Below are 114,736 nucleotides of genomic sequence, written 5' to 3' on the forward strand. Positions count from 1 at the left end.
CCCGCAAGTTCGAGCTGCTGTTCCGCCTCTACGGGCCGGAGAAGGCGCTGTTCGACCACAGCTGGAAGCTGCCGGACGTCGAGCGCGTCGCAATGACGGTCGGGGGTGCGAGGTAGCCGCTTTGCGGTCTCTGTTTCAGTCTCAAGAGCAAAAAGGATCAGGACAATGAAGACGACGCTATTGCTGACGGCGGTCACACTGACGATCCTGTGTCACGAACCAGCTTACGCCGAAGGACAAGCCCCCTACAGTTTCGAACGCGGCTATCCAAGCGCCGACACGACCAAGCGGGCGCGGGACGATGCGGACATGCAGCGTGCGATCACGGCCTACCGCTTCTGGTATCCGACCGTCTCCGTGGAAGGCATCTTCAACGGCAACCGCGAACTTGGCTTAAAGGACGGCGAGAAGATGGGCATCGTCGCCGCAGGACCGCAGCAGGTCGGCTTCACGCTCAACTCGGATACGCCTTACGGCTCGGGCGTCATCGACGTCAGCAAGGGCCCCATCGTCATCGAACTGCCGGCCGGCCCCTATATTGGCCTGGTCAACGACCACAATCAGGGCTGGGTCCAGGACCTTGGCCTGCCCGGCCCAGATGCCGGCAAGGGCGGCAAGCATCTTGTCCTGCCTCCGGACTACAAGGGCAAGGTTCCCGCCGGCTATCATGTCGGCCAATCAAAATCCTACAAGAACCTGCTCGCCGTGCGCGCGTTGCCCGTCGGCGGTGACGTCAACAAGGCGATGGACGCGTTGCGGGCCATCAAGATCCATCCCCTTGGCGGCAACACCAATGTTGCCATCGTCGATATGACCGACCAGAAGCTGGACGCTTCATCGCTGCGCTGGGAGGACAACGGCAAGTTCTGGACGGTGCTGAAGCAGATCGTCGACGAGGAGCCGCTCGTCACATCGTTCCTGCCGATGTATGGCCTGCTTGCCGAGCTCGGCATCGAGAAGGGCAAGCCTTTCGCACCCGATGCGCGGATGACGGACATTCTCGATCGCGCTGCCAAGGCCGGACGCGACCAGATGCTGGTCTCGGCCTTCGACAGCGCGCGCCCTGACCGCATCAACTGGCCCGACCGCAAATGGGAATGGGTCGGCCTCACGCCAGGCAGCGCTCAGTTCGAAACCCCGACGGGTATGGACCTCGAAGCCCGCGACCGCTGGTTCGCACAGGCCATCGTGACATCGCCGGCGATGTTCCGTCGCTCGGCCGGTGCGGGCTCGCTGTACTGGATGAGCACGCGCGACGACACCGGCGCCTTCCTCGACGGCGCCAAAAACTACAAGCTCTCCATGCCGCAACCGGTGCCCGGAAGGCTGTTCTGGTCGGTCACGGTCTACGACACCCAGACCCGTTCGCAGGTGCAGACCGACCAGGCCAGGGGCGCGCTACGCTCGATGTTCGAGTTGAAGGACATCAAGGGCACCGCACCGGCGGACCTCTTCTTCGGTCCGGATGCGCCGCGAGGCAACGAAGCGCACTGGATCAAGACGCAGCCGGGACGCGGCTGGTTCGCCTACATCCGCATCTACGGTCCCGAGCAAGCCGCCTTCGACAAGAGCTGGAAGCCCGGTGACTTCACGGAGGTGAAGGCAGGCACGATCGGCAATGCGACGAGATGAGCGCGGGCCGCGAAACGCGACCTGTCGGGGTGGATGACATGATGGGACCAGGGAGACGTGATATGATGGGACATCTTCGCAAGGCTACGCTTGCAACCGCATTGACGATGGCGAGCTTCAGTGCTCAGCCCGCCCTCGCCGATTCAGGCGGGGTCAGCTTCTGGCTTCCCGGCATCTTCGGCAGCCTTGCCGCCGTGCCGGTGACGCCGGGATGGGCCTATTCGACGATCTACATCCATCTCAACGAGAAAGCCGGCGGCGGGCAGAACTTCGTCACCAGCGGCGGCATTCCCGGCTCGGTGACCGCCGGCCTCAACGCGCATGCCGACGTGCTCGTGCAAGGCATCACCTACACCTCGCCGATGCCGGTGCTCGGCGGCCAGGCCGCCTTCACGCTGCTCACCGCACCCGGCAATATCGGCATCGGCATCGATGCGACGCTGACCGGACCGCGCGGCAACGCCATCTCAGGCGGCGTCACGGACAACCGCACGACGCTGACGGACGTGTTCTATCAGGGCACGCTGAAATGGAACCAGGGCGTCCACAATGAGATGGTCTACATCACCGGCAACATCCCGAGCGGCACCTATGATTCCACGCGGCTCGCGAATTTGAGCTTTGGATTTCCCGCGGTCGACGCCGGGGCCGGCTACACCTATCTCGACCTCAAGACCGGCCACGAATTCTCGGTCGTCGGCGGCCTCACCTACAATTTCATGAACGGCGCACTGCAGTACCAGAACGGCATCGACTTCCATGTCGACTGGGCCGCTTCGCAGTTCGTGAGCAAGACCATCCATGTCGGCATCGCCGGCTATTTCTTCCAGCAGATCACCGACGACCGGGGCCCCGGCGCCAAGCTCGGCGGCTTCCGCGGCCAGGCGGTCGGCATCGGTCCGCAGATCGGCTTCATGATCCCGATGTCCGACGGCTACCAGGGCTATCTCAACGTCCGCGGCTACAAGGACCTCGAGACCGAGAACCGGCCGAACAGCTGGTCGACCTGGGTCACCTTCTCGGTCTCGCCGGCCGCACCCGAACCGGCCGCGAAAAAGCCCATCGTACGAAAGTTCTGACGGAGGCGTCGTGCAGCTCCGATGACCGGAGAGACGAAAAAACGGCAAGTCCGCATCGGCTTCCAGACATCGATCATCACGGTGTTCGTGGGCGTGGTGCTGCTCGTCGGCCTGACCCTGGTCTATCTCAGCTTCGAGCGCGTGACCGCTATCACGCGGACGGCGGCTTCCGGCTTCACCGAGAAGGTGGCGCAGCTCGGCGCCGACCATGTCGACGAGCAGTTCAAGAATGTCCGCGACAATCTCGACATCCTGGCCGGCCTGCCGGCGATCCAGGAAGCCGACATCGCGGACAATACGCGGCTGTATGGCCTGATGGCGGCGATGCTGCGCAACAACCCGCAGCTCTTCAACCTCTATGTCGGCTACGAGGACGGCTCGTTCATCGAGATGGACGTGATCGACCGCGCCAAGCCGGCGTTCAGGGCCGGCCTGAAGACCGATGAGGATGCCGCCTTTCGTCTTGTCGTGATCGCGCGCACGTCGGGCAGCGCGCCGGTGACGCAATATCTGTCGGAGAATCTCATCGCGGTCGCGGAGGTCCCCGGCCCCACCGGCTACGACCCGCGGCAGCGGCCCTGGTATGTCGAGGCGTTCAAGAACGACAAGACCCTGCTGACGGGCCCTTACGTGTTCTACGCCACGGGCGAGCCCGGCTACACGCTGCGGACGCCGCTGAAGGAAGGCCGCCGCGGCGTCGTCGCCGGCGACGTGCTGCTGAACCGGTTCGAGGACATGCTGGCGGAGCAGAAGCTCGGCCAATCGGGACAGGCCTTCCTGTTCAACGATGCCGAGCGCATCGTCGGCCATCCCTCGATGAGCCGCCTGATGGCGCAGATCCCGGAACGGCAGGACGACCTGCCGCAGCTCGGCGCGCTCGGCCTGCCCGCGGTGGTGCCGATCGTCCGTTCCTGGCGCAATGGCGGCCCGGCGCAGCAATTCTTCGACGACGACGCGGGCCGGACCTACATTGCGGCGGTGCATCGGCTCGAGACGACCGGGTCGGCCAATGTCCGGCTCGCGATCGTCGCGCCGCTCGACGAGTTCTACGCCCGGATCATCGGCGAGCGCCGCACGCTGTTCGCGCTGGCGCTGGCCTTCGTCGGCGCAACGCTGCCGTTCGCGTTCTGGCTGGGGTCGCGGATGGCGGAGCCGCTGCGCAGGCTGGCCGAAGAGACCGACGCGATCCAGCGCTTCGACATCGCCGAGCGCCCGCGCATCCGCTCTGTCATCGCCGAGATCGAGGAGCTCGGCCGCTCGGTCTTCACCATGCGCAGCGTCATCAGCAGCTTTGCGAGCTTCATCCCGCGCCCGATCGTGCGGCAGCTGATCGAGACCGGCTCCGCGCTGCGGCTTGGCGGCTCCCGGCGCGAGGTGACCGTGCTGTTCACGGATGTGGCCGACTTCACTGCCAAGACCGAACGCGCCGACCCGTCGCAGGTGATGATCTATACCTCGCGCTATTTCGCGGCGCTCTCGGATGTGATCATGCAGCACCACGGCACGGTCGACAAATATATCGGCGACGCCGTGATGGCGTTCTGGAATGCGCCCGCGGACGATCCCGACCATACCGCCAACGCCTGCCGCGCCGTGCTCGCATGCCTTGCCGCGAACCAGGCGCTCGACAAGGAATTTCGCCGCGAGGGCTGGCCGTCCTACGACACACGCTTCGGCCTGCATGTCGGCGATGCCGTGGTCGGCAATGTCGGCTCGAGCGACCGGATGAACTACACCGCGCTCGGCGCGACCGTGAACCTGGCTTCGCGCCTGGAGGGCCTCAACAAGAGCTACGGCACGAGCGTGCTGGTCAGCTCAGCCGTTCGTGCGCGCGTCGGCGATGCGTTCCTGTTTCGGAGCGTCGACAGCATCACGCCGAAGGGATTTGCCGAGCCGATCGAGGTCAGCGAGCTCCGCGGCGAAAAGGCCATGGCCAACGAGGCCGAGATTGCGATGTGCCGGCGCTGGGACCAGGTGTTTGCGTCGATCGCGCGGGACGGTACGGCCGAGGCCGCCCTGGTCCAGCTCTCCGGATTCCTGCACGACTATCCCAGCGACCCGATCGCGCTGTTTCATGCCCGGCGATTGCGGTCCTCGGCCGAGGGGGCCGCAGCATGAGCGTTCGCGCCATCGATCGCCGGCAATTGCTGCGCCGGGGCGTGGCGCTGGCGGCGACGTCAATGCTCGCGGCCCCGGCCATTGCGCAGGCCCGCACGAAACTCCGGCTCGGCTATCTCCATGTCGTCGCCGTGGATGGCCACATCTGGACCGGCCTCGACCGCGGCTCGTTCGACCGCGAGGGCATCGATTTCGAGCTGTACGAGTTCAGCACCGGCCCCGAAGTCTTCGAGGCCATGACGCGCGGGGAGCTCGACGTCGCCTCCGCGGGCGGCGTCATCTCCAATTACCTGGCGCTCGGCCGCGGCCGCGGTTTTCTCATCAACGACATCGAGGTCGCGACCGCGCAGCTCTGGGCCCGGCCGTCGCTCGGGGTGAGCAGGCTCGCCGATCTCCGGGGTAAGCGGATCGCGACGACCGCGAAGACCACGGCGCACATCTTCCTCGACCGCGCGCTGCGCGCCAACAACATCAGGCCATCCGAGGTGGAGATCGTCAGTTCGAGCATGCCCGATGCGGTCAAGGCGTTTATCGCCGGCGAGGTGGCGGCCGTCGCGCTCTGGGTGCCGTTCAACGTCGCCGTGCGCGAGGCGCTACCCGACGCGGTCAAGCTGGTGGATGCCTCAGCCTTCTATCCGCAATCCGCCGTGCTCGGCGGATGGGCGGCGCGGACGGATTACTATGCCGGAAACAAGGACGTGCTGAGCCGGATCATCCGCGGCTGGATCGAAGCGAACGATCATATGGTGCGCAACCCCGCCGCTGCGGCCGAAGCGCTCCAGGCCTATTACAAGCCGTCGCGTCCGGCCGATCTCACCGAGGCCTTCAGGGCGCAGAAGCTCTACTCCGCGCGCGAATGGCGTCGGCTCTATGCGGACGGAACCGTCGCGAAATGGCTGCAGCAGGTCAGCGATTTCTTCATGACCGACGCCGGCATCACTGACGCGCTGCGCGCGTCCGATTATTTCGATACCAAGCTTTACCTGGCAGCGGTCGGATAGCGATCGTCCGTGAACGCGACCGGCGTGCCCTTCGCAACGCGTGCGGCGACCCGCTCGGCGTCCCAATTGGTCAGGCGCACGCAGCCGTGGGATTCCGCCTTGGAGATCTTGTCGGGCGACGGCGTGCCGTGAATGCCGTAGCCGTCGGCGGAGAGGTTGATCCAGACCGTTCCAACCGGATTGTTTGGGCCGGGCTTGATGGTGAAGGGCTTCCGGGACTTGACGCCCTTGAAGCGATAAGCCGGGTTGTAGCGGTAGAACGGATTCTTGCTGATCTCGGTCACCTTGAGCGTGCCTGACGGTGACGGCTTCTCCGTGCTGCCGACGGTGGCCGGATAAAACCCGATCAGCGCGTTCGACTTGTCGAACAGCTTGACGGTCTGCCTGACCTTGTCGACCTCGACCCTGTCGGCCTTGGCTTGCGCCTCCTCGCCCGCGCTCGCGGTGTCGACGACGACGATGGTGTCGCCGGCGCGATCGAAACGCTGCCCGGGGTTCAGCGCGGCCAGAAGCCGCTCGCTCATGTGAAACTTCTCGGCCAAGGCCTCGCGCGGACTGGTGAAGCCGAGCTTCGGGATGTCCTTCATGTCCTCCATCTTCGCAGGCAGCTTGTTCAGGAACGGGCCCGCCACATCCTGTTCGGTGATGGTATAGGTCAGCGTCGCCGGCCGCCCGTCGGTCCGCAGCGCCTTCCAGACCTCCTCCGTCGGGGTGTCCGAACCCGGCAATTGCCGGGCTTCCGCATAGGCCCGCAGCGCCTTCCTGGCGTTCTCGCCGAACCTGCCGTCGATCTCGCCGGGCGAGAAATGGGCCCTGTCCAGCAGGACCTGCAGGCGCACGCCCGCCGGCGTCGGCTTGTCGTTCGAGAGGCTCTTCTTTGATACCTCCGCGGCATTGATGGCGTCCGCGGTCATCTCGGCAGCGAATGCCGGCGTTGCGGTCAGGGCAAGGACCAGGACGATGCAGATGTCCCGGGCACGGCCCGCCGACCACGCATTCATCACCGTTCGTCGGAACACGCCATCTTCCATGTGCCAGCTCCGGAATGGAGACATTCACTGGATTGGCAACTCGGCGCGACCGTGGAAGTTTCTTATCTTTCCCGGTCTGGTTGGCGAAGCGGCATCAATGTACCAACAAAAGATTGCGCGGAGCTCGGTAATCGCGCCGGGCCTGGGATAACGAATCTCCATCGATATTCGGCATCCGACCTCCGGAAGAATACGGTGGTCGTCGCCGAGCTTGCGTTCGATCAATTCCGTCTTGTCCGCCCCTGCCTAGTTTTCCTGAAAACCGGGAGGACGACCATGCTCATCCGGGTCAACACGGCGTCCCGACGTCCGATCGATGGACCCATGGCTGCCGTCGCCGGTCCGCGCGCGCTCTGCAGCGAGTTCAAATATCGCAGAGGCAGCGAGATCTTTGGCGAGGGCGAGCACGCGGAGTACATCTACCAGATCAGCTATGGAGCCGTGCGCACATACAAGTTGCTCGCAGACGGCCGACGCCAGATCAATTCGTTCCATCTGCCAGGTGACATGTTCGGATTTGAGAACAGCGAAACCCACCGCTTTACCGCAGAAGCCATCGTCGAAACACATGTTCGCATCATGAAGCGATGCAACCTTCTCGAGGCGATGCCGAGCGAGGCGGCCGGCTCGAAGAAGCTGATCGGCTTCGTCACCGAGAATCTTCAGCATGCCGAGAACCACATGTTGCTTCTGGGACGGAAGACTTCGCTGGAGAAAGTGGCGGCATTCCTGCTCGAAATGGACGGCAGGCTTGCGCATCCCGATGTCATGACCCTGCCGATGTCCCGCCGCGACATCGCAGACTACCTCGGGCTCACCCTGGAAACAGTCTCGCGCGCTCTCTCGATCCTGCGCGATGACAAAATCCTGCGATTTCACGGGACGACACAGCGGGAAGTCGAAATGCTCGACCGTGAGAAACTCGCGAAGCTCGACGCCTAAGTCGAGCAATCCACGTCAAGTCAACTCGGCCAGTCGGAGTTCATCGTCAAAAACAAGGGGAGGAATGGTGATGCTGATCAAAACGCTGACACTGTGTTCCCTCACCTATCTCGTTGGCATTGCCAGCGCGGTTGCGATTCACCAGAGCGATCCGTGGAGCTCAGCCGCAGGCCGGGGTGGCTCTCATCAGCGGCCGCCTCCCGCGGCGAAGGGCGACAGGCTGCCCCTCAAGCCGATCCGGGCTCCCGTCAGCGACAGCGCGCCCGTGCAACCGCCGGCAAGCAACGCTCCGAATCCGTGGACCGGAACGGCCTGCAACGCGCCTATCGACGTGCGCGGGCGGTGCTTTGCACGGATCGAGATGACCGATCAGGCGGCGTGAATCGTCTGCCGCGGGACCATCGGCAGCGAACACCGGCGACGTGTCACGGCGACGACGAGAAGCATGCAAACCTGTCCCGTTTTCGTCAGCGACATCGCCGCCTCCTCTCAAACGTTCAACCGTTGCGTCTCGAATTCTCCGGCGGCAGTGCCGACCAGTTCGCGGTACCTGTCCACATACTGCCGCGCCATTCGACGTGACGTGAAGCGATCCTCGAAGCGGGCACGCACCTTCCTTCGGTCCAGCTTGCCCAGTTCACCGACAGCCTCGACGGCCTGCGCCTCGTTCTCGACGATGAACCCGGTCAGGCCGTGCTCGATGACCTCGGGGACCGATCCGGAGCGATAGGCAATCACCGGGGTTCCGCATGCCATGGCCTCGATCATGACCAGCCCGAAAGGCTCCGGCCAATCGATCGGGAACAACAGGGCGGCGGCTCCAGCGAGGAAGGGTTGCTTCTTCACGTCGTCGACTTCGCCGACAAGCTGGATCGTCTCGCCGTCGATCTGCGGCTCCAGGTGTTTCTTGAAGTATGCGGTCTCGGCGCGCGGAATCTTCGCGGCGATGCGGAGCGGCATCCCGGCGGCGCGCGCAATGCGAATGGCGTCCTCCGGCCCCTTGTCCGCCGTGAGCCGGCCAAGAAAGGCGAGGTATGATCCCTCCCCTTGGACGGGGTGCAACAGGTTTGGCGGCAAACCGTGCTGGACCGTGCCGATCCACCTCGCATCAGGAAGCGGCAAGCGCTGGTGATCGGAAATCGACACGAAGCCGGCGTCAGCGAACTCTCGAACGACATCAGGCAGCCCAGGCAAGTCGAGCCGGCCGTGCATGGTCGTCAGGAACGGCACGCCAAGGCGACTGAGCAACGGCAGATGCAGCCAGTCGATGTGGGCGTGGATCACGTCGAAATCACCGGCCCGCTTCGCGATCGCCTCCATTAGCATCGCCAAGGCGGCGCTTGGATCCGCACCCTTCCGGCCAAGACGCAGTGCGCGGGGCCATACGGGATGGAGTTTCCCGGTGGTCCGCGAGTCGGCGCTCGCAAACAGCGTGACCTCGTGACCGAGTTCGACAAGCTCGTCCACCAGCCATGCCACCACCCGCTCGGTGCCGCCGTAGAGCTTCGGAGGAACACTTTCGGCGAGAGGGGCGAGCTGAGCGATGCGCATGGGAGCCTGCTACACCGCTGAACGGAGGATCAGCACGATGGCTGCGGACACGAGGTTCGAAATCGCCAGCAACGTCCAATCCGGCCTCGCGCTTGCGCTGGCCAGGCGGCACGCCAGGCTCTCAAGTATCCCTAGCATTCGTCATCGGAAAGCCGCTCGAGGTAGGCAAGCCCGAACGCTGCGAGTTCCTGGGCATCACCGTTACTCTCGCGCGCTTCCCGCCTTCCTTGCAGATGACGTTCGAGGAGGCAGCGACGGCCATCCGCGGCATCGACATCGCGATGCCGAGCGCGGTACACGCACCATGCGGTATCGACCGCTGTTCGTAGCGGACCCTCGTCGACCATGTTCCCAGCTCCGACGTGGAGATGTTCATGGGAGGCCAACTCGTCGCAGCGGCGGAAGTTTCCAGTATTTCCCGAAAGTCTAATCCTGCGCGCGAGGCGAGCGCGATCAGCACGCGCTCTCCTGGCGCGTGCAAATCAGACCGTGCGGCGCGCCGCCATCTCCGCCGCGAGCAGCAGTGCGGCGCGGCTGGCGCCGATCGAGGCGATGCCCTGGCCTGCGATGTCGTAGGCGGTGCCGTGCGCGGGCGTGCAGATCGGGAACGGGAAGCCGCCGAGCAAGGTCACGCCGCGATCGAAGCCCATCAGCTTCATCGCGATCTGGCCCTGATCGTGATACATAGTCAGCACCGCATCGAAGGCGCCGCTCTTGGCGCGCAGAAACACGGTGTCGGCGGGAAACGGCCCCTCCGCGGCCATGCCCTCGGCCTGCCCGGCCGCGACCACGGGCGCGATCACGTCGATCTCTTCGCGGCCGAAATTGCCGCCGTCGCCCGCATGCGGGTTCAATCCGGCGACCGCGATGCGCGGCCGCGCGAATCCGGCCTTGCGCATGCATTCATCGGTCAGCCTGAGCGCGCGATGGATGCGTTCGCCGGACAGTTTTGCCGCGACGTCCTTAAGCGGGATGTGCGAGGTGACCCGCGCGTTCCAGAGCCGGTCGAGCACGTTGAATTCGCTTGCGGGTGTCCTGAGCCCGACGACCTCCGCGGAAAACGCGATCTCGTCGTCATACTCGGCGCGGGCAAGCCGCATCGCCTGCTTGTTGAATGGCGTGAAGCAGACCGCATCGACGCGCCGGTCGCGGCCGAGCTCCAGCGCGTGCCGGTAGTTCGCCAGTGCGAATTTTCCGCCGGCAAGGGTTGCCGTCTTCGGAGTGACCTCTTTGGGATCGAGGTGACCGAGATCGACGAAGAGCGCTTCGTCCTTCGCCGCGCGCAGGTCGGCCCCCTGCTCCACCATGGTCAGCCCCGGCGTGACGCCCGCAACCCGCGCGCCTTGGTCGAAGATGCGGCGGTCGCCGATCACGACAAGGCGGCAGCCCGCGCGGATGTCGTCCTGCACCACCAGCTTCGCCGTCAGCTCCGGGCTGATGCCGGCGGGATCTCCCATCGCCAGTGCAACGAGCGGCTTTGCGGTCATATGATCACCTTCTCCTGAGCGGTCGTCTCATTGGCGGATGGCGCCGGCTTGCGCCCCAGGCGCGTGAGCTGCAACACGAGCGGCAACAGCAGCAGCGCGATGCCGCCCACGATCAGGCACGTCACCAGCTTGTTCGCGAAGAAGATGCCGAGGGAGCCCTTGGACAGCAGCATCGACTGCCGGAACGCATCCTCGGCCTTGTCGCCGATGACGATGGCGAGCACCAGCGGCGCCAGCGGATAGAACAGCTTCTTGAAGAGATAGCCGACGACGCCGAAGCCGAGCATCATGACGACGTCGAGATAGGAGTTCGAGACCGAATAGGCCCCGACGACGCAGATGATCACGATCAGCGGGGCGATGACGACGAAGGGGATCCGCATCAAGGCGGCAAAGACCGGAACGGTCAGCAGCACCAGGACGACGGCGACGATGTTGCCGACATACATCGAGGCGATCAGACCCCAGACGAAGTCCTTCTGGTCGACGAACAGCATCGGCCCGGGATTGAGACCCCAGATCATCAGGCCGCCCATCATGACTGCCGCGGTGGCCGAGCCGGGGATGCCGAGCGAGAGCATCGGCAGCAGTGCACTGGTGCCGGCGGCATGGTCGGCCGTCTCCGGCGAAATGATGCCTTCAACCTCGCCGGTGCCGAAATATCGGCCGCGGCGGGAGAAACGGCGGGCGATGCCGTAGCTCATGAAGGAGGCCGCGGTCGGGCCGCCCGGCGTGATCCCCATCCAGCAACCGATCGCCGCGCTGCGCAGCAGCGCAACGCTGTGGCGCGGCAGCCGGCCGACGGCACGGAACACTTCGCGCCAGTCGATCTTCGAGGAGACCGCGCGGGCATGAAACTCCTCCTCGACCGCAACCAGGAGCTCGCCGATGCCGAACAGGCCCATCACCGCCACGACAAAGTTCACGCCCTTCACCAGCTCGTCCACGCCCATGGTGAGGCGCACGCTGCCGGACACGGTGTCGATGCCGATGGCGGCGATGGCAAAGCCGATCGCGAGCGCCACGACCGTCTTGATCGGGGCCGCGCCTCCCATGCCGACGAAGCTCGCGAAGGCCAGGAAATAAACGGCAAAGTATTCCGGCGGGCCGAACGCCAGCGCGACCTGCGCCACCCAGGATGCGAGGAAGGTGATCAGGATGACGCCGATCAGCGCGCCGAATGCCGCCGAGCCGAAGGCGGTGGCGAGCGCCGTGGTCGGCCGGCCGTCGCGCGCCATGGGGTAGCCGTCGAAGGTGGTCGCGACGGAGGACGGCTCGCCCGGGATGTTGAACAGGATCGAGGTGACGGAGCCGCCGAACAGCGCGCCCCAATACATGCTGGAGAGCAGGATGATCGCCGACACCGGCTGCATGCCGAAGGTGAGCGGCAACAGCAGCGAGACCCCGTTCGGCGCGCCGAGGCCCGGCAACACGCCGACGAGGATGCCGAGCAACACGCCGATCGCCATCAGCAGCAGGTGCGGCACGGTCACCGCGATGGTGAAGCCGTGGAGGAGCTCCGAGAGATTGTCCATCGGCCTCCCCCTCAGAAGCCGAGCGCGGCGGCCAGCGCGCCGTGCGGCAGGCTGACCTGGAACATGCGCTCGAACACGACGTAAAGCGCCAGCGCCGTAGCCGCCGCCATGGCCAGCGCACGCGGCAGGGATTGATGCCTCGGGATCGCCAGCACGGCGAAGACGTACCCCGCCGAGGCCAGATACATGCCGAGCAGCGGGATCGCGGCGACGAAGATCGCGGCCGGCACGAACAGACCGGCCAGCCGGCGCAGCTCGAGCGGCGTGATCGCGATGGGCACGTTTGCCAGTGACGCCGCCGGCACAAGACCTCGCACCAGATTGTAGAGGCTGCCGAGCACGACGATGATCCCGGTCAGGAACGGAAACGTGCCGGCGTCCACGCCCGCGCTCGACCAGCCGATGCCGTTGTCGAGGCTCTGGACCACCACGGCCACGCCAAAACCGCCGGTGAGGATTGCGGTCGCAAGCTCGAGGGCGCGACGCGAGATCATCGAGGGCTCCGTTCGAGCTGCGGATCCAATATTAGCCGTCGTCCCGGCGAAGTTTGTGGCACGGCGGGCGCGATGCGGCTGGAAGCCGTGTCCAAATCTTCACGTTCGTTACACGAGCCCCTCACTTGACGAGCCAGCCCTGCTCGCCCGCGACCTGCCTGACGTGCTCGAGGTCCTCCTTGATGAACTTGTCGAACTCGGCACCGGTCAGGAACGTGTCCACCTGGGAGGTCTTCTCGATGTAGTCCTTCCACTCGGGCGTCGCCTGCACCTTCTTCATGAGGTCGACATAGAACGCGGCCTGCTCCGGCGTGACCTTGCCGGGCAGCCACACGGTGCGCGGCTGCTCGTATTGCTTGATGTCGAGCCCTTGCTCGACGCAGGTCGGAACATCGCTCCAGCCTTCGGTCGCGGTGACCTTCGGCCCCTGCGGCAACCGCTTCGGGCTGAACACGCAAAGCGGCCGCTGCGTGCCGCCGCGCCATTGCCCGATGCTTTCGCTGGGATTGTTGACGTGGGAGTCGAGATGGCCGCCGGCGAGCTGCACGGCGGTCTCGGCGCCGCTCTTGAAGGGGATGTAGGTCAGCTTGACCTTGCCGGCCTTCTCGATCATGCGGGTCAACACCTCGTCGGTGTCCTTGGACTGCGCGCCGCCCATCTTGAATTCGCCCGCTGCGGCCGCCTTCAGATAGTCGCCCGCATTCTTGTAGGGCGCGTCCTGCTTGACCCAGAGCAGGAACTCGTCCTGCGCCATCGCCGCGATCGGGGTGAGATCGGTGTAGTTGAAGGCGACCTTGGAGACGAGCGGCTGCTGCCAGGCGTTCGACGTGCCGAAGATCACCTTGTAGGGATCGCCGGCGGAGGCCTTGCCGTAGACATAGCCTTCGGCCCCGCTACCGCCGCCCTTGTTGACGACGACGATCGGCTGCTCCGTCAGCTTGTGTTTGGTGATGATGTTCTGCACCGCGCGCGCGAGATTGTCGGTGCCGCCGCCGGGACCGGCGGTGGCGACGAACTCGATCGGCTTTTGCGGCTGCCAGGCGGCGAGCGCCGGCATCGTGCCGGCGAGCACGGCTGCGGCCGCGGAGAACAGAAATATTGACGTCCGACCCATGATTTCCTCCAGCTGATTTTTGTCTTTGTTCTTGTCAGTCGTATCGGCATCCGGTCAGGCGACGCGCTCCTCGCGTATCCTGGCCGCCGAAACGATCGCGCCTTCTTTTTCGAGCGCTTCGATCTGCGTCTTGTCGAACCCGTACTCGGCCAGCACCTCGCGGGTATGCTCACCATAGACCGGCGCGCCTGCCGCCACTTTGCCTGGGGTCTCCGAAAACTTGACGGGAAGCCCTATCGTCTTCACCGGGCCGAGCGTGGAGTGCTCGACCTCGACCACCATCTCGCGCGCCAGCGTCTGGGGATCGCTGAGGGCCTCCAGCATGTCGTGCACGGGGCCGCAAGGCACGCCCTTCTCGTCCAGCGCCGCCAGCCAATGCGCCCGCGACCTGGTGCGGAAGCGCTCGCTGAGGACGGCCTCGAGCTCCTTCAAATTCGCCATGCGGTCGGACCCATTGACGAAGCGCGGATCGGCGGCGAGCTCGCTTGCGCCGAGTGCCTCCAGCATCAACAGCCAGTGCTTCTTGTTGGCGCCGCCGACCACGAGCCAGCCGTCCGAGGCTTCGAACGCCTGATACGGCGCGTTGAGCGGATGGGCCGAGCCCATCGCACGCGGCGCGGTGCCCGCGGCAAGCGCGATGGTCGACTGCCAATAGGTCTGCACCAGCGCGGCCTCGTAGAGCGAGGTCTCGACCCACTGCCCCTCGCCGGTCTTGAGGCGATGGGTGTAGGCGGCAAGGATGCCCATGCTCGCGAGCAGGCCGGCGGTGATGTCGGACAGCGGCGGGCCGCATTTGACCGGCGGGCCATCCGGGCGCTCGCCGGTGAAGCTCATGATGCCGCTCATGGCCTGCGCCACCAGGTCGAAGCCGCGTCGGTGCTTGTAGGGGCCGGTGCGGCCGAAGCCGGACAGCGAGCAGTAGATCAGTGATGGAAATTGCTTGTGCAGCTCCTCATAGCCGAACCCGAGGCGCTCCATGGCGCCCGGCGCGAAATTCTCGACCAGCACGTCGGCATCCGCGATCAGGCGTCGCAGCACCTGCTTGCCGCCCTCGGTCTTGAGGTCCAGCACGATGCCGCGCTTGTTGCGGTTCATCATCAGGAAGGACGCCGCCTCGTCGCCGATCTTCGGCGGCACCGAATGGCGGGTATCATCGCCGTTCGGCGATTTCTCGATCTTGATGACGTCGGCGCCCATGTCGGCGAGCATCAAGGTGCAGGTCGGCCCGGCCATCACATGGGTGAGATCGACGACCTTGAGGCCGGCCAGCGGTCCGGAACGGCGAGCAGCGGATTGCGAATGTTGCATCGGGGCGTCCTATTCGCCGCGCCATTGCGGCGCGCGCTTGTTGAGGAAAGCATCGAGCCCTTCGCGAAAATCCTGGCTCGTGTAGCACATCAGGATGAGGTCCTCGCCCTCGTCCTGCGTCAGCCGGCGTTGCAGGCGAGCCACCGCCTGCTTGGTCGCATTGAGCGTCAGCGGCGCGTGGCTGGCGAGCAGCCGGGCGACCTCGTCGGTACGCCGGTCGAGCGCTGCGAGGTCATCGACGACCTCGCCGAGCAGCCCGACGCTGACGGCCTCGGGGGCGTCGATCAGGCGCGCGGTGAAGATCAGGTCCTTGACGCGGGCGGCCCCGATCAGCGCGGTGAGACGGCTGACATTGGACATCGACAGGCAGTTGCCGAGCGTCCGGGCAATGGGAAACCCGATCTTCGCGCTTCTGGTGCCGATGCGGAGATCGCAGGCTGCGGCAATGCCCGCGCCACCGCCGGTGCAGAAACCGTTGATCGCAGCGATGGTCGGCACGCGGCACTGTTCGAGCATGGTGAGCACGCGATCGATCCGGTTCTCGTAATCGATCGCGTCCTGCGGCGTCTTGAATTCGCGGAACTGGTTGATGTCGGTGCCGGACGCAAAGGCCTTGTCGCCGGCCCCACGCAGCACCAGCACCTTGATCGAGGGATCGCGGTCCGCGTCCTCGCAGATCGCCGCGAGGCGCTCGTACATGGCGAAAGTGAAGGCGTTGCGGGCCTGCGGGCGGTTGAAAGTGATCCGCCCGATGCCGTCCTTGCATTCAAAAACGAGGTCGTCCGCCTCCGGAGCCAGATCCATTTCCTCATATCCTCTTGTTTTTTACATTTTTGAATGCAAAATTTGCGATTAGCAAGTCGGAACTTCCAGATTTCGACTGGTTACTTCGATTTTGCATTCAAACTGGAGCCTCAGCCCCATGCTTCATGAGGAGGTCGTCGGCCGTATCCGCGCCATCCTGCTCGACGGCGAGATCCCGCCGGGCGCGCGGATTCCCGAGCGCGAGCTGTGCGAGCGTCTCCAGATCTCGCGCACGCCTCTGCGCGAGGCGCTCAAGGTGCTCGCCGCCGAAGGCCTCGTGCAGCTCCTGCCCCATCGCGGCTCACGCGCGGCGAAGCTGACCGACAAGGACATGCGCGACCTGTTCGAGGTCTGCCAGGGACTCGAGGCCCTCGCCGGCGAGCTCGCCTGCGAGCGCATCAGCGACGCCGAGATCGGCGCCATCGCCACGGCACATGACGAGATGGTCCGGCATTATCGCGACGGCGATCTGATCCAGTACTATCGCGGCAACCGCGCCATTCACGAGGCCATCGTCAGTGCCGCCGGCAATCCCGCGCTGACCGGGGTCTACGCGTCCGTCACCGCGCGCATCCGTCGCGCGCGCTACGTCACGCCGATGACGCCGCAGCGCTGGGCGCTCGCCGTGAAGGAGCACGAGGCGATCCTCAACGCGCTGCAGCGGCGTGACGGCGCTGGTCTCTCCCACATCCTGCGTGCGCATCTGCGCCACAAGCGCGAGGAAGTCCTGCAGGCGGGTTTTGCCGAGACTGATGCAAGTGATCTCACGCTGCGGATCGCGTGAGATTTCCGTCGGGCGAATTTTGAGAACACAATCGCGACACAATCATTGATTGTTTCTTACCCGCGCAGCCATCAACGCAATCCGTTTCCTCTTGCGAGCTCGTCTGAACCAGCGCAGCATCGCGTCGGCTCATAGCCGCATGTCACGCACGAAAAATGGTGCGGATCAAAACACAAAATGGAGGAACGAATGCCACTCGATGTCTCGCGTCGATCCCTGCTCGCGCTTGGCGCAGGACTTGGTGCCAACGCCCTGCTCGGCAGCAGTGCGATGGCGCGCGCCCCCAAGCTCGGCACCCAGACTCCCTACTGGCATCGCTTCATTCTCGGCGATGCCGAAGTGACGGTCGTGTCCGACGGGCCGTTGCCGCTCGGCGATCCCTCCGGCACCTTCACCGGCGTCCCCAAGGAAGACGTGAAGAAGATGCTGTCGGACAACTTCCTGTCGCCCGACAACGTCGTGCTGGAGCAGAATTCCCCGATCGTGAACACCGGCGACAAATTGATCCTGTTCGACACCGGCATGGGCTCGTCCAAGCTGTTCGGCAACACCACGGGGCGGCAGCAGAAGAGCATGATGGAGGCCGGCATCAAGCCGGAGGACATCGATGCCGTGGTCTGCTCGCACGCGCATATCGACCATATCGGCGGCATCGTGGATGCCAACAACAAGCCGTTGTTCCCTAACGCGCAGATCTACATCTCCCAGACCGATTTCGATTTCTGGACCGACGAAGGCAAGCTGGGCAGCGCGGCCAAGGACTTCGTCGTGCATGCCCGCAAGAACCTGCTGCCGGTGCGCGATCGCATCGTCTTCTTCAAGGACGGCCAGGAATTCCTGCCCGGCGTGCAGGCGATCGCGGCGCCCGGCCATACCGTCGGCCACACCATCTTCATGGTCTCGTCGGCGGGCAAGTCGTTCGCCTTCCTCGGCGACCTCTCGCACCATTCGGTGCTGCTGCTGGAGCGGCCGCGGATGGAATTCTCCTACGACACCGACCCGAAACAGGCCGCGGAATCGCGCGTCAAACTGCTGACCATGCTCGCAGCCAACAAGACGCCGGTGATGTCCTATCACTTCGCCTGGCCGGGCTACGGCCATGTCGCCAAGGCCGGTGAAGGATTCCACTATTATCCCGAAGCGATGCAGATGACGCTGTAGGCGGCGACATCAAGCCCGGGTCGCACGCGTGCGGCCCGGGCCGATCCCCCGATCGCTTGCGCGAGCACAGGGACACGATCCCTGACCCACTCTCGCCGTGCGCGCGTCCGGAGCATTTTCCGGCAAGGCAGGCCCGTTCCAGGCAAGCGCCCGCCGCATTGCTCAGGTAAAACTCGCCTCGCATCATCGTCATCGACGCGAGAGCGCAACGTCCCATCGGCCTTGCCCCTCACGTTCGAAAAATGCGCAGGAGACTTGCCATGAAGATCGTCGTGATCGGCGGCAGCGGATTGATCGGGTCCAAGCTTGTGGCGAAGCTGAAGCAGCAGGGACACGAAGCGGTGGCGGCCTCGCCGAAGACAGGCGTGAACGCCGTCACCGGCGAAGGCCTCGCGGCCACGCTGGCGGGCGCGGACGTCGTGGTCGACGTTGCCAACGCGCCGTCCTGGGAGCCCGCCGCCGTGCTCGAATTCTTCCAGCAGTCGAGCAAGAACCTCGCGGCGACGGAGGCCGCAGCGGGCGTCAAGCATCACGTCGCGCTGTCGATCGTCGGCACCGATCGCTCACCCGACATCGCCTATTTCCGTGCCAAGCTCGCGCAGGAGATCATCGTCAAGGCATCGCCGGTGCCCTACTCGATCGTGCGCGCCACCCAGTTCTTCGAATTCCTCGGCGCCATTGCCGACATGGGCGTGGCCGACGGGCGGGTCGTGGTGCCATCGGCGGCGTTCCAGCCGATTGCGTCCGACGACGTGGCGACTTGCCTTGCGGAGGTCGCGACGGGACGGCCACTCAACGGCACCATCGATCTCGCCGGGCCTGAAAAGGCGCCCTTCAACGAGTTTGTTGCGCGCCGCCTGAAAGCGGCCGGCGACGGCCGCCAGGTCGTGGGCGACGCCAAGGCCGGATATTACGGTTCTCCGATCGTCGACACCTCGCTGGTCCCGCTCGGCGAGGCGCGGCTCGGGAAGACCCCGCTCGCGACATGGCTGGCGACGGTCTGAAGCCCCACAGCAATGAAGGACACATCATGCGCAGATTGTTGATCACGACGGCGGTCTACGCCGCATTCTTGCTGCCGGCCCAGGCCGCCGAGACGCCGCTGGCGGCGAAGTCGGCCAAGGTGACCGTGGTGTTCGACCAGGCGCTGCCGAACGTCCCGGGCAAGAGCATGAAGGGCGTGTTGGTCGAATATGGTCCCGGCGGCTTCACGCCGGCCCACACCCACGCGCACTCGGCATTCATCTATGCGACGGTGCTCGAGGGAGCGATCCGGAGCCAGGTCAATGACGGCCCCGCCAAGGTGTATCAGAAGGGCGAGAATTTCTCCGAGAAGCCCGGCGATCGCCATGCCGTCAGCTCCAATGCCAGCGACACCGAGCCCGCGAAGCTGCTTGCTGTATTCGTGGTGGACACGGCGGACACCGAGCTGACGACGCTGATCAAGTAGCGCGCGCTATTCCGCTAGCCGCGCCATGGCGATGTCAGGCGTCTGACGATCTTGCGATTGCGGATGCGTGCGCCGGACGATTGAGCCGGCGCAGCGCCGCGCCCGGGTCGAGCGCCCCTCAGCATCCCAGCCTGTCGGCGATACCGCCAAAGTCCTTGGCGACGATGTCCCAGTTGCCGGTCGCCTCGAAGTCCACCTTCTGCAGCGGGCCGTATTCGGTCGGACGCGCCACGAAGGCGGTCTTCAATCCGTTCTTCTGCGCGGCGGCGAGATCGCCGTTGTGGGCGGCGACCATCATCACCTCTTCCGGCTTGAGACACAGAAGACGCGCGGCGCCGAGATAGGTCTCGGCATCCGGTTTGTAGTGCTCGAACAGCTCGGCCGACATGATGAGGTCCCAGGGGAGCCCTGCGAACTTCGCCATGTTGGTGAGCAGCGCGACGTTGCCGTTCGACAGCGGCGAGATCACGAATTTGGTCTTGAGCCGGGTCAGGCCGGCGACGCTGTCGGGCCAAGGATTGAGGCGGTGCCAGCCCTTGGTGAGATGGTCGAGATCCGCGTCGGTCAGGCCCTTGATCGCGAACTTCTCGACCAGCTTCTCCAGCGAGCGGCGGTGCAGGTCGTCGAGCATGACATAGCCGCGCTCGGGGTGCTTGCGCACATCGTCCATGGAGGCGACATACATGCCGCGCCAACCGTCGACCAAAGCGGTCCAGTCGGCGCTGATGCCGCGGCCTTTCGCCCACCACATGAAGTCTGTGATCAGGCTGGTGCGCCAGTCCACGACCGTGCCGAACACGTCGAAGACGAGGGCTTTGACGGCGGAGAGATCGGACATGGGCGCTTCCTCTGTTGTTGTTTTGTCATTCCGGGGCCAAGGGACCGCGCAGGGCGCGGTCCGGAGAACCCGGAATCCAGAAGTTGTGGCGCGAGATTCCGGGTTCGCCGGACCGCGCCTTGCGCTGTCCCGCCGCCCCGGAATGACAGCGTGCGTCAGTCCAGATGGAACTTCGCGAGCTCGCGGTGCTCGGCCTTGATGTAACGCACGGTGCCGGTGACGGAGCGCATCACGACCGTCTCGGTCTCGATCACGCCGTCCTTGCGGAACTTCACGCCCGAGAGCAGCGAGCCCGTGGTGACGCCGGTGGCGGCGAACAGGCAGTCGCCGCGCGCCATGTCCTCGATGCCGTAGATCATCTTGGGATCGTTGACGCCCATCTTGGCGGCGCGCTCGACCTTCTCGCCGGAATCGAGGATCAGCCGGCACTGCATCTGGCCGCCGATGCAGCGCAGCGCCACGGCTGCGAGCACGCCTTCCGGCGCACCGCCGGTGCCGAGATACATGTCGACGCCGGTGTTGTCGGGGTCGGCGCAGTGGATCACGCCGGCGACGTCACCGTCGGTGATGAGACGCACGGCGGCGCCGGTCGAACGCACGCTCGAGATGATGTCGGCGTGGCGCGGACGGTCGAGCACGAGGACGGTGATGCCATCCGGCTTGACGCCCTTGGCCTTGGCGAGGCGGCGAACGTTGTCGGCCGGGCTCGCATCGAGCTCGACGACGCCCTTGTCGTAGCCGGGGCCGATCGCGAGCTTCTGCATGTAGACGTCGGGCGCGTGCAGCAGCGTGCCGCCATCGGCCATCGCCATGGTGGCGATCGAGCCCGGCATGTTCTTGGCGCACAGCGTGGTGCCTTCGAGCGGATCGACGGCGATGTCGACCTTGGGGCCGGCCTTGAGGCCGACCTGCTCGCCGATGTACAGCATCGGCGCCTCGTCGCGCTCGCCCTCGCCGATCACGATGGTGCCCTGGATCGGCAGCTTGTTGAGCTCACGCCGCATCGCGTCCACCGCGGCCTGGTCGGCCGCCTTCTCGTTGCCGTGCCCGCGCAGCCGCGCCGACGACACTGCCGCCCGTTCCGTCACCCGCACGATCTCCAGCGTGAGAATGCGCTCGAGCAAGGCGTGCGGGGGGACTTCAATATGGGTCGACATCGGCTAACTCCTTCGAAACGGTTCTGGGCGGGACTCTCCGCCCACATCAACTCGTAACACCCACAGTTCGTTCGAACCGTGTCAGTTCTTCTCAATCCTGATGACCTGCGGCCGTCCGCTGATCACCTTGTCCTTCTGCACGGCGGCCAGCGCGCGGCGCACCGCGTCCTCATGCGTCGCATAGGTGATCAGGATGACGGGCACGGGCACCGCCTTGCCGTCGGCCGACGCAGCACCGCCATTGGGATGACGCTGCACGATCGACTCGATCGAAATCTTCTGCTCCGCAAGCCGGGTCGCGATCGCAGCCGCAGTGCCCGGGAAATCGCGCGCCAAGAGGCGGATGTAGTAGCCGCCTTCATGCCGCTCCATCGGCGCCTTCTTGGTGTCGCGCAAGTGCGAGATCGGCCGGCCGAACGGATTGGCGCGAATGCCGCGCGCGACGTCGGCGATGTCGGCGACGACGGCGGAGGCCGTTGCAGCACCGCCAGCGCCTGGGCCGACCAGCGTGATCGGCGGAATGCCCTCGCCATCGATCGTGACCGCGTTGGTGACACCCATCACCTGCGCGATCGAGGAGGATTTTGGAACCATGGTCGGATGCACGCGCTGCTCGATGCCCTTGGCGGTGCGAACCGCAACGCCGAGCAGCTTGAGCCGGTAACCGAGATCGTCGGCCGCGCGCAGATCTTCCGGCGCGATGGAGGAGATACCTTCGACATACACCGCGCTTTGAGCAACTTTCGTGCCGAAGGCGAGGCTGGCGAGAATGGCGAGCTTTTGCGCGGTGTCGTGGCCGTCGACGTCGAAGGACGGATTGGCCTCGGCATAGCCGAGCCGCTGCGCATCCTTCAGGCACTCGGCGAACGACAGGCCCTCCTGCTCCATCCGCGTCAGGATGTAATTGCAGGTGCCGTTGAGGATGCCGTAGACGCGGTTGATGCCGGTTCCGGCAAGACCTTCGCGCAACGTCTTGATGACGGGAATGGCAGCGCCCACCGCTGCCTCGAAATTCAGCGCGCCGCCGTGCTTTTCGGCGGCCTTTGCCAGCTTGATGCCGTGCTTGGCGAGCAGCGCCTTGTTGGCGGTGACGACCGACTTGCCGGCAGTGAGCGCAGCTTCGACCGCGGAGAGCGCGGGATCGCCCGCGCCGCCCATCAACTCGACGAAGCAATCGACCTCGGGATGCGTGGCAAGAGCCAGCGGATCCTTGACCCATTCGACGCCGCGCAGATCGACGGCGCGCTTCTTGGCCTTCGAGCGCGCGGTGACAGCGACGACGCGAATGCTTCGGCCGCTGCGGCCCGCGAGCACGCGTCCCTGGGTTTCAATCAAACGGACGACTTCGGCACCCACGGTGCCAAGCCCCGCTATGCCCACTTTCAGGGGTGCGACCATGATGCTTTCAGAAAACCTGTCGAAGAGAAATCAGCGCCGATTGGCGAGCGGAACCACGTTGTGCAACGTTTCGATGCCGCTTTCAAGGAAGCGGCGCACGCCGCGCGCGGCCTGCCTGATCCGTTGCTCGTTTTCCACCATGGCGATGCGGACATATCCTTCACCATGCTCGCCGAAGCCGACGCCGGGCGACACCGCAACGCCGGATTTCTCCACCATCAGGGTCGCGAACTGCATGCTGCCGACGCTGCGGAAGGCTTCCGGCAGCGGCACCCAGGCGAACATCGAGGCCTCCGGCGGCGGAATCTCCCACCCCGCACGGCCGAACGATTCCACGAGCGCGTCGCGGCGCTTGCGGTAGGTGTCGCGCATTTCCTTGATGCAGTCGTCGGGACCGTTCAGCGCCGCGGTCGCGGCGACCTGCACCGGCGTGAAGGCGCCGTAATCGAGATAGGATTTGACGCGGGCGAGCGCTGCGATCACGCGCTCGTTGCCGACGGCAAAGCCCATGCGCCAGCCGGCCATCGAATAGGTCTTCGACATCGAGGTGAACTCGACCGTGACGTCCATCGCGCCGGGCACCTGGAGCACCGAGGGCGGCGGATTGCTCTCGTCGAAATAGACCTCGGCGTAAGCGAGATCGGACAGGATCAGGATCTCGTGCTTCTTCGCGAAGGCGACGAGGTCCTTGTAGAAGTCGAGGCTCGCGACATAGGCGGTCGGATTCGAGGGGTAGCAGACGACGAGCGCGAGGGGCTTGGGGATCGAATGCACGATCGCCCGCTCCACCGCCTCGAAGAATTGCGGCGTCGGCTCGGAGGGCACCGAGCGGATCACGCCGCCCGCCATCAAAAAGCCGAAGGCGTGAATCGGGTAGCTCGGGTTCGGACAGAGGATGACGTCGCCGGGCGCGGTGATCGCCTGCGCCACGTTGGCGAAGCCTTCCTTGGAGCCGAGCGTCGCCACCACCTGGGTGTCGGGGTTCAGCTTCACGCCGAAGCGGCGGGCGTAATAGGCGGCTTGGGCGCGGCGCAGGCCGGGGATGCCGCGGGAGGCCGAGTAACGGTCGGTGCGCGGCTTGCCAAGCGTCTCCTTCAGCTTCTCCAGCACATGCGGCGGCGCCGGCAGGTCCGGATTGCCCATGCCGAGATCGATGATGTCGGCCCCGGCGTTCCGCGCGGCCGCCTTGGCCCGGTTGACCTGCTCGAACACGTAAGGCGGAAGGCGGCGGATGCGGTAAAATTCTTCCATGGCTCTCTGGGCTCCGGGCAACCGGTCAGGACAGAATCGACTGGCCACGAGCGCCCATCACATAGGCACCCGCCCTCGCCGTAAAATGGCTCAACATCAAATACTTAGAGCAATTTCTGGCGGCAGCGGCTGAAGTCGTTCGCCCTGACTCTCGGCTGAACTCAGGTCTTTTAGCACGGCATGGCGGGGGCGCCAGCGATTACGTTGCACTGCCTCATTTGGCATCCTTGGCGGCAACGGCCTGACGGTCCCGCGCGGCGGCGAGCTCAGCCTCGATCTTGGCGCGCTGGTCGGGGGTGATGACCGCCTGATCGCGATCCGGCGGCAGGTCATGCACCGGCAGATAGGTGCCGGGCTCCCTGGGATGGGCCTGCGCATCCGCAGGCGTGAGATCCGCGAGCTGACTCGAACAGCCGCCCAGCGCGAGCGCCGCCATCAGCAGCGCGCCGCGGATCGGCAGCGACTTTTGCAGGTCCCATAACGCCAACACTTGGGAATTCCCCTACTCGTCCCAAAGCACGGCCCCGGGTAAGCCTACCCGACCCCGCGCCCAAGCTCAAACCATTGCTGCCCAAATGGTGCGAGCGAGAATAAAACCCCGCCGTCATCAACCCGCCCGGTGCGGCTTGATTATGACGGAACCAAGAAAACTTGTCGCAGTGCAGCACATCTTGGAGCGTGTTTAACGCCAAACGTGCGAGCTTCGCGGTGACGAATACGGAATGAGTCGTTACTGTTCTGCGTATGAGTACCGCCACGACCGACAAGCCCAGCTCCGGGGCAAACCCGTCCGAGACGAAGTTCGATGCGGAAGCCTTCGCGATGAATGTCGCGCGGGCGATGGAAAGCGGCGGCAAGGCGCTGGCCGCCTACCTCAAGCCGCGCGAGAGCGGCGAGGTGCAGGACCGCCCGCCGGCCGAGCTTGCCGAGGTCGTCAAGACCTTCACCTCGGTCGCCGAATACTGGCTGTCGGATTCGTCCCGCTCGTCGGATATGCAGACCAAGCTCGCCAAGGACTATCTCGACCTCTGGGGCTCGGCAGCACGGCGCATGGCCGGCCAGGACGCCGAGCCCGCGATCGCGCCCTCGCCGCGCGACAAGCGCTTTGCCGATCCGGAATGGAAGTCGAACCAGTTCTTCGATTTCATGATGCAGCTCTACCTGCTCACGGCCAGATGGGCGCAGGAGCTGGTGCGCGACGCCGAACTCGATCCGCAGACCCGCCGCAAGGCCGAGTTCTACGTCCAGCAGGTCACCAACGCGATCTCGCCGTCGAACTTCGTGCTGACCAATCCGGAAGTGCTGCGCGAGACGGTGGCGAGCAGCGGCGGCAATCTGGCGCGCGGCCTGAAGATGCTGGCCGAGGACATCGCGGCCGGCAAGGGCATGCTGAAGATCCGCCAGTCCAACCCGGACAATCTCGTCGTCGGCGTCAACATGGCGACGACGCCGGGCAAGGTGATCTACCAGAACGAGATGATGCAGCTGATCCAGTATTCTCCGACCACGGAGAACGTGCTGCGCACCCCCCTTCTGATCGTGCCGCCGTGGATCAACAAGTTCTACATCCTCGATCTCAAGCCGGAGAAGTCCTACATCAAGTGGTGCGTCGATCAGGGCATCACCGTGTTCGTGATCTCATGGGTCAATCCCGACAAGCGGCTCGGCAGCAAGAGCTGGGAAGACTACATGAAGGAAGGCCCGCTCACGGCGATGGACGTGATCGAGAAGGTCACCGGCGAGATGAAGGTGCACACGGCAGGCTATTGCGTCGGCGGCACCATGCTCGCGACCACACTGGCCTGGCTTGCCGAGAAGCGTCGCCAGCGCGTGTCGTCGGCGACGTTCTTCGCGGCGCAGGTCGACTTCACCCATGCCGGCGATCTCCTCGTCTTCGTCGACGAGGACCAGATTGCAGCCCTCGAGCAGGACATGAAGGCGGCCGGCGTGCTCGAAGGCTCGAAGATGGCGATGGCCTTCAACATGCTGCGCTCCAACGACCTGATCTGGTCCTACGTCGTCAGCAACTATTTGAAGGGCCAGCAGCCGAGCGCGTTCGACCTGCTGCACTGGAATTCCGACGCAACGCGCATGACCGCGTCGAACCACTCCTATTACCTGCGCAATTGCTACCTGGAGAACCGCCTCTCGACCGGCACGATGGTGCTCGACAACACCCTGCTCGATCTCTCCAAGGTCAAGGTGCCCGTCTACAACCTGGCCACCCGCGAGGACCACATCGCGCCCGCGGAATCGGTGCTGTACGGCTCGCAGTTCTTCGGCGGCCCGGTGAAATATGTGCTGTCCGGCTCGGGTCACATCGCTGGCGTCGTCAATCCGCCGGCCTCGAACAAGTACCAGTACTGGACCAACGACAACATCAAGGGTGTCACGGTCGCGGACTGGATGAAGGGCGCGGTCGAGCACAAGGGCTCGTGGTGGCCGGACTGGCGCGAATGGCTGGGCGGGCTCGATCCCGAGGAAGTGCCGGCGCGCATCGTCGGGAGCGAGACGCTGCCCCCGATCGAGGATGCGCCCGGCAGCTACGTCAGGGTTCGCGCGTAGCGGACTCTGCCGCGCTCCTGTATAGACTCGCTCGCACCACAGCGACGACAGAGGGGACCGGACTATGACGCGCGAATTGTTCTGGCTGACACTGACGGTGATCCTGACCGGGATCCTCTGGGTGCCCTACATCATCAACCGCTGTCAGGTTCGCGGCCTCGGCGGCGCCATGGCCAACCCCACGCGCAGCGACAAGCCGCAAGCCGAGTGGGCGAACCGCCTGATGTTCGCGCATGACAACGCGGTCGAGAACCTCGTGATCTTCGCGCCGCTGGTGCTGATCCTGAACGCGATCGACTATTCCTCGAAATGGACCGTGCTCGCCTGTGCCGTCTATTTCTGGTCCCGCGTCGCGCATCTGATCGTCTACGCGATGGGCATCCCGGTGTTCCGTACCCTCGCCTTCACCGTCGGCTTCCTCGCCCAGGCCGTGCTGGCACTGGCGATCTTCAAGGTGCTCTGAGCGCGCGCCCGGCGCCTCGCAATGCATCGCGATTCCAGCCGGGATTTCCTCCGGTTTCACGACCTCGGCGCGGACGCGCTCCTGTCCATCATCGCCCGCGCGCAGCTCCTGGCTGCGGCATGGCGGGACCGCTCCATGCCGCAAAGCCTTGCCGGCAAGCGCGTGGCCCTCATCGCGGACGACGGCGGATGGAGGAATACGACCGCGTTCGATCTCGGCGTGAAGGCGATGGGAGGCATCTGCGTGCAGCCTCCGGTCAGGTTCAATGTCCATGAGACCACGACCGATCTTGCCGGATATCTGGACAATTGGTTCGACATCCTGGTCGTGCGCACCCGGGAATTGGCGACGCTGCACGAGCTCGCAGCGCATGCGGCGGCGCCCGTCGTCAATGCCAGAACGCGCGCAAATCACCCCTGCGAGACCCTTGGCGATCTCGCCTATGTCGCCGGCAAACGCGGAACGCTGGAAGGGCTCAAGGTCGTGGGCGTGGCACCCGATGCCAACATCCTCCGCTCCTGGGTTGAAGCGTCCATCGCCCTGCCGATCGAGGTGGTGCAGGCCTATCCGGCGGATTGGCACATCCGCGACATCGCAAGTCCGGGATTCACCGCAAGCACCGATCTCGACGCCTTGCGCGATGCGGACGTGATCGTCACGGACTGCTGGCCCGGCGAGGCGCTTGACGATCAACTCGCGGACTACCGGATATCCGCAGCGCTCCTCGACACCTGCCGCCGCGACGCGATCTTCCTCCCCTGCCCGCCGGTGACCCGCGGCCAGGAGGTCACGGCGGACGCGATGACCCACGCCACCTGCCAGAGCACGGCGGCGAAGGCTTTCCTTCTGCACGCCCAGAACGCCCTGCTGGAATGGATCGCCGCATAGCCGGCGCCGCGCCGGAAATTTTCAGGACGGATGCCTCGGTCGCCTGCCCATTCTGGCGGCAACCATCAACCTCAGGTGTTGCCGAGAGATGACACTCGGGTAGAATCGGCAGCGTTCCGGCTTACACACACAAGTTGTCGTCCATCCCCATGTACATTTGCGCATCGCAATTGATTGATTCGGGGCAGAAATGAATTGGAAGATTGCATTCGCGCTCGGCGCGTTCTCGCTCGCAGCTGTTACGACCCAAGCGAGCGCCGCTGATCTCGCCGCCCGTCCCTACACCAAGGCGCCGCCGATGATCGCGGCGATCTATGATTGGAGCGGTTTCTACATCGGCGCCAACGGCGGCTACGGCTCGTCGCGCAATTGCTGGGACGGCACCGTCGGCTTCCCGGCCGGCATCGCCGAGGGCTGCCACGATGCGACCGGGGCCGTCGCCGGTGGCCAGATCGGCTATCGCTGGCAGAGCAGCGCCTTCGTGTTCGGCCTCGAAGCGCAGGGCGATTGGGCCGACCTCTCCGGCCGCAACGCCAGCGCCGTGTTCGGCGTCGCCAACCGCACCCGTGTCGATGCCTTCGGCCTGTTCACCGGCCAGGTGGGCTACGCCTGGAACAATGCCCTGCTCTATGTGAAGGGCGGCGCCGCCGTCACCAGCAATCGCTACCGCGGCATCGGGACCGGCGGCCTGGCCGGCGCGGAGTTCGATGGTGCCAACGATACCCGCTGGGGCGGCACGATTGGTGTCGGCATCGAATACGGCTTTGCCCCGAACTGGTCGGTCGGCCTCGAATACGACCATCTGTTCATGGGACGGCACGACGTCACGCTCACGGCCAACGGCGTGCTGGCACCGGTCGGTACGTTCTCCCGCACCGACCGCATCGGTCAGGACGTCGACCTGATCACCGCCCGCATCAACTACCGGTTCGGCGGCCCGATCATCGCGAAGTACTGAGAGCACCGATCTCCGTCATCGTCATGCCCGGGCTTGTCCCGGGCATCCACGTTCTGCCTTGATCGCGGCTACGCGTGGATCGCCGGGACAAGCCCGGCCATGACGCGCAGCACGAACTCCCCCTGTCCCGGGCGCGGTGCAGCGCGTGAGCGCTGCTCCGCAGAACCGGGACCCAGAAAGCCGCACGCAAAGCAAGAAGAATGGGCCCCGGCTCTGCAGCGCACCGCCAAGTGGCGCTGCGCTGCGTCCGGGGCACAATCGTATTTTACGCGTCCGCCAAGCCCAGCATCAGCCGCATGTTCTGCACGGCTGCGCCCGAGGCGCCCTTGCCGAGATTGTCCAGCCGGGCGACCAGCACCGCCTGATGGTACTTGTCGCTGGCGAAGACGTAGAGCTCGAGCATGTTGGTCTCGTTGAGCGCCTCCGGCTCGAGCCGGCCGCCCTTGGTGGCCTCGTTCTGCAGCGGCATCACCTTGACGTATTTCGAACCGGCATACCGCTTGGCCAGCGCGGCCTGAAGATCGGCACCGCCGGGCTTGCCCGGCAGCGTGTCGAGCTGGAGCGGCACCGAGACCAGCATGCCCTGCCGGTAGTTGCCGACGGAGGGAATGAAGATCGGCCGCCGCGTCAGGTTCGAATAGAGCTGCAGCTCCGGCAGATGCTTGTGCTCGAAACCGAGACCGTACAGCTCGAACGACGGCGCGCTGCCGTCCTCGAAGCTCGCGATCATCGACTTGCCGCCGCCGGAATAGCCGCTCACCGCGTTGACGGTGACGGGATAGTCTGACGGCAACAGGCCGGCATCGACGATCGGCCGCAGCAGCGCGATGCCGCCGGTCGGATAGCAGCCGGGATTGGAGACCTTCTTCGCCGCCTTGATCTTGCCGGCCTGGTCAGCCGTCAGCTCCGGAAAGCCATAGGCCCAGTCGGGCGCGACCCGGTACGCAGTCGAGGCGTCCAGCACCTTCGGCCCGGAGGCGCCCATGCTGTCGACCAGCGCCACCGTCTCCCTGGCGGCGTCATCGGGCAGGCACAGGATGACGAGGTCGACCTCCTCCATCAGCGCCTTCTTGGCGGCGGGATCCTTACGCTTGTCGTCGGCGATGGTCTTCACGACGACGTCGTTCTGCAGCTTCAGCCGCTCGTTGATGCCGAGCCCGGTGGTGCCGGAGCCGCCGTCGACGAAGACGGTGGCAGGCTTCTTGGCGGCGGCAGCGGTCGGGGCTTTCGTGGTGTCCGTGAGGCTCATGGCGTGCTCCTTTCGAGCATGTTGGTTTCGTTCACGAAGGCCTCCGGCCTCACGTCCTGCATCAATTGTGCGATCTCTCTGGCGTCGGCGTCGGCTTGCGCGCCGAGCGCGTTGGCGATCGCCGTATAGTCGGCGTCGGATTTGTGCTGGTTGAGCTTGAAGCTGCCTTCGACCTCTTCAACCGTCATCACCAGACCCACGATCCCCTTCTTCATCGCCTCGAGCCGGCCGGCCGTCATCTTGCCCGACGTCCACGGCGTCTTCGGCAGCAGCCAGTTCTCGAACTTGTCGCTGAGGGTGTCGATCTGCACCGCCAGCTCACCGTCCGACAACATCCGCACCGGCCCGCTCAGGTGCACCGCCTGATACAGCCAGGTCGGCACCTGGTCCGGCGAGACGTACCAGTCGGGCGATACATAGGCATCGGCGCCATTGACCGCGAGCAGCCAGGAGGCCGCGCCATCCGCCAGCTTTACCAGCGGATTGTGACGGGCGGCATGAAAGGCGGCCTGCGGCGTGCCATCGGCGGCGTAGGTCAGATAGAACGGCAGCGGCGAGGCTACCGGCTTGTGGCCATCGAAGGCGCACATGGTGCCGAAGCCGCGCTCCTCGGCGAATTTCAGGCTCGCGGCGCGATCCGGTTTGAAAAAGGGTGGCGTGTACATCGTAATCTCCTGCTGGGCCTCCTTGGGGGGCCGCCGGATCAGATCGCGCTGACAGGAGAGAGAATGCCGCGGATCGGGTCCAGCGGCAAAGACGATGATCTCAAACGCGATCGACCGCCCAAACCGCAGAGCTGCGGCGGCGGCGACGGGCGAACAGGATGGTCGCGGCGTTGATCATGGCGCGCGGCTATAAGGCCAGCGGGTTCCAGGGTCAAGTCCAAATCGGTGCGGGCGGACGGCAGGATGCCGCACCGCGTGACGGCATGATGTCATCGGGCTGCAGCGGAATTTCTCTTAAAGCCAGGGGTTCCCGAGATTAACCGGCGCCTCTCGGCGTCGGCGGTCCGTGCCCTTCGCAACCCAGCTTCAGGACATCGCCATGACCGACATCACCCGTCGCGCAACGCTGGCCGGCGCCGCCGCCTCGGCGCTCCTGCCTTTCGTGAAAACCTCGCCCGCGAGCGCCGCCGCGCCCCCGGCCACCGCCCAGAACGCAAGCTTCTACCGCTACAACGTCGGCACCCACCAGGTCACGGTGGTCTGCGACGGCGTCGCCACCGTCACCCTGACGGACAATTACGCGGCCGGCGCCAGCAAGGACGACATCAACAAGGTCTTCGCCGAGCATCATCTGCCGGCCGACAAGGTCACCCACACCTTCAACCCCGTGGTCATCAACACCGGACCGAAGCTGGTCGTCATCGACACCGGCCTCGGGCCCGACCAGTTCGCGCAGACCAAGGGCAAGGTCGGCCAGTTCCACAACAACCTCGCGGCCGCCAGCATCGACCGCGCGGCGGTCGATGCCGTCATCATCTCCCACTTCCACGGCGACCACATCAACGGCCTGCTGGCAGCCGAGAACAAGCCCGCCTTCCCCAATGCCGAGATCCTTGTGCCGGCGGTGGAATGGAAGTTCTGGATGGACGACGGCGAGATGAGCAAGGGGACCGGCAATCCGATCCTCGAGAACAACTTCAAGAACATCCGCCGCGTGTTCGACGCGCTCGGCCGCAAGGTGACCCAATACGAATCCGGCAAGGAGGTTGCGCCCGGCATCACCTCGGTCGCGAGCCCCGGCCACACGCCGGGCCACAATTCCTTCATCGTCGCCTCCGGCGCGGAGAAGGTGCTGGTGCAGGTCGACATCACCGCAGGCGCGGCGTTCCTGTTCGTGAAGCATCCCGAATGGAACATCGCCTCCGACGTCGACAAGCCGCTCGCGCAGGAGACGCGCCGCAAGCTCTACGACATGGCGATTGCCGAGAAGATGCCGATCCAGGCCTTCCACGCCGCCTTCCCCGGCCTCGTCCGCGTCGAGAAGGAGAAGGACGGCTCCGGCTATCGCTGGATTCCCTCGATCTGGAACGCTTCGCTCTAGGCGTTGCGTAATGCTCTGACCGGGCGGCCCGACTGCCCGGTCAGAGCAGCCGCCAGATCCATTCCATGACCTTGGCGATGACGTCGCCGAACAGCAGAAGTGCGGCCGACCAGATCAGCGCCGAGACGAAATTGGCGGCCTGAAAGCTCCAATAGGGCATCTCGAAAATGCCGGCCGCCAGCGGCACCGAGGCGCGCAAGGGGCCGAAGAAGCGGCCGATGAAGATGCTGGGTATCCCCCAGCTCCGCACGAAGGCCTCACCCCTCGGCAGCAGCTCCGGATAGCGCGAGAGCGGCCACATCTGGGCGACGTGCTCCTTGTAGCGGTAGCCGAACCAGTAGGAGACCCAGTCGCCGAGCGCCGCGCCGAGGCCGCCCGCGATCCAGACCGGATAGAAGCTGATGCCGCTCGCGCCGATCAGCGCACCGATCGCCACCAGCGCGCCCCAGGCCGGGATCAAAAGCGAGATGAAGGCGAGCGACTCCCCGAATGCAAGCGCGAACACGATCGGAGCTGCCCAAGCCTGGTGAGCACGCACGAATTCGGCCAGGGCGTGCGCATACTGCTCCATTCCAGAAAAGCCTTCCCGCCCTTGCCTTAAGGTGCTGCTCGATGAAAACGACTGGTAAGCCAAGGACTTGTGTGACATCAAGTCACAAAACCCGCGGCAAACGGGACCACGATGTCAAATTGCCGGGAATTGGGGGGCCTGCGGCGTAAAATCGCCGGGATTGGCTCCCAACCACCGGGCTCAACCGGCCCCGCGGTAACCTTTCCGAGCCAGAAGTGGCATAGTCGCGTCAACCGATTCGCCGCACGCGCGGCCCTCAAAGCACATCAAGATATATGTCCAAGCAGTTGAAACCAAAAGCAAAAGACGATTTTTTCGGTGGCGATGAGCCGAAGCCCCGCGCTGCCGCCAAGACGGCTCCGCGCGGAAGCGGCGGGGAAGCGGACTACACCGCCGCCGACATCGAGGTGCTCGAAGGCCTGGAGCCGGTGCGGCGCCGGCCCGGGATGTATATCGGCGGAACCGACGAGAAGGCGCTGCATCATCTGTTCGCCGAAGTCATCGACAACTCGATGGACGAGGCGCTGGCGGGACACGCGACCTTCATCGGCGTCGAGCTGAGTGCTGAAGGCTTCCTGACCGTCACCGACAACGGCCGCGGCATCCCGATCGATCCGCACCCGAAATTCCCGAAGAAGTCGGCACTCGAAGTCATCATGTGCACGCTGCATTCGGGCGGCAAGTTCGACAGCAAGGTCTACGAGACCTCGGGCGGTCTGCACGGCGTCGGCATTTCCGTGGTGAACGCCCTCTCCTCGCTGCTCGAGGTCGAGGTCGCGCGCAGCCAGAAGCTCTACCGCATGACGTTCGAGCGCGGCCATCCCAAGGGCAAGCTCGAGGACCTCGGCAAGGTCAACAACCGCCGCGGCACGCGCGTGCGCTTCAAGCCCGACACCGACATCTTCGGCGCCAAGGCCGCGTTCAAGCCGCAGCGCCTGTTCAAGATGACGCGCTCGAAGGCCTATCTGTTCGGCGGCGTCGAGATCCGCTGGAACTGCGCGCCCGAGCTGCTCAAGGGCATCGAGGACGTGCCGGCGGAAGCGACCTTCCACTTCCCGGGCGGCCTCAAGGATTATCTTGCCGCTGCGATCCACGCCGACACGCTGGTGCATCCGGATATCTTCTCGGGCAAGTCGGGCCGCAACGGTGCGCACGGCGCCTGCGAATGGGCGGTGGCCTGGACCGCGGACGCCGATGGCTTCCTGTCCTCCTACACCAACACGGTGCCGACGCCGGATGGTGGCACCCACGAATCCGGCCTGCGCAGCGCGCTGCTGCGCGGTCTGAAGGATCACGCCGAGCGCGTCGGCCAGGGCAAGCGCGCCTCGTCGATCACGTCCGAAGACGTGATGGTGGGCGCGGCGGTGATGTTGTCCGTGTTCGTGCGCGAGCCTGAATTCCAGGGCCAGACCAAGGACCGTCTCGCCACGGCCGAGGCGCAGCGCATCGTCGAACAGGCGATGAAGGATCCGTTCGACCATTGGCTGTCGGGCAATCCGAACATGGCCAACCGGTTGCTCGACTTCGTGATCGACCGCGCCGAGGAACGCCTGCGCCGCCGCCAGGAAAAGGAAACCGCGCGGAAAACCGCGGGCAAGAAGCTGCGCCTGCCCGGCAAGCTCGCCGACTGCAGCGATGCCGGCACCGAAGGCTCCGAGCTCTTCATCGTCGAGGGCGACTCGGCAGGCGGCAGCGCCAAGCAGGCGCGCGATCGCAAGACGCAAGCGGTGCTGCCGCTGCGCGGCAAGATCCTCAACGTCGCCTCCGCCGGCAAGGATAAGCTGACGGCGAATGCGCAGCTCTCCGACCTCGTGCAGGCGATCGGCTGCGGTCAGCTCGCGCATTATCGCGAGGAGGATCTTCGCTATCAGCGCATCATCATCATGACCGACGCCGACGTCGACGGCGCCCACATCGCATCGCTGCTGATCACCTTCTTCTACCGGCAGATGCCGCGGCTGATCGACGAGGGCCACCTCTTCCTCGCGGTGCCGCCGCTCTACAAGCTGACGCATGGCTCGAAATCAGTCTACGCCCGCGACGACAAGCACAAGGACGCGCTGATCAAGAGCGAGTTCAACGCCAACGCCAAGGTCGAGGTGAACCGCTTCAAAGGCCTCGGCGAGATGATGCCGGCGCAGCTCAAGGAGACCACCATGGATCCGAGCAAGCGCACGCTACTCAAGGTGGTGCTGCTCGCCGACGACCGCGACACGACGGCAGATTCGGTCGAGCGCCTGATGGGCACCAAGGCCGAGGCGCGCTTCGCTTTCATCTCGGACAAGGCGGAGTTTGCCAGCGAGGAGCTGCTCGACGTCTGATCTTGCGCACATCCGCCCCAAAAGCCCCGGCTCTCGTCCGGGGCTTTTTCATTCGGGGCGGTGGAATCGGCCGTTGGCGAACCGGGCCGGAGCGCGACTCGGCCAGCGACTCAGTGCGGCCAGGGCTGAGGCAGGAATGCCTCCGTTTCGGACAAAGCCGAATTTGCTAACGAAAACTTACCAGAACGCCCAACCCTCATATTCTCGTAACATATTGAAATATCTTCCTTTTTATGATTCTTCGGATTGCGGCCCCATATCCCCGCCGAGCCGCGTTTTCCGGCGACTGTGCCTGACCTGCAACAGCATTTCGGCGAGAACCGTCTATAGTCCGGGCATCAGATCACACGGACTTCAGTGCGCTCGCGCCTACAGACCAAGGTTGGGGATTTTATCATGAAGAAGATTTTGCTGGCTCTGACCGCAGTCGCGGCGATGACCGGTTCGGCCTCGGCGGCCGACCTTGCTGCCCGTCCCTACGTGAAGGCCCCGGTTGCGGCTCCCGTCGCCAACTGGACCGGCTTCTACGTGTTCGGCGGCGGCGGCGGCGGCCTCTCGAATGCCGACCAGCACGTCCAGACCACTGTTGGCGCCATCCCGCTGACGATCGACCAGCGCCAGGGCGGCTCCGGCTGGTTCGGCACCGTCGGCGCCGGCTACGACTGGCAGTTCAGCGGCACCTGGGTCGCCGGTGTGTTCGCCGACGGTCAGTTCGGCAACATCCGCGCCACCATCCAGGATCCGATCGCTGGCATCACCGGCAACCAGAAGCTGGAAACCTCCTGGGCCGCGGGCGTTCGCCTCGGCTGGCTGGTTGCTCCGAACGTTCTGTCCTACGTCAACGGCGGTTACTCGGGCGCTCACTTCGGCAGCACCAACTTCATGACGTTGGCTGGCGTTCCCGCCGGTATCCATCTCGACGGTTACAACCGCAACGGCTGGTTCATCGGCGGCGGCGTTGAGAACAGCCTGAACTTCTTCGGCATCACCTCGCCCGGCTGGTTCATGAAGACCGAGTATCGTTCGGCCTTCTACAACGCCAAGACCTCGAACGAGCTGTTTGACGTCACCAACACCCTGGTCGGCCGCGACATCCGCGCGAACAGCTGGAACCAGACGATCTCGACCTCGCTGGTCTACCGCTTCAACTGGACCGGTCCGGTCGTCGCCAAGTACTGATCTGATCTCATCGTTCAGACGTCAAAGCCCCGGCATCGTCCGGGGCTTTTTCGTTGTGCGACGCTCTAACGACCGATGCTCGCCTTGAGTGACGGTAGGCCTCGCCAAGCCCCGCCTATCGATCTTCGTTCAGTCAGTGATCGCCTCGCCGCGCGCGTCGCGCAAGGCCGCGGCCTTACGCATGGACATGCGCCCTACTCGCAACCCTGCGGCCACTGCCCATTGTATCCGAACCGAAGCTACGGCTAGTCTGGCGCCAAGTTTTCGTGGGCCGGCATTCGTTGATGCCGTGGTCGCGACAGAAGCAGATCGACAGGGAGGAATGCATGCGCAGATTTCTGCTTGTAGCAGGCCTGTTTGCCCTCGCCGTCGGGCTGCTCTGGATCGGACAGGGCACGGGCACCGTTCCCTGGCCGCGGTCGAGCTTCATGGTCAACCAGCTGCAATGGGCCGGCTACGGCGTCGCCATGGCCGGCTTCGGGCTGGTGCTGATCTGGCAGAGCAACCAATAGAAGAAACCAGGAAGTGAAAGCATGACATCCAACCGGTTCGATCTCCGCGGCAAGGTCGCGATCGTCACAGGCGGCAATGGCGGCATCGGGCTCGGCCTCGCGCACGGGCTTGCCGATGCCGGCGCCAGCATCGCCGTGGTCGGGCGCAACGAAGCCAAGTCGGCCGCGGCCGTCGCCGATCTCAAAGAGCGCGGCGTGAAGGCAATCGCCGTCAGCACCGACGTGACCGACAAAGCGGCGGTCGCCGCGATGATCGACGGCGTCGTTAGGGAGTTCGGCCGTATCGACATCCTCATCAACAACGCCGGCATGAGCATCCGCAAGCCGCCGCACGAACTCGAGCTCGACGAGTGGAACAAGGTGATCGACACCAACCTCACCAGCGCCTTCGTGTGCTCGAAGCTCGCCTATCCGGCGCTGAAGGCCTCCGGCAACGGCAAGGTGATCAACATCGGCTCGATGATGTCGATCTTCGGCGCGAGCTTCGCGACCGCCTATGCGGCGAGCAAGGGCGGCATCGTGCAGTACACGCGCGCCTGCGCCAATGCCTGGGCGCCCGATAACATCCAGGTCAACGCCATCCTGCCTGGCTGGATCGACACCGACCTCACCCGCGGCGCGCGCCAGCAGGTCGCGGGCCTGCACGAGCGGGTGCTGGCGCGCACGCCCGCGGGGCGCTGGGGTGAGATCGACGACTTCGCGGGCATCGCTGTGTTCCTCGCCTCGCCCGCATCCAACTTCGTCACGGGCACCGCAATCCCCGTCGACGGCGGGTTCTCGGTGATGGCGTAAACGCATCGATGAAGAAAGCTCCGGCGTGACAGCCGAGGCTTTTGGATCGTCGAGCTGCACACAAAAAAAGAAGCCCCGGACAATGCCGGGGCTTTTGAATTGGGTCGTGATCGTTTTTTGTTGCTGGCTTTGTCGTTGCGTTGACGCGCTCAGAATTAGTAGCGGGCGATGACCGGCGCGTCGAACTTGTAGCTCGCGCGCACGACGGCCCACTGGATGTCACGCGGCTTGGCATCGAAGGTGTAATTACCCGCGAGGCCGCCGAGCTGATAGGTCTGGCTGCCGAAGGCCGCGTAGTTGTATTCGAGGCCGACGATCCAGTTGCGGGTGACGCCGTATTCCCAGCCGGCGCCGACGGTCCAGCCGTTGGCCCAGTGCGTCTGACCGCCCGTGCCCGTCACGACCGGGTCGGTGACCGAGAGGCGGTTGTTGACGCCCGCGTAGCCGCCCTTGATGTAGAAGAGGTTGTTCTGCACGGCAAAGCCGGCGCGGCCGACGACCGTCGTCAGCACGTTGGCGCGCCAGGAGAACACGTCGTTCGCCGGACCGAACGCGGTGTTCCGGAACGAGCCCTTGTTGTCGAGGCCGGAGATCGTGCCTTCCATGCCGAACACGAAGTTGTTGGCCTGCCAGTTGTAGCCGATCTGGGCGCCGCCCATGATGCCGGAGCCGCGCTGACGATAGCCCTGTCCCGGGATCAGATCGCCGAACGCCGCGCCCGTGCCGTTGTTGATGAACTGCTCGTTGGTCCATGCACCGCCGATGTGGCCGCCGACATAGAAGCCGGTCCAGTTGAACAGCGGCTCGACATAGGCCGGCGCCTTCGTGTAGCGCGCACCGAGATCGGCGGCGGACGCAGCGCCGGTCGAAACCAGAGCGCTCGTGCAGGCGAAGGCGGCAATCAACTTGTTACGCATGGTACACCCCGTGTCCTTTGATGGGCGCACGGTCACACGCAACTCTTACTCAAATTTGAATCAAGAAAGTTAAGACGCCGCATTGGCGATCGGCGCGACTTGAATCCGCCGGCGCTGTTGCACACACGCAACGCGCGAAGCGCGATTTAACGCGGCATTATCCCTACCGAATAGCTGCGCTACGGCGACGGTGCGGCCTTCGCCTGCACGTGCTCGGGCCGCACGCCGAGCGCAAGCAGGCGCGCCGGAATGCCCTGCAGCCACGGCAGCGCGGTGAGCAGGCGCAGGACCAGCGGCACCTTCAGCGGCCGGTCGCCTCCCTGCAGGGCGCCGCTGATGATGTTGTTCTGCACGACCACCTGCATCCCTTGCGTCATCTTCACCGGAAACTCGCGCCGGCGGCGCACGGCGTCGAGCTCGTCCTCGGACGGGCAGCCGCGCGCAAGCTTGTCCGCGAGCAGGTTGGCGGTCGCGACTGCATCCTGCACGGCGAGATTGACGCCGACGCCGCCGACCGGCGACATCGCATGCGCGGCATCGCCGATCAGCAGCAGGCCCGGCTGCGTCCAGCGCTTGAGGCGGTTGATCGCGACCGTGAGCAGCTTGACGTCGTCGAAGCTCTTCACGTCGCCAATGCCGGACTTGAGGATCGGCGCCATGCGCACGACGTCGTCGAGCAGCGCCTGCAGTCCCCTCGCCTTCACTGCATCGTGCTGGCCCTTGGCGATGACATAGGCGCATTGCCAATAGTCGCCGCGATCGAAGGTCACCATCATCTTGCCGGGCTCGATGCGCGCAAACAGGTTCTCGGTCTCGTCGGCCTTGCGGCCGGCGCGGAACCAGAGCACGTCCATCGGCGCGCCGATCTCCTCGACCGCAAGGCCCGCGCGCTCGCGCACCGTCGAATGCCGGCCGTCGCAGGCGATGGTGAGATCGGCCTCGATGTCGATGATGCCGTCCGGCGTCCGCGCCCGCACGCCGGAGACGGTGTCGCCGCGGCGGATCAGGTCGACCGCTTCGGTGTTCATCATCACCTTGAGCGAGGCGAAGCGCTTGCCGGCTTCGCGCAGGAAATTGAGGAAGTCCCATTGCGGCATGAACGCGATGAACGGGTATTTCGTGTGCAGGCGGGTCAGATCGGCAATCCGCACCGGCGTGCCGCCGAACAATCCGTCCATCTTCTGCAGACGCTGGTGCGGCAGCTTCAGGAAGCCGTCGATCAGACCGAGCTCGTCCATCACCTCGAGCGTCGAGGGATGCACGGTGTCGCCGCGAAAGTCGCGGAAGAAATCGGCGTGCTTCTCCAGCACCACCACGTCGATGCCGGCGCGCCCGAGGAGATAGCCGAGCATCATGCCGGCTGGCCCGCCGCCGACGATGCAGCACCGGGCTTTTACGGAGGAACCCGGCGGAGTTTGCGGCGTCTCGGGTTTCACGGCCCGCCTCTCATTTACGAGTTAAGTTTTCTGTGCAGCGCAGCATGCACGATTTGTTTTGCCGCAATGGCGAATGCCCGTTAGCGTCGCCGAAGATTTCGATTGATTTCAGGACATTGCAGTGCGGACGATCCTCATACTGCTCGGCGTATGGATTCTGATCAACGTGCTTTTCGTCGTGATCATGATCCCGCCGCGCAAGCCGCGAAAGCCTGCCCCGGAGCAGACGGGCGCCCTTGCGCCGGTGCCGGTCAGCCGGAATGGCTATCCGTACGAGGAGCAGGAGAAGCTCCTGCTCCGCCACGTCATCGTCGCGATCGCGATGGGCGCCTTCCTGTCGCTGACGCCGCCCCTGATCGAGGCGGTCGAGTCCGTCAAGCGCTTCTTCGGCAAGCGGCGCGCCTAGCACGGGCGGCCCGCCGCGTCCTCCGCCCGGTCAGTTGTTGCTGCGGTTCGCCGTGCGGAAACTCTTGATCTCCGACACGCTGCCGTCGCGATAGGTCAGCTCCACCGAGATGAACTGCGTCGCCGGGGCGAGCTTCATGTAGAGCGGCATGCCGGCGCTGATCGCACTGGGATCGCGCATGTCGCAGTTCGGCATCTTCAGCACCTGGTTGGGAACGGCGGTGTCGATGCCGATGCGCACCTCGCGGATGGCGCAGCGGTAGGACACCAGATGGGTGTAGTAGACCAGCAGCCCGTTGAACTCGCGGAATGACAGCCAGCTCGTCGCGGTCATGTCGAGGATCTTGCGCTGGTCGCGGATCAGGGCGGCCTCGGGGTCGAACCTGATCGGGAACGGCCCCTGCATCTCGCCGGACTGATCGACATAGCGGACCTCGATGGTGCCGGCCTGCGCATCCGGCGGCAGTTCGATCGAGGGGTTCGGCATCCGCTTGCGCGTGCGCGGATCGAGCGTGTCGATGAAGCCGGTCTCGCGGAAATCGCTGTTGCCGGCCATGCGCCAGGAAATGCCGAGGGTCGGGTCGGCGAAGGAGAACACCACGCTCCAGCCGCCATTGTGACGCGAGAAGCTCGCGATCGGCGCGTTGGTGGTTTCCTCCTTCGGCAGGCGCGGCACCGACACCGGCGGCAGGGCCGCAACCTTCTGCGGCGGCGGATCGGCCGGGCGCGCGGCGGCCGCGTCCTTGGCGGCGCCGCTGAGGAAGACGTCGTCGACCATCTGGTCGAAATAGACCGGCACCTGCCTGTGCTTGACGGTGTCGGCCATCTCGCTGACGAGACGGCGGGTCCGCTGCGCCACCTGCACGAGGTTCTCGCCGGGCTGGAGCAGCTCCTTGGCGAAGGTGCGCGTGAACACCGAATTGGGATTGGCGTCGTCGTTGGACAGGCGATCGAGCGCGGTCTGGCGGGGACCCGCCGAGAACACCGAGAACACGCCTTCGGGCAGCTGCACCATCGGGGCAAGCCCGCCACCGCCGGCGACGGCGCGGGTGCCCTTGCGCTCGAACGGATTGTTGCGGCAGGCGTCGAACACCAGGATCGAGGTCCGCGCCTTCTTGTTCTGCAGGCGCTCGACGATGCGGTCGGCCAGGATCGAGGCGTCGCGCACCAGCTCTTCCTGCCCTTCCGTCGCCGCCGGCACGTCGGTCGGCAGCAGATAGTTCTGGCCTGCGATCTCGAAGCCATGGCCGGCGTAGAAGAAGAACGCGGTGTCGCCGGGCTCGATCACGCGGTCGAAGGCGAGCAGCGTCTCGGAGAATTGCTGCCGGCTCTGGTTCTCGGCGACCATCACCGAGAAGCCGAGCTGCTTCAGCGTGTCGCCCATGGTGCGGGCGTCGTTGACCGCCTTGAGCAGCTTCGGAACGTTCTTGTAGTCGTTGTTGCCGACGACGAGCGCGACGCGCTTCTCGGCATGGGCTGGAAGCGCGAAGCCGCTCAGGCCTGCCGCGAGGCCAAGGGCCGCCAGAATTCTGAAAAGCCGACGCGTCATCGAAAAAATCCCGCTGCAGAACGCCCTCACGCCCGCTCCTCGAACAGTCGTTCATTGGAACCACTGCCGTTGATGTGATAGTCGGCCCAGCCATATCGGCGGTTCAACCGTCGCGTCTTCGATTCCATGGTTTGGCCTATGGCAGATTCCACTGGAATCTGCTCTTTCTTGGACAGGTTTTCCCGGACAATCGCGCCGGAAGCGAGGGGCTGCCGTGTTTCGCTGGTCTACGGACGAAGTCGAGCCGCACGAGCGTTTCGATTATTGGCGCGAGGTGCGATCCAAGGGCCTGTTCGGCGTCACGGCTGAGCTCGAGCGCGAGCGGCGCACGGACTTCTCCGGCGAATTCTCACTGCGCCAGCTCGGCGGCGCCGGCCTCGTCGAGCTGAAGGCTTCGCAGTACAGGGTCGAGCGCAGCAGCTCCGACATCGCCTACGCGCCCGGCGACAGCATCTGCGTCTACCAGCAACTCGGCAGCGGCGGCTGGTTCGGCGGCCTGCGCGGCGGCGAGTTTTCGATCGCCAATGGCAGCTTCGCCACCAGCCATACCGACCTGCCCTATCGCACGGCTCCGCTCGGGGACGGTGGCTTCCATCTGCGGATCCTGAAGATCCCCGTGAGCGCCCTGCCCACGCAGGACAAGCGGGTTCGCGAGCTTGTGCCCCGGACCTTCGGCGATCCCACTTTGGCACCACTGCTGAGCGCCTGCTTTGCCGATCTCGGCGAAGCTGACGGGGCGCTGGATGCAACCTCCCTGGTCCAGGCGCTGGCCCATCTGGCGCTGATCGAGCGCGGCATCCTCAGGCCCGGCAGCCGGCGCGGACAGGCCGCGCTGCGAACCGCCCGCCATTCGCAGGCGCGGCGCCTGATCGCGCACCATCTGCAAAACCCCGACCTCGACCCGGCGATGGTGGCCGACCAACTCGGCGTGTCCGTGCGGCACCTGCACATGCTTTTCGAGGCCGCCGAGAAGAGCTTTTCGCAGACCGTGACCGACGAGCGCCTCAAGCAGAGCCGCCGCCTGATGCGCGAGGCGCCTGAGCGGCTGATCGCCGATATCGCGACCTCCTGCGGCTTCGAGAGCCTGGCGACCTACTACCGGGTCTTCAACGCCGCCTATGGCATGGCCCCCGGGGACTTCCGGGCCAGGGGCTCCGAAGGGCATTAGCCTGTTCCCTGGGCCGGCCGCCGGCCCGGCTCATGGACGGGCGGAAAACCCAGCCGTCCCCGTGATTTGGTTAAAAACCTCAGGGTTTTTAGGGCCTTCCCGCGCCTGCTCCATTGACTTTGGCCAATTCCCGCCTATGTTCCGGGGCGACGCGGCTCAGATCGAAGAGCGATTCCTGAGCCTTGCGCTTTGTTCGCGTGAGTCAGCACCCCCAGCTTCCTTGAGAGCGCGCCGTTTCGGGGTGGAACGCGACCAGCCTTATTACCCTCGATTCCGAACGGCGGTTTCGACCAGAGGCTCAATGTCCTTTTCAGATCTCGGACTGTCCGAAAAAGTCCTCGCCGCAGTGGCGGCCACCGGTTACACCAACCCCACCCCCATTCAGGAACAGGCGATCCCCCACGTCCTCGCGCGTAAGGACGTGCTCGGCATCGCCCAGACCGGCACCGGCAAGACCGCGGCCTTCGTGCTGCCGATGCTCACCATCCTCGAAAAGGGTCGCGCCCGGGCGCGCATGCCGCGCACGCTGATCCTCGAGCCGACGCGCGAGCTCGCCGCCCAGGTGAAGGAAAACTTCGACCGCTACGGCGCCGGCCAGAAGCTCAACGTCGCCCTGCTGATCGGCGGCGTCTCCTTCGGCGACCAGGACGCCAAGCTGATGCGCGGCGTCGACGTGCTGATCGCCACCCCCGGCCGCCTGCTCGACCACACCGAGCGCGGCGGCCTCCTGCTCACCGGCGTCGAGCTGCTCGTGATCGACGAAGCCGACCGCATGCTGGACATGGGCTTCATTCCCGACATCGAGCGCATCTGCAAGCTCGTCCCCTTCACGCGGCAGACCCTGTTCTTCACCGCGACCATGCCGCCGGAAATCCGGCGCATCACCGAGGCCTTCCTGCACAATCCGCAAAAGGTCGAAGTCTCCCGCCCCGCCACCACCGCCGTGACCGTGACGCAGGCCCAGGTGCCCGCCGGCCGCGAGGCGCATGAGAAGCGCGAGCTGCTCCGCCGCCTGCTGCGCGAGGCCAAGGACCTCAAGAACGCGATCATCTTCTGCAACCGCAAACGCGAAGTCGCGATCGTTCACAAATCGCTGCAGAAGCACGGCTTCAGCGTCGGCGCCCTGCACGGCGACATGGACCAGCCGGCCCGCATGGCCGCGCTCGACCAGTTCCGCAAGGGCGAGCTGCCGCTCCTCGTGGCCTCCGACGTCGCCGCCCGCGGCCTCGACATTCCCGAGGTCAGCCACGTCTTCAATTTCGACGTCCCCCATCACGCCGACGACTATGTCCACCGCATCGGCCGTACCGGCCGCGCCGGCCGGACGGGCACCGCGATCTCGATCGTGACGCCGCTCGACCAGAAGTCGATGGTGGCGATCGAGAAGCTGATCGGCCAGAGCATTCCGCGCGCCGAGGGCGATTACGAAGTCAATGCCGACGCAAGCGAGCAGAGCGATCGTCCGCGCGAGTCGCGTGGTCGCGATCGTGAACGCTCCCGCGGCGGACGCGGCAAGCCGCAGCGCGGTGGCCGCGATCGCGAGCGCAGCCACGAGCCGCGCGAAGCGCGTGGCGAGCCAAGGCACTCTTCTGAGGGAAGGCATTCTTCTGAGGGAAGGCATTCTTCTGAGGGAAGGCATTCTTCTGAAGCAAGGCAGTCTTCTGAAGCACGGCATTCGTCGGAAGCACGACAGCCCGCTGAAGCGCGGCATCGCTCCGAAGAGAAGCACGCCGGCGAGCCGCGTCGCGGCGCGCGCCAGCAGGCCAACAATTCGCATGTGCCTTCGATCGGCCGCCCCGAGCCGCGCCGCCAGCGCGAGGTCGATACCGAGCCGGGCGATCATTCGCACCTGCCGGCGTTCCTGCTCCGGCCCGTGCGTTCGTCTCCTGCCGGCGCCTGATGCGACGAGGCGCCTCAGGATCGGTTGAGCAGAGGCGCCCCACACTTTTTATGATGCATTGGCCACCGTATATTTACTGGCCGTTCACAAACGTCCATTAGCCTACGAACATAATTTAAGCATTGCTACGGTCGATTGCGCACCGACCGCTGTGGGGTATGTTCCGTGGTCAAGGTTCTCGACGAACACGAACGCACGATGGCGTTCGCCGAAGTGGCACTCGGTCAGATCCGGTCGCTTCGACAGACTGCAATTCCCCGCAATTACGAGATCTGGTACGTCTACGCGACGGGCTACAACGCCCCGCTCAACAAGATCATCAACGAGACGCTGGCGCGCCACGGCAAGCTGACCGAAGGCGATCTCGAGCAGATCTACGAGACCTATCTCTCCCACATCAAGACCACCGACCGCATCGACAAGGTCGGCGCGCGCGTCATCGGCGAGATCGACGACGTGATGAAGGTCCTCGGCGAGGCGCTCGGGATGACCGGCTCCTACGATGCGAGCCTGTCGGGTGCCTCCGAAAAGCTGTCGTCGGCGAAGAGCCGCGAACAGATCAAGGGCATCGTGGAGACGCTGCTGCGTTCGACCAGCGAGATGCGCGAGACCAACAAGGCGCTCGAGGATCGGCTCACGCTGTCGAAGAACGAGATCAGCAATCTGCAGCAGAGCCTGGAGGCGATCCGCGCCGAGAGCCTGACCGATCCGCTCACGGGCCTCGGCAACCGCAAATATTTCGATCGCATGATCGACACGGCGGTACAGAACGCGCTCGCCTCGGGCGAGCCGCTGTCGCTGCTGCTGTTCGACATCGATCACTTCAAGTCGTTCAACGATTCCTACGGCCATCTCACCGGCGACCAGGTGCTGCGGCTCGTCGGCCTATCGCTGAAGCAGACCATCAAGGGCCAGGACATCACCGCCCGCTACGGTGGCGAGGAATTCGCGGTGGTGTTGCCCAACACCGCGCTGCGCCAGGCGCTCACCGTCGCCGATCACATCCGCCGCGCGGTGATGGCGAAGGAATTGAAGAAGAAGTCGACCGGCGAGATTCTCGGTCGCGTCACCATCTCGGTCGGCGTCTCCATGCTCAAGCCGGGCGACGACACCGACGCGCTGATCGAACGCGCCGACGCCTGCCTCTACGCCGCCAAGCGCAACGGCCGCAACCGCGTGATCTGCGAAGCCGATCCGGAATTCGCGATCGAAAGCCATAGCCGGGTGGCGTGAGCTTTCGTCAACTGCCGTAGGGTGGGCAAAGGCGCGTAGCGCCGTGCCCACCTAAGTCCGTGGGCACGCTTCGCTTTGCCCACCCTACGGCACCGTCGCTTGACATTACTCCGCGGCGAACAACATCTGACACGACATCGGCCGCCTGCACCCGAGCCCGCAAAGGACTTGTCGTCGTGCCCAATCCTCATGATTTCCATGCGCCGCAACCGTCGTACAGCAAGGACGATCTGCTGAAGTCGAGCGAAGGCGGCTATTTCGGGCCTGGCAATGCGCAGCTCCCAGCGCCGCCGATGCTGATGATGGACCGCATCACCGAGATCAGTTTGGATGGCGGCACGTTCGGAAAGGGCCATATCGTCGGCGAGCTCGACATCGCGCCGGGCCACTGGTTCTTCGACAGCCATTTCCGCGGCGATCCGACGATGCCCGGAAGCCTTGGGCTCGACGCGATGTGGCAGATGATCGGCTATTGGCTCGGCTGGTCGGGCTCCCCAGGCAAGGGGCGCGCCATCGGTGTCGGCGAAGTCGAGGCCACCGGATTTGTCACGCCGGAAACGCGATGCGTGCGCTACGAGGTCGCCATGCGCATGGTTCGCCGCGGCAAGCTGGTGCTCGGGATTGCCGACGGCCGTGTGCTGGCGGACGGTGCCTGTGTCTTCGCAGCCAAGGACATGAGGGTCGGCTTGACCAAGGCCGTGGATTAAGCATCCGGTCTCGTAGGGTGGGCAAAGGCGCAAAGCGCCGTGCCCACGATCCCTGGATAGCTATTTCGAACGGTGGGCACGCTTCGCTTTGCCCACCCTACGTACTGTCGCCTTCTTCGCTACGGACTTCCTGGGCGCAACCTTCTTCGCCGCCTTCTTTCCCTTCGGCCGCTTCTTCACCCTGGCGCGCTGGGCGGCGGCGAGCGCGGCCCTCGCCCATTGCGCCAGCTCCGCGGAATCATCGAACAGGCGCGCCGGCAGCTCCCAATAGGAGTTGACCAGCACGGTTTTGGCGCGGGTCGAATATTGAAACGGCTTCGAGCCTTCCGCTTCGAAGTCCGGAATGGTCACCTCATCGGCGCGGAAGAACAGGCCGGCGCGCAGCGACAGCGCGAAATTAACGCCGTCGGCGGAGATGCCGTGGCCGGAAAACATCTTGCGGATGGTGACGGGGCCAAAATCGGCGAACAGGTCGATCAGGAATTCGCGGTCCATGCGCACGCTCTCTCGTGCCCCGGACGCAGCGCAGCGTGCCATAAGCGCGCTCACGCGCGTCTTCGACACGCTATGGCGCTGCTGAGCCGGGGCCCATCCGTCTCGCGCCGATTATAGCTTGGGTCCCGGCTCTGCGCAGCAGCGCAAACGCGCTGCAGCGCGTCCGGGACACGAGAGTGGAGCTTGAGGCGAAACTACCCGTCGATCTTCGCCGGCCGCAGCTCGACCGACTCGCCGCAGCCGCAGGCGGAGATCTGGTTGGGGTTGTTGAAGACGAACTGGGCCTGCATCTTGTCGGCCTTGTAGTCCATCTCGGTTCCGAGCAGGAACAGCACGGCCTTGGGATCGACCAGGATCTTGACGCCCTTGTCCTCGACGACTTCATCGGTCGGGCGGACGTCATGGGCGTATTCGACCGTGTAGGACTGGCCGGCGCAGCCGCCGTTCTTCACGCCGACGCGCAAGCCGACGATCTCGGAGTCGGCACGCTGGGTCAGCTCGGAAATACGCTGGGCCGCGGCATCCGTCAGCCGCATCACCTGCGGGCGCGGCCGCCGGGGTTTTGGTGAGGATGCAGGTGTTGCCTGGGTCATGTTATTTATGTGGTCCGTTGCAGAACGAATTCAATGCGCGTTGAGACCGTCACCACATGTTCAGCACGAGGCGCGCCTCGTCGCTCATGCGCTCGGGCGACCACGGCGGCTCCCAGACGACCTTGACGTCGACCACGCCAACACCGGGAACGCTGGCGACCGCGTTCTCGACCATGGTCGGCAGCTCGCCGGCCGCCGGGCAGTTCGGCGTCGTCAGCGTCATCTGGACGTCGACGGAACGGTCGTCCTTGATCTCGACCTTGTAGATCAGACCAAGCTCGTAGATGTCGGCCGGAATTTCCGGATCGAACACGGTCTTGAGGCCCGCGATGATCTCGGTGGTGAGGCGTTCAGTCTCCTCCGGCGGCAACGCCGAATGGGTCTCCATCGGATTGGCTTTGATTTCGGCCGTGTCACTCATGCGAACAAATCCCGCGCCTTCAGCAGCGCCTGTGCCAGATGATCGACTTCTTCCCGTGTATTATACATGCCGAACGAGGCCCGGCACGTCGCGGTGACGTTGAACCGCTCTAAAAGCGGCATCACGCAATGGGTGCCGGCGCGCACCGCGATCCCCTGGCGGTCGATCACGGTGGCGACGTCGTGGGCATGGGCGCCCTTGAGCTCGAAGGAGATCACCGGGCCCTTGCCGCGCGCGGTGCCGATCAGCCGCAGCGAGTTGATCTCGCGCAGCTTCTCCTGGGCGTAGGCGGTGAGATCGGCCTCGTGGGCGGCGATGCGCTCCTTGCCGATCGAGTTGACGTAGTCGATGGCGGCGCCAAGGCCGACCGCCTCGACGATCGCCGGCGTGCCGGCTTCGAACTTGTGCGGGGGATCGCCATAGGTGACGACCTCGCGCGAGACCTCGCGGATCATCTCGCCGCCGCCGTTATAGGGGCGCATCGCGACGAGGTGGTCGTATTTGGCCCAGAGCACGCCGATGCCGGTCGGGCCATAAACCTTGTGACCGGTGAAGACGTAGAAGTCGCAGCCGAGATCCTGGACGTCCACGGGCAGATGCACCGCGCCCTGGCTGCCGTCAACCAGCACGGGAATGCCGCGCGCGTGGGCGATCTTCACGACCTCCTTGATCGGCACGATGGTGCCGAGCGCGTTCGACATCTGCGTGATCGCGACCAGCTTGGTCTTCGACGTCAGCAGCTTCTCGAACTCGTCGATGAGGAAATTGCCCTCGTCGTCGACCGGCGCCCACTTGATCACGGCGCCCTGGCGTTCCCTCAGGAAATGCCACGGCACGATGTTGGAGTGGTGCTCCATGATCGAGATGACGATCTCGTCGCCCTCTTTGATATTCGGGCCGCCCCACGACGACGCGACCAGGTTGATCGCCTCGGTCGCATTGCGGGTGAAGATCACTTCCTCGGTCCGCGGCGCGTTGATGAACTGCGCCACCTTGGTGCGGCCGCCCTCATAGGCTTCGGTCGCGGCATTGGCGAGGTAATGCAGGCCGCGATGGACGTTGGCGTATTCGGATTGATAGGCCTGCGTCATGCGGTCGAGCACGGCGCTCGGCTTCTGCGCCGAGGCGGCGTTGTCGAGATAGACCAGCTTCTTGCCGTAGACCTGCATGGCGAGCGCCGGAAAGTCCTGGCGCACGCGCGCGACGTCATAGGCGCCGTTCTTGACTGCAGGATGCGTGCTCATTGGCGCCGCTCCAACCAGCGCTCGGCAATGCCGATCACGTGCTCGCGCAGGCCGTCATCGGCGATCTGCTCGATGGCTTCACCGACGAAGGCCTGGATCAGCAGCGCCTGGGCCTGCTTCTCGGGCAGGCCACGCGCCTTCAGATAGAACAGCAGGCTCTCGTCCAGCGCACCCGCGGTGGCGCCGTGGCCGCAGGAGACGTCGTCGGCGAAGATCTCGAGTTCGGGCTTGTTGTCGGCCTCGGCTTCGTCCGAAAGCAGCAGCGCCCGCGTCATCATCTTGCCGTCGGTCTTCTGCGCGTCGGGACGGACGATGATGCGGCCCTGGAACACCGAATGGGCGCGATCGTCGATCACGGCACGGAAGACTTCGCGGCTGACGCAGTTCGGCACGGCGTGGTCGACCACCAGCGTGGTGTCGCCATGCTCGGTCTTCTGCAGCAGGTTGACGCCGTTGGCGGAGAGCTCGCTGCCCTCGCCCGCCAGCGTGATGAAGCCCTGCAGGCGGCTGACCGCCGCGCCCGTCGTCATGTTGAAGACGTTGAATTTGACGTTGGCGCCGATGGTCACGAACTGCGACGTGATGTTCACAGCATCAGCCGCATCGTCCATCAGACGAATATGCGCGACGTCGGAATCGTCGCCGACCGTAACGATCACGGCGTCGTTGACCTGGTAGGCCTTGGCCCCTGCCGCGACGAAGGTCTCGATGATGGTGGCGCGGACGCCCTTCCCGATCGCGACCTGCGAACGGGTGAAGGCCGCCGCGGACGAAGCGGTCGCGACGTGGATGATCTGGATCGGCGCGGACAACTGCGTGCCCGCGGCGATATCGAGCACCACGCCATCCGTCGCCATCGCAGCGTTCAGCGCGATCACGGCATCGGTGGACGCGGTCTTCAGGAGACCGGCATCCTTCTCCAGCGCCTCGCGCAGCGTCTTGAAGCCGACCTCGGCGGCGAGTGCCTTGACGTCGGAGAGATCGGCCGCGAACACGCCGTCGACCAGCACGAGCTTGCGGGCGCCTTCGATCGCATTTGCCTTCACCGCCTCGGCAGCGCGCTTCAGCGCGGCCACATCGGGGCTGGCTGCGAGCGACAGCACCTCGCCGACCAGCGCACGCAGGTCGGTGTACTTCCATTCCTCGATCCGGCGGTGCGGCAGGCCGAGACGCTCATAGGTCTCGAACGCCTCGCGGCGCACTGCCACCACGGCCGGCGAACCCGGCAAGCGGCCTTCGGCGCTGGCGAAGAGATCGCTCACCGCGCGGCCGTTTCCGGTCTTTGCCACAGCAACGTTCATCGCAAAATTCCTTACGCGGCGTCCTCGAACTGGGCGTAGCCGGAAGCTTCCAGCTCCAGCGCCAGTTCCTTGCCGCCGCTCTTCACGACACGGCCCTTCGACATCACGTGCACGATGTCGGGCACGATGTAGTTGAGCAGCCGCTGATAGTGGGTGATGACGACCATCGCGCGCTTGGGCGAATGCAGCGCGTTGACGCCGTCGGCCGCGATGCGCAGCGCGTCGATGTCGAGGCCGGAATCCATCTCGTCCAGGATGCACAGGCTGGGCTCGAACAGCGCCATCTGCAGCACCTCGTTGCGCTTCTTCTCGCCGCCGGAGAATCCGACATTGACGCCGCGCTTGAGCATGTCCTGCGGGATGTTCAGCGACTTCGAGACCTCGCGGACCTTCTTCAGGAAGTCCGGCACCATCAGCTCGCTCTCGCCGCGCGCCTTGCGCTGCGCATTGAGCGCGGTGCGCAGGAAGTTCATGGTGGTGACGCCGGGGATCTCGACCGGATACTGGAACGCCAGGAACACGCCCTTGGCGGCGCGCTCCTCGGGCGCCATCTCCAGGAGGTCCTCGCCCTTGAACAGGATCTGGCCGTCGGTGACCTCGTAGCCGGGCTTGCCGGCGATGACGTGGGAGAGCGTCGACTTGCCGGAGCCGTTCGGCCCCATGATCGCGTGGATCTCGCCCTCGTTGACGGTCATGGTCAGCCCGTGGAGGATCTCACGCTCCTCGACACGAACCTTGAGGTCTTTCACTTCAAGCAAAGCCATCTTGGTATCCAGTCTATTCAATTGATGTTGGAGCGCCGGAGCGCGCCGCGAGGGTCGGCAATTAGCCGACCGACCCTTCAAGCGAGATCGAGATCAGCTTCTGCGCTTCCACCGCGAATTCCATCGGCAATTGCTGCAGCACGTCCTTGACGAAGCCGTTGACGACGAGGCCGACAGCCTCTTCCTGGCTGAGGCCGCGCTGGATGCAGTAGAACAGCACGTCCTCGGAAATCTTCGAGGTCGTGGCTTCGTGCTCGAACGTTGCCGACGAGTTCTTGGCCTCGATGTACGGCACGGTGTGCGCGCCGCATTTGTCGCCGATCAGCAGCGAATCGCACGCGGTGAAGTTGCGCGCGCCCGTCGCCTTCCGATGCGCGGTGACGAGACCACGATACGTGTTCTGCGACTTGCCGGCCGCGATGCCCTTCGAGATGATGCGGCTCGACGTGTTCTTGCCGAGATGGATCATCTTGGTGCCCGAATCGACCTGCTGGAAGCCGTTCGAGATCGCGATCGAATAGAACTCGCCGCTCGAATTGTCGCCACGCAGGATGCAGCTCGGATACTTCCAGGTGATCGCCGAACCGGTCTCGACCTGGGTCCAGGAGATCTTGGAACGGTCGCCACGGCAGTCGCCACGCTTGGTGACGAAATTGTAGATGCCGCCCTTGCCTTCCGAATTGCCGGGGTACCAGTTCTGCACCGTCGAGTACTTGATCTCGGCGTCGTCGAGCGCGACGAGCTCGACCACGGCCGCGTGCAGCTGGTTCTCGTCGCGCTGCGGCGCGGTGCAGCCTTCGAGATAGGAGACGTAGGAGCCCTTGTCGGCGATGATCAGCGTGCGCTCGAACTGACCGGTGTTGCGCTCGTTGATGCGGAAATAGGTCGACAGCTCCATCGGGCAGCGTACGCCCGGCGGCACGTAGACGAACGAGCCGTCAGAGAACACCGCCGAGTTCAGCGTCGCATAGAAATTGTCCGAGGTCGGAACCACCGAGCCCAGATATTTCTGCACCAGTTCAGGGTGCTCGCGAATGGCTTCCGAGATCGGCATGAAGATCACGCCGGCCTTCTTCAGCTCCGCCTTGAAGGTGGTCGCAACCGAGACCGAATCGAAGACAGCGTCGACCGCGATCTTGCGGCGCGCGGGGTCTTCTTCGCCGGGCTTCGGCTCCACGCCCTCGAGCATGGCGACTTCCCGCAGGGGAATGCCGAGCTTCTCGTAGGTCTTGAGAATCTCCGGATCGATCTCGTCCAGCGAGGAGACCGTCTTCTTCGGCTTCGGCGCGGCGTAGTAATAGAGGTCCTGGAAGTCGATCTTCGGATAGTCGACGCGGGCCCAGGTCGGCTCGGTCATGGTCAGCCAGCGCCGATAGGCTTCGAGCCGCCACTGGAGCATCCATGCGGGCTCGTTCTTCTTCTCGGAGATGAACTTGACGATGTCTTCCGACAGCCCCTTGGGCGCCTTGTCGGACTCGATCTGGGTCTCAAACCCATAACGATACTGGTCGACGTCGATGCGCTTGACGCGCTCGACCGTCTCTTGCACGGCTGGCATTCTATCCTCCGCTCGCGGTTTCAAGGACCGCGGTGGATCAAACTCGGACGAGTATTACGATGTTTTTTGGCGGAAAGCACGGGCTTAGAACAGTTCAAGCCGTGTTTCGTCGCTTAGGCTCTAAGTAGGGTATTACCAAGCTTTCGCCAAGCCTCTAACGCCCTATTGATGTCTTCAGGTTCCGTAGACCAGCCCAGACTAAGGCGCACCGCTCCCTGGGCCACGGCCGGGTCATACCCCATCGCCGACAGCACGTGGGACGGCTGGACCTTGCCCGAGGAACAGGCCGAACCGGACGACACGGCGACCCCTTCGAGGTCGAATCCGATCACGGCGGTCTCGGCCTTGAGGCCGGGCGCCGTGAACAGAACGGTATTTGGCAACCGATCCACCTCTTCCGAAAACACCGTCGCGCCGACGGTCGATCGGATACCATTTTCCAAGCGATTCCTAAGGGTTGCTATCCGCCCCGCATCCTCAGGCAGAGTCTGAAGCATCGCTTTCACGGCCGCGCCGAAGCCGGCGATTCCGGCGACATTCTCGGTTCCCGCCCGCCGGCTGAGCTCCTGCCCGCCGCCCCGCAGCACCGGTTCCAGCCCGGTCAGCCCGTCGGTAACCACGAGAGCGCCGACGCCCTTGGGACCACCGATCTTGTGCGCAGAAAAGGTCGCAAGGTCTGCGCCTACCTCGTTAATATTGAACGCAGTTTTGCCGAGCACCTGGATCGCGTCGACATGCAGGAGGCCACCCGCCGCGTGAACGATCCGCGCCGCCTCAGCGACCGGCTGGAGCGCGCCGGTCTCGTTATTGGCCGCCATGATCGAGACCAGCGCCGGCGGACCGTCTCTGAGCTGGGCCTCCAGATCGCCGAGATCGATCACCCCGGAGCGCGTCACCCGGATCTGCCCGACCCTGTCAGCCGCAAACCGGCCCCCGGCCAGCACCGAGGCATGCTCGACGGCCGAGACCAGCAGCCGTTCCACGGGACCGCCGGAAGGTCCCCGCAGCCCCGGCGACAGCGCCAGCGCATTGGCCTCGGTTCCGGCGGAGGTGAAGATCACATTCCGCGGCAGTCCACCGACCGCAGCGGCGAGCGCGGCACGGGCATCCTCGACCAGCCGCCGCGCCTCCCGGCCCTCGGCATGGACCGAGGACGGATTGCCGATCAGGTCCCAGGCCGCAAGCATCGCCGCCCGCGCTTCAGGGCGAAGCGGCGTCGTCGCATTCCAGTCGAGATACACGCGGCTCGGCATAGAGTATTATACTACCTAAGACATCGGCGAGCGGCTCGCCCGCCCTCACCGCCCGACATGGGCCGCGGCCGCGCGCTTGGCAACCTGATTCCGGACCCGCTCATGGCGGTGACGCGCTCATGACACGCTAACGCCTTGAGCCCATTGACCGATGTTCAAGATGCTTGCTTTTTGCCCCTGCGCCCATGTTAGAACGCGCACCGTCAAGTCACCGCGCGCCGTTTGCGCATCACCGCGAGGCGCACGCCTTCTCACCCTTCCATTCGCGCCTTCGTCGGCATCGCTGTCGATGAGGCCACAATCGGTTGATTGCCGAGGATCCTCGCTCCAGCACATCAATCAAGAGATCACCGATGCCTGAAGTCATTTTCGCCGGCCCCGCTGGCCGTCTCGAAGGCCGCTATCACCCGGCCAAGCAGAAGAACGCGCCGATCGCGATGATCCTGCACCCGCACCCGCAGTTTCACGGCACGATGAATCATCAGATCGTGTACCAGTGCTACTACGCGTTCGCGCATCGCGGCTTCTCGGTGCTGCGCTTCAACTTCCGCGGCGTCGGCCGCAGCCAGGGCTCGTTCGACCACGGCACCGGCGAATTGTCGGATGCGGCGGCAGCGCTCGACTGGGCGCAGACCATCAATCCCGAAGCGCGCGCCTGCTGGGTCGCCGGCTTCTCCTTCGGCGCCTGGATCGGCATGCAGCTCCTGATGCGCCGTCCCGAGGTCGAGGGCTTCATCTCGATCGCGCCGCCGGCCAACCTCTACGACTTCTCGTTCCTCGCGCCCTGCCCGTCCTCGGGCCTGATCGTGCATGGCGAGAAGGACGCGGTGGTGCCGCCCAAGGACGTCAACACGCTGGTCGAGAAGCTGAAGACGCAGAAGGGCATCGTGATCGACCAGCAGGTCATCCCCGGCGCCAACCACTTCTTCGACGCCAAGCTCGAGCCGCTGATGGAAACCATCACGGCGTATCTCGACATGCGCCTCGCCAACGTGCGGTAAGAACGACATGGCCGCGTTCGTAGCCCTGCTGCGCGCGGTCAATGTCGGAGGCACCGGCAAGCTGCCGATGTCCGAGCTCAAGGCGATGTGCGAGGAGCTCGGTTTTGGTGCCGTGCGCACCTACATCGCCAGCGGCAATGTGGTCTTCACCAGCCGCAAATCGGAATCCGCCATCAAAGCTGCGCTTGAAAAGCGCCTGCACGCCTACGCCGGCGCGCCGGTTGGCGTGCTCGTGCGCAGCGCCGCCGAGATGGCAGAGGTTTTGGCTGACAATCCGTTTGCAAAGATGGCGCCGAACCGCACGGTCGCCATCTTCCTCGACAAGCCGCCACCTGCGAACACCCTCGCCGATATTCGCGGCCGGAAAGATGAAGAGATCAAGCTCGGCCGCCGCGAGATTTACGTGCATTATGGCGACGGCATGGGGACGTCGAAACTCGCAATCCCCGCCGCCAAGACCGGAACCGCGCGCAACATGAACACCATCGCCACGCTGGCGAAGATGGCCGCGGAGCTCTAGGCGAGCTTGAGCGCCACGATCCCCATCAGTACGAGCGCGATGCCGGCAAGCTTCATCGCACTCAATGTCTCCCCGAACAGAGCGACGCCCATCACGAAGGTGCCGGCCGCACCGATACCGGTCCACACCGAATAGGCGACGCCGACCTCGAGCACCTTTAGGGCTCGCCCGAGCAGGAAGACGAAGGCGGCGAGCAGCACCAGCGAGACGATGCTCCAGCCCACGCGCGTGTAGCCTTCCGCGTACTTCATCGAGATCGCCCAGCCGACGTCGAGCGCGCCCGCGATCACCAGCATCAGCCAGGCCAGGGATTGTGACATCGGCGTGCGCTCAGGCCGCGAGCTTGAGCAGATGCGCGTCGTGGCGAACGAGGAACGCGCGCAGCAATTGCGGATAGTCCTCCCCGACCGCGGTGCGCACGCTCGGGCGTTTTGCAAGCGCGGCGCGCCAGGCGCGGACCTTCGGCACATCCCTAAAGATGCCGTGCTCGGTCAGTTCGTCGAACAGGTCGAAATAGCGGAAGACCGGCGCGAACACGGCATCGACGAGACTGAACGCTTCGCCTGCGAAATAAGGCCCGGCGCCAAGCGCCGCCTCGACGCGCGCGAATTTTGCGACCAGCGCCTGCCGCTTGCTCTCGAACGTCGCCGGATCCGTCGTGGTCTCCAGGCCCCAGAGGTCGCCGAGGATCGCCGAGCCGAATTCCATCCAGGCACGATGTTCGGCCCGCTTTAGAGCGTCGGCCGGATGCAGTTTTGTGCCGCCTTGCGTCTCCTCGATGTACTCGCAGATCACGTTGCTCTCGAACAGCGCGACCTCGCCCTTGTCGGTCGTCACCACCAGCACCGGCACCTTGCCGAGCGGCGAGAGTTTGAGGAACCAGTCGGGCTTGTTGGCGAGATCGATGTCGATCCGCTCGAAGGGCACGCCCTTCTCTTTCAGCGCGATCACCGCGCGCTGCACGTAGGGGCAAAGCTTGTGGCTGATCAGTCTGAGCGAAGCGGTCATGGCAATGATCCCGGGCAGTTAGATGCAACTGCATCCACGATAGATGCATTTGCATATATCTGTCAAGTTCAATGCAACTGCATGAATCACTCCCCCTCAGGGCCGCGCGATCACCCCGCCGGTCATCGGCATCGGCACGCCCGTGGTAGCCGGATAGGACAGCGGCAGGCCCTTCAGGCCGCGCGCGGCGAGGAAGCCGAAGGCTTGCGCCTCGATGGCGTCGGAGGCCCAGCCGAGCGTCTCGGCGGCCTCGACGGTGGCCGACCCGACGCGGTCCCGCAGCATCCGCAGCATGGTCAGGTTGCGGGCTCCGCCGCCGCAGACGATCCAGCTCCGCGGCCGCCGCGGCAACAGCGGGATGACACGGGCGATCGCAGCCGCAGTGAAGGCGGTCAGCGTCGCCGCGCCGTCGGCCGGCTGGACGTCGCCGAGCTTGAGCGCGGCGAAATCGTTGCGGTCGAGCGATTTCGGCGGCGGAGCCGCGAAGAACGGCAATTCGAGCGCCCGCGCGATCCAGGTCTCGTCCGCCTTGCCGAGCGCCGCGAATTTGCCTTCGGCATCGAAGGCCTGGTTCATGGTGCGGTACATGAAATCGTCGAGCAGGGCGTTGCCCGGCCCGGTATCGCAGGCGATCAGCGTGTCGTTGCCGTCGATATAGGTGATGTTGGAGACGCCGCCGATATTGACCACGACGATCGGTCCCTCGCGGTCCAGCGAGTTCGCGAGCGCCCGGTGGTAGACCGGCACGAACGGCGCGCCCTGCCCGCCGGCTTCGACGTCGGCGGCGCGGAAATCATACATCACGGGGATATGGATTGCCCTCGCCAGTGCCGGCGCATCGCCGATCTGGACCGTCAGCCGCTTCTCGGGGCGGTGCAGCACGGTCTGGCCATGGAAGCCGACGATGTCGATGTCCTCGGGCCGCATCCGGTTCTGGGCGACGAAGGCGGCGACCGCCTCGGCATGGGCCAGTGTCACGGCGCGTTCGGCCTCGGCCAGCACCCCGGGCCGGGCGTCGCGCTGCGACAGGTGCACGGCTTCGGTCAGCGCCTGGCGCAGCAGGTTGCGCTCCGCCGGGCTATAGGGCCGATACCCGGCGGGGCCGAACGCCTTCACCAGCTTTCCATCGGTTTCGATCAGCGCGACATCCACCCCGTCCAGCGAGGTGCCGCTCATCAAACCGAGTGCCGTTAACATCATGGATCAGCGTCCTCAAAACACCCCCTCTGGCATGCCGATCTTGTGCCAGAGGGACACATCTTATAATGCCACAGCGCCAAGTGGCGGGCAGCAATCGAGTTCCCACGGAAGACCCTTAAATTGCTCCCAAAACAGTAAACCAAGAATTGTCAGGCATGCCGACAGATGACTGCTTTTAAATCGGATTTCCTCAACACCCTGCAGGAACGTGGTTTCATCCACCAATGCTCCGATTTCGCGGGGCTGGACGCACTCGCCGCCAAGGGCGAGGCGATCGCCTATGTGGGCTATGACTGCACCGCCCCGTCCCTGCATATCGGCAATTATCTGACCATGATGCTGCTGCACTGGTTCCAGCAGACCGGCAACAAACCGATCACCCTGATGGGCGGTGGCACAACCATGGTCGGCGATCCCTCCGGCAAGGACGAGACCCGTGCGATCCGTACCATTGCGGAGATCGAGGCCAACAAGGCATCGATACGCGGTGTCTTCGCCAGAGTGCTGCGCTACGGCCACGGCAGAAGCGACGCCATCATGCTCGACAATGCCGAGTGGCTTACTAGGCTGAACTGGATCGAGATGCTTCGCGATGTCGGTCGTCACTTCTCGGTCAATCGCATGTTGTCGATGGACTCCGTGCGGCTGCGCCTCGAGCGCGAGCAGGAGATGAGCTTCATCGAGTTCAACTACATGATCTGCCAGGCCTATGACTTCGTCGAGCTTGCCAAACGCACCGGCTGTCATTTGCAGATGGGCGGCTCGGACCAGTGGGGCAACATCATCATGGGCGTCGATCTCGGCCGCCGCATGGGCACCCACCAGCTCTACGCGCTGACCACGCCACTGCTGACCACGGCGTCGGGTGCGAAGATGGGGAAGACTGCACAAGGCGCGGTGTGGCTCAACGCCGACCAGTTCTCGCCGTACGATTTCTGGCAGTACTGGCGCAACACCGAGGACGCTGACGTCGGCAAGTTCCTGAAGCTGTTCACGACGCTGCCGATGAACGAGATCAGGAAGCTCGAGGCGCTCGGCGGCTCGGAGATCAACGAGGTCAAGAAGGTGCTCGCAACTGAGGCGACCGCGCTCTTGCACGGCCGCCCCGCCGCAGATCAAGCTGCAGAAACCGCTCGTCGAACATTCGAGGAAGGCATCCTCGCTGAAGACCTGCGTACGTATGTAATGCGCGAAGAACTAGCGAAAGCATTTTTCGAAGAGGAAGGGGTTCCTGTTCTAGTCGCCGCCCGCGACACGGAATTAGTCCGGTCCCTTGGCGAAGCAAAGCGCCTGATAGATGGACGCGGTCTAAGGGTAAATGATGTCACGGTCACAATGTCGACCATGATGCTTACTCCGGCCAATCTGACGCCAGAAGGCGTCATCAAGCTCTCCCTTGGCAAGAAGAAGCACGTTTTGCTCAAGCCGCCTGCATAGGCGTATGAGCTTTTGATGCTTGTCAGGGCGCGCGGATGCGCGCTCCCTGATAGGCAATGGACCAGAACACGCCCAGGGAAGCGAGCAAGGACAAGCATCGCGCAGGCGTCGTGGCGACGACACACGGCGCCGTGCGCATCGCGCTCACCGTGCTCGCACTCTGCTTCACGCTGGCCGTGCTCGGCCGCGGGCTCGGCGACAGCTTCACGGTGTTCCTCAAGCCGATCTCGGAAAGTTTCGGCTGGGACCGCGCGCAGATCGTCTCGGTCTATTCGCTCACCTGGCTCGCGAGCGGCTTCACCGCGCCCTTCGTCGGACGGCTGTTCGACCATTCCGGACCGCGCATCGTCTATGCAGTCGGGCTGCTGCTGCTCGGCGCCGCCTTCCTGATTGCGGCGCACGCCCAGCATCTGTGGCAGTTCCAACTCTCGATCGGCCTCTGCGTCGGCATCGGCATCGCCTTCATCGGCATCGTGCCGAACTCCATCCTGCTCGGCCGCTGGTTCGGACCTCGCCTGCCGACCGCGATGTCGGTGGTGTATTCGGCGATGGGCGGCGGCGTGCTGGCGCTGCTGCCGGCGTCCCAGATCCTGATCGATCACATCGGCTGGCGCGACACCTACCAGCTGTTCGGCTTCACCGCCCTGGGCCTGCTGGTGCCGCTCCTGCTGCTGCCGTGGCGGCTGTTCGCTGCCGGCTCGCCGCATGTCGTGAAGAAGACCGATCCTGATTTCGTCGACAATGGCTGGACGCTTCTCGGCGCGATGCGCCACCACGCCTTCTGGGCGCTGTTCTCCACCTTCTTCTTCACCGCCGTCGGCATGTATTCCATCGCCGCCCAGATCGTGGCCTATCTGATCGACGCCGGCTTCCCTCCGCTGCAGGCCGCGACCGCCTGGGGCTTTTCCGGCGTCGTGCTGGTGTTCGGAATGTTGGGAGTCTCCGCGCTCGATGGGCTGATCGGGCGCCGCCCCTCGGTGCTGCTCAGCTACGCGATCTCGATCATCGGCATCGGCCTGCTCTGGCTGCTTCAGTATTATCCGAACATCGTCCTGCTCACGGGCTTCGTCGTCTGCTTCGGCAGCATGATGGGCTCGCGCGGCCCGCTGATCAGCGCCACCGCGATGAGGATTTTCCAGGGCAAGCGCGTCGGCACCATCTACGGCACCATCTCGATCGGCAGCGGCCTCGGTTCGGCGTTCGGCTCCTGGAGCGGCGGCCTGATCCACGACGCGACCCACGGCTACAACGCGCTGCTCGCCTTCGCACTTGCGAGCGTCATCCTCGGAATGATTCCATTCCTAATCGTGCCCGCCTTGCGGCGCTAGGTTTCACAGGGGTAACCTGAGCGCATTCGCGTCACCGCAAAATTACGGACGGCGCGAGACAAAGGCGCGAAAAAAATGCCGATAGACCTTGGCTGAATCGCCGGGATGCGGTGTTTTGTCCGACATGACAAAAATGTCAGCGCGAATTGGCGCGGAGCCGCTTGCGGGGTGGAACTGAATGCGGTCCAAGTCGCGCATTGGATGGAGGGCAAACCAATGAACTTTCCTTATCTCACTCGCTTTCAACCGGTTCTGCTGAGCCTGTTTCGCTTCATCACCGGCCTCTTGCTGTTCCAGTATGGCGTCGCCAAGCTGTTCAAGTTTCCGGTGCTTCCCTACTTCGCCAACATCCCGCCGCTGATCTACGCGGCCGGGACGATCGAGCTCGTTCTCGGCGCGCTCCTGATGCTTGGCCTGTTCACCCGCCTCGCCGCTTTCATTCTCGCGGGCGAGATGGCCTTCGCCTACTTCATGGGCCACATGTTCAAGGGCGAAACGCCGGTGTTCCTGCCGCTGCTGAACGGCGGCACCGCTGCGATCCTGTTCTGCTTCGCCTGCCTCTATCTCTCGGCGGCCGGCGGCGGTTCGGTCAGCGCCGATGCAGCGATGGGCAAGGACTAACGACCCGACCTGCAGCGCGCTCGCACCAGCCGATTCGCGCGATTAACCAGCAAGTAACGGATGGCATCGGCAGATCTGCCGATGCCATTTTTGCTACCGCGCCCCCAGCACGTTCCAGATCAGAACGAGGGCCGCGACGAGCAGCACGGACATGATGATGCGATGAACGAATCGATTCATTGCAGGTCCAGCTCCACTCCGTAGCGACCAAAATCCAGAACCGATTTTCCGGCGCACCCGCATCGGCGGATGCCCGACACGCGCGTTTTGCCTGCAGAATTGAGCATTTGGCTGCGGATGCCATCGCACGCGGCGGGGCGCCGCACGCGTCTATTCATGAATGGTAAGAATTTCATGCTACCGACGCGAGCAATAACAACCATTTCGTAGAGGCCGCGATGAAGCTGCTCAGCCACCTGAAGATCCGCACCAAGCTCGCGAGCATGGTCTGCCTCGCAGCGCTCACGGTGACGGCCATCATCGGCGTATCGGCTGTCCTCAGCAAGAGCCGCATGATGGAGGACCGCGTCCAGCAGATGCGGACCGCGGTGGAACTCCTCTACAATTATGCGCAGTCGCTGCAGGAAGATGTCACGAACGGCAAGCTGACGCTGGATGACGCCAAGGCCCGTTTCCACGAGCGCGGCCGGCGCATGAGCTTCAACGGCGGCCAGGGCTATCCGGTCGTCTACAATCCCGACACCTCGCTGTTCGTGAACGGCGCCAACAAGCAGCTCGAAGGCAAGATCACCGGCGCCGTCGATTCCAACGGCATCATGATCGCCGACGCGATCATGAACGTCGCGGCCCAGAATCCCCAGGGTGGCGTCGCCTCCTATCTGTATCCCCGTCCCGGCCAGACCGAGCCCGTCCGCAAGACCGTGTTCGCGCGCAAGTTCGCGCCATGGAACGCGACCATCAGCTACGGCCTCTATGTCGACGACATCGACGCCGACGTGCGCGCCCTGACGCTGGAGCTGGCCGCGATCGGCGTCGGCCTGATGCTGCTGATGGCGACGCTGTCCTGGCTGATCGCCCGCGACGTGCTCGGCGCGCTCGACCGCCAGAAGAACCGGATGCAGGCAATTTCCGAAGGCGCCATCGACAAGCCGGTCGAGGAGACCGATCGCGGCGACGAGATCGGCCGCATGGCCGAGACCCTCGAAGTGCTCAGGCAGACCGCGCTGACGGCCCGCACGCTCGAGTCCGAACAGGTCGCCGCCAAGACCCGCAGCGAGCAGGAGAAGCGCGACGCCCTGATCTCGCTCGCCGACCGCTTCGATGCCTCGGTCGGTCAGCTCGTCGGCCTGATGGCGTCCGGCTCCGGCGAGCTCGAGACCACCGCCAAGTCGATGTCATCCACGGCCGAAGGCACCAACCGCCGTGCCGCCGTGGTCGGTTCGGCCGCCACCGAAGCCAGTCAGCGCGTTCAGACCGTGGCCGCAGCTGCCGAGGAGCTCTCCTCTTCCATCACCGAGATCAGCCGCCAGGTCGCGCAGTCCGCGGAAGTTACGGGGCGCGCCGTAGACAGCGCCCGCCGCACCGACACCATCGTCCGCGCGCTCTCGGACGGCGCCCAGCAGATCGAGCATGTCGCCGAGCTGATCTCCAGCATCGCGGCGCAGACCAATCTGCTCGCCCTCAACGCCACCATCGAGGCGGCGCGTGCGGGCGAAGCCGGCCGCGGCTTTGCCGTCGTCGCCTCCGAGGTGAAGTCGCTGGCCAGCCAGACCGCGGAAGCCACGCGTGAGATCGGCGACAAGATCGCCCAGATCCAGGGCGCGACCAAGGAGGCCGTCGACGCCATCGGCGGCATCACCGCCACCATCGAGGAGGTCAGCCGCATCGCCACCTCGATCGGCGCTGCCATCGAGGAGCAAGGCGCCGCCACCGCCGAGATCGCCCGCAGCGTCTCCCAGACCGCGGAGGCGACCAAGGAGGTCACCACCAATATCGGCGGCGTCTCCACCGCCGCCAACGAAACCGGCAATGCCGCCGGCATGGTGCTCGCCGCAGCCTCCAACCTCTCCAAGCAGGCCGAACAGCTCTCCGGCGAAGTCGGGACGTTCCTCGCAGGCGTGCGCGCGGCGTAGTCGCGCGACATCTGTGGCTCGAACACGACGATGCATCGACGAATCGATGCATCGCTTGAGCCGGCGCGCGGCGGCGTAAACACGATCACGATCCATATCTTTTTTGGACACGTCGCCGCAGGCGTTGGCTGCTCGTCTGCATATGCGTGTCCACGGCTGCGCGGATTGCGACACGCCTGAACGCGCCATCTCCTGCATTCAGGAATGGTAAGTACTTCCTGATACGGCTGCGCGAGAACAAGCATTCTACAACCGTTCTCGAGGCCGTCATGACGCTGCTCAGCCATCTGAAGATCCGCACCAAGCTCACAAGCATGGTCTGCCTTGCTGCGCTCACGGTCACCGCGCTCATCGTTGCGTCGGCCTATCTCAGCAAGACCCGCATGCTCGACGATCGCGCACGGCAGATGCAGACAGCAGTCGATCTGCTGCACGGCTTCGCGCAATCGCTCCAGGACGATGTCACGAACGGCAAGATGACGCTCGCCGATGCGCAGGCGCAGTTCAAGCTACGCGGCCGGCAGATGAAGTTTGGCGGCGGCCAGGGCTATCCCGTCGTCTACACCGCCGACTCGACCGTCATGATGAACGGCGGCGCGCCTCAGCTCGAGGGCAAGAACAACGGCATCAAGGATGCCAATGGCATCGTGATCGGCGATGCCACCGTCAACACCGCCAGGCAGGCCCCTGAGGGCGCCATTCTGTCCTATCTCTTCCCGCGTCCGGGCGAGACCGTTCCGGTTCGCAAGCTGGTGTTCGCGCGTTACTTTGCCCCCTGGAACGTCGCGATTGCCTACGGCCTCTATGTCGACGACATCGACGCCGACGTGCGCGCCCTGACGCTGGAGCTGGCCGCGATCGGCGTCGGCCTGATGCTGCTGATGGCGACGCTGTCCTGGCTGATCGCTCGCGACGTGCTCGGCGCGCTCGACCGCCAGAAGAACCGCATGCAGGCAATTTCCGAAGGCGCCATCGACAAGCCCGTGGAGGAGACCGATCGCGGCGACGAGATCGGCCGCATGGCCGAGACCCTCGAAGTGCTCAGGCAGACCGCGCTCACGGCGCGTAACCTCGAGTCCGAACAGGTCGCCGCCAAGACCCGCAGCGAGCAGGAGAAGCGCGACGCCCTGATCTCGCTCGCCGACCGCTTCGATGCCTCGGTCGGTCAGCTCGTCGGCCTGATGGCGTCCGGCTCCGGCGAGCTCGAGACCACCGCCAAGTCGATGTCATCCACGGCCGAAGGCACCAACCGCCGTGCCGCCGTGGTCGGGTCGGCCGCCACCGAAGCCAGCCAGCGCGTTCAGACCGTGGCCGCTGCCGCCGAGGAGCTCTCCTCCTCCATCACCGAAATCAGCCGCCAGGTCGCGCAGTCCGCCGAAGTTACAGGGCGCGCCGTAGACAGCGCCCGCCGCACCGACACCATCGTCCGCGCGCTCTCGGACGGCGCCCAGCAGATCGAGCACGTCGCCGAGCTGATCTCCAGCATCGCGGCGCAGACCAATCTGCTCGCCCTCAACGCCACCATCGAGGCGGCGCGTGCGGGCGAAGCCGGCCGCGGCTTTGCCGTCGTCGCCTCCGAGGTGAAATCGCTGGCGAGCCAGACCGCGGAAGCCACGCGTGAGATCGGCGACAAGATCGCCCAGATCCAGGGCGCGACCAAGGAGGCCGTCGATGCCATCGGCGGCATCACCGCCACCATCGAGGAGGTCAGCCGCATCGCCACCTCGATCGGCGCTGCCATCGAGGAGCAAGGCGCCGCCACCGCCGAGATCGCCCGCAGCGTCTCCCAGACCGCGGAGGCGACCAAGGAGGTCACCACCAATATCGGCGGCGTCAGCACGGCGGCGAACGAAACCGGCAACGCCGCCGGCATGGTGCTCGCCGCGGCCAGCAACCTCTCCAAGCAGGCCGAGCAGCTCTCCGGCGAAGTCGGAACGTTCCTCGCCGGCGTGCGCGCGGCGTAAGTCCGGGCGCCACCATCCCTACACGCGTCATGGCCGGGCTTGTCCCGGCCATCCACGTTCTCGGCGCTGGCGAAAGGAAAGTGCGGGGATGCCTGGGACAAGCCCGGGTATGACGACCTCGGCTACCGCCGCGCGAGGCTGCAGCCGCTCGACAGCTGGCGCGTCGATCCGGTCGAGCCGTCGTTCGACTGCGACGGGAATTCCTCGAACGGCGAGTTCTGCTTGCCGGTGTTGAACTCGAAGATCTTGCGGAACAGGCCCGGCGCCATCGCCGAGATCGGGTTGACGCGCATCACCGGCGCGGCCGGCGTGCCGACGACCTCGTAGGTCACGCCGATCAGGCCCTCGTTGTTGCCGCCGCCGAGGAAGATGCCGAACAGCGGAATCTGGCCGAAGATGTTGTTGACGCCGTACATCGGCACGAAGGTGCCGCTCATGCAGACCTGGTTGCCGGGATAGTCGATCGAGCCCTCGATGGTGGCGCCGATCATCGGTCCCTTGACGACGCCGTCGCGGATCGTGAGCGCACCGTTCTGGCGGGTGAACTCGGCGCGCAGCGCGCTGAAGGAGACGCCGTTGCCGGTGCCGTTGGGCGCGCCCGCGGCGACGCGCTCGAGCTGCGCCTCGCCCTTGACGGTGAAGTCGCGCACGTTGATCAGGCCTTCGCGCGCGGTGTTCGGCTCCGACGTCGGCGGCTCCATCGCCACCACCATCTGGCCGCCGACCGCCTTGGTGTAAGTGTCCGTGAAGCGCAGCAGCGCGCCGGCATCGTTGGTCTGGAGGTAGATCACCTCGCGGTTGCCCTGGGCACGGCCGCCGCGCAGATCAGCCGCAACCGGCGTGTCGCGGCCGATCTTGCCGCTCAGCGTGAAAGCCTTGATGGCGCCGCTGCGCTTCGACATCTTGGCATCGACGCTGCGCATTGCTTCGCCGTTGAAGCCAGCGACCGCGCCGAGCTTCACGTCGATGTCAAAATCGACGTTCTTGAGCTTGCTCTTGGCATCGTCCTTGGAATTGCCTGAGATCGCCGACTTCAGGAAGCCGCGGCCGTCGAACACATCGCCGCGCATGCTGCCGCGCACCACGCCGTCCTGGCTGCGCTCGACCTTCAAAGACGCCTTGTCGCCGTCCGACGGCGCGTAGGTCGGGAAGTTCGCGTTCACGAGGTCGCCGTTCGGATCGACCTCGAGCGAGCCCTTGATCGACGCGCCGCCGCCCTCGATGACGATGTCCTCGAAACGGGTCGACTGCGCGGTCGGCACCACCTTGAAGCTGGCCTTGCCGGACTTGCCCGGCAGCTTGACCCAGCCCGGCAGGATATTGTCGAGCTTGACCGAGGTCAGGTCGGCCTCGACGCCGAGCTTGGTGGTCTGGTCCGGACCGCCGGCGATCTTGCCGGACAGCTTGATCGGCAGCGAGCCGCTGACGGCGGGGCTGAGATCGAAGCCGAGACGGGCGCGGCTCGCATCGTCGAGCGTCGCCTGCAAGCGGACATCCGCATCGCCCTCGGCCGGCTTGCGGTAGTCGAGCGAAGCCGCCTGCCCGTTGATCTTGACGTCGCCCTTGACCTGGTAGCCCTGGTTGTTGGCGGCGATCTTGAGATTGTTGGCCTCCAGCTTCTGGTTCATCACCAGCTTTTCGGCGGAGAAGCCGTTGAGATCGGCGCTGACAGCGTAGGTGGTGTCGGCCTTGGTCAACTCGCCCTTGACCGGCATGCCGAGCTGGATGTTCGCCGAGAACGTGCCCTTGGCGGTGTTGGGATCGACGACGGTCGCCGACAGATCGCTGAGCCGATCATTGGCGAGCATTTCGGCAGCCGCCGGCACGGGACCGTCGACGCGGAACCGCGTGCGCGAGGGCGACGGCTTGGGTGCCATGTCGGGCACCTCGAAGGTGAAATCGGAGATCGTGACCTTGCGGCCGGCGGGCGTGTCGGCAACGCCCTGCGCGATATTCACGGTCGCGGTACGCCCGGTCACGCGCGCCTTCAGATCGGCATCGTGCACGACGGGCATGCCGTCGACGGGCCGCACCGCGACGCCGCTCGCGACGATGTTGACAGAGAGGCCGTCGTCGGGGATCGGCGGCCCCTTGCGCGGAAGGTTCTTCGTCGGCGAATTGACGCCGATCTCGATGCGCTGGAGCGTGCCGCGCTCGATCCGCTCGATCACCCACTCACGCAATTCAGGGACGATCAGCGTCGGCCACATCCGCTTCAGCGCGGACGCCGACATCGGCGTTCCCGCAAAGCCGAGCGTGAGCCGCGGCTCGCCCGAATAGTCGATCGCGCCGGTGCCGGCGACGCCGATCTCGCCGTTGGAGACGTCGGCCTGCGTCAGCAGCATCCGCTTGTGGTCGGTGTCGAAGCGGAAGCCGATCGCGATGCGGTTGAAGACGAGCGGCGGCTCGTTGTCGATGCCGCCGAGCAGGATCGATCCGCCGCTGAAGCCGAGCTGCCAGTCGTTGATGGTGCCGTTGGGCGGCTCGACATGGGCCAGCAGCGTCACGCGGTTGGCGCCGGAGAGGATTTTGAACGGGGCGACCAGCACCCGCCGGTTGGCGTCCCACTCGACATTGATCTCGGCGGAATCGATCGCCATCGGATAATCAGGCGTATCGGTGTCGATGATGTTGCCCGCGCCGATCGTGATCTTGCCGCGGAAGAAGGTCGGCACGCCGTCGCGGCCGAGCTCGCCCTTCAGCTCGCCCGTCAATGGCAGGTCGGCGGTATAGGTGAGATCCTTGACGCGCAGCGCCAGCAGGATGTTGGAGGTCGAAACCTTGTCGGCCTTGATGTCGACCGAGCGCACGCCGTTCTCGGCGGGGCCGATCGTGGCGCGCAGCATCCACGGCTTCGCCCCCTCCTCGCCGAGGCTGAGCGCGACGCCCCCGTGGCTCGGCCGGCGCAGGCTAAGCGTAATGTTCTCAAACGTCCATTTGCTGCCGCGCTGCTGATCGTCGACGATCAGGTTGCCGTTCTTCAGACCGATCTCGTTGAGGTTCTGGCCGTCGAGGCCGGTCATGCTCAGACTGTCGAGCCAGTCGAGACCCTGGAGGATACCGCTCTGCGCGGTCGCCTGAGGCGCGGCCTGGGAGGCGGCTTGCGACGGGTCCTGGCCCGCGGGCGCAGTGGCGAAAGGCGGCGGCGGGACGCCATTGCGCGGGAATGTCGGCGGCAGGCCGGCATCCTTCTTGGAAGCAACGCCCGTTGCCAGCGGCTTTGCGGTGTCGCCGGCGGAGACCGTGACGGTCCCGTCGGGCGCGATGCGGATGGCGAGCTCGGCGTCGACGAGGTTGAGGCTTTCCGCACGCAGATGCCCCATCAGCAGGCCCGCGCCCGACAGCCTCACCTCCGCCTTCGGCGCGCTGGCGACGATGGCGTGGTCGCGGTCGCGCACGATGATGTCGCGGATGCGCACGGCGATACGGACCCGCCCGGCCCGCTCGATCTGGGTGCCGCCGACCTCCACGGTGTTGCCGTGGCCGATATTGTCCTCGATGGCGGCCGCCAGCCAGGGCGTGGCGATGTCGAGATTGATGGGCCCCGCGCCCAGCCGCCACCACAGCGCGCCGAAGCAGCCGACGAAGATGACGATGAGGGCACCGACCACCAGGGCCAGCCGCTTCAGCCAGCGGCCCCCGCCGAACCATCGGCGCACCGACCCGAAGCCGTCACCAAAGCGATGGAAGCCCGAATGGGAACGCGACAGCAGCCGGCGCGCCCGATGGCCCGCCGCCGCTTCCTGCTCCGGATCCCAGTCGGCGTCCTCCCATTGCTGCGGCTCGTCCTGGCCGCGCTGCCGATCGAAATCCCGGTTGTAGTCCTGGGGCGACGTATTCCTTGCCATTGCCTCTCGATACAGGCGCCCATCGTGGGGTTGAGCGCCGCCGGGACCGCAGCCGTCGACAGGGATCGAAGCGCCCCGCCCCGGCATTGCCGCCATACCTCGAATATTCCTGCTGTTCGTCATTTCGCCCCGGGAGCGCGTTCAACGAGCAGTGGGGTGGTGCGTGGAATTCCTTGTAACCATACTCCGGCGTCGTCAGACTTGCCCAGCCGAGGGCACGATTCCGGCACACCGGACGAGAGCTGCAATACCGCTTCGGTTGACAGGCCGAAAGCGTCGAAAGGAAGGCGTATGTCCAAGAAATCCCGAAAGAAATCGACCAAAACGCCCTCCGGCATCGCAACCGCTAAAAAGAAGACCCCGAAAACCCGGGCAACGACTCAAACAAGGGCTGCGAAAACACAGCGGACGCCGTCCGGCAAATCAACCGGGAGCATAGCAAAGCCAGCATCGCATGGGGCCGCGTCGAAACAGTTAAATTCCTCCAAATCGAAGCCTGCGGCGAAGCCGGCGCTGACGGAAGGTCAGAAAGCCCCCGCCTTCCGCCTGCCCCGCGACGGCGGCGGCGTCGCCACGCTGGCGGACTATGCCGGCCGGAAGCTCGTCCTGTTCTTCTACCCCCGCGCCGACACCCCCGGCTGCACCCGGGAGGCCATCGACTTCACCCGTCTTGCCGGCGCCTTCACGGCTGCCGGCACGGCCGTGGTCGGCATTTCCGCGGATCCGTTAAAGGCCCAGGAGAAGTTTCGCGACAAGCATAGCCTCGGCGTCCCGCTGATCTCCGACGAGAAGCACGAGATGCTCGAAGCATATGGCGCCTGGGGCGAAAAATCCATGTACGGCAAGAGCTTCCTCGGGATTCTTCGTACCACGGTACTGGTCGGAGGCGACGGCAAGGTGGCCAAGGTCTGGCGCAATGTCCGGGTCGACGGCCATGCCGATCAGGTGCTGGAAGCCGCAAGAAGTCTTTAACCAGCCCGTTAAGTTCTAGCGGTTCCGTTTCCGGAAAATTAACCATGACGGGCCCAGATTGCCGCGGCAATTAGGCCGCAAGGAACCCATCCGACCGGCGCCGGGAGTGCCGATGTCGAAAAGTTCTGCCCAATACACGCAGTACCCGCAGCATCACCCCCACGACCACGGACGGGCTTACCAACGGCGTCCCCTTGCCGTCGCAGCGGCCGCTGCGATTCCGCTTCCCGATGCCGACGACGCCTATACCATCGCCCATCACGGCAAGCAGGTTCGTCTCGGACCGGTCGTGTTCTGGATCGTGGTCGGCACCGTCGTGCTGCTCGGCCTGTGGTCGGCCGCGACCGCCACTTATTTCGCCTTCCGCGACGACGTCCTGACCCGGCTGATCGCCCGCCAGGCCGAGATGCAATACGCCTATGAGGACCGCATCGCGGAGTTGCGCGCCAGGGTCGACCGGACCACGAGCCGCCAGCTGCTCGACCAGGAGCAGTTCGACCAGAAGCTCGACCAGATCATGAAGCGCCAGACGGCGCTGGAGTCCCGGGCAACGGCGCTTGGCGCCATGCCTGACGTGACGGGATCGATCCCGCGGACGGCGCCGCAACGCGGCGATGCCAATCAGGGCGCGACGCAGGGCACGCCCAAGCCGTCGCCGATCAGCGACACCGTGATCTTCGTGGCGCCGCCGGATCGCGAGGCGCGGCTCGAGTCGCGCGCGCCGGCCATGCTGGCCGCTCCGACCCAGTTCGCCAAGAACCAGGGTTTCGACAACGTCCTGGTCCGACTCACCACCTCGCTCGACCAGGTCGAGCGCCGCCAGATCGCGGCGCTGAGCGCCGTCGAAGACGGCATGGATTCACGGATGCGCCGCATGCGCGGCGTCGTCAGCGATCTCGGCCTCAATCTCGCCAGTCTCGAAGCCGCCGTGCCGCGCAGCGCGATGGGCGGACCGTTCGTTCCGGTCAAGCTGACCGCCAATGCCGGGCCGTTCGAGAAACAGCTCAACCGCATCAACACGACCCGCGCCGAACTGGATCGGCTCAATCGCACGCTGGCGCTGGTGCCCTATCGCAAGCCCGTTATCGGCGAGGTCGAGTTCACCTCCGGTTTCGGCGTGCGCAGCGATCCGTTCCTCGGCCGGCCCGCGATGCACACCGGCCTCGACTTCCGCGCCGCTACCGGCGATCCCGTCCGCGTCACCGCCTACGGCAAGGTGGTCTCGGCCGGCTGGTCCGGCGGCTACGGCCGCATGATCGAGGTCGATCACGGCAACGGGCTTTCGACGCGCTACGGCCATCTCTCCGAGATCAGCGTCAAGGTCGGCGAGATCGTGAAGATCGGCCAGGTCGTCGGTCTCGTCGGCTCGACCGGCCGCTCGACCGGTCCGCATCTGCACTACGAAACCCGCATCGACGGCGAAGCGGTCGACCCCCAGAAGTTCTTGCGCGCCGGCGTCCGCCTCAGCGCGGGCTAAGCCCAAGCTCTAGCCAAATCCAAGCCAAACTCTTTCAGAGCGCGCGGACCGGTTCAGCGCCGGCCGCCCATCCCGCCTCCGGGACCGCCAAAGCCTCCGCCACCCATTCCGCCGCCGGGCCCCATCGGTCCGCCGGGCGAGCCCATGCCGCCGGGGCCCGACGGACCGCTCGGTCCGGTCGGCCCAGAGCCTGGGTTTGCACCGGGGCTCGATCCAGGCGCGGGCGTGCCGCCCGGGCCGGGCTGACCGCTGCCGGGATTCGGCGCGCCGCTGTTCGGATGCAGGATCGAGCCACCGCCCGACCGGTTGGGACCGCCGGTGCCACCGGGCGACTGTTTCGGCGCGCCCGGGAATTGACTGACCGCCTGCGCCGAATCCACCTGCAGGCCGCGCGAGCGATCGAACACGCCGTTGACGACCATGCGCGCTTCGCCCGCAGCGGGCCCGAAGCGTGAGCCGTCGCGTGCGAGGAGACCCGAGCCGAGCTGGAGGTTCGCGCCCGACCGCTGCACATAGGCCTCGATCGACAGCCGGCTCGCGCCGACGAGATCCGAGAAATCATCGATCCGCGTGCGCGCGGCCTGCATCGCGCCCAGGCTCGCACTGCCCTCGACCTGGACGCGCTGGCCGACCAGTAACGGATCGACGCCGTTCAGCCTGAGCCCGCCGATATGCAGACCCTCGGGACCGCGCTCGACAAGACCCGTCACGCGCGCGGCTGTATCACGGCGCGGCTCGACCAGGCTTGCAACGATGACGCCGTCGGTGCGGCGCAGGCCGTAGACGGCGACCTGCGTGCCCGCGCGAAGCTTGCTCTCCTTGTCGCCGGCGACGATCTTCTGACCGAGCACCGTCAACTCGTTGCCCTTCACCTGCTCGATCGGCCCTGCGACCTCGCTCGCGATCGCGATGTTGCGCGTGACCAGCGTGCCGTCGGCCTGCCGGGTCGCGACCACGCGCGCGAGCTGACCGATGCGCAAGCTGCCGGTGCCGGCCGGCTCGCCGTCGATCCGGACCGGAACATCGCTGGCATAGGTCACGCGCTCGCCGTTGACGTAGATGCTGCCGAAGCGCTGGATCACGCCGACGATGCCGGTGCCGCCGATGCCATGGTCATCTCCGCGCGTGATTCCGGTGCCGCCGATGCCCTGGTCGGTGCCGCGCTTGACCTGCGCGCGGGCCATCGCCGTGCCGGCGAGCCAGAACCCCATCAACAGCAGACGGCGGGAGATCAGCGGCGGGCGGCTCATGAACCACCCTCTTTGCCGGTTTCCTTGCCGGCGTCCTTCGTCTCGCCCTCTTGATCGGCGTCCTCGCTGTAGATGTAGATGCCGAAATTCCAGCGGGCGTCACCGCCCTTGTCCTTGGCGAGCGCGCGGTTGGCCTCGCGGTTGGCGGTCTTCAGCGCGTCCATGGCAAGCTCACGCGAGCGCGCCTCGAGGCGCCGCGCCAGCTTGGGCGAGATGTTGTTGTAGTGCACTGCGCGTTCGAGGAAGCGCGGCCCGTCCGTGACGTTATGCGCAGCGGCGGCGATGTGGTCGTGCAAATTGCGGCCGAGATAATGCCATTTGCTGTCGTCCTCGCCTGACGGAACGAAAGCGGCCTCGACCAGCTCGATCTCGTCTTTCTCGTTGATGGTGACGAGCTTGCGATCGACCCACTCGTCGAGCACGGCGCGCGGGCGCACGTCCTTGGTGACGGAGGCGACGAGCTGCTCGAATGACGGCGCATCGCCTTCGGCCGTGCGCGGCAGCGCGAGCGGCTCGCCCTTGGCGTCGGTGAATTCGGGGGCGGCGAGCCAGCGCGCGATCACGGCACTGGTCAGGGACACCGCGGCGGGGGCCTCGTGCACGGGCGCGCCAGCGCCGCGCAGCCGCGCCACCTCCTTGCGATGGATGCCGGTGAGCAGGCTGACGCGGCTGTCGGTCTGCTCCTTCCCTTCCAGCGCGAAATCATGCTCGGCGACGTTGACGAAGAGTTCGCGAAGCAATTGCGCCAGTGCCGGAAACGTCATGCCGCTGCGGATGCACAGCCGCACGAGCGGGCGCAGCAGCCGCGCCAGCGGCGCGTGCAGCTTCGCGGCGGCATTCGGCTGTGGTGCCGCTGCTTTGGGCCCGGACTTCGCATTCATGTCTGAATTGTACCAATGCCCCACGTGGGACACAATCCCACATTTTCCCGTTTTGCGATTGACGTGGTAAATTTTCCCACATATACGAAACGCCACTGAGGGGCGCGACGTAAAGGGAATCACACCCATGGCTGACCGCTTGGTCCGCATTTCCAGTTCACTGCGTGCTGTGCCGGCTCCCGATTGGAGGCACGGCACGATCGAGCCGATGCTGCCCGCGCTGCTGCGCGGCGTGATCTTCATCTCGGTGCTGGCCGCACCGTTCGTCGCAGCACTTCTCGCAGGCTGACCGCGACCATGCATCACACCCAAGAGACTTCACCCGAAACGCTCGAAGCCCCGCGCCGCCCGTCGGTGCTGCACATCTTCAAGATCTACTATCCCGACCTGTTCGGCGGCACGCTGACGGTGATCCGCGACATCTGCGCGAGCCTGAAGGACGCGTTCGCCTCCGCTGTGCTGGTCTGTTCGCAGTCGGCTGAGCGGCGCGAGATCGTCGTCAACGACGTGCCGGTCGAACGCGTCCGCTCGTTCGGCAATATCATGTCGCTGCCAGCCGCTCCGACCTATCCCTGGCGTCTGTGGCGCAAGATCGCGGCGCACGATCTGCTCGCGCTCCACGCCCCCTTCCCGCTCGCCGACCTCGTCTTCGCCTTTGGCTTCGGCGCCAGGCAGCCGCTGGTGGTGCATTGGCACGCCGACATCGTCACCCATGCCGGGCTGCGCTGGTTCATCCAGCCGTTGATGCGGCGGACGCTGCGCCGGGCCAAGGCGATCATCGTCTCTGACCACGTCTTGATCGACAAGACGCCGTTGCTGCGCGAATTCGCAGACAAGTGCCACGTCGTGCCGTTCGGCATCGACACTTCGGGCTACGACTGGCCGACGATCGAGCCGCACCACGTCAACGATCGCGGCCGCCTCGTGCTCGCCTGCGGCCGGCTGGTACCTTACAAGGGTTACGACGTGCTGATCCGCGCCGCGGCCGGGCACAATTTCGAGGTCTGGATCATCGGCGAGGGCGTCGAGCGGCCGCGCCTCGAGCAGTTGATCCGGGAACTCGGCCTCGGCGACCGCGTGCGCCTGCTCGGCTCGGTCAACGATTGCGAGCGTATCAAGCTGATGTGCCTGTCCGACGTCTTCGTGATGCCGTCGGTGACCAATGCCGAGACCTTCGGCCTCGCCCAGCTCGAGGCCATGGCGGCCGGCCGCCCGGTCGTGAACACCGCGCTCGACACCGCGGTACCGCGCGTCGCCCGCCACGGCGTGGAAGCGATCACCGTGCCGCCGGGCGATGCCGAGAAGCTCGGCGAGGCCATCGACACCCTGATCCGCGATCCCGAGCGGCGCCGCCGCATGGGACTGGCGGCGCGCACGCGCGCCCTGTCCCGCTATTCAGCCACGGCCTTCAAGCAAGGCATGGAAACCGTCTACCGCGACGCCGTCGCCGCATCCAACGCGGAGCGACCGGCGACCGCAGAACCGCCGCGAGCCACCGGCTGGCTGGACACGGTGCGGATCGCGGCGGCACTGGCCTGGTCCGACATGCGGCACCGCTATGTCCGCTCGCTGCTCGGTCCGTTCTGGATGTCGCTGCAGATGGCGATCGTGGTCCTGGTTCTGGGCTCGGTGATCGGGCAGATGTCGAACACCGGCATGCTGGCGCGCCTGCCGATGCTGGCGCTGTCGATGACGGCCTGGACCTTCCTCAACGGCGTGGTGCTGGACGCGACCACGGCGCTGCAGAACTCGGCGAGCCTGATCCGCGACCGGGCACTGCCGCCGGTGATCTTCCTCCTGCAATGCACCTTCCGTCAGGCGCTGTTCGCACTCCATAACGCCTGCGTGCCGCTGCTGCTGTGGCTCGCGTTCTCGCCGCACGACCTCTCCCATGGGCTGGCGGCGCTGCCCGGCCTGCTGCTGTTCGTAGCCTGCACCTTCGCCCTCAGCCTCGTCCTCGGCGCCATGGCGACGCGCTATCGCGATCTCAAGCCGATCATCGAATCCACCTTGATGCTCGCCTTCCTCGCCTCGCCCATCATCTGGTCGTCCGACATCATCAACCACCGCTCGACGGTGATGCGCATCAATCCGCTGACGCATCTGTTCGCGGTGTGGCGCGAGCCGCTGGCGGGCGGCCATGTCGATCCCGCCAGCATCGTCTACGTCCTCGTCGTGCTGACGCTCCTGGTGCTCGCGAGCGTGCTGACGCTGGTCCACCTGCGCAAAGCGGCATTCTGGATCTGACGCATGGTCTCGGTCAGCCTTCGCAACGTCTGTCTCGACTACCCGCTCTATGGCGCCTACGACTTCTCCCTGAAGCGGCGGCTGCTCGGGCATCTCATCCGCGAACCCGGCGAGATGCGGATCATCCGCGCCGTCGACGATGTCACGATCGAGGCGGAAGCCGGCGCCCGCATCGGGCTCGCCGGCCCCAACGGCTCCGGCAAGTCGACGCTGCTCCGGCTGATCGCCGGCGTGTATCCGCCGAGCCGCGGCAGCGTTGCGCTTAAGGGCAGCGTCGTGCCTCTGCTCGGTCTCAACGCCGGCGTCAACCTGGATTTCGTGGCGGAGGACAACATCGCGCTGCTGCTGCGGATCAGCGGACACAAGCCGGGCCGCACCGTGATCGACGAGATCTGGGCCTTCACCGAGCTCGAGGAGCGCATGCGGCGGCTGCCGCTGCGGATGTTCTCCTCGGGAATGCTGATGCGGGTGCTGTTTGCGACCGCCACCGCCTTTCCCGCCGACATCCTCCTGCTCGACGAATGGCTCAGCGTGGTCGACGAGCATTTTGCGGAGAAGGCGCAAGAGCGGCTGCTGAACATGGTGTCGCAGGCGGCGATCGTGATCATCGCCTCGCACGACCAGCCGCTGCTCCGCCGCACCTGCACCAGCATCATCAATCTCGATCACGGCCGCATCGCCTCGACCGTTACGGTCGAGCCGCCCGCCACGCACGCCAATGAGCTTCGCGAGAAACGCGCATGAAACAGAACATCCTCGTCGTGTCCGAGTCGCTCGGACAGCCCAACCACAAGCGCGGCATCTTCCATTTCACCCGGGAACTGGTCCGCTCGCTCGCCTCGGAGGGTCACGAGCTCACGCTGCTCGTCGAGACCTCCAAACGCTACCGCAAGCTTTGCCGGCGCGAGCGGCGCACAAAGCTGTTCACGGCACAGGCGCGCAACATCGAGCTGCTGGCGCTTTATCGCTTCCTCGACGAGATCAACGTCAGCGGGCCGGTGACGCTCAGCGGCGCGCGCGGCAAATTCGACTGGCTCCGTCACAGGGCCGGCACGTTGCTGTCGCGGGACAACATGCTCTGCCTCCTGCGCGCCATCGGCCTGCGGGGCCTGAATGTGCGGCTGATCGAGAACCGGCCCACAGCCCTCGAATATATCCCGCCGGATCTGAGCCATCTCGAGCTGTTCAGCGATTTTCAGCTCGAATCCGGCTTCTTCAACTACCAGGACTCCTCGGCCTTCTTCCTGCTGCCGCCGCCGCGGATCGACGCGCGCGACTACGACGTCATCGTCGTGGACACCCCAACCCGGGTGGCGATCAAGCGCAGGCCCGACGCCAAGGTGATCTGCGTCGTCCACGATCTGCTGCCGCTCACCGATCTCAAGCTCAGCGACATCGCCACACGCCAATTCCTGGCGCGCATCCGTACCAGCCTGCGTCAGGCCGACGAGCTCGCCTTCGTTTCAAGCTACAGCATGATGCGGTTCAGGGAACTGTTGCCGCAATTTGCGCATCTACCGGCGCGGGTCGTGTATCCCCGCACCCGGTTCGACGCCCCGGATGTCCTGCACCTCCCAGCCCCGTCGGGGCGTCCGGGGCGGCCGAGCTTTGTCGTCATCGTCTCCAATGAGCCACGCAAGAACGTCGCCGCCGTCATCCGCGCCTTCCGCAGCGTGCCGCAGGCCGATCTCGTCGTGATCGGCTATGCCGGCGAGACCAGCCGGATGCGCAACCTCCCGCAAAACGTCCGCTTCGCCGGCTATGTCGACGAGCACGAGAAGGCCGCGTTGATCGCCGAGGCGCACGGCCTGATCATGCCGAGCCTTGCCGAGGGGTTTGGCGTGCCGATCATCGAGGCGCTGGCCGCGAACACGCCGGTGCTGTGCTCGGACATTGCGGTCTTCCGCGAGGTCGCGGGCGAACTTGCCGACTATTTCGACCCGTTCTCGACGGACTCGATCGCTGCCTCCGTCACCCGCGTGCTGACGCGGCAGGAGGAGTGGCGCGGCAAGATCCGCGCGCGGCGCCACGAGCTTGCGGCGCGTTTCGGCTATGAGACCCAGGCCCGCGATTTCCTCGGGCGCGAGGTGCCCAGGGAGCGGCTGGTCGCGGCGCGCTAGGCGTCTGCGCATGACCGCCGAATCCGCGTTGTGGTCCGGTCCGGCCGCACCTAGCGACATGCACGGCCGCTGGCCTTCGCTGGGTCGGTCGCGTGCGCTGATCCGGACCGCGGATGTGCTCGTGGTTCTGATTGCGGCGTCGCTGCCCTGGTCCACCACGGCGCCATCGATCTTCGTCGGCCTCTGGCTGCTCGCGGTGACGCCGACCATCGACTGGCGCGACTATGCACGCGAGCTCACGCGGCCGGCGTTCGTCTTGCCCTTCGCGCTCCTGCTGCTCGCGCTTGTGGGCACGTTGTGGTCGGAGGGGGCTTGGCCGGACCGGCTGCATGCGATCAAGCCGGTGGCAAAGCTCGTGCTGATCCCGCCGCTGCTTCACCATTTCAGCCGATCCGAGCGCGGCCATTGGGTCGGCCTTGTCTTCCTCGTCTCCTGTGCACTGCTCGCGGTCTTCTCCTGGACCGTGCTGTTCAATCCGGACTGGAAGATCACCGCGACGGCTTCATCAGGCGTCCCCGTCAAGAACTACATCGACCAGAGCCAGGAGTTCACGCTCTGCGCCTTTGCGCTGACGCTGCCGGCGATGACCTTCTGGCGCGACCGTCGTACGGTCGCGGCGGCCATCTGTCTGGCATTGATCCTGCTGTTCGTCACCAACATGGTGTTCGTCGCCGCGGCCCGCACCGCCCTGCTCTGCATGGCCGTGCTGCTGGTCTTGTTTGCCTGGAAACATCTAAGCCGCCGGGCGGCGCTGGTCCTGCTTGCGGGTGCGGTCGCCGCGAGTGCGCTGGCCTGGACGGCGTCGCCCTATCTGCGCCAGCGCATCGCCGACATCGCTGTCGAATACCGCCACGGGCACGAAGACATCAGCCGCGCCTCGACCGCCCAGCGGCTGACCTATTGGCGCAAGGCGCTCCGCGCCATCGCCGAGGCGCCGCTGATCGGCCATGGTACCGGCGCGATCAAGCGCCAGTTCGAGCGCGCCGCCACCGGCGAAAGCAGCCTCGCTGCGGAGATCGTCAGCAATCCGCACAACCAGACCCTCAACGTCGCGATGCAATGGGGCCTTTGGGGCGTCGTCCTGCTCTACGCCATGTGGATCGCGCAGCTTCGCCTGTTCCTCGGCGACGGTCTTGTGGCCTGGATCGGCCTCGTCGTTGTCGTGCAGAACATCGCGAGCTCATTGCTGAACTCGCATCTGTTCGATTTCCACGAGGGCTGGATGTATGTGCTCGGCGTCGGCGTCGCCGGCGGCATGGTCCTGAAGGCCCGCGCCCGCGGCTAGGCTCCGGCTATTGGCTGCGTTCGTGGCCGACCTCGCCGGTGATGACGTCGCCGAACAGCTCCCAGGCCTGCCCGTTGAAGCGCATCAATTGCATCTGCTCGATCGGGAAGTAGTCGTCGGCCGAGGTGTTGACCATGATGCCCGGCAGCATCAGGTCCGTGTGGAAGTTCTTGAGGTTGGCGGCCTGCTTCATGACGTTCTCGCGCGTGAGATTGTCGCCGCACTGCTTCAGCACCTGGGCCATCGCCTCGGCCTGCACATAGCCGTAGATGTTGTTGGCATTGGCCTTGTCGCCGTCAGGATAATACTTGTCCATGAACGCGCGCCATTTGATCACGGCCGGGTCCTTGTCCCAGGTCGGATCGGTCGGGTCCTTCAGATAGACGGTGGAGATGATGTCCTTGGAATAGTCGAGCCCGGCGGGCTTGAGCACCGAGGCAACCGATGTGGCGGTGTTGGCCAGGAAGAACTTCGGCTTCCAGCCGAGCTCGCCCACTTTGCGGATCGCCTGCGCCGAGCCTTTCGGGGCAGCCCATGAGAAAAAGATATCCGCCCCGGAATCGTGCAGCGCAACGATCTGCGAGTCGATCGAGGGATCGCTCACCTCATAGGACTTGTCGGCGATGATCATGCTCGCCTTGTCGCCGAGCCCGTCCTTCAGGCCCTTGAACTGGTCCTTGCCGGCGTCGTCGTTCTGCCAGAACACCGCGATCTTGCCGTTCGGAAAATTGTCGCGGATGTATTTTGCGTAGATGCGACCTTCGCTCTGGTAGTTCGGCTGGAAGCCCATGGTCCACGGAAAATTCTTGGGGTCGCCGAACTTGGTGCCGCCGGAGGCGACGAAGAGCTGCGGTACCTTCTTCGCATTCATGTATTTCATGATCGCGGAGTTCGAGGGCGTGCCGAGCGACTGGAAGATCAGCAGCACCTCGTCGCTCTCGACCAGCTTGCGCGCCTGCTCGATCGCCTTCGGCGGCGAATAGGCATCGTCATAGCTGATGAAGTCGATCTTGCGCCCGTTGATGCCGCCCTGCTCGTTGATCATCCTGAAGAACGCGGCCTCGGTCTTGCCGATCACCCCATAGGACGACGCCGGCCCGCTATAGGGCATGATGTTGCCGATCTTGATGTCGGTATCGGAGGCGCCGGGGTCGTATTTCTTCTGCGCCGAGGCCGGTGTCGTGGCGAGCACTACGGCAGCAAGCAGAACGAGGGCAGCGAGATTCTTGCGACGACCCGGCATCGGTCTCTCCCCTATTTTGTAGTCTTGTTTTGTGGAGAGTGTCGCAAGGAGACTCGTCGCTGGCAAGCGCTTCGATTTTCCGCAGCGTGAAACGATGCTGCGGAACCTATTCGACGCGGCGCAGCAAGCCGAGCGCACGCCCGTCGATCACCAGCAGCGCACTGCCGATCACGATCGCGCCCGCGATCTCGCGCAGCGAAACCGGCTCGCCCAGCACCAGCCAGCCCAGCAGGATCGCGGTGACGGGAATGAGCAGCGTCACCAGCATGACATTGCTCGCGCCCGAGCGCCGGATGATCTGGAAGAACACGATGTAGGCGAGCGCCGTAGACAGGGTGGCCAGGCCGAGCACCGCGAGCCACGTCATGGCGCCGGGCATCGGACCACGCCACGGCTGCTCCGCGACGCCGGCGACCACCGCCATCATCACCGTCGATGCCATCAGCTGAAACGTCGCCGTTCCGAGCGGCGAAGCGTCCTTCAGCAGCCGCCGCGCCGCGAGCGCCGCAAAGCCGTAACTGAGGGCGCCGCCCAGGCAAAGCAGGATGCCGAGCCCCTGCCCCGGCCGCGTCTCGATGCCCCATCCGCGCAGGACGACCACGCCGGCGCCACCCAGAACCACCCCGGCCAGGCGTCGCGTCTGCAAGGCTTCTTCACCCACTGCTGCCATCACCATCACCGTGAACAGCGGCGTGGTCGCATTCAGGATCGACGCCAGCCCACTCGGAATAAAAGTCTGGCCAATCACGATCAGCGAGAACGGGATGACGTTGTTGAGCAGCCCGATCGCGAAGAACGGCGTCCACCCCGCGATGCCCTTCGGCAAACCTATCCCTTGCATGCGGAGCAGCGGCAGCAGCATGGCCGCGCCGAGCGCGACGCGCAAGAACACCAGCGTCAGCGGCGGCAATTCCCGCAAGGCCGCGCCATTGAAGAAGAACGAGCCGCCCCACAGCACCGAGAGCACAGCGAGCAGCGACCAGCCTCGCGCGTCGATCCGGTTTTCATTCGGGGGCATAGCGTCTCATCTCGGCGGCCGAGCCTGTCGCCTAGGATACCTCGGTGACCAGCGCCACCCGATTTCCGATGAAGCTCGGTTTGCAGACCCAAAGTCCGGAGGCAGCGGAGCGAGCGAAGCTGCTCCATGTGATGTGACCGGCCTAGGACGGCTTCTTCGGCCGCGACACCAGCTCGATCATCCTGCCTTCATCGTCGTCGGGCATCGCGGCTTTCGCCTGCGCGTAGGACTCGACCGCGGCGCGCGACACCAGCGGCTTGTCGGCGAGCAGGCTCTCGGCGAGCTTCACGGCGTAGGCGGCATCCTTGTGCCGCAGCGCCGCGGTGAAGGTCGCGCCGGAAAAATCGCGGGCGACCATCCGCTTCGAATGCCGCTGCACCTGCGGGCTTGCGGCGACGCCCGCCTGGATCGACTCCAGCACCAGGTTCATGTCGAGCCCGGCTTGCTCGGCGATCGCGAGCCCTTCCGCGAGGCCGGCGATCTGGATCGCGCCCATCAGATTGTTGATGAGCTTGTAGACGGTGCCGGAGCCGACAGCGCCGAAATGACGGATGGTCGAGCCGATCGGTTCGAGGAACGGCCGGGCGCGCTCGAGATCGGCGCTATCTGCGCCGACCAGCAGCGTCAGCTTCCCGGCGGCTGCCGCATCCGGCAATCCCGTCACGGGACAGTCGATATATATCAGCCCGCGCGCGTTCAGCTCGCGGCCCATCTCGCGGGCGTGGTCATAGGAGACGGTGGAGCATTCGATCGCGATGGTGCCGGCTTTGGCCGTCTTGGCCGCGCCCTCCGGCCCGAGCCAGACCGCGCGCGAGGCATCGTCGTCGGCCACCATGGTCACGACCGCATCGGCATCGATCGCGGCGTCCTCGGGCGAGGTCGCCCACAGCGCGCCGCGCGCGATCAGGTCTTCCGCCTTGGCCTTGCTGCGATTCCACAGCGTCACCGTGAAGCCGGCATCGAGATAGCGGCCGGCCATGCCATGGCCCATCCGTCCAAGCCCGATGAAGGCGACGCGTGTCATGGCTAGTCCACGTCCTCGACGTCGCCTGCGGTGGTGCCGAAGGCGCGCTGCGCCAGGGTCGCGGCCATGAACTCGTCGAGCTCGCCATTGAGCACGCCCGACGTGTCGGAGGTCTGCACGCCCGTCCGCAGGTCCTTCACCATCTGGTAGGGCTGCAGCACGTAGGAGCGGATCTGGTGGCCCCAGCCGATATCGGTCTTGGCGGCCTGGTCGGCGGCAGCCTTCTCCTCGCGCTTCTTCAGCTCGATCTCGTAAAGGCGCGCGCGCAGCATGTCCCAGGCCTGCGCCCGGTTCTTGTGCTGAGAGCGACCGGCCTGGCAGACTACGGCAACGCCGGTCGGGATGTGGGTCAGGCGCACCGCGGATTCGGTCTTGTTAACGTGCTGGCCGCCGGCGCCGCCCGACCGCATCGTGTCGACGCGGACGTCGGATTCCTTGATGTCGATCTTGATGCTGTCGTCGATGACGGGGAACACCTGCACGCTCGAGAACGAGGTGTGCCGCCGCGCGTTGGAATCGAACGGCGAGATGCGGACGAGGCGGTGCACGCCCGCTTCGGTCTTCAGCCAGCCATAGGCGTTGTGCCCGGAAACCTGGATCGTCGCCGACTTGATGCCGGCTTCTTCGCCCTCGGACTCTTCGAGATACTCGACCTTGAAGCCGTGCGTTTCGGCCCAGCGCGTGTACATGCGCAAGAGCATCTGCGCCCAGTCCTGGCTCTCGGTGCCGCCGGCGCCGGCATGGACTTCGAGATAGGAATCGAAGCGGTCTGCTTCGCCCGAGAGCAACGCCTCGAGCTCGCGCCGCGCCACTTCCTTCTTCAGGTTCTTCAGCGCGGCTTCGGCTTCGGCCACGACACCGTCGTCGCCCTCGGCCTCGCCGAGCTCGATCATGCCGATATCGTCTTCGAGCTCCTGCTCGACCTTGCCGATGCCCGACAGCGAATCCTCAAGCGAGGTCCGCTCCTGCATCAGCTTCTGGGCCTTCTGGGGATCGTTCCAGAGATTGGGATCTTCTGCGAGCTTGTTCAGCTCGGCGAGGCGTGCCGTCGATTTCTCGACGTCAAAGATGCCTCCTCAGCAGCCCGACTGACTGCTTGATCTCTTCTACCAACCGTTCGATTTCGGCGCGCATGTCGTTCTCTGGTCTCGCGGAATTCCGCGTGCAATTCGAGATGGGGATGTAGCGGCGGCGGCTGCAAAGCGCAACCGCCCGAACCGCAATCGTCAGTCTTGTCCTAAGCCTTAGTAGAGACCACCGGTGCCCGGCCGCATGAAGAAGCCGGAATCCGGCTGCTGCTGCTGCGAGGCCGGCATGCCGCCGCCGCCGCGCCCGTCCGCGTCGGCCACGCCAATGACCGAATAGTTATCCGGCGGCGCCGTGCCCGGCTTGAAGGCCTCCAAAATGGTTCCGCCGGTCTCGCCGGGGCCGGCGCGCATGCCGGTCTTGGAGACGACGCGAACCAGCTTGATGCCGGCCGGCACCTTGAACGGAACGGCGGGCTTGTCGGCGAGCGCGAGCTTGAGGAAATCGCGCGCGATGGGCGCGGCCAGATGGCCGCCGGTCGCGGCGTTGCCCTTACCGAGCGCGCGCGGCTTGTCGTAGCCCATGTAGATCGCAACCGCGACGTCGGGCGAGAAGCCGACGAACCAGGCGTCCTTGGCCTCGTTGGTGGTGCCGGTCTTGCCGGCGATCGGCTTGCCGACCTCCTTCACCACGGTCGCGGTACCAGCCTGCACCACGCCTTCCATCAGCTCGGTGATCTGATAGGCGGTCATGGAATCCAGCACCTGCTCGCGGCGGTCGATCAGCTGCGGCTCGTTCTGGTTCTTCCAGCCGCCCGGTGCATCGCAGCCGCGGCATTCGCGCTGGTCGTGCTTGAAGATCGTGTGGCCGTAGCGGTCCTGGATGCGGTCGATCAGCGTCGGCTTCACGCGGCGGCCGCCATTGGCGAGCATCGAGTAAGCCGTGACCATGCGCATCGCCGTGGTCTCGCCGGCGCCAAGCGCGTAGGAGAGATAGTTCGGCAGCTCGTCATAGACGCCGAAGCGGCGGGCATATTCGCCGATCAGGGGCATGCCGATGTCCTGCGCGAGGCGCACCGTTACGGTGTTGAGCGACTGCCGCAGCGCGTTGCGCAGCGTCACCGGTCCCTGGAACTTGCCCGAGGAGAAGTTTTCAGGCCGCCACACGCCGGCGCCCTGCCCCTGGTCGATTTCGATGGGCGCATCGAGCACGACGGTCGACGGCGTGTAGCCGTTGTCGAGCGCGGCCGAGTAGACGATCGGCTTGAACGACGAGCCCGGCTGCCGGTAGGCCTGCGTGGCGCGGTTGAACTGGCTCTGGTCGAACGAGAAGCCGCCGACCATCGCGAGCACGCGGCCGGTCCACGGATCCATTGCGACCATCGCGCCGGACACTTCGGGGATCTGGCGCAGGCGGTACTGGCCTTCGACCGGCTGTCCCTCCTTGGTGTAGAGCGGATCGGCGTAGATCACGTCGCCGGGCTGCAGCACTTGCGCCACGGAGGTCGGGGTCCTGCCCTTGGCGTTGCCCTGGGCCGCCCGCGCCCAGCGTACACCGTCGACGGTGACGAGGCCGGTCTCGCGCTGCTTGCTGATGGCGCCGCCGAGCTCGCGGCTCGGCTGGAAGCCGATACGCGCCGATTGGTCGCTGGTCTCCAGCACCACCGCCATGCGCCACGGCGAGATGTCGGACAGCGACTTGATCTCGGCGAGCTTCACGCCCCAGTCACCGGAGATATCGAGCTTGCTCATGGCGCCGCGATAGCCCTGCTGCTCGTCATAGTTCACGAGCCCGGCAACCATGGCCTTCCGCGCCATGACCTGGATCTTCGGATCGAGCGTGGTGCGGACAGACAGGCCGCCCTCGTAAAGCTTCTTCTCGCCGTAGCGCTCGAAGATGTCGCGGCGGACTTCCTCGGCGAAATATTCGCCGGCGAAGGTGTGGGCGCCGTTGGAACGGTTGGTGACGGCCAGCGGCTCCTTGCGCGCCTTGTCGGCGTCGGCCTGCTTGATCCAGCCGTTCTCCAGCAGACGATCGATCACATAGTTGCGGCGCTCGACGGCACGGTCGCGGTTGCGGACCGGATGCAGCGTCGCCGGCATCTTCGGCAGCGCGGCCAGATAGGAGGCTTCCGCCACCGTCAGCTCGTTCACCGACTTGTCGAAATAGACCAGCGAAGCGGCCGCGATGCCGTAGGCGCCGAGGCCGAGATAGATCTCGTTCAGATACAGCTCGAGGATCTTGTCCTTCGAGTAGGTCTTCTCGATGCGCATCGCCAGCAAGGCTTCCTTGATCTTGCGCGAGAAGGAGACCTCGTTGGTCAGAAGGAAGTTCTTTGCGACCTGCTGGGTGATCGTCGAGGCGCCCTGCGGACGGCGGTTGGAGCCGAAGTTCTGCAGGTAGAGCACGCCTGCGCGCGCCATGCCGGTGTAGTCGATGCCACCATGCTCGTAGAAATTCTTGTCCTCGGCCGCGAGGAAGGCGTTGATCACGAGCTTGGGCACCGCCTGGATCGGCAGGTACAGCCGCCGCTCCTTGGCGTATTCGCCGAGCAGCGAACCGTCGACCGCGTGGACGCGGGTCATCACCGGCGGCTCGTAATCCTGAAGCTGAGAGTAATCAGGCAAGTCCTTGGAGAAATGCCAGATCAGGCCTGCCACGGCTCCGACACCGACAAGGAACACCACCGTTCCCGCGGCGAACAGGAAGCCCATGAACCGCACCAGCAAGCGCATTATCTGTTTATCCGTTCAAACTCTGGATCAGCCCAGTATCAGCCCCTTGGCACCCGAAACTGGCGCCAACCTCACGTCGCGAATTCACCGGCCTACGCAATCACATCAAGGCCGGGCCTAAAGACGCTTGCCGAGCGGGATTCTCTCCGATTCCGGAACCCCCTGCGGCGTTTTTATAAAGCGTCCGCTGTGGCCAAACTAGGGCCTTTGCGGCAGGACGGAAAAACCCGTCTTCAATTCGACGCGCCGGCGCTTGTCGCCAGCCGTTTGGCCAGGAACCCGTCGATCGCCTGCGCCATCGAGCCCACGGCCTTGGACCGCCAGCCCTCGGACACCAGGTGCTCGAGGTCGCCCTTGTTGGAGACGTAACCGATCTCGACCAGCACCGAGGGCACGTCCGGCGCTTTCAGCACCCGGAAACCGGCCGATTTCAGCGGATGCTTGTGCATCCGCACCGTCGACTTCATTTCGCCCATCAGCAGATGGGCAAAACGGTTTGAAAACGTGCGGGTTTCCCGCTGCGTCAGGTCGATCAGGATGTCGGCAACGTCGGTCGGCTCCTCCGCAAGGTTGAAGCCGGCGATGGCGTCCGCACGGTTTTCCGCGTCGGCCAGACGCTGGGCCTCGGCGTCGGAGGCCTTGTCGGACAGGGTGTAGATAGTGGCGCCCTGCGCATCGCCCTCGGCACGCGGCAGTGCGTCGGCATGGATCGATACGAACAGCGCCGCCTTGAGGTTACGGGCGACTTTGACCCGGTCGTTGAGGGGGATGAACGTGTCGTCGTCCCGCGTCAGCACCACGCGATACTTGCCGGCCTTCTCGAGCCGGTCGCGCAGCGACACGGCAAAGGCCAGCACCAGGTTCTTCTCGCTCTCGCCGCTCGATTGCGTGCCGTTGTCGATGCCGCCGTGGCCGGGATCGATGACCACGACCGGCCTGCCGTCAGCCTTCTGCTGCGTTGCTTCGGGCGCCGGCGCGGCGGGAACCGTTTTCGGTGGCGCATCGGCGATGGCGGGCCGCAGCTCGGGACGGTTCTCCGGGGCCAGCGCCTGCACGAAGGCGGCGCGGTCGACCTCCTCCAGTTCGAGCACCAGCCGGGCCGGCTGGCCGTTGGCCGCTTCCACCACGTAGGAGTTTGCGATCTTGGCCGGTCCCGCCAGGTCGAACACGATTCGCGAGCCGCCGGGCATGACCAACCCGTAGCGGAAGGCCTTGACCAGCCCCCGTCCTGCGACCCCGGTGCCCGCAGGCAGCTGAAAATTGACCTGCGGCACGTCCACGACCACCCGGTAGGGGTCGGCGAGCGTCACGGCGCGGAAGGTGACGGTCTGGTCGATGTCGAGGATGAAGCGGGTCTGCTTGCCATCGCCGGCCAGCCGGGCCGCCGAGGCGATTGGAAAATTCGTCACCGCAACAGAGGGTTGCGGCTGCCCTTCCGCCGCGCTCAAACGCGAGGAATCGGCATACGGCAATGCTGCGGCGCACAACAACGCGCATCCCAGCAAAATCCATTGATTTGTGCGGCTCGCCACCGATTCCGTGCCTCCGAGCAGCCTTTTTAACGCAATAGAACCACAGGGTTAAACGATCCTTAATGACAGAATCGCGAAACTCGCTGACTGTGACCGCCGTGCGACGCTCCCTTGCACCGTTGGCCCATTCCTCGTATGTACGGAATGCTGACGGCCGATATTTCCGGTTGTGTCGCATTCAGCCTCCCGGTGCAGCGCCGGAGCTCCCAAGATTTGGGAATTCCAGCGTTTTCCGTTCTCCTCCAAGACCAGCGCGGTGCGCGGCAACGAGGTGGAACGGGCCAAGCCCCGGCGGCGGACGGTCCCCGGATACCACTTCCGTGTCCGGGACGGTTCTGACAGCGGCGTAACCCATTACCCGGTCCCTTGATCCCAAGGGGGCGGTTCGTGATCCCCAGGGCGAGCGCGCTCGCGCCATGCCTGGCCAGCAGCAACTGATTGAGGGGCGGCCTCGCCGCCCAATGTTTCATACGGGCCGACGCTTGATGCGCCAGACTGTGCCGACGAACTCTGAAGGATCATTCGCGACGCTGCGGAGTGACAAACCCGCGCGCCGCAATGGTCCTGAAGCTTCCGGTTCGGCAAGGCGCGAGAGACGGCGTTTCGGCCTTCCCCTCACCCCCGAATCAGGTGGACCGTCGCGTCACCCGGCAGCGCAGTTTGCGCCCACGGTGAGTCGCGCCCGCCGCCGCCAAGAGTTAAGACATGCCCAACAAGATGTTGATCGATGCCACCCACCCGGAAGAGACCCGGGTCGTCGTGGTCCGCGGCAATCGCGTCGAAGAGTTTGATTTCGAGACCGCGCAACGCAAGCAACTGCGCGGGAACATCTATCTCGCCAAGGTCACAAGGGTCGAACCCTCCCTGCAGGCCGCTTTCGTTGAATATGGCGGCAACCGCCATGGCTTCCTCGCCTTCAGCGAAATCCATCCCGACTACTACCAGATCCCGGTTGCCGATCGGCAGGCGCTGATCGAGGCCGAGGAACAGGCCCATCGCGAGGCCGAGGAAGAGAGCGAGAACCGCTCCCACGGCCGCCGCCGCTCGCGCCACCGCAACGCCCGCCGCCGCGGTCATGGCGAGCGCGTGCGCAGCGAGATCGTCGAAGGTCTCGACGCAAATGGCGATGCCGCTGCCCAGCCGGTCGAGGGCGAAGCTGCGAACACCGAGGGCGCGCCGCACGAGGGCGAGCACCTGCACGCCGATGCCGGGCATCACGGCGAGCACGACGGCCACGACCACGAGCATCACGACCACGACCATGGCGATCATGATCACCACGATCATGACCACGCCGCGCACGCGCATGATGACCACCATCACGCCCATGCCGACGATCACGCCCATGCCGACGATCACGCCCATGCCGACGATCACGCGCACGACCACGACCATGGTCACGATCACCATGACCATGACCATGCCGGCGAGACGCCCGCCCCGGTCGCGGCGGTCGGCGCCGAGCCCGTGGTCGCCAGCGAGACCGCTGCCGAGCCGCAGGAGGTGCAAGCCTTCGAAGCTCACAGCTCCGAGCCGCACGACGAGGCTTTCGCCGAAGCCGTGACCGCGGCCGCCGAGCCGGCTGACGCCGTGTACGGCGAGAGCGGTGAAGCACCGCATGCCGAAGCCGCGGAAGCAGCCGGCGAAGACGACGACGAGGACGAGGACGACGGCGAGGAAGCCGAAGAGGAAGTCGTCGAATCCGTCGGCGGCGACGACGTGCTGGAGGAAGTGCCGGAGCGCACCTTCCGCCCGCGCCGCCAGTACAAGATCCAGGAAGTCATCAAGCGCCGCCAGGTCATGCTGGTGCAGGTCGTCAAGGAAGAGCGCGGCAACAAGGGCGCGGCGCTCACGACCTATCTCTCGCTCGCCGGCCGCTATGCCGTACTGATGCCGAACACCGCGCGCGGCGGCGGCATCAGCCGCAAGATCACGAGCGCGCAGGATCGTTCCCGTCTGAAGGAGGTCGTGCAGGATCTCGACGTGCCCGAGGGCATGGGCATCATCCTGCGCACCGCAGGCGCTGCCCGCACCAAGCCCGAGATCAAGCGCGACTTCGAATATCTGATCCGGATGTGGGAGACGGTTCGCGACCTCACGCTGAAGTCGCAGGCACCGACCCTCGTCTACGAGGAAGGTTCGTTGATCAAGCGCTCGCTGCGCGACCTCTACAACAAGGAGATCGACGAGATTCAGGTTGCCGGCGATTCCGGCTACCGCGAAGCGCGCGACTTCATGAAGATGCTGATGCCCGCCAATGTCAGCGCGGTGAAGCAGTATCGCGACGGACAGCCGCTATTCTCGCGCATGGGGGTCGAGAGCCAGCTCGATGCGATGTTCTCGCCGACCGTGCAGCTACGCTCCGGCGGCTATATCGTGATCAACCAGACCGAGGCGCTGGTCTCGATCGACGTCAACTCCGGCCGCTCGACCCGCGAGCACCATATCGAGGACACCGCGCTCAAGACCAACCTGGAGGCGGCCGAAGAGGTCGCCCGCCAGCTTCGCCTGCGCGACCTCGCCGGCCTGATCGTCATCGACTTCATCGACATGGACGAGAAGCGCAACAACCGTGCGGTCGAGCGCAAGCTGTCCGATTGCCTGCGGCAGGATCGCGCCCGCATCCAGGTCGGCCGCATCTCGCATTTCGGCCTTCTGGAGATGTCGCGCCAGCGCATCCGCGCCAGCGTGCTCGAGAGCTCGACCGATCCCTGCCCGCATTGCGGCGGCACCGGCCATGTCCGCTCGGTGTCCTCGGTGGCGCTGCAGCTCTTGCGCGGCCTCGAAGAGATCCTGATGAAGGGCGCGACCCACAATCTCGTGGTCCGCACCCGCACCGACGTCGCGCTCTATGTGCTGAACCACAAGCGCGGCCATCTGCGCGACCTTGAGAACGGCTTCAAGGTCACGCTGGCCGTCATCGCCGATCCCAGCGTCAGCGGTCCGCAGGCCTACCTCATCGACCGCGGCGAGCAGGTGCACACGCTCGAAGCCGCCAAGGCGCTGCTCGTTGCGCAGGCCGCTGCGAGCCCGCCGCCGCTGGCTGAAGAAGCCTATGACGACGAGGAGTTCGATCCGGAGCTGGAATCCGAGATCGAGACCGAAGAGACCGAAGGCCTCGCTGAAGAACAGGCCGGCGAAGCGGCCCCCGAGCAGGACGGTCAGCGCCGCAAGCGCCGCCGCCGCCGCCGTGGCCGCGGTGGCCAGCGCGACGGTGAGCTGCGTGAGGATGCCGCGGCGAGCCCGTCCGAGCCGGCGATGGTCGCGGGCGAAGGCGAGGAAGAAGCCGAGTCCGAGCAGGATGGCGAGGAAGGTGACGAGCAGGCCGCTCGTGGCGAGCAGCAGGGCAGCGGCGAGCGCCGGCGCCGGCGCGGTCGCAGAGGTGGACGTCGCCGTCGCGGCGGGAACGAGGAAGGTCTCGCCGGCTCCATCGGCGACGAGCTCGCTGGCGGCGCGCCTTCGGAAGCCAGCGATGCGGTTGCCGATTTCGACGGTAATGGCGGCGAGGCTGCGCCCTCGATCGCGCAGGCCGAGCACACCGCCGAGCCGCAAGTCACGCAACACGATGCTCAGCCCGACTACCGGACCGAGGTTCCGCCCGCGACGCCGGTCGCGCCCGAGCCGGCGCCCGCCGCCGTCGTGGAAGACGAGCCCGCCGACGACAAGTCCGCGCGGCGCCGCTCCACGGTCCGCGAGAAGGTGAGCTTCATGTCGAGCAGCGCGAGCGAGCCGGCAGCGCCGGTTGCCGCGGCACCGGAGCCGGTTGCTCCGCCTGCACCGGCCCCCGAGCCTGCGCCGGAAGCGGCCAGCGAGACGCCGGCCACGCCACGCCGCGCCGGCTGGTGGTCGCGCCGCTTCGGCGGCGGCGAATAAGCCGGACACGGAATAAAAAACGCCCGGCCAAAGCCGGGCGTTTTTCGTTTCAGTGGCTCGCGATATCGCTACGACGGCAGCTCGTCATCCCCGAGCGGCGCGACGTCGCGCGCGGCGATCTGGCGAAGCTGATCGTAGAGATCGGGCGCCTCGCTGGTGCAGAGACAGACGCCCGTGGCGGAAGGCCCCTCGCCGGCGTTGAGGTAGGCGTGGCCCATGGTGCTGTCGATGTACATGCCGTCGCCCTCGCCCAAAATCTCGGGCGCATAGAACTCGGTGTGGACGGCGACGCGTCCGCGCGTCACCACGAAATACTCCTCGCCGGCATGGCGCAGCAGGGGCCCAAACTCCTCCAGCGAGCGCGCACGGACTTCGGCGACGATCGGCACCATGCGTTTGCCGATCAGGTCGGTGCATTGATAGGTGTAGGTGTAGAACTTCGTGGTGATCACCTGGCCCTGCCCGGCCCGGCTGATGCTCCGCCGCGCGGTAACCGGCCGGCCCTGCGCTGGCGCCGCGACCGCCGGATTGAACAGCTCGGCAATCTCCATCTTCAGGCCCGAGGTGAGCTGAAGCAGCTTGTCGTAGGTCAGCGACATCAGGCCGTTCTCGACCTTGGACAGGGTCGAGAGCGCCATGCCGGTCCGCTCCGCCACCTGCTTCAGCGTCAGGCCACGCGCCTGACGGGCGGCCTTGAGGCATTGGCCAAGCTGGGAATTGGCAATTTCAGGGGGCGTGGTCTCGCTCATGGCGCAATGCTAGCACGGCCGCGGAAAAATAGTTGATCGATCGGCCTAATCTTTTCGGCCGATACGAGCCAGATCGGCCCTATACGAAAGCTCGAAGGCCGTCCCGGCCGCTATCAGCGAACAAAACAGGGAGGTTTGACGATTATTAATGCGTCGCCTTCGCTTTCCGATATGCTAAATTGTTTTCATAATCTGAAAGGGAGCGTCCGTGTCCGGACTTTGCGATTCCAGCGCCGTTGAGCTGCGCCGCCTGCTGTCTGCCAAGGCGATCTCGCCTGTCGAGCTGCTCGACGCCTGCCTGTCGCGCATCGCCGCCGTCAACGGCGCCGTCAATGCCGTCGTGACGCTGGACGAACCGGGCGCGCGCGCTGCCGCAAAGGCGGCGGAGGCGGAAATCCTGCGCGGCGGGGATCGCGGCGCGCTGCATGGGCTCCCGGTCCTGATCAAGGACACCCAGGACACCGCCGGGATGCGCTCCACCTATGGCAGCCCGTTGCTGCGCGACAACGTGCCCGTCGCCGACCAGGGCTCGGTCGCGCGCTTGCGCGCGAGCGGCGCCATCATCTTCGGCAAGACCAACACGCCGGAATGGGCGGCGGGCGGCAACACCCGCAACCCCGTGTTCGGTGCCACCGGCAATCCGTTCGATCCGATGCGCTCTGCGGCCGGCTCCTCCGGCGGCTCGGCGGTGGCGCTCGCCTGCGGCATGGCCCCGCTCGCCTCGGGCTCCGACACCGGCGGGTCCTTGCGCAATCCGGCCGGCTTCTCCGGCATCGTCGGCATGCGTCCGTCCTACGGCCTCGTGCCCAGCGAAAAGCGCATCTTCGGCTGGTCGAACCTGTCGACCGACGGGCCGATGGCGCGCAATGTCGCCGATACCGCGCTGATGCTCTCTGCGATGGCGAGCGACGATGCCCGCGATCCGCTCGCCTACACCCTGCCCGGCGAGCCTGTGCGCGCGCGGGCCGAGCGCTGGGCCGCGCCGCATCCCGCCGATCTCGGCAAGCTGCGTCTCGCCTTTACCGAAGACTTCGGCTTCGCGCCGACCGAGCAGGCGATCCGCCGCGTGTTCCGCCATCGCGTCAGCAAGCTCGCGCCGCTGTTCGCCGAAAGCCGCGAGTCAACGCCCGACTGCACCGGTGCTGACGACGTCTTCGCCGTGCTGCGCGCCGGCATGTTCCTGGCGACGCACGGCAAGAACTACAAGGAGCGTCCGGAGATGCTCGGTCCGAACGTGCGTGCCAATGTCGAGGAAGGCCTCGGCTACACGCTCGAGGACCACGCCCGCGCCGCCACGATCCAGACGCGGATCTATCGCGCCTGGCAGGCCTTCTTCGCAAATTGCGATGTGCTGATCAGCCCGACCATCACGCTCAGCCCGCGTCCCTGGTCGGAACTCTATCCCGCCGAGATCGACGGCGTGCCGACCAAATCCTATTTCCACTGGCTCGCGCTCGCCTATGCCGTCACGCTTCCCGGCCATCCCGCGATCAGCATTCCGCTCGGTCTCGATGAGGCCGGCCTGCCCTTCGGCCTTCAGATCGTCGGCCCGCGCGGCGGCGATGCCATCGTGCTCGCGGTCGCCGCAAGCATCGAGGCTGCGTTCGCGCACGATGCCCAAATGTGCCGGCCCGTGCCCAATCTTGCACGGCTCGCTGCCGCGCCGCCGCTGTCGGCCGCGCCCGATTTTCTCACCTGGGAATGACCCGGGTCTGACAGGAGATTTCTTCCGATGCAAAGCGCGATCATTCTCGGCGGCGGCATGGTCGGTGTGGGTGCGGCGCTGCACCTGCAGCGGCGCGGCTGGGCCGTCACGCTCGTCGACCGCAGGGAGCCCGGCCGCGAGACCAGCTACGGCAATGCCGGGATGATCCAGGCCGAAGCCGTGCGCCCCTATCCGATGCCGCGCGACCTCGCCACGCTGCTCAAGATCGCGACCGGCCGCACCAACGACGTGCGCTACAGCCTGTCCTCGCTTCACCGCCATATCGAGCCGCTGCTGCGCTACTGGTGGCATTCGGCGCCGAAGCGGCATCGCGAAGCCATCGTCGGATGGGCGCGCCTGATCGGCTATGCGACGAGCGAACACGACATCCTCATTCGCGAGGCCCATGCCGACAACCTGATCCGCCGCGCCGGCTACCGGGCGCTGTACCGCGATGCCGCCGACCTGGAGCTCTCGGTCAAAAACGCGGAACAGGATGCGCGCGAGTTCGGCGTGAATTTTCGCGTGCTGTCCGGCAGCGAATTGACCAAGGCCGAGCCGATCCTGCGCGACGATCTGCCGGGCGCCATCCACTGGCTCGACACCTGGACGGTGTCCGATCCCGGCGCGCTGGTCACGGCCTATGCCGAGCTGTTCCAACGCCTCGGCGGCCGGATCGTGCTCGGTGATGCGCAAAGCCTGCAGCAAACCGCGACCGGCTGGTCGGTCGACACCGATCCGGGGCGCATCGACGCCGCGCACGCCGTCGTGACGCTCGGACCGTGGTCGCCCGATCTCCTGTACAAGTTCGGCTATCGCATCCCGCTGGTGCGCAAGCGCGGCTACCACATGCATTACAGCGGCGGCGCCTCGCTCGATCTGCCGCTGGTGGACAAGGGCAACGGCTACGCCATGGGACCGATGGCCAAGGGCATCCGCATCACCACCGGCGCCGAGCTGACGGGCCCGGATGCGCTCGCAACGCCCGTGCAGCTCGAAAGTGCCGAAGCCTCCGCCCGCGAGCTGATCGATCTCGGCAAGCGCGCCGAGCCCGATCCGTGGTTCGGCACCCGCCCCTGCACGCCCGACATGCTGCCGGTGCTCGGGCAGGCGCCGCGCCACCCCGGCCTCTGGATGAATTTCGGCCACGGCCATCAGGGCTTTACGCTCGGGCCCGCAACGGGACGCCTGCTCGCCGAGATCATGAGCGGCGAGACGCCCTCGATCGATCCTGCGCCTTACCGGCCGGAACGCTTCTAGTCCTCCGCGCCTGCGGCGAGCACCGCGAGCGCGGCCGACAGGCGCATCAAGGGATCGTCCCATTCGCGCGGCGCTCGCTGGCGGAACAGCCGCATGGTCGGATACCACGGACTGTCCTCGCGATCCCTAAGCCAGCGCCAGTCGAGCGCGTAAGGCGTCAGCATCCACACCGGACGTCCCAGCGCGCCGGCGAGATGCGCCACCGACGTGTCGACGGCGATGACGAGATCGAGCGCCGCCACGGCCGCCGCGGTGTCGGCGAAATCGCCGAGCGCCGGCGCAAGGTCGATGACGTCTTTGCCGAGCGCGGCCAGCACCTCGGCATCCCCGGGCCGCGGCTCCTTTTGCAAGGAATAGAGCTGCACGCCCGGCATCACGAGGCGCGGCAGCACGGCTTCTGCTGACAGCGAACGCTGGCGGTCGCCCTTGTGCCTGGCATTGCCGGCCCAGACGACACCGACCTTCAGCGTCGTCACATCCGCAAGCGCCGCGCGCCAGCGCGACAGTCGTGCGGGATCGGCATGCAGATAGGGAACGTCCGCCGGGATGGTCTCGCGCGTGGTGCCGAAGATGCGCGGCAGGCTCATCAGCGGCAGTTGCAGGTCGAACGGAGGCAGCGGCGCGCCGCGCGCGATCACGGTGACGCCTTGAAGCTGCCGCAGCAGCGCGGCGAGCGCGGGCTGAACCTGCAGGATGATCCGGCCGCCCAGCGCTGTCACCATCGGCACATAGCGCACGAAATGCAGGGCATCGCCGAGCCCGTATTCGGCGAACAGCAGCAATGTCCGCCCCGCGAGCGGCTCGCCCTGCCATTCCGGCTCGGCGAATTCAGGATCGCCGTCCGACAGTGCCTTGCATCTGCGCCGCCAGCGATAGGCCTCGAAGCCATCGGCGAACTCGCCGTTCATCAGCATGAAATGCGCGTGGTTGTACTGCGCCAGCGGCTGCTCCGGATCGAGCGCGATGGCGCGATGCGAGACCGCGAGCGCCTCGTCGATATCACCGGCATTGCGCAGCGCGACCGCGAGATTAGCGTGGCCCTTTGCGTAAGCGGGATCGGCGACGACCGCGCAGCGGTGCGCGGCGACCGCGTCGCCGGCGCGGTCCTGCTTCTCGAAGATGATGCCGAGATTGGTCCAGGCCGGAGCGTGATCGGGCTTCAGCAGCAGCGCATGCTCGCAGGACGCGATCGCCTCCTCCAGATGACCGAGCTCGGAGAGGCAGGCGCCGAGATTGCTGGCGACCACATGATCCGATGCGTCGCGCGTAAAGACCTGCCGGTAGACCTCGTCGGCTTCCCGCAGTTGACCGGCCTCGTGCAGGACGAGACCGAGCAGGCGCATCGCCGGCACATTGTCCGGCGCGATCGCGATGGCGCGGCGGTATTGCACGATAGCGTCGTCGAGCAATCCTTGCCGGTAGAGCGCGGCGCCGAGATTGCACAGCACGCCGGGATCATCGGGATCAATTTCGAGCGCGCGGCGATAAGCCCCCTCCGCCTCGCCGAGCCGCGCCTGGTCGATGAGGAGATTGCCGAGATTGAGCCAGACGCCGCGATAGGAGGGCTCGCGCGCGATGACCGCACGATAGGCCTCTTCGGCTTCAGTGAGCCGCCCCTGTCCGGCGAGCACGACGGCAAGATTGAAGCAGGCCCGCGTCAGATGCGCATCGAGCGCCAGCGCGTGGCGGTAAGCAGCTTCCGCCTCCTCGAAGCGCGCGAGCTCGCCGAGCGCCACGCCGAGCTTGTTGTGCACGGTCGCATCGTCGCCCTGCCGCAGCAGCGCGCGGCGGAACGCCGCCACCGCCCCTTCCTGCTCGCCCTTCAGCGCCAGCGCATCGCCGAGCGTGACAAGCGCCGGTGCATGGTCGGGATCGACGCTGAAGATGCGGCCGAGCAGCGCCGCGCCCTCGGCCGCGCGGTCGGTGACGAAGGCTGTGACCGCCGCCAGATGCAGCGCCGGAACGTAATCCGGATCTGCCGCCAAAACCTGCGCGCACAGCGCATCCGCCTGATCCGGCCGCCCCGCAGCAAAATGCTCTGCCGCCTGCAACATGATCGGATTCACAGCCGCATTGCCCACGATACCACCCACCCCTCGACGCCTGAGATGCGGGTTAAACGCGCGAGCTCGCCAATTCCGTCAGTCGGCGCGCTCGGCAAGCAATGTCCTGATCCGCTCGGCATCTTCCGGTGTCGCCGGGTTATAGACGATCATGCTGAGATCGGGCCGGGCCTCGACATTGAAGCTCGAATATTCGAACGACATGGTGCCGTGCACGGGGTGGCGCAGCCGCTTGGTGCCGTCGCCATGATGGCGCACGTCGTTGTCGCGCCACAGCGACGCGAATTCCGGGCTGGTCCTACACAGCTCGTCAACGAAATCGGCGACATGCGAGACCGCGCCGGCGCGCGCGGCATCCGCCCGGAACGCCGCCACCACGAAGCGCGCCACGCTGTCCCAGTCGTATTGCGCGGCGCGCACGCGCGGATCGCAGAAGATGAAGCGCAGGATGTTGCGCTGGTCCGGCGGGATCGCGCCGTAGTCCGTCAGCACGGCGGTTGCCGCCCTGTTCCAGGCGACGACGTCCCAGGTCGCGGTCCGCACCAGCGCGGGGCTGAATGCGAGCGCGTCGAGCACGCGCTGCAGCCGCGGCGAGACGCCCTCGCTCGCCTGGTAGCGCACCTCCGGCGGACGGCCGAGGCCGATCAGGAACAGGTGCTCGCGCTCGACATCGGTCAGCATCAACGCGCGGGCGATGCGGTCGAGCACATCGGCCGATGGCGCCCCGCCCCGGCCCTGCTCCAGCCACGTGTACCAGGTCGGGCTGATATTGGCGCGCTGGGCCACCTCCTCGCGCCGCAGGCCGGGCGTGCGCCGGCGGCTGCCGCTGAGGCCGAACGCAGCGGCATCGAGCCGGGTGCGGCGGTCCTTGAGATAGGCCCCAAGCAGGTTTTCAGCCGAAGCGGTCTCGCTCATCCTGTTAGCTATTATACCCTGATAAGGTCACTACTTTACCCGGATAAGACTAGCGCAGATGGTCGTCTCCACCAACCCCTTCGCCAATCCCTGGAGATAGCTCATGCGTGTATTCGTCACCGGCGCCACCGGCTTCGTCGGCTCCGCCGTGGTTGCCGACCTGATCGCGAACGGCCACCGCGTCACCGGCCTCGCCCGCACCGATGCCGGCGCCGCCGCCCTCGCCGCGATGGGCGCGGCGGTCCATCGCGGCTCGCTCGAGGACCACGCGTCCTTGCGCAGCGGCGCGGCCGCCTCCGACGGCGTGCTGCACCTCGCCTTCAACCACGACTTCTCGAAGTTCGCTGACAATTGCGAGCTGGACCGCCAGGCGATCCTCGCGCTCGGCGACGAGCTGAAGAGCTCCGAGCGTCCGCTCCTCGTCACCTCGGGCGTGGCGCTGCTCGCGCCGGGACGTCTTGCGACCGAGGACGATGCGGCGGCGCGCCACTTTCCGCGCGTCTCGGAAGCGACGGCCGAAGACCTCATGCAGCAAGGGGTCCGCGCCGGCATCGTGCGGCTGCCGCCCACCACCCATGGCGAGAGCGACCACGGTTTCGTCCCGCGCCTGATCGCGATCGCGCGCGAGAAAGGCGCTGCGGCCTATATCGGCGACGGCAACAACCGCTGGCCGGCCGCGCACCGTTTCGACGCAGCGCGTGTCTACCGGATGGCGCTGGAGCAAGGCGCATCCGCGCGCCGCTATCACGCCGTCGCCGAGGAAGGCGTGCCCTTCAAGGCGATCGCGGAGGTGATCGGAAAGCGGCTCGGCGTGCCCGTGGTCTCGAAATCCGCCGACGAGGCGGAAGCGCATTTCGGTTGGTTCGCGCGGTTTGCCGCCGTGGACGTCCCGACCTCGAGCGCGAAGACGCGCGCCGCACTCGGCTGGGCGCCAAAAGAAAAAGGGCTGATCGAGGATCTCGACCAGCCCTATTACTTCAAGGTCTAGCGGCGCGTAGCGCCGTTAGATCCGGTTCAGTCCGTCGTGATGGCGGTTTCCATGTCCGTCGGATCGATTTGCCTCGCAAGGGCGGCGTTGAGCTTGTCGCGATCGAGCTCACCCTCCCACCAGGCGACGATCACGCAGGCCACACCGTTGCCGCAGAGGTTGGTCAGCGCGCGGCACTCGCTCATGAACTTGTCGATGCCGAGCACGATCGCCATGCCCGGCACGAGCCGCGGATCGACCACGGCGAGCGTCGCCGCCAGCGTGATGAAGCCCGCACCGGTGATGCCGGAAGCGCCCTTCGAGGTCAGCATGGCCACGACCAGGATCGTGAGCTGCTGGCTGAAGCTGAGGTCGAAACCGAGCGCCTGCGCGATGAACAGCGTCGCCAGCGTCATGTAGATGTTGGTGCCGTCGAGGTTGAACGAGTAGCCCGTGGGCACCACGAGGCCGACCACCGACTTGGAGCAGCCGAGACGCTCGAGCTTCTCCATCAAGGACGGCAGCGCGCTTTCCGAGGACGAGGTGCCGAGCACGATCAGCAGCTCGTCCTTGATGTAGGCGAGGAACTTGAAGATCGAGAACCCCGCCATGCGCGCGATGATGCCGAGCACGACGAACACGAACAGCGCCGCCGTGACGTAGAACGTCGCGATCAGGCCGACCAGGTTGAGGATCGCGCCGGTGCCGAACTTGCCGATGGTGTAGGCCATCGCGCCGAACGCGCCGATCGGCGCCGCGCGCATCACGATGGAGATGACGCCGAACACCGCATGCGCGGCATCGTCGATGAAGCTGCGGATGGTGTGGCCGCGCTCGCCCAGGCTCATGATCGCGAAGCCGAACAGCACCGAGAACAGCAGCACCTGCAGGATCTCGCCCTGCGCGAACGCGCCGACCACGGTGTCCGGAATGATGTGCAGCACGAAGTCGACCGACTTCTGGCCGGCGGCCTGCTTGGCGTAGTTGGCAACGGCAGCTTCGTTAGCCGCGGCATTGCCGAAACCTGCGCCCGGCCTCACCAGATTGCCGATGATGAGGCCGATCACCAGCGCGAAGGTCGAGACGATCTCGAAATAGACCAGCGCCTTGACGCCGATGCGTCCGACTTTCTTGGCGTCCTGGATATGGGCGATGCCCGAGACCACGGTGCAGAAGATGATCGGGGCGATCACCATCTTGATCAGCTTGATGAAGCCGTCGCCGAGCGCCTTGATCCAGTCGTTGGTGGCGACCGTCGGCCAGAGCCAGCCGACGATGGCGCCGAGCACGATGGCGATCAGCACCTGGACATAGAGAACCTTGTACCACGGCTTGGCTGCGGGCTGCGCGACCGGCGCTCCCGCCATCGTTGTCGTCGTCATTGTTTCACTCCCCCTCGAACTCAGAGCCAGCCAAGATCAACTTGGCCGGCTCTGTCAATTGGAACCAGTCGGAATGGTGCGCTTTACCCGCGGCGGTCGACGAGCCGGCGAGCCGCCGGCATCAGCGTCGCGCCCAGCGCGTTCTTCACCAGGGACGCTGCGATGAACGGCGCAAGGCCGACCTGCCAGGCCTTCGCGGCTCCCAGCCCGAGGCCGTAGGCGAGCCAGGCGAACCCGGCCACCAGTATGACGATATGACCGACGGCCATTGCCGCAAACAGCAGCATTACGCTGCGATCCCAGCCGCGCTCGGCGAGCCAGCCGGTGACGAAGGCCGCCAGCACGAAGCCGAACAGATAGCCCGCGGTCGGCCCGACCAGCGGTGCAATCCCACCCACGGGGCCCGCGAACACCGGCAACCCCATCGCGCCCTCGGCGAGGTAGGCGATCATGGTTGCGCTGCCAAGCCGCCAGCCATAGGCGGCGCCGATCATCAGCACGACGAGCGTCTGCAGCGTCATCGGCACATAGGGCAGCGGCAGGTTCACCTTGGCTGACAGCGCCATCAAGGCGGTGCCGAGCGCAATCAGCACGAACGCACGCAGCGCGCCGACTGTTTCGCCCGGACGGGTCGGCCACATCAATGCGGCGAGAGGAGAATGCGTGGCGGACGGGACGGAACGGTCAGACAAGTTGAACTCCGGAAGGCTGGCGAAAACTGGCGGCTATTTAAGCCAGTGAGCGATCCGGTCAACTGCCTCCCGCATCTCTTCTGCCGAACGAGCATAGGAGAACCGTATGAATGAACGGCCATGGATGGGATCGAAATCGACGCCGGGCGTCGCCGCGACATGGGCCTGCTCCAGCATCTGCTTGGCGAATTCGAAGCTGTCGGAGGTGAAGTCCGAGACATCGGCATAGAGGTAGAACGCGCCATCGGCCGGCAAGAACTTGCTGAGGCCGGCTTTGGGCAATCCCTCGATCAGAATGCGACGGTTTTCCTGGTAGCCGTGCTTGATCTCCTCCATCTCGGCTGCGCCGTCGAAGGCGGCCTCGGCCGCGATCTGCGACAGCGACGGCACCGAGATCGACAGGTTCTGCTGGAGCCGCTCGATCGGGCGCACCAGAAGCTCGGGCACGACCATCCAGCCGACGCGCCAGCCGGTCATGCAAAAATATTTCGAGAACGAGTTGATCACGAGTGCGTGGTCGGACAGCGCCGCCGCCGTCACCGCCGGAAACGCGTAGTCGAGCCCATGATAGATCTCGTCCGAGATGAAGCGGATCTTGGCGTCCTCCGCCGCCGCGATCAGGCCGGAGAGCGCCTCGCGGGACATCATCGTTCCCGTCGGATTGGCGGGACTGCCGACCAGCACGCCCTTCAACGGCGCCTTGCGATGAGCGGCGAGCAGCGCCTCTCCGGTGAGCGCATGGCGCGTCTCGTTCGTGGTCTCGATCAGCACCGGCTCGCAGCCGAGCGCGGTCAGGATGTGCCGGTACGGCGGATAGCCCGGCACCGTCACGGCGACGCGGTCGCCGGGCTCGAACATCGCCAGGAACGCCAGGATGAAGCCGCCGGACGATCCGGTCGTCACCACGATCCGCTCGGCGCTGACGTCGCACCGGTAGACGTCGCGATAATGCCGGGCGATGCGCTCGCGCAGGGATGGGATGCCGAGCGCGGAGGTATAGTCGATCCGGCCCGCCTCGAGCGCCGCATGGGCGGCCGCGATCGCGGTCTTCGGCGCGCCGGCCGCGGGCTGGCCGACCTCCATGTGGATGACATGGCCCCCGGCCGCCTCGATTCGGGCCGCCGCGGCCATCACGTCCATCACCATGAACGGGGGAACATCGCTGCGGCGGGAGGGATCAAGCCACTGCCCCAACCGGTTCCTCAATGTCGCATCGTGCATCGATTTCTGCTATTTCGCTGGCGGGCCGGCCGTCCGGTCCGGAAAACGGGGCGCTTGCGCCCCAGACTGGCCGTATTGTACGGCTCATAAGGGGTACGGCTCATAGGCCATATCGCGTATCCGGTCCGCCGCCAATCGCCAAAACCAATCACGAAACTGCTTGCCAGACCGTTTGACCCAGACCGTTTGATGTTGCTCCAGACCGCATTGCGCAAGAAGGCCTCCGCCCTCACCGCCGTCGTCACGGCGGCGGCGATCGCGCTGTCGCCGCTCCCCGCGGCACGCGCGCAGAGCAAGGGGCCGCCGGTGCTGCGCGACACCGAGACCGAGCAGCTCCTGCGCGACTACACCCGCCCGATCCTGCGCGTCGCCGGTCTGGAAAAGCAGAACATCCAGATGGTGATCATCAACGAGGCCTCGTTCAACGCGTTCGTCGCGGACGGCCGCCGCATATTCGTCAATTACGGCGCGATCCTCCTGTCCGAGACGCCGAACCAGATCATCGGCGTGCTCGCGCACGAGACCGGGCATCTGGCCGGCGGCCATCTGTCCAAGCTGCGCGAACAGCTCGCCAACGCCCAGACCCAGATGATCATCGCCATGTTGCTCGGCGCCGGCGCGATCGCAGCGGGCAGCACCCAGCGCAGCAGCGCCGGCAACAACGGCCTTGCCAATGCGGGCGCAGCCGCGATCGCGGGTCCCCAGGAAATGATCCGCCGGACGCTTTTGTCCTACCAGCGCCAGCAGGAGGAGAATGCCGACCGCGCCGGCGTGAAATTCCTGACCGCGACCCAGCAGTCGCCGAAGGGTATGTACGAGACCTTCAAGCGCTTCACCAGCGAGAGCCTGTTCGCCGCACGCGGTGCCGATCCCTATCTGCAGTCGCATCCGATGCCGGCCGAGCGCGTCGCCGCGCTGCAGGAGTTCGCGAGCACCAGCCCCTATTGGGACAAGAAGGACGATCCCGCGCTCCAGCTCCGCCACGACATGGTGCGCGCCAAGATCTCGGCCTTCATGGAGCGGCCGGAGACGGTGTATCGCCGCTATCCGCAGACCAACGACAGCCTGCCGGCGCGCTACGCCCGGGCTATCAGCACCTATCTGCACGGCGATCTGCGCAGTGCCCTCGCCCAGATCGACGCTTTGATCCAGGTCCAGCCCAACAACCCGTATTTCTACGAGGTGCGCGGCCAGGCGCTTCTGGAGGGCGGCAAGCCGGCCGAGGCCATCGCGCCCCTGCGCAAGGCTGTCGCACTCTCCAACAACGCCCCCCTCATCGAGATGTTACTTGGGCAGGCTCTGGTTGGATCGGATAATAAGGCCTACACGGAGGACGCCGTTCGGATTCTCCGGGCCGCCGTGGCGCGGGAACCGGAGGCTGCTCTCGGCTATATGCAGCTCGCGATGGCCTATGGCCGGAAGGGCGACTATGCCGAGGCCGATCTCGCCTCGGCCCAGGCCGCCTATCTGCGCGGCGACAACAAGACCGCCCGCGAGCTCGCAACGCGCGCGAAAACCCGTTTCGCCGTCGGCACGCCCGGATGGGTCAAGGCCGACGACATCGTGGCGGCCAAGCCACCGCGCAACTGACGAGAACGACGCCTTAAGACCACGACGTCACGACACCGAGCTTTGAGTCCGCCGGGACGTTTTCCGAAACCTGCTTTGGATAAGAGGATTTGCCAATGCCTTCGCTGCGTCTGCTTGCTCCCGCGCTGTTTGCGCTCGCCATCTTCGGCGCAGCCGCGCCCGCGTCGGCCGACAGCTTCTCCGATGCCCAGCGCACCGACATCGAGGCCATCATCAAGAACTACCTCGTCACCCACCCCGAGGTGCTCGAGGAAGCGATGACCGAGCTCAGCAAGCGCCAGGCCGCGGCCGAAACGCAGAAGCACGAGGCCAGCATCGCGCAGAACTCCGAGGCGATCTTCAACTCGCCGCGCCAGGTCGTGCTCGGCAACAAGGACGGCGACGTCACCTTCGTCGAGTTCTTCGACTACAATTGCGGTTATTGCAAACGCGCGATGACCGACATGCTGGACCTCATGAAGGCCGATCCGAAGCTGAAGGTCGTGCTGAAGGAGTTTCCGGTGCTGAGCCAGGGCTCGGTGGAAGCGGCGCAGGTCGCCGTCGCCGTGCGCATGCAGGATCCCACCGGCAAGAAGTATCTCGACTTCCACCAGAAGCTGCTCGGCGGCCGCGGCGCGGCCGACAAGGCGCGCGCGCTGCAGGCGGCCAAGGAAGCCGGCCTCGACACCGCGAAGATCGAGAAGGACCTCGCCAGCCCCGAAGTGCGCGCCACCATCGAGGAGAACTTCAAGCTCGCCGAAGCGATGGGCATGAACGGCACGCCGAGCTACGTGATCGGCAAGCAGATCGTGATCGGCGCTGTCGGCCTCGAAGGCCTCAAGGAAAAGATCGGCATTGCCCGCTGCGGCAAGGCAACCTGCTGATTGCACATTTTCCGATATTGGACGACGCGAGAAGGCCGGCTGAAAAGCCGGCTTTTTTCGTGGGACAAACCGTGGCGCGATCCTGCCAAATCGTTCATCCGGCATTCAACAAACAAATGCCGCGGAACAGGCGAAGTTCCGGAACAACTCAAATCTCCTTTCGTTGTCGGCGCGGGCAATGACGCAAGAAACCACGTGAGGAGAATTTCGATGTTGAACCGCTTTATGATCTCGGTTGCCGCAGTCGCACTCGTCGCGGGCACCGGTCTGGCGAACGCACAGGACAAGGGCCGCGACACTGGCGGCGCTGGCGCGCAGCAGCAGATGCAGCACTCGCAGCCTTCCGGCGGCGCCGCTGAGCGCGGCTCGATGGGCCGTGACTCCAATCATGAGAAGGGCACCGTTGGCCAGGCCGGCGGCGCCGGCAGCATGAAGTCCGGCACCGCGGCCGAGGACAAGTCCTCCGGCGCGATGAAGGACGAGCATCAGGGCCGCGAGATGAACAAGAACGCAGCCGAGGACAAGGCCGGCGCGACCAAGGGCCAGCGCACCGACGAACGCGCGCAGGGCCAGCAGGACAAGTCCAAGAGCATGAGCCAGGACACCAGCAAGCCCGGCGCGAAGGACAAGGACATGAAGGCTGAGGGCAGCAAGAGCGGCACCTCGACCAACAACGCCGAGAACCAGAAGGGCAGCACGACCACCAACCAGAATGCCCAGGGCCAGACCGGCACCAGCACTAACCAGAACGCCCAGGGCCGGACCGGCACGAACACGACTGTCGGCCAGGCCGGCGCCGGTGCCAAGCTCACGACCGAGCAGCGGACCCAGATCACGTCCGTGATCCGCGAGGAGCGCGTGCGGCCGGTGACCAACGTGAACTTCTCGATCTCGGTCGGTACCCGCATTCCGCGCGAGGGCATCGAGCTCCACGCCCTGCCGTCGCGGGTCGTGACGATCTATCCGGAGTGGCGGACCTACAAGTACGTCCTGGTCAAGGAGGAGATCGTGATCATCGATCCGGACACCTACGAGATCGTGGCAGTCCTGAACGTCTAAGGCCGTAGACCGGCAACCTCAGGGGGCGGGCAGCAATGCCCGCCCTTTGCCGTTCGCCCGCCAGCCATCCTTTGGACTGGTTAACAAGCAATTTCCGTAGTTTCCGCACAGGTTTTTGCATGCCGGATGAGGTGCTTGAACCCTCCCCTAAGGCCCTTCAAGGCTTCCCCTAGGACGCTTTGTTACCTATAACCCCGCCACGCCGAAGCACCTCTGCCGGGACAAGAATGGCTGAACCAGCAACCGATACGATCCTCGTTCTCAACGGGCCGAACCTCAACATGTTGGGGACGCGCGAGCCCGAAAAGTATGGTCACGCGACCCTTGCCGACGTCGAGGCACTGTGCCGCGAGACGGCCGCGTCGTTCGGCCTCAAGGCCGATTGCCGGCAGTCCAATCGCGAGGGCGAGCTGATCGACTTCGTCCACGAGGCGCATGCCCGCAAGATGAAGGGCATCATCATCAACGCCGGCGGCTATTCGCACACCTCGATCGCGCTGCATGACGCGCTGCTCGCGGTGCAGATCCCGACGGTCGAGGTGCACGTCACCAACATCCACGCCCGCGAGAGCTTCCGTCACCACTCCTACACCGCGCGCGCGGCCTTCGCCTCGCTGTGCGGTTTCGGCATCGAAGGCTACCGCCTCGCCATCCAGGGCCTTGCCGCCAAGCTCGGCATCAAGCCCAAAGCCTGACGCTCCCATCACACAGAACATTCGGATCAAACAACATGGCGCGCCAGCCAGACGACAAAGCAGCCGCAAAGTTTTCCAGCGAGGATTCCGCGCTCGTCCGCGAGCTCGCCCTTCTGCTCGATGAGACCAGCCTCACCGAGATCGAGATCGAGCGCGCGGGCCTGCGCCTGCGCGTCGCCCGCAACATCAGCGTGGCCGCGACCATGCCGATGCCGATGGCAGCCGCTCCCATGGCCATGCCGGCAGCCGTTGCCGCCGCGGCGCCTGCCGCTGCCGCGGCTGACCTCTCGAAGCATCCGGGCGCCGTGACCTCGCCGATGGTCGGCACCGCTTATTGGGCGCCCGAGCCCGGCGCCAAGCCGTTCATCGAGGTCGGCAGCAAGGTCTCGGTCGGCCAGACGCTGCTGATCATCGAAGCCATGAAGACCATGAACCAGATCCCCTCGCCCCGCGCCGGCACGGTGACGCAGATCCTGGTCGAGGACGGCCAGCCGGTCGAATACGGCGAGCCGCTCGTCATCATTGAGTAATCGATGAGGGCGGCCAGCCGCCCTCGCCGCGTCACGCGCGCCAGTCCCCTAAGGACACCATGTTCGACAAGATCCTCATAGCCAATCGCGGCGAGATCGCCCTTCGCATCCTCAGGGCCTGCAAGGAGCTCGGGATCGCGACGGTCGCCGTGCACTCCACTGCCGACGCCGACGCCATGCATGTGCGCCTGTCGGACGAGAGCGTGTGCATCGGGCCTCCGGCGTCCAAGGACAGCTATCTCAACGTGCCCGCGCTGCTCGCGGCCTGCGAGATCACCGGCGCCGATGCCGTGCATCCCGGCTACGGCTTCCTGTCCGAGAATGCGCGCTTTGCGGAAATCCTCGGCGAGCACAATCTGCATTTCATCGGCCCCAAGGCCGAGCACATCCGCCTGATGGGCGACAAGATCGAGGCCAAGAAGACCGCCAAGAAGCTCGGCATCCCCGTGGTGCCCGGCTCCGACGGCGCGGTCGGCCCCGACGACGACGCGATGGCGATCGCCAAGAAGATCGGCTTTCCCGTGCTGGTGAAGGCTGCGGCCGGCGGCGGTGGCCGCGGCATGAAGGTCGCGCACAGCGAGGCCGACTTGCAGCTCGCGCTGTCCACGGCGGCCAACGAAGCCAAGTCCGCCTTTGGCGACGCCTCGGTCTATCTGGAAAAATACCTTCAGAAGCCGCGCCACATCGAGATCCAGATCCTCGGCGACGGCCGCGGCGGTGCGATCCATCTCGGCGAGCGCGACTGCTCGCTGCAGCGCCGCCACCAGAAGGTCTGGGAGGAAGGCCCCTCGCCCGTGCTGGCCGCCGCCGCGCGCGCCAAGATCGGCGAGACCTGCGCGAAGGCGATGCGCGAGATGAAATATCTCGGCGTCGGCACCATCGAGTTCCTGTTCGAGGACGGCGAGTTCTACTTCATCGAGATGAACACGCGCATCCAGGTCGAGCATCCCGTCACCGAGAGCATCACCGACATCGACCTCGTGCTGGAGCAGATCCGCATCGCCGCCGGCGGCGACCTGCCGGCCAAGCAGGAGGACGTGCAGATCATCGGCCACGCCATCGAGTGCCGCATCAACGCCGAGAATCCGCAGACCTTCCGGCCCTCGCCCGGCCGCATCACCCAATACCACCCGCCCGGCGGCCTCGGCGTCCGCATCGATTCGGCGGTCTATCAGGGCTACCAGATCCCGCCTTATTACGACTCCCTGGTCGGCAAGCTGATCGTTCACGGCAAGACCCGCACCGAGTGCCTGATGCGCCTGCGCCGCGCGCTGGACGAGATGGTGGTGGAAGGCATCGAGACCACACTGCCGCTGTTCCGCGACCTCGTCCGCCAGGACGACATCATCAACGGCGACTACCACATCCACTGGCTGGAACAGTATCTGGCCGGCAAGGTGGAACCCACGGCCAAATAAATCCGTCGCTTGAGGGAACCCATTGCCTTCGCGGGCGTTTTGAGCAGTCGGGAGCTGTTCGAAAAAGGGGCGTCGGAATTCCGTTGTTAAAGTACGAGGCGACACCGTCGTGACGGCTGAAGCGCAGCGGCGGCGCGCATTCTGGCAGGTCCTGCTGTTCGCAGCGGGCCTTTTGGTGCTGACCGCGATCAGCGCCGGCTCGGTCTACCTCGTCAACAAGGCGCGCGGCGACAGCGAATGGGTGGTTCACACCATCGAGGTGGAGAACCAGATCAACTCGCTGCTGCTCGAGCTGCGACGGGCCGAGAGCGGGGCGCGCGGCTATCTGCTGACGCAGGGACCGGATTTCCGGTCGGACCACGACAAGGCCGTTGCGGCGATCGTCCCGGCCCTCGACAAGCTCACACGCCAGATCGGCGACAATCCCGCGCAGCGCGAGGGCATCGAGAAGCTGAGCGCGGCGATCGAGACCCGCCTCGGCCAGTTCGCACGCGAGATGGAATTCGTCCGCCAGGGCGAGGTGGACAAGGCCACCGCCCTCGTCCGGGAGGCTGCCGCCGGCAACACCACGACCACGATCAGCAACCTTGCCAACGCGATGATCCGCGAAGAGGAACGGCTGTTCCGCCTTCGCTCCGAAAATGCCGACCGCAGCCAGACGCTCGCCGCCTCGCTCACCGGCATCGGCTCGGGCCTCGTCGTCGTGCTGGCCCTGATCTCGATCTGGCTGGTACGGCGATCCGCGCAGGCGCGCGATGACGCCGAGAACCGCCTGCGCGATGCCTACGCCAATTTGGAAGCCGTCGTCGACGAGCGCACGGCAGACCTGCGCGAGGCCAACAACGAGATCCAGCGCTTCGCCTATATCGTGAGCCACGATCTGCGCTCGCCGCTCGTCAACATCATGGGCTTCACCAGCGAGATCGAAGAGCTCGGCGGCGATATCTTCCGCCGCGTCAGCAGCCTCACCCACGTGCCTGCGGACGGGCCGCCGCTGGCCTCCGGCGAGGTCGCGCTGGAAGGGGCCGACCAGCAGCTTTCGGCCGATTTCTCCGAGGCGCTCGGCTTCATCAAATCGTCGATCGCCAAGATGGACCGGCTGATCTCGGCGATCCTCAACCTCACCCGCGAGGGCCGGCGCGAATTCCAGCCGGAAAAGATCGACGTCCGCGAGTTCGTCGAGGCCATCGTGTCGACGCTGGCGCACCAGGCCGCCGAGGCGCAGGCGGAGATCCACGTCGAGCCGCTGCCTGATATCATCAGCGACCGCCTGGCGCTGGAGCAGATTTTCTCCAATCTGATCGACAACGCCATCAAGTACCTGAAGAATGGCGTGCCCGGCGAGATCAGAATTCGCGGGCGCACCAAGCTCGGTTACGCTATCTTCGAGGTCAGCGACAACGGCCGCGGCATCGACGCTAGGGACCATCAGCGGATATTCGACCTGTTCCGCCGCGCCGGAACCCAGGACAAGCCGGGACAAGGCATAGGCCTTGCACATGTGCGTGCACTTGTGCGCCGTCTCGGCGGCACCATGTCGGTATCGTCGGAACTGAACGCGGGCAGCACCTTCACCATCACGCTGCCCATTGCATGGAACGCAAGCACCCGGAACACAGATCGATGACGCAACCAGTCACCATCATCATGGTCGAGGACGACGAGGGCCACGCCCGGCTGATCGAACGCAATATCCGCCGCTCCGGCGTCAACAACGAGATCGTCTCGTTCGAGAACGGCACCGATGCGATCAAGCACCTGTTCGGCGCCGACGGCAGCGGGCTGTCCCAGAAGGGCAACGCCCTCCTGATCCTGCTCGACCTCAATCTACCCGACATGAGCGGGATCGACATCCTCAAGCAGATCAAGGAAAACAAGTATCTCAAGGCCTCGCCCGTGGTCGTGCTGACCACGACCGACGATTCCCAGGAGATCAAGCGCTGCTACGAGCTCGGCTGTAACGTCTACATCACCAAACCCGTCAACTACGAGAATTTCGCCAACGCCATCCGGCAGCTCGGGCTGTTCTTCTCGGTCATCCAGGTCCCGCCTGCCGCCACATGAATCAGAGAACGCCGACCCTGCTCTATATCGACGACGACGACGCGCTCGCGCGGCTGGTCAGTCGCGGCCTGACGCGGCGCGGCTACAGGGTCGTTCATGCCGCCAGCGGCGAGGAAGGCCTCGACCACATCCGCCGCGCGGAGACGCAGGGCGGCATCGACGTCGTGGCGCTCGACCAGTACATGCCGGGGCTCGACGGCCTCGAGACGCTCGAGCAGATCATGGCGATCCCGGGCGCGCCGCCAGTGGTGTTCGTCACGGCCTCGCAGGATTCAAGCATCGCGGTCACGGCGCTGAAGGCGGGCGCGGCCGATTATCTCGTCAAGGACGTCAAGGGCGATTTCATCCCCCTGCTCCACGTCGCTGCCGAGGGCGCGCTGCGCCAGGCCGAATTGCAGAAGGCGCGCGAGGAAGCCGAAGCCGAGATCCATGCCTCGCGCGACCGCTACGCCGCGCTTGCCGCCGAACGCGAGCTGCTGCTGCGCGAGGTCAACCATCGCGTCGGCAACTCGCTCCAGATCATCGCCTCGCTGCTGCACCTTCAGGCCAGCTCCGCCGGGCAGGAAGAGGTCAAGGCCGCGCTGACCAATGCGATGGGCCGCGTCGCCGCGGTCGCGCAGGTGCATCGCCGCCTCTACACCTCGCAGGACCTCAAGAGCGTGGTGCTGAACCAGTATCTGGACTCGCTGCTGGAGGATCTGCGCCGCTCGGCCGAGGGCAACCGGATGTCGCGCCTGACGCTGAAGGCCGAGCCGATCGAGATCGACCCGGACCGTGCCGTCGCCGTCGGCATCATCGTCAACGAACTGGTGATGAACGCGGTGAAATACGCCTATCCCGACGGCGCCGGCCCGATCCATGTCGAGCTGACCTCGCAAGGCGAGGATCTCCAGCTCACGATCACCGACAACGGCGTCGGCGACAACGTCAAGGCCGATCCGCGCTCCACCGGCATGGGCCAGCGCATCGTCGCGGCGATGGCCAGCAAGCTGGACGCCTCGGTGGAGCGTGACCCCGCCCATTCCGGAACCCGCATCGTGCTGCGGTTCCAGCGCACGCCGCCCGCGCCCGGCAAGGCCAGCACCGCCGCCGCGAGCTGACCTACCACCCTTGCCCCCATCGCAACCGCACAACGATCCTGCTATTGTCGCAAGCCATGACTTCGCGCGATTCCGCTTCGTCTGAGATCACGCCGGCCGTGCTGCTGCGCGCCTATGCCTGCGGCATCTTTCCGATGGCCGAGAGCGCCGACGATCCGACCCTGTTCTGGGTCGAGCCGGAGCTGCGCGGCGTCATCCCGCTCGACGGCTTTCGCGTCGCCTCGCGGCTTGCACGCACCGTGCGCTCGGATGCGTTCCGCGTCACCGTCAACACCGCCTTCAAGGCCACGATCGCCGGCTGCGCCGCGCCGCAGGAAGGACGCGAGGACACCTGGATCAACAAGCGCATCCGCGACCTCTATGGCGGCCTGTTCGAGCTCGGCCATTGCCACAGTGTCGAAGCCTGGCAGGGCGACGACCTCGTCGGCGGGCTCTACGGCGTCAGTCTCGGGCGCGCCTTCTTCGGCGAGAGCATGTTTCACACCGCGCGCGATGCCTCCAAGGTCGCGCTGGTACATCTGGTCGCGCGGCTGATTCATGGCGGCTTCGAGCTGCTCGACACGCAATACGTCACCGAGCATCTGAAAAGCTTTGGCGCGGTGGAGATATCGCGGCGGCGTTACACCGCGCTGCTCGACAAGGCGCTCGCCGGCGATCCCGGCGAATTCCTCAGGCTCTCGCCCGGCGACGAGATCCCGGGCGCGCGCGCGCTCGAGATCATCGCCTCACGGCAATAATCCAGCTTTACCGGCTGCCGAACCCGGGAATACCGAACAGACCCGGCCGCTGCTCCGGCGGCGGAGGCGGTGGCGGCGCGGCTTGCGGCTGCTGCATCGGCGGCAATGGCTGCGGCGGACGCTGCTGCACCTGCTTAGGGGCGGCCTTCTTCTGTGCTGCGGGCGGCGGCGGAGGCGCGGGCTTGGTCGCGGGATCCGGTGCCGCGGTCGCAACGGTCTGCTGCGGCTCTTTGCAGTCGGTCAGCCAGATGTCGTAGATCGGATGCTCGACGCCATGCAGGCCGGGGCTTGCGGCATACATCCAGCCCGAGAAGATCCGCTTCACTTCGCCCTGCAAGGTGATCTCGTCGACCTCGACGAAAGCGTCGGTGTTGGCGGCCTCCGTCGCAGGCCGCGTGTAGCAGGCGTCGGTCTTGACGCGGAGCGCACCGAACTGGACGGTCTCGCCGATCTCCTCGTCGAAATTGATGATGCGCCCGGTGATCTTGTCGAGGCCGGAGAAGGTCGCCTTCTTGTTGACGATCTTCTGGGCCGGCGGCTCGGTCACGACCTCGTCGCCCGGCTGCAGGCTTGCCGGCGTCTGCGGTACAGGACCACCGGGTGCGCCCTTCTGACCGGGCTGGCGCTGACCGGGCGCGCCCGGCTGGGCGGCACCTGGCGGCGCGACGGCGACGGGCGGCGGCTGGTTCGGCGGGGCGACGGGCGAGCCCGGCGGCGGCGCCAAAGGCTGGGTCTCCACCGGCCCGGGCAAGGCATTGCCCTGGCGTCCGGTCGGCGGCGGCATCGGGCGCGACGGCAGGACGCGGCCCTGCGGCGGCAGCTCGGGGACCTCTTCGTCGTCGTCGGGTACCTGCGGCTGCGGCTGGCCGCGCGGAATGCTGCCCGGCGGCCGCGGCGGCGGATCGGAGAAGATCGTGCCGATCTGCGCCTGAGCGGGCGTCGCAACCGTCAGCGCGGTGGCGGCCAGCAGCGCCGCAAGGCCTGTCAGGGTAATGGTTTTGAACATCTCGCGCGGCTTCAACAGCGAATCGGGCTTGTTGGACATTCTACAGGGGATACCGCCGCTCGCAGGTCCTCCGGTTAACACGCCGAATACGGCGGGGGAAGGGCGGCATCCCTGCCCTTCCCGGCGCCGGCTGGCCAGACCGGTTCGCGGATGGGATAGTCGGACGCCCCTCCCCGGGGCCTGAGGCGGGCCTTCGCCCTCCGAAATCGACGTCCAGCCAGAACCCGAAGCCCCAGAGGTCGCCCCGATGCCCGTTGTGCTCGATCCCGACGCCGCCGCTGTCTACAAGGCGTTCCAGGAGGCCGGCCGGCCCGCTTACGAGACCCTGACGGCCCCGGAGGCGCGCGCCTATTACGCGCAGGCACGCTTTGCCACCAATCCCGAGCCGCCCGAG

103 protein-coding genes (2 of these 103 running past the window's edge) are annotated in these 114,736 nt (G+C 65.6%); 54 read left to right on the top strand and 49 right to left on the bottom strand.

Translation table 11 applies throughout. The features are described 5' to 3' along the window. From A7X65_RS07910 to A7X65_RS07930, 5 genes are all read left to right on the top strand, one after another. Window positions 1-116, top strand: partial view of a DUF1254 domain-containing protein gene (locus A7X65_RS07910; RefSeq protein WP_063684864.1) — the final stretch only. 1,309 nt of this gene lie to the left of the window's left edge; the window shows 116 of its 1,425 coding nt (coding positions 1,310-1,425); its start codon lies off the left edge, out of view; it ends in the stop codon at window positions 114-116. A 49-nt stretch (window positions 117-165) separates the two neighbouring features. Continuing rightward, window positions 166-1,632, top strand: a complete 1,467-nt coding sequence (locus tag A7X65_RS07915; protein ID WP_063683691.1) for a DUF1254 domain-containing protein — start codon at window positions 166-168, stop codon at window positions 1,630-1,632. Window positions 1,633-1,694: 62 nt separating this feature from the next. After that, a complete protein-coding gene (locus tag A7X65_RS07920) occupies window positions 1,695-2,711 on the top strand; it encodes a SphA family protein (RefSeq protein ID WP_063683692.1) in 1,017 nt (338 codons plus the stop codon). 21 nt (window positions 2,712-2,732) lie between these two features. Further along, window positions 2,733-4,829, top strand: a complete 2,097-nt coding sequence (locus A7X65_RS07925) for an adenylate/guanylate cyclase domain-containing protein (RefSeq protein WP_063683693.1) — start codon at window positions 2,733-2,735, stop codon at window positions 4,827-4,829. Then, window positions 4,826-5,830 carry an ABC transporter substrate-binding protein gene (locus tag A7X65_RS07930; protein WP_063683694.1) on the top strand — a complete coding sequence of 335 codons (1,005 nt, stop codon included), beginning with the start codon at window positions 4,826-4,828 and terminating at the stop codon, window positions 5,828-5,830. Before A7X65_RS07925 ends, A7X65_RS07930 begins: the two co-directional genes overlap by 4 nt. Here A7X65_RS07930 and A7X65_RS07935 read toward each other — a convergent pair. Beyond that, complete coding sequence (locus tag A7X65_RS07935) at window positions 5,809-6,861, bottom strand: L,D-transpeptidase family protein (RefSeq protein WP_430642778.1); 1,053 nt, start codon at window positions 6,859-6,861, stop codon at window positions 5,809-5,811. The genes A7X65_RS07930 and A7X65_RS07935 overlap by 22 nt on opposite strands. Window positions 6,862-7,185: 324 nt before the next feature. Between A7X65_RS07935 and A7X65_RS07940 the strand changes: the two genes are divergently transcribed. After that, complete coding sequence (locus A7X65_RS07940) at window positions 7,186-7,803, top strand: helix-turn-helix domain-containing protein (protein WP_245323423.1); 618 nt, start codon at window positions 7,186-7,188, stop codon at window positions 7,801-7,803. A gap of 70 nt (window positions 7,804-7,873) precedes the next feature. Further along, window positions 7,874-8,185 carry a hypothetical protein gene (locus tag A7X65_RS07945; RefSeq protein WP_156527695.1) on the top strand — a complete coding sequence of 104 codons (312 nt, stop codon included), beginning with the start codon at window positions 7,874-7,876 and terminating at the stop codon, window positions 8,183-8,185. 107 nt (window positions 8,186-8,292) lie between these two features. On the opposite strand, the gene A7X65_RS07950 is transcribed toward A7X65_RS07945, so the two are convergent. The 8 genes from A7X65_RS07950 to A7X65_RS07985 form a co-directional block, all read right to left on the bottom strand. Then, window positions 8,293-9,354, bottom strand: coding sequence for a glycosyltransferase family 4 protein (locus A7X65_RS07950; RefSeq protein ID WP_063683697.1), 1,062 nt, complete (start codon window positions 9,352-9,354; stop codon window positions 8,293-8,295). Window positions 9,355-9,485: 131 nt separating this feature from the next. Continuing rightward, window positions 9,486-9,701, bottom strand: coding sequence for a hypothetical protein (locus A7X65_RS40480; protein WP_082884855.1), 216 nt, complete (start codon window positions 9,699-9,701; stop codon window positions 9,486-9,488). Between the two features lie 135 nt (window positions 9,702-9,836). Continuing rightward, complete coding sequence (locus A7X65_RS07960) at window positions 9,837-10,841, bottom strand: 4-hydroxythreonine-4-phosphate dehydrogenase PdxA (RefSeq protein WP_063683699.1); 1,005 nt, start codon at window positions 10,839-10,841, stop codon at window positions 9,837-9,839. Then, on the bottom strand, window positions 10,838-12,376 hold the full coding sequence (locus A7X65_RS07965) for a tripartite tricarboxylate transporter permease (protein ID WP_063683700.1): 1,539 nt from the start codon (window positions 12,374-12,376) through the stop codon (window positions 10,838-10,840). The genes A7X65_RS07960 and A7X65_RS07965 overlap by 4 nt, the downstream gene beginning before the upstream one ends. An 11-nt stretch (window positions 12,377-12,387) precedes the next feature. Continuing rightward, a complete protein-coding gene (locus tag A7X65_RS07970; protein WP_063683701.1) occupies window positions 12,388-12,870 on the bottom strand; it encodes a tripartite tricarboxylate transporter TctB family protein in 483 nt (160 codons plus the stop codon). Window positions 12,871-12,991: 121 nt separating this feature from the next. Then, complete coding sequence (locus A7X65_RS07975) at window positions 12,992-13,984, bottom strand: Bug family tripartite tricarboxylate transporter substrate binding protein (RefSeq protein WP_063683702.1); 993 nt, start codon at window positions 13,982-13,984, stop codon at window positions 12,992-12,994. A 54-nt stretch (window positions 13,985-14,038) separates the two neighbouring features. After that, window positions 14,039-15,292, bottom strand: a complete 1,254-nt coding sequence (locus tag A7X65_RS07980) for a CaiB/BaiF CoA transferase family protein (protein ID WP_063683703.1) — start codon at window positions 15,290-15,292, stop codon at window positions 14,039-14,041. A gap of 9 nt (window positions 15,293-15,301) precedes the next feature. Continuing rightward, window positions 15,302-16,096: an enoyl-CoA hydratase/isomerase family protein gene (locus tag A7X65_RS07985; protein WP_063683704.1), complete on the bottom strand. Its 795-nt coding sequence runs from the start codon at window positions 16,094-16,096 to the stop codon at window positions 15,302-15,304. A 118-nt stretch (window positions 16,097-16,214) separates the two neighbouring features. Between A7X65_RS07985 and A7X65_RS07990 the strand changes: the two genes are divergently transcribed. The 4 genes from A7X65_RS07990 to A7X65_RS08005 all read left to right on the top strand — a co-directional run bounded on the left by A7X65_RS07990 (window position 16,215) and on the right by A7X65_RS08005 (window position 19,491). Next, entirely contained in the window at window positions 16,215-16,880 is a 666-nt protein-coding gene (locus tag A7X65_RS07990) for a GntR family transcriptional regulator (RefSeq protein WP_063683705.1), read from the top strand. 189 nt (window positions 16,881-17,069) lie between these two features. Further along, window positions 17,070-18,041, top strand: coding sequence for an MBL fold metallo-hydrolase (locus A7X65_RS07995; RefSeq protein ID WP_063683706.1), 972 nt, complete (start codon window positions 17,070-17,072; stop codon window positions 18,039-18,041). 260 nt (window positions 18,042-18,301) lie between these two features. Next, on the top strand, window positions 18,302-19,045 hold the full coding sequence (locus A7X65_RS08000) for an SDR family oxidoreductase (RefSeq protein ID WP_063683707.1): 744 nt from the start codon (window positions 18,302-18,304) through the stop codon (window positions 19,043-19,045). A gap of 26 nt (window positions 19,046-19,071) precedes the next feature. Beyond that, window positions 19,072-19,491 carry a cupin domain-containing protein gene (locus A7X65_RS08005; protein ID WP_063684866.1) on the top strand — a complete coding sequence of 140 codons (420 nt, stop codon included), beginning with the start codon at window positions 19,072-19,074 and terminating at the stop codon, window positions 19,489-19,491. A 118-nt stretch (window positions 19,492-19,609) separates the two neighbouring features. Here A7X65_RS08005 and A7X65_RS08010 read toward each other — a convergent pair whose 3' ends face one another. From A7X65_RS08010 to A7X65_RS08030, 5 genes are all read right to left on the bottom strand, one after another. After that, window positions 19,610-20,329 (bottom strand): haloacid dehalogenase type II, encoded by a 720-nt coding sequence (locus tag A7X65_RS08010; protein ID WP_063683708.1) that lies wholly within the window; start codon window positions 20,327-20,329, stop codon window positions 19,610-19,612. Between the two features lie 155 nt (window positions 20,330-20,484). After that, window positions 20,485-21,486, bottom strand: coding sequence for a class II fructose-bisphosphatase (glpX, locus tag A7X65_RS08015; protein WP_063683709.1), 1,002 nt, complete (start codon window positions 21,484-21,486; stop codon window positions 20,485-20,487). A gap of 81 nt (window positions 21,487-21,567) precedes the next feature. After that, complete coding sequence (locus A7X65_RS08020; protein WP_063683710.1) at window positions 21,568-22,884, bottom strand: homoserine dehydrogenase; 1,317 nt, start codon at window positions 22,882-22,884, stop codon at window positions 21,568-21,570. Between the two features lie 30 nt (window positions 22,885-22,914). Further along, complete coding sequence (locus A7X65_RS08025) at window positions 22,915-24,135, bottom strand: LL-diaminopimelate aminotransferase (protein ID WP_063683711.1); 1,221 nt, start codon at window positions 24,133-24,135, stop codon at window positions 22,915-22,917. Between the two features lie 214 nt (window positions 24,136-24,349). After that, window positions 24,350-24,625 (bottom strand): hypothetical protein, encoded by a 276-nt coding sequence (locus A7X65_RS08030; protein ID WP_063683712.1) that lies wholly within the window; start codon window positions 24,623-24,625, stop codon window positions 24,350-24,352. A 254-nt stretch (window positions 24,626-24,879) separates the two neighbouring features. Here A7X65_RS08030 and A7X65_RS08035 point away from each other — a divergent pair, with 254 nt between their 5' ends. From A7X65_RS08035 to A7X65_RS08050, 4 genes are all read left to right on the top strand, one after another. Next, window positions 24,880-26,700 carry a PHA/PHB synthase family protein gene (locus tag A7X65_RS08035; RefSeq protein WP_063683713.1) on the top strand — a complete coding sequence of 607 codons (1,821 nt, stop codon included), beginning with the start codon at window positions 24,880-24,882 and terminating at the stop codon, window positions 26,698-26,700. 64 nt (window positions 26,701-26,764) lie between these two features. Continuing rightward, on the top strand, window positions 26,765-27,163 hold the full coding sequence (locus A7X65_RS08040; RefSeq protein WP_063683714.1) for an MAPEG family protein: 399 nt from the start codon (window positions 26,765-26,767) through the stop codon (window positions 27,161-27,163). 21 nt (window positions 27,164-27,184) lie between these two features. After that, window positions 27,185-28,051: an ornithine carbamoyltransferase gene (locus tag A7X65_RS08045; RefSeq protein WP_063683715.1), complete on the top strand. Its 867-nt coding sequence runs from the start codon at window positions 27,185-27,187 to the stop codon at window positions 28,049-28,051. Between the two features lie 190 nt (window positions 28,052-28,241). Then, entirely contained in the window at window positions 28,242-29,009 is a 768-nt protein-coding gene (locus A7X65_RS08050) for an outer membrane protein (protein WP_063683716.1), read from the top strand. A 265-nt stretch (window positions 29,010-29,274) separates the two neighbouring features. On the opposite strand, the gene argC is transcribed toward A7X65_RS08050, so the two are convergent. Next, window positions 29,275-30,258 carry an N-acetyl-gamma-glutamyl-phosphate reductase gene (gene argC / locus A7X65_RS08055; RefSeq protein WP_063683717.1) on the bottom strand — a complete coding sequence of 328 codons (984 nt, stop codon included), beginning with the start codon at window positions 30,256-30,258 and terminating at the stop codon, window positions 29,275-29,277. Next, window positions 30,255-30,923 carry an FMN-binding negative transcriptional regulator gene (locus A7X65_RS08060; RefSeq protein WP_063683718.1) on the bottom strand — a complete coding sequence of 223 codons (669 nt, stop codon included), beginning with the start codon at window positions 30,921-30,923 and terminating at the stop codon, window positions 30,255-30,257. Before A7X65_RS08060 ends, argC begins: the two co-directional genes overlap by 4 nt. 379 nt (window positions 30,924-31,302) lie before the next feature. On the opposite strand from A7X65_RS08060, the gene A7X65_RS08065 reads away from it, so the two are divergent. Next, window positions 31,303-32,304 carry an MBL fold metallo-hydrolase gene (locus A7X65_RS08065; RefSeq protein WP_063684867.1) on the top strand — a complete coding sequence of 334 codons (1,002 nt, stop codon included), beginning with the start codon at window positions 31,303-31,305 and terminating at the stop codon, window positions 32,302-32,304. Between the two features lie 40 nt (window positions 32,305-32,344). On the opposite strand, the gene A7X65_RS08070 is transcribed toward A7X65_RS08065, so the two are convergent. Continuing rightward, window positions 32,345-32,875, bottom strand: a complete 531-nt coding sequence (locus tag A7X65_RS08070) for a DedA family protein (RefSeq protein ID WP_063683719.1) — start codon at window positions 32,873-32,875, stop codon at window positions 32,345-32,347. Between the two features lie 275 nt (window positions 32,876-33,150). On the opposite strand from A7X65_RS08070, the gene parE reads away from it, so the two are divergent. From parE to A7X65_RS08090, 4 genes are all read left to right on the top strand, one after another. Further along, a complete protein-coding gene (parE, locus tag A7X65_RS08075; protein WP_063683720.1) occupies window positions 33,151-35,196 on the top strand; it encodes a DNA topoisomerase IV subunit B in 2,046 nt (681 codons plus the stop codon). A gap of 396 nt (window positions 35,197-35,592) precedes the next feature. Beyond that, a complete protein-coding gene (locus tag A7X65_RS08080) occupies window positions 35,593-36,375 on the top strand; it encodes an outer membrane protein (RefSeq protein ID WP_063683721.1) in 783 nt (260 codons plus the stop codon). 326 nt (window positions 36,376-36,701) lie between these two features. Continuing rightward, complete coding sequence (locus A7X65_RS08085) at window positions 36,702-36,887, top strand: hypothetical protein (RefSeq protein WP_063684868.1); 186 nt, start codon at window positions 36,702-36,704, stop codon at window positions 36,885-36,887. Between the two features lie 21 nt (window positions 36,888-36,908). Then, the gene (locus A7X65_RS08090; protein ID WP_063683722.1) at window positions 36,909-37,679 is read left to right on the top strand and encodes an SDR family NAD(P)-dependent oxidoreductase; all 771 of its coding nucleotides are present in this window, start codon (window positions 36,909-36,911) and stop codon (window positions 37,677-37,679) included. 155 nt (window positions 37,680-37,834) lie between these two features. Here the strand turns inward: A7X65_RS08090 and A7X65_RS08095 are convergent, their stop codons facing one another. Next, window positions 37,835-38,596, bottom strand: a complete 762-nt coding sequence (locus tag A7X65_RS08095; protein ID WP_063683723.1) for an outer membrane protein — start codon at window positions 38,594-38,596, stop codon at window positions 37,835-37,837. 179 nt (window positions 38,597-38,775) lie between these two features. After that, window positions 38,776-40,032 (bottom strand): FAD-dependent oxidoreductase, encoded by a 1,257-nt coding sequence (locus tag A7X65_RS08100; RefSeq protein WP_082884856.1) that lies wholly within the window; start codon window positions 40,030-40,032, stop codon window positions 38,776-38,778. A 121-nt stretch (window positions 40,033-40,153) separates the two neighbouring features. Between A7X65_RS08100 and A7X65_RS08105 the strand changes: the two genes are divergently transcribed. Continuing rightward, entirely contained in the window at window positions 40,154-40,438 is a 285-nt protein-coding gene (locus A7X65_RS08105) for a hypothetical protein (protein WP_063683725.1), read from the top strand. Between the two features lie 30 nt (window positions 40,439-40,468). On the opposite strand, the gene A7X65_RS08110 is transcribed toward A7X65_RS08105, so the two are convergent. Beyond that, a complete protein-coding gene (locus tag A7X65_RS08110; protein WP_063683726.1) occupies window positions 40,469-41,986 on the bottom strand; it encodes a caspase family protein in 1,518 nt (505 codons plus the stop codon). Window positions 41,987-42,200: 214 nt separating this feature from the next. Between A7X65_RS08110 and A7X65_RS08115 the strand changes: the two genes are divergently transcribed. The 4 genes from A7X65_RS08115 (at window position 42,201) to fabA (ending at window position 46,994) form a co-directional block, all read left to right on the top strand. After that, window positions 42,201-43,154 carry an AraC family transcriptional regulator gene (locus tag A7X65_RS08115; protein WP_063683727.1) on the top strand — a complete coding sequence of 318 codons (954 nt, stop codon included), beginning with the start codon at window positions 42,201-42,203 and terminating at the stop codon, window positions 43,152-43,154. Window positions 43,155-43,455: 301 nt separating this feature from the next. After that, the gene (locus tag A7X65_RS08120) at window positions 43,456-45,054 is read left to right on the top strand and encodes a DEAD/DEAH box helicase (protein ID WP_063683728.1); all 1,599 of its coding nucleotides are present in this window, start codon (window positions 43,456-43,458) and stop codon (window positions 45,052-45,054) included. Between the two features lie 165 nt (window positions 45,055-45,219). After that, window positions 45,220-46,287 carry a GGDEF domain-containing protein gene (locus tag A7X65_RS08125; protein ID WP_063683729.1) on the top strand — a complete coding sequence of 356 codons (1,068 nt, stop codon included), beginning with the start codon at window positions 45,220-45,222 and terminating at the stop codon, window positions 46,285-46,287. 176 nt (window positions 46,288-46,463) lie between these two features. Then, window positions 46,464-46,994 carry a bifunctional 3-hydroxydecanoyl-ACP dehydratase/trans-2-decenoyl-ACP isomerase gene (gene fabA, locus A7X65_RS08130; RefSeq protein WP_063683730.1) on the top strand — a complete coding sequence of 177 codons (531 nt, stop codon included), beginning with the start codon at window positions 46,464-46,466 and terminating at the stop codon, window positions 46,992-46,994. A gap of 60 nt (window positions 46,995-47,054) precedes the next feature. On the opposite strand, the gene A7X65_RS08135 is transcribed toward fabA, so the two are convergent. From A7X65_RS08135 to A7X65_RS08170, 8 genes are all read right to left on the bottom strand, one after another. Further along, entirely contained in the window at window positions 47,055-47,489 is a 435-nt protein-coding gene (locus tag A7X65_RS08135) for a TfoX/Sxy family protein (protein WP_063683731.1), read from the bottom strand. A 194-nt stretch (window positions 47,490-47,683) separates the two neighbouring features. After that, window positions 47,684-48,082, bottom strand: a complete 399-nt coding sequence (locus A7X65_RS08140) for a HesB/IscA family protein (RefSeq protein ID WP_082884857.1) — start codon at window positions 48,080-48,082, stop codon at window positions 47,684-47,686. A 49-nt stretch (window positions 48,083-48,131) separates the two neighbouring features. Continuing rightward, complete coding sequence (locus tag A7X65_RS08145) at window positions 48,132-48,503, bottom strand: SUF system Fe-S cluster assembly protein (RefSeq protein ID WP_063683732.1); 372 nt, start codon at window positions 48,501-48,503, stop codon at window positions 48,132-48,134. Continuing rightward, complete coding sequence (locus A7X65_RS08150) at window positions 48,500-49,747, bottom strand: cysteine desulfurase (protein ID WP_063683733.1); 1,248 nt, start codon at window positions 49,745-49,747, stop codon at window positions 48,500-48,502. The genes A7X65_RS08145 and A7X65_RS08150 overlap by 4 nt, the downstream gene beginning before the upstream one ends. After that, window positions 49,744-51,048 carry a Fe-S cluster assembly protein SufD gene (gene sufD, locus A7X65_RS08155; RefSeq protein WP_063683734.1) on the bottom strand — a complete coding sequence of 435 codons (1,305 nt, stop codon included), beginning with the start codon at window positions 51,046-51,048 and terminating at the stop codon, window positions 49,744-49,746. Before sufD ends, A7X65_RS08150 begins: the two co-directional genes overlap by 4 nt. Window positions 51,049-51,059: 11 nt before the next feature. Continuing rightward, window positions 51,060-51,812, bottom strand: coding sequence for a Fe-S cluster assembly ATPase SufC (sufC, locus tag A7X65_RS08160; RefSeq protein WP_063683735.1), 753 nt, complete (start codon window positions 51,810-51,812; stop codon window positions 51,060-51,062). A gap of 61 nt (window positions 51,813-51,873) precedes the next feature. Further along, window positions 51,874-53,370, bottom strand: coding sequence for a Fe-S cluster assembly protein SufB (sufB, locus tag A7X65_RS08165; protein WP_063683736.1), 1,497 nt, complete (start codon window positions 53,368-53,370; stop codon window positions 51,874-51,876). Between the two features lie 113 nt (window positions 53,371-53,483). Beyond that, the gene (locus tag A7X65_RS08170) at window positions 53,484-54,623 is read right to left on the bottom strand and encodes a cysteine desulfurase family protein (protein ID WP_063683737.1); all 1,140 of its coding nucleotides are present in this window, start codon (window positions 54,621-54,623) and stop codon (window positions 53,484-53,486) included. Window positions 54,624-54,976: 353 nt separating this feature from the next. On the opposite strand from A7X65_RS08170, the gene A7X65_RS08175 reads away from it, so the two are divergent. Continuing rightward, window positions 54,977-55,624, top strand: a complete 648-nt coding sequence (locus A7X65_RS08175) for an alpha/beta hydrolase (RefSeq protein ID WP_008143006.1) — start codon at window positions 54,977-54,979, stop codon at window positions 55,622-55,624. Between the two features lie 7 nt (window positions 55,625-55,631). Then, window positions 55,632-56,144 carry a DUF1697 domain-containing protein gene (locus tag A7X65_RS08180; RefSeq protein ID WP_063683738.1) on the top strand — a complete coding sequence of 171 codons (513 nt, stop codon included), beginning with the start codon at window positions 55,632-55,634 and terminating at the stop codon, window positions 56,142-56,144. On the opposite strand, the gene A7X65_RS08185 is transcribed toward A7X65_RS08180, so the two are convergent. From A7X65_RS08185 to A7X65_RS08195, 3 genes are all read right to left on the bottom strand, one after another. Continuing rightward, entirely contained in the window at window positions 56,141-56,464 is a 324-nt protein-coding gene (locus tag A7X65_RS08185) for a DMT family transporter (protein WP_063683739.1), read from the bottom strand. The genes A7X65_RS08180 and A7X65_RS08185 overlap by 4 nt on opposite strands. Window positions 56,465-56,474: 10 nt before the next feature. Further along, the gene (locus tag A7X65_RS08190) at window positions 56,475-57,152 is read right to left on the bottom strand and encodes a glutathione S-transferase family protein (RefSeq protein ID WP_063683740.1); all 678 of its coding nucleotides are present in this window, start codon (window positions 57,150-57,152) and stop codon (window positions 56,475-56,477) included. A gap of 96 nt (window positions 57,153-57,248) precedes the next feature. After that, entirely contained in the window at window positions 57,249-58,352 is a 1,104-nt protein-coding gene (locus tag A7X65_RS08195) for an anhydro-N-acetylmuramic acid kinase (protein WP_063683741.1), read from the bottom strand. Between the two features lie 165 nt (window positions 58,353-58,517). Here A7X65_RS08195 and tyrS point away from each other — a divergent pair, with 165 nt between their 5' ends. From tyrS to A7X65_RS08210, 3 genes are all read left to right on the top strand, one after another. Continuing rightward, a complete protein-coding gene (gene tyrS, locus A7X65_RS08200; protein ID WP_063683742.1) occupies window positions 58,518-59,789 on the top strand; it encodes a tyrosine--tRNA ligase in 1,272 nt (423 codons plus the stop codon). Window positions 59,790-59,845: 56 nt separating this feature from the next. Further along, entirely contained in the window at window positions 59,846-61,117 is a 1,272-nt protein-coding gene (locus A7X65_RS08205) for an MFS transporter (RefSeq protein ID WP_063683743.1), read from the top strand. A 216-nt stretch (window positions 61,118-61,333) separates the two neighbouring features. After that, window positions 61,334-61,738: a DoxX family protein gene (locus tag A7X65_RS08210; RefSeq protein ID WP_063684869.1), complete on the top strand. Its 405-nt coding sequence runs from the start codon at window positions 61,334-61,336 to the stop codon at window positions 61,736-61,738. A 176-nt stretch (window positions 61,739-61,914) separates the two neighbouring features. On the opposite strand, the gene A7X65_RS41590 is transcribed toward A7X65_RS08210, so the two are convergent. Beyond that, window positions 61,915-62,154 carry a hypothetical protein gene (locus A7X65_RS41590; RefSeq protein WP_156527696.1) on the bottom strand — a complete coding sequence of 80 codons (240 nt, stop codon included), beginning with the start codon at window positions 62,152-62,154 and terminating at the stop codon, window positions 61,915-61,917. Here A7X65_RS41590 and A7X65_RS08215 point away from each other — a divergent pair. After that, the gene (locus tag A7X65_RS08215; RefSeq protein WP_063683744.1) at window positions 62,137-63,831 is read left to right on the top strand and encodes a methyl-accepting chemotaxis protein; all 1,695 of its coding nucleotides are present in this window, start codon (window positions 62,137-62,139) and stop codon (window positions 63,829-63,831) included. The genes A7X65_RS41590 and A7X65_RS08215 overlap by 18 nt on opposite strands. A 269-nt stretch (window positions 63,832-64,100) precedes the next feature. Further along, entirely contained in the window at window positions 64,101-65,795 is a 1,695-nt protein-coding gene (locus tag A7X65_RS08220) for a methyl-accepting chemotaxis protein (RefSeq protein ID WP_063683745.1), read from the top strand. Between the two features lie 122 nt (window positions 65,796-65,917). Here A7X65_RS08220 and A7X65_RS08225 read toward each other — a convergent pair whose 3' ends face one another. Further along, a complete protein-coding gene (locus A7X65_RS08225) occupies window positions 65,918-69,730 on the bottom strand; it encodes a YhdP family protein (protein WP_063684870.1) in 3,813 nt (1,270 codons plus the stop codon). A 204-nt stretch (window positions 69,731-69,934) separates the two neighbouring features. Between A7X65_RS08225 and A7X65_RS08230 the strand changes: the two genes are divergently transcribed. Further along, the gene (locus A7X65_RS08230; RefSeq protein WP_082884859.1) at window positions 69,935-70,615 is read left to right on the top strand and encodes a peroxiredoxin; all 681 of its coding nucleotides are present in this window, start codon (window positions 69,935-69,937) and stop codon (window positions 70,613-70,615) included. A 112-nt stretch (window positions 70,616-70,727) separates the two neighbouring features. Next, complete coding sequence (locus A7X65_RS08235) at window positions 70,728-72,092, top strand: M23 family metallopeptidase (protein ID WP_208608602.1); 1,365 nt, start codon at window positions 70,728-70,730, stop codon at window positions 72,090-72,092. A gap of 53 nt (window positions 72,093-72,145) precedes the next feature. On the opposite strand, the gene A7X65_RS08240 is transcribed toward A7X65_RS08235, so the two are convergent. Together A7X65_RS08240 and A7X65_RS08245 are read right to left on the bottom strand one after the other, a co-directional pair. After that, window positions 72,146-73,342 carry a DUF5666 domain-containing protein gene (locus A7X65_RS08240; RefSeq protein WP_063683747.1) on the bottom strand — a complete coding sequence of 399 codons (1,197 nt, stop codon included), beginning with the start codon at window positions 73,340-73,342 and terminating at the stop codon, window positions 72,146-72,148. Continuing rightward, window positions 73,339-74,223, bottom strand: a complete 885-nt coding sequence (locus A7X65_RS08245; protein ID WP_063683748.1) for a DUF6502 family protein — start codon at window positions 74,221-74,223, stop codon at window positions 73,339-73,341. Before A7X65_RS08245 ends, A7X65_RS08240 begins: the two co-directional genes overlap by 4 nt. 127 nt (window positions 74,224-74,350) lie before the next feature. Between A7X65_RS08245 and A7X65_RS42565 the strand changes: the two genes are divergently transcribed. From A7X65_RS42565 to A7X65_RS08265, 5 genes are read left to right on the top strand one after another with little or no spacing between them, the layout of a single operon-like run. Beyond that, window positions 74,351-74,512, top strand: coding sequence for a hypothetical protein (locus tag A7X65_RS42565; RefSeq protein ID WP_167358218.1), 162 nt, complete (start codon window positions 74,351-74,353; stop codon window positions 74,510-74,512). 8 nt (window positions 74,513-74,520) lie between these two features. Continuing rightward, on the top strand, window positions 74,521-76,470 hold the full coding sequence (locus A7X65_RS08250) for a glycosyltransferase (protein ID WP_063683749.1): 1,950 nt from the start codon (window positions 74,521-74,523) through the stop codon (window positions 76,468-76,470). 3 nt (window positions 76,471-76,473) lie between these two features. Beyond that, complete coding sequence (locus A7X65_RS08255) at window positions 76,474-77,214, top strand: ABC transporter ATP-binding protein (RefSeq protein ID WP_063683750.1); 741 nt, start codon at window positions 76,474-76,476, stop codon at window positions 77,212-77,214. Next, the gene (locus tag A7X65_RS08260) at window positions 77,211-78,590 is read left to right on the top strand and encodes a glycosyltransferase family 4 protein (RefSeq protein WP_063683751.1); all 1,380 of its coding nucleotides are present in this window, start codon (window positions 77,211-77,213) and stop codon (window positions 78,588-78,590) included. Before A7X65_RS08255 ends, A7X65_RS08260 begins: the two co-directional genes overlap by 4 nt. Before the next feature lie 10 nt (window positions 78,591-78,600). After that, window positions 78,601-79,875: an O-antigen ligase family protein gene (locus tag A7X65_RS08265; RefSeq protein ID WP_063683752.1), complete on the top strand. Its 1,275-nt coding sequence runs from the start codon at window positions 78,601-78,603 to the stop codon at window positions 79,873-79,875. 7 nt (window positions 79,876-79,882) lie between these two features. Here A7X65_RS08265 and A7X65_RS08270 read toward each other — a convergent pair whose 3' ends face one another. The 7 genes from A7X65_RS08270 to A7X65_RS43530 form a co-directional block, all read right to left on the bottom strand. After that, window positions 79,883-81,118, bottom strand: a complete 1,236-nt coding sequence (locus A7X65_RS08270; RefSeq protein WP_063683753.1) for an ABC transporter substrate-binding protein — start codon at window positions 81,116-81,118, stop codon at window positions 79,883-79,885. A gap of 106 nt (window positions 81,119-81,224) precedes the next feature. Further along, window positions 81,225-82,136 carry a DMT family transporter gene (locus A7X65_RS08275; protein WP_063683754.1) on the bottom strand — a complete coding sequence of 304 codons (912 nt, stop codon included), beginning with the start codon at window positions 82,134-82,136 and terminating at the stop codon, window positions 81,225-81,227. Between the two features lie 142 nt (window positions 82,137-82,278). Further along, window positions 82,279-83,160 carry an NAD(P)-dependent oxidoreductase gene (locus tag A7X65_RS08280; protein WP_063683755.1) on the bottom strand — a complete coding sequence of 294 codons (882 nt, stop codon included), beginning with the start codon at window positions 83,158-83,160 and terminating at the stop codon, window positions 82,279-82,281. A 2-nt stretch (window positions 83,161-83,162) separates the two neighbouring features. Beyond that, window positions 83,163-84,294, bottom strand: a protein-coding gene (prfB, locus tag A7X65_RS08285) for a peptide chain release factor 2 (protein ID WP_152033387.1) whose coding sequence is annotated in 2 segments (ribosomal slippage) — window positions 83,163-84,224 and window positions 84,226-84,294 — 1,131 coding nt in all. Because the reading frame shifts where the segments join, the coding sequence is not laid out codon by codon here. 110 nt (window positions 84,295-84,404) lie between these two features. Beyond that, window positions 84,405-86,921, bottom strand: coding sequence for a penicillin-binding protein 1A (locus A7X65_RS08290; RefSeq protein WP_063683756.1), 2,517 nt, complete (start codon window positions 86,919-86,921; stop codon window positions 84,405-84,407). 233 nt (window positions 86,922-87,154) lie between these two features. Next, complete coding sequence (locus tag A7X65_RS08295) at window positions 87,155-88,453, bottom strand: N-acetylmuramoyl-L-alanine amidase (RefSeq protein WP_063683757.1); 1,299 nt, start codon at window positions 88,451-88,453, stop codon at window positions 87,155-87,157. 615 nt (window positions 88,454-89,068) lie between these two features. Then, window positions 89,069-89,977, bottom strand: a complete 909-nt coding sequence (locus tag A7X65_RS43530) for a hypothetical protein (protein ID WP_283806133.1) — start codon at window positions 89,975-89,977, stop codon at window positions 89,069-89,071. Here A7X65_RS43530 and A7X65_RS08300 point away from each other — a divergent pair. After that, window positions 89,957-92,326: an Rne/Rng family ribonuclease gene (locus A7X65_RS08300; protein ID WP_283806134.1), complete on the top strand. Its 2,370-nt coding sequence runs from the start codon at window positions 89,957-89,959 to the stop codon at window positions 92,324-92,326. The two genes, A7X65_RS43530 and A7X65_RS08300, sit on opposite strands and share 21 nt — an antisense overlap. Before the next feature lie 68 nt (window positions 92,327-92,394). Here the strand turns inward: A7X65_RS08300 and A7X65_RS08305 are convergent, their stop codons facing one another. Further along, the gene (locus A7X65_RS08305) at window positions 92,395-93,075 is read right to left on the bottom strand and encodes a helix-turn-helix domain-containing protein (RefSeq protein WP_063683759.1); all 681 of its coding nucleotides are present in this window, start codon (window positions 93,073-93,075) and stop codon (window positions 92,395-92,397) included. 208 nt (window positions 93,076-93,283) lie between these two features. Here A7X65_RS08305 and A7X65_RS08310 point away from each other — a divergent pair, with 208 nt between their 5' ends. Together A7X65_RS08310 and A7X65_RS08315 are read left to right on the top strand one after the other, a co-directional pair. Next, a complete protein-coding gene (locus A7X65_RS08310) occupies window positions 93,284-94,780 on the top strand; it encodes an amidase (RefSeq protein WP_063683760.1) in 1,497 nt (498 codons plus the stop codon). Between the two features lie 27 nt (window positions 94,781-94,807). Next, a complete protein-coding gene (locus tag A7X65_RS08315) occupies window positions 94,808-96,040 on the top strand; it encodes an NAD(P)/FAD-dependent oxidoreductase (RefSeq protein WP_063683761.1) in 1,233 nt (410 codons plus the stop codon). Here the strand turns inward: A7X65_RS08315 and A7X65_RS08320 are convergent. Both A7X65_RS08320 and A7X65_RS08325 read right to left on the bottom strand, forming a co-directional pair. Then, window positions 96,037-98,094, bottom strand: a complete 2,058-nt coding sequence (locus A7X65_RS08320; protein WP_082884910.1) for a tetratricopeptide repeat protein — start codon at window positions 98,092-98,094, stop codon at window positions 96,037-96,039. The two genes, A7X65_RS08315 and A7X65_RS08320, sit on opposite strands and share 4 nt — an antisense overlap. Before the next feature lie 87 nt (window positions 98,095-98,181). Beyond that, complete coding sequence (locus A7X65_RS08325) at window positions 98,182-99,018, bottom strand: helix-turn-helix transcriptional regulator (protein WP_063683763.1); 837 nt, start codon at window positions 99,016-99,018, stop codon at window positions 98,182-98,184. A gap of 103 nt (window positions 99,019-99,121) precedes the next feature. Here A7X65_RS08325 and A7X65_RS08330 point away from each other — a divergent pair, with 103 nt between their 5' ends. Continuing rightward, on the top strand, window positions 99,122-100,006 hold the full coding sequence (locus A7X65_RS08330; RefSeq protein WP_063683764.1) for an SDR family oxidoreductase: 885 nt from the start codon (window positions 99,122-99,124) through the stop codon (window positions 100,004-100,006). Window positions 100,007-100,032: 26 nt separating this feature from the next. Here the strand turns inward: A7X65_RS08330 and A7X65_RS08335 are convergent, their stop codons facing one another. The 3 genes from A7X65_RS08335 to A7X65_RS08345 form a co-directional block, all read right to left on the bottom strand. Continuing rightward, a complete protein-coding gene (locus A7X65_RS08335; protein WP_063683765.1) occupies window positions 100,033-101,367 on the bottom strand; it encodes a dicarboxylate/amino acid:cation symporter in 1,335 nt (444 codons plus the stop codon). 83 nt (window positions 101,368-101,450) lie between these two features. After that, entirely contained in the window at window positions 101,451-102,008 is a 558-nt protein-coding gene (locus tag A7X65_RS08340) for a biotin transporter BioY (protein ID WP_063683766.1), read from the bottom strand. An 84-nt stretch (window positions 102,009-102,092) separates the two neighbouring features. After that, window positions 102,093-103,280, bottom strand: a complete 1,188-nt coding sequence (locus tag A7X65_RS08345; protein ID WP_063683767.1) for a pyridoxal phosphate-dependent aminotransferase — start codon at window positions 103,278-103,280, stop codon at window positions 102,093-102,095. Window positions 103,281-103,469: 189 nt separating this feature from the next. On the opposite strand from A7X65_RS08345, the gene A7X65_RS08350 reads away from it, so the two are divergent. From A7X65_RS08350 to aat, 10 genes are all read left to right on the top strand, one after another. After that, window positions 103,470-104,870, top strand: a complete 1,401-nt coding sequence (locus tag A7X65_RS08350) for a M48 family metalloprotease (protein WP_063683768.1) — start codon at window positions 103,470-103,472, stop codon at window positions 104,868-104,870. Window positions 104,871-104,965: 95 nt separating this feature from the next. Continuing rightward, window positions 104,966-105,733 carry a DsbA family protein gene (locus A7X65_RS08355; protein ID WP_063683769.1) on the top strand — a complete coding sequence of 256 codons (768 nt, stop codon included), beginning with the start codon at window positions 104,966-104,968 and terminating at the stop codon, window positions 105,731-105,733. Window positions 105,734-105,943: 210 nt separating this feature from the next. Beyond that, the gene (locus A7X65_RS08360) at window positions 105,944-106,792 is read left to right on the top strand and encodes a DUF1236 domain-containing protein (RefSeq protein WP_063683770.1); all 849 of its coding nucleotides are present in this window, start codon (window positions 105,944-105,946) and stop codon (window positions 106,790-106,792) included. A 227-nt stretch (window positions 106,793-107,019) separates the two neighbouring features. Further along, entirely contained in the window at window positions 107,020-107,487 is a 468-nt protein-coding gene (gene aroQ, locus A7X65_RS08365; RefSeq protein WP_063683771.1) for a type II 3-dehydroquinate dehydratase, read from the top strand. A gap of 35 nt (window positions 107,488-107,522) precedes the next feature. Continuing rightward, the gene (gene accB / locus A7X65_RS08370) at window positions 107,523-108,017 is read left to right on the top strand and encodes an acetyl-CoA carboxylase biotin carboxyl carrier protein (RefSeq protein WP_063683772.1); all 495 of its coding nucleotides are present in this window, start codon (window positions 107,523-107,525) and stop codon (window positions 108,015-108,017) included. 59 nt (window positions 108,018-108,076) lie between these two features. Continuing rightward, the gene (accC, locus tag A7X65_RS08375; RefSeq protein ID WP_063683773.1) at window positions 108,077-109,435 is read left to right on the top strand and encodes an acetyl-CoA carboxylase biotin carboxylase subunit; all 1,359 of its coding nucleotides are present in this window, start codon (window positions 108,077-108,079) and stop codon (window positions 109,433-109,435) included. A gap of 109 nt (window positions 109,436-109,544) precedes the next feature. Beyond that, the gene (locus A7X65_RS08380; RefSeq protein WP_063683775.1) at window positions 109,545-111,062 is read left to right on the top strand and encodes a sensor histidine kinase; all 1,518 of its coding nucleotides are present in this window, start codon (window positions 109,545-109,547) and stop codon (window positions 111,060-111,062) included. Next, window positions 111,059-111,499, top strand: a complete 441-nt coding sequence (locus tag A7X65_RS08385; RefSeq protein ID WP_063683776.1) for a response regulator — start codon at window positions 111,059-111,061, stop codon at window positions 111,497-111,499. The genes A7X65_RS08380 and A7X65_RS08385 overlap by 4 nt, the downstream gene beginning before the upstream one ends. After that, window positions 111,496-112,599, top strand: a complete 1,104-nt coding sequence (locus A7X65_RS08390) for a sensor histidine kinase (RefSeq protein WP_063683777.1) — start codon at window positions 111,496-111,498, stop codon at window positions 112,597-112,599. Before A7X65_RS08385 ends, A7X65_RS08390 begins: the two co-directional genes overlap by 4 nt. A 56-nt stretch (window positions 112,600-112,655) precedes the next feature. After that, window positions 112,656-113,336 (top strand): leucyl/phenylalanyl-tRNA--protein transferase, encoded by a 681-nt coding sequence (gene aat, locus A7X65_RS08395; RefSeq protein WP_063683778.1) that lies wholly within the window; start codon window positions 112,656-112,658, stop codon window positions 113,334-113,336. A gap of 7 nt (window positions 113,337-113,343) precedes the next feature. Here the strand turns inward: aat and A7X65_RS08400 are convergent, their stop codons facing one another. After that, window positions 113,344-114,381 (bottom strand): DUF2155 domain-containing protein, encoded by a 1,038-nt coding sequence (locus A7X65_RS08400; RefSeq protein ID WP_063683779.1) that lies wholly within the window; start codon window positions 114,379-114,381, stop codon window positions 113,344-113,346. A 208-nt stretch (window positions 114,382-114,589) separates the two neighbouring features. On the opposite strand from A7X65_RS08400, the gene A7X65_RS08405 reads away from it, so the two are divergent. Further along, a protein-coding gene (locus A7X65_RS08405) for an alpha/beta hydrolase (RefSeq protein ID WP_063683781.1) crosses the window boundary here: on the top strand, window positions 114,590-114,736 show its 5' end (the start). The gene runs 798 nt beyond the window's last position; only the first 147 of its 945 coding nucleotides appear in the window; its start codon is at window positions 114,590-114,592; its stop codon lies beyond the right edge, outside the window.

Source organism: Bradyrhizobium stylosanthis, from assembly GCF_001641335.1.
In the GTDB taxonomy this organism is placed as follows: Bacteria; Pseudomonadota; Alphaproteobacteria; order Rhizobiales; family Xanthobacteraceae; genus Bradyrhizobium; species Bradyrhizobium stylosanthis.

Coding starts and splice junctions, on each gene's coding strand:
- A7X65_RS08245 (WP_063683748.1), bottom strand. CDS start 74,223: ATGAATGCGAAGTCCGGGCCCAAAGCAGCGGCACCACAGCCGAATGCC.
- A7X65_RS08400 (WP_063683779.1), bottom strand. CDS start 114,381: ATGTCCAACAAGCCCGATTCGCTGTTGAAGCCGCGCGAGATGTTCAAA.
- accC (WP_063683773.1), top strand. CDS start 108,077: ATGTTCGACAAGATCCTCATAGCCAATCGCGGCGAGATCGCCCTTCGC.
- A7X65_RS07985 (WP_063683704.1), bottom strand. CDS start 16,096: ATGGATCTGGCTCCGGAGGCGGACGACCTCGTTTTTGAATGCAAGGAC.
- sufB (WP_063683736.1), bottom strand. CDS start 53,370: ATGCCAGCCGTGCAAGAGACGGTCGAGCGCGTCAAGCGCATCGACGTC.
- argC (WP_063683717.1), bottom strand. CDS start 30,258: ATGAGCCTCACGGACACCACGAAAGCCCCGACCGCTGCCGCCGCCAAG.
- A7X65_RS08195 (WP_063683741.1), bottom strand. CDS start 58,352: ATGATGTTAACGGCACTCGGTTTGATGAGCGGCACCTCGCTGGACGGG.
- A7X65_RS08330 (WP_063683764.1), top strand. CDS start 99,122: ATGCGTGTATTCGTCACCGGCGCCACCGGCTTCGTCGGCTCCGCCGTG.
- A7X65_RS08080 (WP_063683721.1), top strand. CDS start 35,593: ATGAAGAAGATTTTGCTGGCTCTGACCGCAGTCGCGGCGATGACCGGT.
- A7X65_RS08170 (WP_063683737.1), bottom strand. CDS start 54,623: ATGCCGAGCCGCGTGTATCTCGACTGGAATGCGACGACGCCGCTTCGC.
- A7X65_RS07940 (WP_245323423.1), top strand. CDS start 7,186: ATGGCTGCCGTCGCCGGTCCGCGCGCGCTCTGCAGCGAGTTCAAATAT.
- A7X65_RS08185 (WP_063683739.1), bottom strand. CDS start 56,464: ATGTCACAATCCCTGGCCTGGCTGATGCTGGTGATCGCGGGCGCGCTC.
- A7X65_RS08120 (WP_063683728.1), top strand. CDS start 43,456: ATGTCCTTTTCAGATCTCGGACTGTCCGAAAAAGTCCTCGCCGCAGTG.
- A7X65_RS08250 (WP_063683749.1), top strand. CDS start 74,521: ATGCATCACACCCAAGAGACTTCACCCGAAACGCTCGAAGCCCCGCGC.
- A7X65_RS08110 (WP_063683726.1), bottom strand. CDS start 41,986: ATGACGCGTCGGCTTTTCAGAATTCTGGCGGCCCTTGGCCTCGCGGCA.
- accB (WP_063683772.1), top strand. CDS start 107,523: ATGGCGCGCCAGCCAGACGACAAAGCAGCCGCAAAGTTTTCCAGCGAG.
- A7X65_RS08230 (WP_082884859.1), top strand. CDS start 69,935: ATGTCCAAGAAATCCCGAAAGAAATCGACCAAAACGCCCTCCGGCATC.
- A7X65_RS08340 (WP_063683766.1), bottom strand. CDS start 102,008: ATGTGGCCGACCCGTCCGGGCGAAACAGTCGGCGCGCTGCGTGCGTTC.
- A7X65_RS08260 (WP_063683751.1), top strand. CDS start 77,211: ATGAAACAGAACATCCTCGTCGTGTCCGAGTCGCTCGGACAGCCCAAC.
- A7X65_RS08355 (WP_063683769.1), top strand. CDS start 104,966: ATGCCTTCGCTGCGTCTGCTTGCTCCCGCGCTGTTTGCGCTCGCCATC.
- A7X65_RS08180 (WP_063683738.1), top strand. CDS start 55,632: ATGGCCGCGTTCGTAGCCCTGCTGCGCGCGGTCAATGTCGGAGGCACC.
- A7X65_RS08240 (WP_063683747.1), bottom strand. CDS start 73,342: ATGAGCCGCCCGCCGCTGATCTCCCGCCGTCTGCTGTTGATGGGGTTC.
- A7X65_RS08275 (WP_063683754.1), bottom strand. CDS start 82,136: ATGCCCCCGAATGAAAACCGGATCGACGCGCGAGGCTGGTCGCTGCTC.
- A7X65_RS07960 (WP_063683699.1), bottom strand. CDS start 10,841: ATGACCGCAAAGCCGCTCGTTGCACTGGCGATGGGAGATCCCGCCGGC.
- A7X65_RS08290 (WP_063683756.1), bottom strand. CDS start 86,921: ATGCGCTTGCTGGTGCGGTTCATGGGCTTCCTGTTCGCCGCGGGAACG.
- A7X65_RS08135 (WP_063683731.1), bottom strand. CDS start 47,489: ATGGACCGCGAATTCCTGATCGACCTGTTCGCCGATTTTGGCCCCGTC.
- A7X65_RS07945 (WP_156527695.1), top strand. CDS start 7,874: ATGCTGATCAAAACGCTGACACTGTGTTCCCTCACCTATCTCGTTGGC.
- A7X65_RS07965 (WP_063683700.1), bottom strand. CDS start 12,376: ATGGACAATCTCTCGGAGCTCCTCCACGGCTTCACCATCGCGGTGACC.
- A7X65_RS08360 (WP_063683770.1), top strand. CDS start 105,944: ATGTTGAACCGCTTTATGATCTCGGTTGCCGCAGTCGCACTCGTCGCG.
- A7X65_RS08035 (WP_063683713.1), top strand. CDS start 24,880: ATGAGTACCGCCACGACCGACAAGCCCAGCTCCGGGGCAAACCCGTCC.
- A7X65_RS08225 (WP_063684870.1), bottom strand. CDS start 69,730: ATGCCGGGGCGGGGCGCTTCGATCCCTGTCGACGGCTGCGGTCCCGGC.
- A7X65_RS08025 (WP_063683711.1), bottom strand. CDS start 24,135: ATGGAAGAATTTTACCGCATCCGCCGCCTTCCGCCTTACGTGTTCGAG.
- A7X65_RS08000 (WP_063683707.1), top strand. CDS start 18,302: ATGAAGATCGTCGTGATCGGCGGCAGCGGATTGATCGGGTCCAAGCTT.
- A7X65_RS08085 (WP_063684868.1), top strand. CDS start 36,702: ATGCGCAGATTTCTGCTTGTAGCAGGCCTGTTTGCCCTCGCCGTCGGG.
- A7X65_RS08385 (WP_063683776.1), top strand. CDS start 111,059: ATGACGCAACCAGTCACCATCATCATGGTCGAGGACGACGAGGGCCAC.
- aroQ (WP_063683771.1), top strand. CDS start 107,020: ATGGCTGAACCAGCAACCGATACGATCCTCGTTCTCAACGGGCCGAAC.
- A7X65_RS08265 (WP_063683752.1), top strand. CDS start 78,601: ATGACCGCCGAATCCGCGTTGTGGTCCGGTCCGGCCGCACCTAGCGAC.
- A7X65_RS08210 (WP_063684869.1), top strand. CDS start 61,334: ATGAACTTTCCTTATCTCACTCGCTTTCAACCGGTTCTGCTGAGCCTG.
- A7X65_RS08065 (WP_063684867.1), top strand. CDS start 31,303: ATGACCGACATCACCCGTCGCGCAACGCTGGCCGGCGCCGCCGCCTCG.
- A7X65_RS08045 (WP_063683715.1), top strand. CDS start 27,185: ATGCATCGCGATTCCAGCCGGGATTTCCTCCGGTTTCACGACCTCGGC.
- A7X65_RS40480 (WP_082884855.1), bottom strand. CDS start 9,701: ATGGTCGACGAGGGTCCGCTACGAACAGCGGTCGATACCGCATGGTGC.
- A7X65_RS07970 (WP_063683701.1), bottom strand. CDS start 12,870: ATGATCTCGCGTCGCGCCCTCGAGCTTGCGACCGCAATCCTCACCGGC.
- A7X65_RS08270 (WP_063683753.1), bottom strand. CDS start 81,118: ATGCCGGGTCGTCGCAAGAATCTCGCTGCCCTCGTTCTGCTTGCTGCC.
- tyrS (WP_063683742.1), top strand. CDS start 58,518: ATGACTGCTTTTAAATCGGATTTCCTCAACACCCTGCAGGAACGTGGT.
- A7X65_RS07950 (WP_063683697.1), bottom strand. CDS start 9,354: ATGCGCATCGCTCAGCTCGCCCCTCTCGCCGAAAGTGTTCCTCCGAAG.
- A7X65_RS07920 (WP_063683692.1), top strand. CDS start 1,695: ATGATGGGACATCTTCGCAAGGCTACGCTTGCAACCGCATTGACGATG.
- A7X65_RS08145 (WP_063683732.1), bottom strand. CDS start 48,503: ATGAGTGACACGGCCGAAATCAAAGCCAATCCGATGGAGACCCATTCG.
- A7X65_RS07975 (WP_063683702.1), bottom strand. CDS start 13,984: ATGGGTCGGACGTCAATATTTCTGTTCTCCGCGGCCGCAGCCGTGCTC.
- A7X65_RS08070 (WP_063683719.1), bottom strand. CDS start 32,875: ATGGAGCAGTATGCGCACGCCCTGGCCGAATTCGTGCGTGCTCACCAG.
- sufD (WP_063683734.1), bottom strand. CDS start 51,048: ATGAACGTTGCTGTGGCAAAGACCGGAAACGGCCGCGCGGTGAGCGAT.
- A7X65_RS08005 (WP_063684866.1), top strand. CDS start 19,072: ATGCGCAGATTGTTGATCACGACGGCGGTCTACGCCGCATTCTTGCTG.
- A7X65_RS42565 (WP_167358218.1), top strand. CDS start 74,351: ATGGCTGACCGCTTGGTCCGCATTTCCAGTTCACTGCGTGCTGTGCCG.
- A7X65_RS07990 (WP_063683705.1), top strand. CDS start 16,215: ATGCTTCATGAGGAGGTCGTCGGCCGTATCCGCGCCATCCTGCTCGAC.
- A7X65_RS08345 (WP_063683767.1), bottom strand. CDS start 103,280: ATGCACGATGCGACATTGAGGAACCGGTTGGGGCAGTGGCTTGATCCC.
- A7X65_RS08255 (WP_063683750.1), top strand. CDS start 76,474: ATGGTCTCGGTCAGCCTTCGCAACGTCTGTCTCGACTACCCGCTCTAT.
- A7X65_RS08175 (WP_008143006.1), top strand. CDS start 54,977: ATGCCTGAAGTCATTTTCGCCGGCCCCGCTGGCCGTCTCGAAGGCCGC.
- A7X65_RS07925 (WP_063683693.1), top strand. CDS start 2,733: ATGACCGGAGAGACGAAAAAACGGCAAGTCCGCATCGGCTTCCAGACA.
- A7X65_RS08060 (WP_063683718.1), bottom strand. CDS start 30,923: ATGTACACGCCACCCTTTTTCAAACCGGATCGCGCCGCGAGCCTGAAA.
- A7X65_RS08010 (WP_063683708.1), bottom strand. CDS start 20,329: ATGTCCGATCTCTCCGCCGTCAAAGCCCTCGTCTTCGACGTGTTCGGC.
- A7X65_RS08235 (WP_208608602.1), top strand. CDS start 70,728: ATGTCGAAAAGTTCTGCCCAATACACGCAGTACCCGCAGCATCACCCC.
- A7X65_RS08150 (WP_063683733.1), bottom strand. CDS start 49,747: ATGAGCACGCATCCTGCAGTCAAGAACGGCGCCTATGACGTCGCGCGC.
- A7X65_RS08040 (WP_063683714.1), top strand. CDS start 26,765: ATGACGCGCGAATTGTTCTGGCTGACACTGACGGTGATCCTGACCGGG.
- A7X65_RS07935 (WP_430642778.1), bottom strand. CDS start 6,861: ATGGAAGATGGCGTGTTCCGACGAACGGTGATGAATGCGTGGTCGGCG.
- A7X65_RS07995 (WP_063683706.1), top strand. CDS start 17,070: ATGCCACTCGATGTCTCGCGTCGATCCCTGCTCGCGCTTGGCGCAGGA.
- A7X65_RS08090 (WP_063683722.1), top strand. CDS start 36,909: ATGACATCCAACCGGTTCGATCTCCGCGGCAAGGTCGCGATCGTCACA.
- A7X65_RS07930 (WP_063683694.1), top strand. CDS start 4,826: ATGAGCGTTCGCGCCATCGATCGCCGGCAATTGCTGCGCCGGGGCGTG.
- A7X65_RS07915 (WP_063683691.1), top strand. CDS start 166: ATGAAGACGACGCTATTGCTGACGGCGGTCACACTGACGATCCTGTGT.
- parE (WP_063683720.1), top strand. CDS start 33,151: ATGTCCAAGCAGTTGAAACCAAAAGCAAAAGACGATTTTTTCGGTGGC.
- A7X65_RS08350 (WP_063683768.1), top strand. CDS start 103,470: ATGTTGCTCCAGACCGCATTGCGCAAGAAGGCCTCCGCCCTCACCGCC.
- A7X65_RS08020 (WP_063683710.1), bottom strand. CDS start 22,884: ATGGTCGCACCCCTGAAAGTGGGCATAGCGGGGCTTGGCACCGTGGGT.
- A7X65_RS08320 (WP_082884910.1), bottom strand. CDS start 98,094: ATGTTGCAGGCGGCAGAGCATTTTGCTGCGGGGCGGCCGGATCAGGCG.
- A7X65_RS08140 (WP_082884857.1), bottom strand. CDS start 48,082: ATGACCCAGGCAACACCTGCATCCTCACCAAAACCCCGGCGGCCGCGC.
- A7X65_RS08220 (WP_063683745.1), top strand. CDS start 64,101: ATGACGCTGCTCAGCCATCTGAAGATCCGCACCAAGCTCACAAGCATG.
- A7X65_RS08390 (WP_063683777.1), top strand. CDS start 111,496: ATGAATCAGAGAACGCCGACCCTGCTCTATATCGACGACGACGACGCG.
- A7X65_RS08215 (WP_063683744.1), top strand. CDS start 62,137: ATGAAGCTGCTCAGCCACCTGAAGATCCGCACCAAGCTCGCGAGCATG.
- A7X65_RS07980 (WP_063683703.1), bottom strand. CDS start 15,292: ATGCAACATTCGCAATCCGCTGCTCGCCGTTCCGGACCGCTGGCCGGC.
- A7X65_RS08315 (WP_063683761.1), top strand. CDS start 94,808: ATGCAAAGCGCGATCATTCTCGGCGGCGGCATGGTCGGTGTGGGTGCG.
- glpX (WP_063683709.1), bottom strand. CDS start 21,486: ATGTCGACCCATATTGAAGTCCCCCCGCACGCCTTGCTCGAGCGCATT.
- A7X65_RS08095 (WP_063683723.1), bottom strand. CDS start 38,596: ATGCGTAACAAGTTGATTGCCGCCTTCGCCTGCACGAGCGCTCTGGTT.
- sufC (WP_063683735.1), bottom strand. CDS start 51,812: ATGGCTTTGCTTGAAGTGAAAGACCTCAAGGTTCGTGTCGAGGAGCGT.
- A7X65_RS08280 (WP_063683755.1), bottom strand. CDS start 83,160: ATGACACGCGTCGCCTTCATCGGGCTTGGACGGATGGGCCATGGCATG.
- A7X65_RS08205 (WP_063683743.1), top strand. CDS start 59,846: ATGGACCAGAACACGCCCAGGGAAGCGAGCAAGGACAAGCATCGCGCA.
- A7X65_RS08190 (WP_063683740.1), bottom strand. CDS start 57,152: ATGACCGCTTCGCTCAGACTGATCAGCCACAAGCTTTGCCCCTACGTG.
- aat (WP_063683778.1), top strand. CDS start 112,656: ATGACTTCGCGCGATTCCGCTTCGTCTGAGATCACGCCGGCCGTGCTG.
- A7X65_RS08335 (WP_063683765.1), bottom strand. CDS start 101,367: ATGACGACGACAACGATGGCGGGAGCGCCGGTCGCGCAGCCCGCAGCC.
- A7X65_RS08305 (WP_063683759.1), bottom strand. CDS start 93,075: ATGAGCGAGACCACGCCCCCTGAAATTGCCAATTCCCAGCTTGGCCAA.
- A7X65_RS08050 (WP_063683716.1), top strand. CDS start 28,242: ATGAATTGGAAGATTGCATTCGCGCTCGGCGCGTTCTCGCTCGCAGCT.
- A7X65_RS08325 (WP_063683763.1), bottom strand. CDS start 99,018: ATGAGCGAGACCGCTTCGGCTGAAAACCTGCTTGGGGCCTATCTCAAG.